This window comes from Arthrobacter sp. MP_M4, from assembly GCF_035984855.1.
Lineage (GTDB): Bacteria > Actinomycetota > Actinomycetes > Actinomycetales > Micrococcaceae > Arthrobacter.
Window position 1 is genome coordinate 55,705 of record NZ_JAXCHX010000001.1, and the last position, 111,373, is coordinate 167,077.

The following is a 111,373-nucleotide window of genomic DNA, read 5'->3' on the forward strand; positions in this document are numbered from 1 at the left end:
TCCTTCCAGCGCTTCTTCTACATCACGCTGCCGCTAATGATGCCGACCGTCATTGTGGCCATCCTGCTCCGGGGCATCGACGCCCTGAAAACCTTCGACATCCTCTACGCCACGAAGGGCAAGGGCGGCGGTTCCTTCCACGAGGTGGAAACCCTCAACGTGTACGCCTACGGCCTGAGCTTTGACTACAACCAGTACGGGCTGTCCTCCGCGGTGTTGATCCTGTTCTTTATGATCATCGTCGGCTCCATGTGGCTGCTGACCATGCGCAAGAAAGCGGTAAGCAAATGACCGTCCAGACCGAGGCCCAAACCGTCACCGCCGCCCGGCCCGCGCCGGCCCGCCGCCGGAAGCCGCTGGCCACCCGCGCGTACAAGGTCTTCCGCGTCGTAGCCCTGATCGCCGTGGTGCTGTTCCTGATCGCCCCGCTGATCTGGATGCTGCTGGCCTCCTTCAAGACGAACGTGGACATCTACGACACGGGCAAGGCGCTGCTCTTCACCCCCACCGCCGAGAACTACGCGAATGTGCTGCAGCGCAACAACTACTTCATCTTTATCTTCAACAGCTTCTGGGTAGCCTTTGTCTCCACGGTGCTGTCCCTGGTCCTGGGCGTCCCTGCGGCCTACGCGATGAGCCGCTTCACGATGCACCGCTCGGCCCTCGTGGTCCTGATGGCGCGCGTCATTCCCGGCGTCTCCCTGCTGGTGCCCTGGTACTACGTGTTCTCCAACCTGCGGATGGTCGGCGGCTTCGAGGTGCTGATCCTCAGCCACATGTTCGTTGCGCTCCCGCTGATCGTCTACATCATGATGAGCTACTTCGATTCGATGCCGCTGGAGCTCGAGGAATCCGCCCAGGTGGACGGGCTCACCCCGATCGGTGCCTTCCGCCGCATCACCCTGCCGCTCTCCATCGGCGGCATCGCCACCGCCGCCATCCTGTCCTTCATCTTCTCGTGGAACAACTTCATGTTCGCCCTGGTGCTCTCCGGCTCCAAGACCAAGACCCTGCCGGTCGCGATCTTCGACTTCGTCTCCTACGCCAGCATCGACTGGGGCGGGCTGATGGCGGCCGCCACGGTGGTTACCATCCCGATCATGATCATTGCGCTCTTCACGCAGAAGTACATCGTCTCCGGCATGACCGCCGGTGCGACCAAGGGCTAGGCGAGCGATGACACGCATCAGCAGGATTGAAACCTTCCTCGTCGCACCGCGTTGGCTGTTCGTCCGGATCGAAACCGACAGCGGGATCGTCGGCTGGGGCGAGGCCAGCTGCGAGGGCCGCAGCGAAACGGTCCGCACCGCCGTCCACCAGCTCGCCGAGCTCCTCATCGGCAACGATGCGCTGCGGATCGAGGACCACTGGCAGGTGATGACCAAGGGATCGTTCTACCGCGGCGGCCCCATCCTGGCCAGCGCCGTGTCCGGTCTGGACCAGGCCCTCTGGGACATTGCCGGCAAGCACTTCAACACACCCGTGCACCAGCTCCTGGGTGGCCACGTCCGGGACCGGATCCGGATGTACGGCTGGGTAGGCGGCGATGAGCCCAACGAGGTGGCCGACCAAATCAGCGCGCAGCTGGAGGTGGGGCTCACCGCCGTCAAGATGAACGCCAGCGGCCGGATGAGTCCCATCGCCTCGGTAGCGGAGCTCGACGGCGTCGTCCGCCGCGTCGCCGCCGCCCGCGAGGTGCTCGGGGACCACCGCGACGTCGCGGTGGACTTCCACGGCCGCTTCAGCCTGGCCAACGCCCGCCGGGTGGCGCCACTGCTGGAACCGTACCGGCCGTTCTTCCTGGAAGAACCCGTGGTCCCGGAAAACACCCATCTGCTGCGCGAGTTCACGTCCTCCACCACAACGCCGGTCTCCACCGGCGAGCGGCTTTACAGCCGGCAGGAATTTCTTCCCGCGCTGCAGGCGGGCATCGCCGTCGCCCAGCCGGACCTCTCGCATGCCGGCGGCATCACCGAGGTCCGCAAGATCGCCTCGCTCGCTGAAATTTACGAAGTCCAGCTGGCGCCACATTGCCCGCTCGGCCCGCTGGCCTTGGCCGCGTGCCTGCAAGTGGGGTTTGCCACGCCCAACTTCCTGATCCAGGAACAAAGCATCGGCATCCACTACAACCAGGGCGCCGAGGTCCTGGACTACGTGGTGGATAAGTCCCCGCTGGCATTCGTGGACGGGCACATCGAACGCCTGACCGGCCCGGGCCTCGGCATCGAGATTGACGAGGCCGTGGTCCGCGCCGCGGACAAACGCGGCCACGCCTGGCGGGGTCCCGTCTGGCGCCACCCCGACGGAGCCTTCGCAGAATGGTGAATCAGATGACCGAGAATCCCAGCAATGACCTGACGCCGGAAACCCTGCTGGCCGGTATCCGGGAAGCCCGGCTGGTCGCCATTGTGCGCGGCGCCGACGGCGGAGCAGCAGCGAAGGCGGCCCTCACGGCGATGGAGGAAGGCTTCCGCTACGTCGAAATCGCCCTGACCACCCCCGGCGCGCTGGAGGCCATCCACGCCGTCCGCGCCGCCGCGCCGGCCGGTTCCTTTGTCGGCGCGGGAACGGTGCTGACCGAGCAGGACGTGGACCACGTCACCGCAGCCGGCGGACAGTTCATCGTGACGCCGTCGCTGGCCAGCTCCATCCAGGAAGCTGCCCGCCTCGGCATTCCCGCCCTCGCCGGTGCCCTGACTCCAAGCGAGGCCTATGAGGCGATGAACCGGGGCGCCACCGCGGTCAAGCTCTTCCCCGCCTCCATCGGCGGTCCGGGTTACCTCAAGGCGCTCCGCGATCCCTTCCCCGGCATCCCGTTCATTGCCGTCGGCGGAGTCGGGTTGGATGAGGCGACGGGGTACTGGGAAGCCGGTGCCGTCGCTGTCGGCCTCGGCGGGCCGCTGTTCGGCGACGCCGGCTCTGGTGGTGATCTCGCCCCTGTCCGTGAACGGGCCCGCGCGTTCGTGGGACTGGCCGCGGACTTCGGCCGGCGGCCGGCCGCAGGGCACCCGAGGTGAGCGTCGACCTGCTTACCCTGGGCGAATCCATGGTCTCGCTGCGCTCCACCGGGCCGCTGTCCGCCGGAGGCAGCCTGGGCATGCACGTGGCTGGGGCGGAGTCCAACGTCGCCGTCGGCGTCGCCCGGCTCGGGCACAGCGTGGCCTGGGCCGGCGTATTGGGCGCCGACCCGCACGGCGAATTCATCCTGCGGCAACTGCGCAGCGAGGGCATCCGGATACACCACCGCGAGGACGCAGACCGCAGCACCGGAGTGATGTTCCTCGAACAGCGCACCGCCGATGTCAGCCGGGCCTTCTACTACCGTGCAGGGTCTGCTGGGTCCACGCTCAGCCGGGACGACGTCGATGCGGCCTTCCGGAACGGCGCCAAGGTCCTCCACCTCACCGGGATCACCGCAGCCCTCGGCCAGGACGCGCGGCGGGCCGTCGAGTACGCGGCCGCCCGCGCCGCCGGCGAAGGCCTGGAGGTCTCCCTCGACGTCAACTACCGCAGCAAGCTTTGGTCCCGGGACGAAGCACGCGCCGTCCTCGGTCCGCTGGCCCGACATGCCAGCATCCTGGTCGCCTCCGACGACGAACTCGGGCTGGTCGCCCCCGGCGGCACCTGCGCGGGAACGGGCGGAGACGCCGAAACGGCCATGGCCGCCGAACTGCTGGGCCGCGGAGTCCGCGAAGTCGTGGTCAAGCGCGGCGCCGCCGGCGCCGGGGTGCACACCGCCGGCGGCCGGTGGGAAACGCCCGCCGTGCCCGTCACCAGCATCGACACCGTGGGCGCCGGCGACGCCTTCACCGCCGGCTACCTCTCTGCCCTCCTCGACGGGGAGGACGTGGCCGGCCGGCTGCACCGCGGCGCCCTCGCCGGAGCTTTTGCGGTCAGCACGGCCGGCGACTGGGAGGGCCTGCCCCGCCGCCGTGAGCTCGCCCTGCTCGGGACCACCCCCGGCGGAACCACGCAACGCTGAAACACGCCGCCTCCACCTCCCCTCAGACCCACCCAGAAAGCACGGACCACCAGTGAACATCATTGCCGCAGAAGTGTTTGTGACCAGCCCGTCCCGTAACTTCGTGACATTGCGGATTACCACGGACGACGGGGTGACCGGCATCGGGGACGCCACCCTCAACGGCCGCGAACTCGCGGTCGCCGCGTACCTCAAGGAACATGTCGCGCAGCTGCTGGTCGGCAAGGATCCGCATCGGATAGAGGACACCTGGCAGTTCCTCTACCGGTCCTCTTACTGGCGCCGGGGCCCGGTCACGATGGCCGCGATCGCGGCCGTGGACATGGCGTTGTGGGACATCAAAGGCAAGGTGGCCGGGATGCCCGTCTACCAGCTCCTCGGCGGTGCGTCCCGGAACGGGCTGCGCGCCTACGGCCACGCATCCGGCGCGGATCTGGAGTCGCTGTTCGATTCAGTCCGCGAGCACCTGGAGCTTGGTTACAAGTCGATCCGGATCCAGACCGCGGTCCCCGGCATCAAGGCCGTGTACGGCGTCGCCGCCCAGGCGCAGGCCTCGGGGGAGCGCTACGACTACGAACCGGCCGGCCGGGGAACGTTCCCGCTGGAGGAGGACTGGGACACCCGGGCCTACCTGCGGCACCTGCCGACGGTGTTCGAAGCCGTGCGGAACGAGTTCGGCCCGGAGCTGCCGCTGCTGCACGACGGACACCACAGGATGACTCCGATCCAGGCCGCGAAGCTGGGCAAGGCGCTGGAACCATATGACCTGTTCTGGCTTGAGGACTGCACTCCGTCGGAGAACCAGGAAGCACTGCGTCTGGTCCGCCAGCACACCACCACCCCGCTGGCGATCGGTGAAATCTTCAACACCGTCTATGACTTCCAGAGCCTCATCAAGGAACAACTGATTGATTACGTCCGGGCAGCGTCCACACACTTTGGCGGAATCTCGCCGTTGAAAAAGGTGATGGACTTCGCGGCGCAGTACCAGATTAAATCCGGCTTCCACGGCCCCACAGACATCTCCCCGGTGGGCTTCGCCGCGCAGCTGCACGTGGGCCTGGCCATCCACAATTACGGCATCCAGGAATACATGCAGCACTCGGATGCGACCAATGAGGTCTTTGAGCAGTCCATGACGTTCGTCGACGGCTACCTGCATCCGGGCGAAACCCCCGGCATTGGTGTCGAATTCAACGAGGCCGCCGCCGCGGCCTACCCCTACCAGCAGGCCTACCTGCCCTACAACCGCCTGGTCGACGGGACGGTGCACGACTGGTGACCGTCACGATTGGTGACCGTTCACGCCTGGTCGACCGGGCACGATTGGTGACCGTTCCGCCCTGGTCGGGCCGGGCACCCCGCCGGTCAGCAGAAAGGTCCCGGGCGGGTTTCTCCGCCCGGGACCTGCTGCGCATGCGTCACGAAGGGGTAACTGGCGACTGCGGTGGGTAGCCGGCGTCAGATAAGAACTTCCCGGGTCATGCCGAAGGGTACCTGGTCGGACAGCGCTGCCGTGTAGTGGCCCGGCTTGTTCCGGGTGATCAGGATGCCGTGCGTGCCGGTGGCCATGGCAATCTGCTGGAGTCCGCGCACGGCGTCGTCGAGCCGCTCGTCGAGGACCCTGCGGTTGTCGACCTGGATCTCGATGCGCTCAGTTGCTGTGGTCATGGCTCTGTTCCTTTTTTTTGGGTTTCACTTCTCGGCCCCAATGATCGAAGTGACCATAACGTCATACTTATGTGTCCGTCAAATGGCCTAACCGGGGAAAAGCGACAGGTGTTCGTGGACGCAGCGCACGCTGCCGTCCTGCCCGCGGTGGAAGACAATGGTCTCCCGTTCATCGCTCTCCTGGCGCCCGCCCGCCCGGTCCGTCTGCACGGTCGTGGCGACCCGATGGGAAAAGATGGCGGTAGTGCCCAGGAGCTGGATGTTCTGCTCGCTGCTGCGGCACTCCAGCACCCTCCAGCCCGACTCCAGCCAGTCCTCCCAGAGGCTCCGGTACTCGGCCCTGGAGGCCGGATTCTTTTCCTCCGGATGGAAGATGAACGTCGCATCAGGACTGAAGGATTCGAAGTAGGCCTCCGTGTCGCAGGCCCCGAACGCTGCGACCAGACGGTCGGCGGCCTCCTGAATCTCCGCACGGCCAAGCTCACGGCCGCAAACAGCCTCCCCGTTGCGGGCTCCGGGCCTCCCCGGTGCCGGCTGCTCCGGCAGTGGGCGCGCCACGGCGCGGATGGGTGCGCCGTCGGCACCCGGGATGTTAAGGGGAAAAAGGAAGACTTCGACGCCGGAACCGGAATCCAGGGTGCTCTGGACCAGGCCGAGCCCGGTGAGGTTCTCCACGATGACGCAGCCGTTGCCGGCCAGGATGTCGTGGGCCGGGAAACCGTGACCTGTCGCGGAAGCGTCCGGGCCACCGTGCGGGCTGGGATCGACGCTCAAGGCGTCGAGGCCCACGGTGCGGTAACCGCGGTCGACGATCAGTTGTGCGGCGGCGGCGTCGAGCCACGGATGCCGCAAGTATTCGTCCGTTCCCCAGGCGTCGGCGAACCCGGTCCGGAGCAGGAGGAGCCGCTCCGGGTTTCCGTTGCCGTGTTCCCCGTGTCCGGCCGGAGCGATTCCTGCGAGGTGCGCCGCGGTGATGGGGTGGCCACGTCCGACGTCGCGCACGTCCACCAGTTCGGCGGTGCCGCTGTACAGCGACAGGGGCAGATCGGTGAGCGATGCCCAGCTGTCGTTGACGTGCAGCGGCGCGTCGGCGTGGGTTCCTGAATGCGTCCCGATGGCGAGCGAGAGTACGTTGGCGCCGTCTGCCCCGACGGTCAGGGCGGGCTCAATCCTGACCTCCGGGTCACCGGGGTAGATGGGCATTCCGGTCCGGAGCGGGACGCTAAGGTCCAACCACGTCACGGCCCGGCCACCAGTTCAGCGGCGCGGTCCTCGCGGGAATTGGAGCCGGCGGCGCCGTCGGCCGGGACAACGTTCCCGGCGGCGTCGAGGACCGGAGTCACCGCTGTGTCTTTCGAGGGGACCCAGCGGGGCCCGGCAGCGGGAAACACTGCGCGCGGTTCCGGGAAGAACCAGAGCATGCCGAGGTAGAGGACGGCGGCCAACACCAGGGACGCCGGCAGGCTGACGTCGACGCCGCCGGCCAGGTTGCCAAGCGGGCCTTCAAACTGTCCGGGCATGTTGACCATGCTCAGGCCCGCTGCGGCGCTGACCAGCCACGCGAGCATTCCGCGGGGATTCCAGCCGTGGTTGAACCAGTACCGGCCACCCGTCTGGCGGCGGTTGAAGACCTGGAGGGCGTCGGCGTCATACCAGCCCCGCCGGGTGATGAAGCCGATGATCATGACCACCATCCATGGGGCGGTGCACGTGACGATCAGGGTGGCGAAGGTGGAAATGCTCTGCACCAGGTTGAAGGCGAAACGGCCCACGAAAATGAAGATGATGGCCAGGATGCCGATAAAAAGGGTGGCCTGCACGCGGTTGAACCGCGGGAAAACGCTGCTGAAGTCCAGGCCCGTGCCGTAGAGGGACGTGGCTCCGGTGGACATCCCGCCGATCAGGGCGATGGCGCAGAGCGGCACGAAGTACCAGGCCGGCGATACCGCCAGCAGTCCGCCGACGTAGTTGGGTGCGGCCGGATCCATGAACTCCGGAGCCTTGGTGGCGATGATCGATGCCGTTGCGAGTCCGAAGACAAACGGCACCAGTGTGGCCAGCTGCGCCAGGAGGGCAGCCCCCATCACGCGGCGCATGGGTGTGGCGGTGGGGATGTAGCGTGCCCAGTCGCCCAGGAAAGCTCCGAAGGAGATCGGGTTGGACATGACGATCAACGCCGCGCCGATAAAGGCAGGGATGAAGCCGGCGATGCCGATGCCGTCGAAGCCCGTGCCGAAGGCCCCCTCGAAGTTCAGGTTGAAGTCGCCGGCGAAGGCGATGTAGCCCACCACGAAGAGCAGCGTGGCGGCGGTGACGGCGATCTTGTTCACGAGCAGCATGAACTTGAAGCCGTAAACGCAGACGGCAAGCACCAGGACGCCGAAGACCCCGTAAGCGACCGCGAACGAGCCCATGTCCTGCGGCAGGCCCACCAGCCGGTTCAGGCCGCCCACCAGGGCGTCACCGGAACTCCAGACCGAGATGGAGAAGAAGGCAGTGGCCGTCAGGAGCGACAGGAACGACCCGACCACCCGGCCGTGCACGCCAAGATGGGCGGACGAGGACACGGCGTTGTTGGTCCCCTTGGTGGGGCCGAACACGGCCATGGGTGCGAGCAGGAGGGCGCCCACCACCAGTCCCGTCACCGTCGCGGCGAGACCCTGCCAGAAGGACAGCCCGAAAAGGATGGGAAATGCGCCCAGGAACGCGGTGGCGAAGGTGTTGGCGCCTCCGAACGAGACCCTGAAGAGGTCAAACGGGCTCGCATTCCGGTCCTTCTCCGGAATCCGTTCGATGCCGAAGGTCTCCACTTCGGTGACCTTGCCCCGCTTGCGGTTCGCGGGGGCAGCGGCGTGCTGTGCCTCGGGCATGGTGGTTCTCCATCCAGCTGTTCATTCAGTCAGTGCGAGTTGCTTAGCAAGCATCACAAGTTGACTGAAAGGCTACAGGTCGGAGCAGGCTTTGTGAAGCGGCTCACAGTGCGGCCGGGATATCCGCCACGGAAGATCCGGGCACCCCGGCATCCGCAGCGGACGGAAGCGGGATATTCTTCACCAAGAAATATCCACACGCGGTGCAGAGGCGGACGCAGGAATGGCAGAAGACAAGACCGGAAAAACGCCCGGCCGGTGGCGGGTCTTCCACGACAAATTTGTGGTGGAGGAACGCTACATGAGTGCGCGGGACCGGAGAAATCTGTACCGGACCGCCGTCGGCCTTACGATCGTGGGCGCCGCGCTGTTCACCTTAATCCTCGCCGGTGTCCTCCAGCACGGCGGCCTCGCGGAAGGCGACCAGCCGGTCCGCACCTGGCTTCTGACTCTCCGCTCCGAACCACTGACCACCATCATGATCATCCTGGCGATTATCTTCGGTCCGGTGGCGCTGCCCGTCATCGTCCTGGTGGTGACAGTGGCTTGGGGCCTGCTGGCCAAGCATGCCTGGCGGCCCATGCTCCTCGCCGGGGCTATGCTCACCGGCGTCATCCTTGCCCAGCTCATCGGGCGCACCATCGGGCGCCAGCGTCCTCCCGTGGACCTCATGCTCTTCGGCGCCGACTTCACGTTCTCGTTCCCGTCCGGGCATGTCCTGGGCGCCTGCGACTTTCTGCTGGTCAGCGCTTTCCTGATCGTATCCCGGCGGCGCGACCGCGCGTCCGCCGTGGCGGGCTTTGTCCTGGCCGGCGTTGGGATCTTCTTCGCTGCGGTCAGCCGGTTGTACCTGGGCTACCACTGGCTGACTGACGCGCTGGCCTCCCTGTCCATTTCGTTGGTGATCCTCGGAGCGGTGATTGCCCTGGACACCTGGCGTACTGCCCGTATCAGCGGTGAACAGATCACCGGAACGCTCTCCAAGTCAGACGCCGGCCAGCCCTAGGTGCACTGAGCCGCCTCTTGTCCGGTCCCGGGAACCGGTGCCACAGTGGGGCCATGGTTACCGAGGAGGATGTCCGCCGGGCGGCCCTCGCGCTGCCGGGCGTGGTGGAACGGTCCAGCTGGGGACACCCGGCCTGGTTCGCGGCAACGCTTATGGCGCGGATCTGGGACGAGGGTGTGCTGACGGTCAAGACGGGGGAGCGCGAGGCCCTTGCCGGAACGGAGCCGGAGACCTACTTCTGGACCCCGCACCACGAAAGATCGCCACAGCTTGTGCTGGTGCGGCTGGTCCGGGTCGATGCCGAGGAATTGAGGGAACTCCTGACGGAATCCCACCGCCTCGCCGGAGGACGGCAGCCTGGTGGGCCGCTCTAGGGCCGGCGGGAGCGGAGGCGGTCCAGTTCCATCCGCAGCCCGGCGTTTACCGCCTCCAGCTCAAGGACCCGGGCCACACCGGCCAGGTTGAGTCCCTCTTCCAGCAGTTCACTGATCCGCCGCAGCACGGCCAGATCGGCGTCGCTGTACTGCCGTGTTCCGCCGGCGGTGCGGTCCGGGGTCAGCAAGCCTTTCCGCTCGTAGAGCCTGATGTTCTGTTGGCCGGTCCCCACCAGCTGGGCCACCACGGATATGGCGTAGAGACCCAGTTCCCCGCTACGTTCCGTCACGGTGCTCCTTACGGTTGTCGGGCGTCCGGTTCCAGTGTGGCGCCGTTACCGGGTTTCCGCTTGCATCAGTGTTTCACCGGTGCTATAAAAAATCTATATCCACCGACACAGATATGGGTTGGCTGGATACAGGAAAACCAAGAGCTCTCACCTGAAGGAGTGGGAAATGATGTTGATGCGTACAGACCCTTTCCGTGATCTGGACCGGTTGACCCAGCAGGTCCTCGGAACGGCGGCACGGCCCGCGGCCATGCCGATGGATGCCTGGCAGGAGGAGGGCGAATTCGTCGTTGCCTTCGATCTTCCCGGCGTCAACGTTGACTCGGTGGACCTCGACATCGAACGCAACGTCCTGACGGTCCGGGCTGAACGGCGGGACCCGACCCAGCCCACCGTGGAGCTGATCGCCGCCGAGCGGCCGCGCGGGGTCTTTAGCCGCCAACTGATCCTGGGTGACACGCTGGACACCGAGAAGGTCAAGGCGCAGTATGCCGATGGCGTGCTGACACTTCGCATTCCGGTGCAGGAGCGGGCCAAGCCGCGCAAAATTGAAATCACGCATCCGAAGGACACCCTGCAGGAGATCGGGAAGTAACTGGGGGAGGGCCGGTACTGACAGCCGGGAGATCCCGGTGCGCTACCGCCGGGAAATTCACCGCTCCTGCGGGTAACACCGATGCGGTAGGAGCGTGGCCCGCTGCGGCACTGGTCCCGGCGCCGATCCCGGTGCACCAGATCAGGAACACAACTGAAGGAGGAGGCCATGACCGCATGGCGCCGCTACGATTCGCTGCTGTTGCCCGCCTTCCACGAGCGTTTTGTGGCCCGGTGGGGTGAGGGGACGGCGCCTTTTCTTGACCCGGAGGCCCACGAAGCGCCGTTGCCGAGGGCCCAGTGGATCAATGTCGACACCGGGGCCGCGCTCGCCGTCGTGCCGATCTGGGCCGATGAAGACAGCCAGCACCGCTCCTTCGGCGTCTTCTACCTACCGCCAGCGGGCGACACCTGGGTTCTCAGGCCGGGATACACGAGTTACCTGGAGCCGGCGGCGGACGAGAAAGACCAACTCCAGGCCCTGCGGAACGATGCGTTCAGGAAAGCCGTGGACCACGCCAAGGATTTCCTGTTCGGGCCGGAGAGTTCGGCGTCTTGAGCTTTTGCGGCGCCCCTTCGCAGGGTTTACGCCGGACCGGGGAGACCCGGCACGCGGCCGCCGGTCATGGCGCGGGGGTGCGGCCCGGCCTAAAATCAGTCAACTGACTGAAACTACCAAGGAGCAATCCGCTGATGAAAGCCTCCGCCAAGGAATTGGCCGCCCTCCTGCCGTCACGCTTCACCCTCGGCGTGGCGACCGCAGCCTTCCAGATCGAAGGTGCCTTGGCCGAGGACGGCCGCGGTCCGTCGGGCTGGGACGTGTTTGCCGCCAAGCCCGGTTCGATCGTGGATGACCACAGCCCCGCAATTGCCTGCGACCACTATCACCGGATGCCCGAAGACGTGGCCCTGATGAAGGAACTTGGCGTCGACTCCTACCGCTTCTCGCTGTCCTGGTCACGCATCCAGCCCGGCGGCAGTGGACCTGTGAACCCTGCGGGCCTGGACTTTTACGACCGGCTGATTGACCTGCTGCTGGCCAGCGGGATCACGCCCATGGCCACGCTGTACCACTGGGACACGCCGCTGGAGCTGGACGAAGCCGGCGGCTGGATGAACCGGGACACGGCCTACCGGCTGGGCGAATTTGCCGCGATCGCCGCGGCTGCCTATGGGGACAGGGTGGCCCGCTGGGTGACGGTCAACGAACCGGCCACTGTCACCACCAACGGCTACATGCTGGGGATGCACGCGCCGGGCGAAGCCCTCATGCTCAAAGCCCTGCCGAGTGTCCACCACCAGCTGCTCGGCCATGGCCTGTCGCTGCAGGCGCTCCGGGCAGCGAACGTGCCGGGCGACATCGGCATCACGAACGTCTATTCGCCCATGGTTCCCGCCTCAGTCAACCCGCTGGACAAGCTCAGCGCCAACCTGATGGACATGGCGCAAAACCGGCTGTACGCGGACCCGGTCCTGCTGGGAAAGTATCCCGACACGGTCCGGGCAGCGAGCCTCTTTTCCTCCTTCAGCCCCTCGAGCGAGGACATGAAGCTGATTTCGCAGCCGCTGGACTTCTACGGGCTCAACTACTACATGCCGACCCGGGTGGCTTCCGGACCGGGCGACGGCGCCGTGCCCGAGGGGATGGCCGAAGCAATGGGCGATGACCTGAGCAGCACCGGGTCCGGCGGCCCATTCCACATTGCCTCGTTCCCGGACACCGAGACCACCGCGTACGGCTGGCCCATCAAACCGGAGTACATGGCCGTTGCGCTAACGGAAATGGCCGAACGCTACCCGGACCTTCCCCCGATCTACATCACCGAGGGCGGGGCCAGCTTTGAAGACCTTGAGATCCGGGACCCCGAAGGCCGGCTCGTCATTCCTGACGAGCGCCGGGTGCGCTACTTGGCGGACCACATTGCCACAGCCGTTGAAGCCACCTCCCCCGGAGGTGCGGCGGAGTCCATTGATCTGCGCGGGTACTACGTGTGGTCCCTCATGGACAACTTCGAATGGTCCGGCGGCTTCAAGCAGCAGTTCGGCCTGCTGCACGTGGACCGGTCCACCCAGGAGCGCACCAAAAAGGCCTCGTTCCATTGGCTCCAGGAAGTCCTTGCGGCCCGGCCTCGGAACCCCATTCCCGAGGATTCCGCCGCCACCGCGGCCCCGGCGAGCGCCTAAAGAACGCCGAGGTCCTGGAGGCCCTTTGCCATTCCGGCGCCGTCCGGGGAGTAGATCCACGGAACCTGGGACCCGGTATGGTCCCCGGTGTCAGAGTGACCGCCGGCCAGGACGGCTTCGCTGGCGGAAAGCTGGCGGATGCCGATGGCGGCCACCCGGTCGCCGTGCTGCCGGGCAAAGTGGGAGTAGATGGACTCATCGTGCTGTCCGTTGTCACCGAAGAGCAGCCAGCGCATGTTCGGAAATCCTTCGGCCAGGAGTTCGAGGTTGCGGCGCTTGTGCTCCTGGCCGCTGCGGAACCAGCGGTCATGGGTGAGACCCCAGTCGGTGAGCAGCAGGGCCCCGGAAGGGTACATGTTCCGGGTGATGAAGCGTGCCAGGGTGGGGGCCGCGTTCCACGGGCCGGTGGACAGGTAAATCACCGGCGCCTCCGGATGTTCGACCAGCAGCCGGTCCATCAGCACGGCCATTCCCGGGGTGGCCATGCGGGCGCGCTCGTTGAGCACGAAGGTGTTCCAGAGCGCCAGGAACGGACGGGGAAGCGCGGTGACCATAATTGTGTCATCGATATCGGACACGATCCCGAGGGTGGTGTCCGGGGAAATGACGAAGATCTTCGCGGTGACGGGCTCGGTTCCCGGGGCGCGCAGCACGGCCGTGTGCCAGCCCGGCGGAAGGTCCACCTGCACCACCGTATCCACCAGGCCGCCGCGGTCCGCCCGGACCTTGGTTGTCACGCCGCCGATCTCGATGTCGACCTCGGAGTACTGCACCGGCACCGAGGTGAATGCCCGCCAGCCGCGGACGTTTTGCGCGCTGGTTTGAGCCGCCTGCTCCGCCCGGCCTCCGGGGGAGGGCTTGCTGGTCAATACCACCCGGGCGAGCACCCGGACCCAGGTGGTGGACCCGTAGCCCTGGTAGGCGACGGTCTGGGGGGTGAAGTCCCAGCGTCGGGCGGCCTTCAACCGGACACTGTTGACGGAGTCCGAGACGACGTGCGCCAGTCGGAAGACCCGGTTGCCGGTGACTTCTTGTTGCCCGAGTGTGTGCTGGTAAGCCGATTCCATGCCTCCACTCTCCCACAGGGTTCCGGCGTCGCACGGACCGGGGAGGAAACCGCAGCGGCTCAGATGCCGCCCAGGAAATGGCGCAGCGTCCAGGCATTGCGCACCGCATGACCGCCGCCGTCGTTGTTGAAATACACGAAAACCTCCTTGCCGGCCGACTGCCATTCCCGGATCCGGTCCGCCCACCAGTTCAGGTCGTCATCCGGGTAGGAGCCGCCATACAGGTGGTCCCGGTCCGGGCCGTGCAGCCGGACGTAGACGAAGCCGGCAGTGGCGCGAAGGACGCAAGGGAGACCGGCGCCGCTCATGATGCAGTACGCGGCGCCATGGCGTTCCAGCAACGCATAGACCATGGGGTGGTCCCAGCTCGTATGGCGAAATTCCATGCTCACCCGGATCCAGTCCGGCAACGCCGCCAGGAAGTACTCCAGACGTGCGTCATCCCGGCCGAACTGCGGCGGCAGCTGGACCAGCAGCACGGCCCGCTTATCGCCGAGTTCGTGCCAGCACCGGACGATCCGCTCGATCCAGACTTCCGGAGCATAGAGCTTCTTCCCGTGCGTCAATCCGCGCGGGGCCTTGACGGACAGCAGGAACCCGGGCGGAAGGCGCCGGCGCCAGCTGGCAAAGGATGTGTCGCGGGGCCAGCGGTAGAAGCTGGCATTGAGTTCCACCGTGCTGAAATGGGCCGCGTAATGGGCCAGGCGGTCCCGCGCCGGCAAACCGGGAGGGTAGAGCACATTCTCCCAGTGGTCATAGCTCCAGCCGCTGGTGCCGATGTGGACGCTCCCGCCAAGATGCGTGCCCTGATCCATCCCGTCTGCCCCCTCCCGGCTCATTGTGCCCGCAGTTCCACCGGCGCTGCCGCCGTGTCGGCCTCTACGGATCCTAGTCCCAGGTAGGTGGCTGTGGCACTGTAAGACCCATGGCGCGCATCGAGGATTACGCAATGGTCGGCGATCTGCATACTGCAGCCCTGATCAGCACCGAAGGTTCGATCGACTGGCTCTGCCTGCCGCGTTTCGACTCGCCGGCCTGTTTCAACGCCCTGTTGGACACGCCGCAGGCGGGGCGCTGGCTGCTCGCTCCCGAGGGCGGCGGCGAATGCACCCGACGGCATTACCGCAAGGGCACCCTCATTCTGGAGACGGAGTGGGAAACCCCCACAGGAAAAGTCAAAGTCATCGACTTCATGCCGCCCCGGGACTCGGTGGCGGACATTGTGCGGATTGTGGTGGGTGTCCGCGGCTCGGTGCGGATGCGCGGTGAGCTGGTGATGCGCTTCGACTACGGCCACATCGTCCCGTGGGTCCGCCACGACGATCTTGGCATCCACGCAATCGCCGGCCCCGATGCCGCGTACCTCGTGACCGAGGCGCCGCTGCGGGGTGAGCGAATGCAAACCATCAGCGACTTCACCGTCAAGGCCGGGGACCGCGTTCCGTTCGTCCTGACCTGGACGCCGAGCCACCAGGGCCGTCCCCGGACGCTGGACCCGGAGGAAGTCCTGGCATCGACGGAAGATTTCTGGCAGCGCTGGTCCGCGAAATGCACCATCACCGGACCCTACCGGGCGGTGGTGCAACGCTCGCTGATCACCTTGAAAGCGCTGACGTTTGCCCCTACCGGAGGCATCGTGGCTGCCGTGACGACGTCGCTGCCGGAGGAGCTGGGCGGCGAACGGAACTGGGACTACCGCTTCTGCTGGCTCCGTGATGCCACGCTGACGCTCCAGGCGCTGCTGTCTGCGGGGTACACGGAGGAAGCCGCCTCCTGGCGCGACTGGCTCCTGCGGGCAGTGGCGGGTGATCCCAAGGACCTGCAGATCATGTATGGCATCCACGGCGAGCGGCGCCTGCCCGAGATGGAGCTGCACTGGCTGCGCGGATATGAAAACTCCGTCCCGGTCCGGATCGGAAACGGCGCGGCCGGGCAACTGCAACTTGATGTCTGGGGCGAGGTGCTGGACTGCCTGTCCCTGACCCGGAACTCGCTACTGACCAGCACCGACGAGTCCTGGGACGTGCAGCTGGCACTGATGGATCATCTGGAGACGGCGTGGAAGGAACCTGACAACGGGCTGTGGGAGATGCGCGGGCCGCGGCGGCACTTCACCCACTCCAAGGTGATGGCCTGGGTGGCCGCGGACCGGATGGTCAAAGGCGTCCGGGACTTCGGACTGCCCGGCCCCGCCGACCGCTGGGAGGAACTCCGGGACACCATCCATGCGGACGTCATGGCGAACGGTTTTGATGAGGAAAGAAACACCTTTGTGCAGTCCTACGGGCAGCCCTGGCTTGATGCGAGCCTCCTGCTCATTCCCCGCGTTGGATTCCTGCCGCCGGATGACCCCCGCGTGGTGGGGACAATTGAGGCCATCGAACAGGAATTGATGCATGACGGCTTCCTCCGGCGCTACAAGACGGCGGAGTCCGGTGACGGGCTGTCCGGTGGCGAAGGGGTGTTTCTTGCCTGCTCGTTTTGGCTGGTCCAGGCACTGCTGGGGGCAGGCCGGCACCGCGAAGCCCGGGAACTGTTCGAACGGCTGCTGGCGCTGCGCAACGACGTCGGACTTCTGAGCGAGGAGTGGAGCATTGAGGACGCGAGGCAGCTGGGCAATACCCCGCAGGCCTTCAGTCATTTTGCGCTGGTCATGAGCGCCCTGGAGCTGCAGGAGGACGGGCTGCGCCGCAGCGACGCCACGCACCCCGGTCACTGATTCGCGCCGACGGCGCGGTCGGTGCCCACGCTCGGCCCCTCGGAAGTTTTCGCCCAGCGCTTAGATAAGTATACTTACTAATAACCCAACGCGGGGTGGATTAAAGAGGAGAGTGCGATGGCGGGATACTTCGAGGTCGTAGACGCGCCCGACGGCGGGTACCGGATCCGGATGCTGGATGGCGCAGGAAACCTGATGGCGGTAACGATCACCTTTCCCACGAAGAGGGCTGCCGTGGCCGGCATCGCCCAGGCCCGCGAAATCGCCGGCACAGGCCTCATCCGGGACCGCAGCGCCGGCCGCCAGACGTCGCAGGCGGCCACCCCCCTGCCCAGGCTTCCCCGCCGGACCACGGGCGGCGCCAGCCGGGGAACCACCCTGTCCGGCGGATCACTGGCAGCCGGAAAGCGAGCGCGGGCTCATCACTGACATGACTCCTGACGGCGGCTCCCGCAGCCCGGGTGCCACAGACTCCGCCACCGGCCGGAACCGGCCCCAGGCCGCTGTCCTCTTCGACGTGGACGGCACCCTGGTCGATTCCTCCTACCTTCACACGCTGGCCTTTTGGCACGCTTTCCAGCAGGCCGGGCACGACGTTCCGATGGCGAGTATCCACCGCTCGGTCGGGATGGGCGGGGACAAGATCCTCGACAGGCTGTTGCCCGCTGACCGGGACACGGGGGAGGACAAGACCATTTTGACCTCGCACGCTGCCGTGTTCTCCACGTTCTGGTCCGCCCTTCGGCCGCTGGACGGCGCCGGCGAGCTGCTGGCGGAGTGCCACGGGCGCGGGCTCGCCGTGGCACTGGCATCTTCGGCCCGGGACCGCGACCTTGAGGTGCTGCGGGGCGCGATCGATGCCGACGCCTTCATCGACGCGGCCACCAGTTCGGCGGACGCGAAGGAGAGCAAACCGGCCCCGGACATCCTCGAGGCCGCCCTCAAGGCCGTCGCGGTGCCGGCGTCGGCGGCCGTCTACGTAGGCGACGCTGTGTGGGACATTCTCGCTGCCGGGAAACTGGACATCCCGGCGATCGGGCTGACCTGTGGTGGCACCAGCGAAGCGGAACTTCGGGACGCCGGTGCCGTCGAAATTTACGCCAGCCCCCGGGAGCTTCTGGAAAACCTCGGAAACAGCGCCATTGGACGGCTCGCGGCCCGCGTCCGCCCAAGCTAGCCGCCGCCGGCCCGGTTACAGTGGTCCCATGAATTCTTCGGGGGACCAGCCATCGGCAGAACCGGGGCCGGCCGGATCCCGGCGGGCGCGCCTGCCCTGGCTGGCCCGGCTCGCCGTGCCGCTGGGTGCCGCGGCCTTGCTGGTGGCGGGGGCGGTCCTGCTGGCGCGTCCGGTGCAGCAGGTCAGCCTAGGCTGGTTTGCGTACGCCCCGCTGTCCCAGCAGACGTTTCTTCCCGACAGCCTTCTGGTGATGGATCCGGGCAGATGGACGGGCATCTGGCTGATCGGTGCTGGCCTGCTGACGCTTGCGTTCTGGGCCGGATTCCGGACAGGCCGGCGGACCCGCCGGCGCGGGGGCGCTTAGCTGGCCGCGGGAGTGAATTTGCCGCACTGTTGCCGCGCACCACTGCCGCAAAGTGCGAACTCGGCATACGCTGACCCGATGACACACCATCACCTGCCCGGCAAAGTGGCAGTAATCACCGGCGCCGGCTCGGGCATCGGCCGAGCGGCCGCCCGGCTCATGCTCGCTGAAGGCTACCGCGTGGTTCTGGCCGGGCGGCGCGCGGCGCAGCTGGCAGAGACCGGCGCCGGACACGCCCAGGCCCTCGCCATTGCCTGCGACGTCACCGTTCCCGACGACGTCGAGCGGCTCTTCGCAGCCACCCTCCTGCGCTGGGGACGGGTGGACGTGCTGTTCAACAACGCCGGTGCGTTCGGTCCGGCCGCTTCCGTGGACGAGATCAGCCCCGCGGACTGGGACGCCACCGTGGCCGTGAACCTGACCGGTTCCATGCTGTGCGCCGCTGCCGCCGTCCGGGCCATGAAAGCACAATCGCCGCAGGGTGGCCGGATCATCAACAACGGCTCCATCGCCGCGCATTCACCCCGGCCCCGGACCGTGGCCTACACGGTCACCAAGCACGCCATCACCGGATTGACCAGGAGTATTGAGCTGGATGGCCGCGGCTTCGGCATCACGTGCGGGCAGATCGACATCGGCAACGCGGCCACCGATCTGATGGAGACCATCGGCGCCGGCTCCGGGGCGGTGCAGGCGGACGGCAGCAGCCGCGTCGAGCCGACCTTCCCGGTGGACGACGCCGCCCGGGCGGTGCTGCTGATGGCGGGGATGCCGGCGTCGGCCAGCGTCGGTTCCCTCATAATCACCGCCGCCGGAATGCCCTTCATCGGCCGCGGATAACCGGGAAGGGCTGCCGGTCAGAGCGGGAGGAGTCCGGACAGATCGGCGCGCAGCCCGGAGGCGGCCACCCGCCCGGCGCTGACGGCGTCTGCCCAGCCCAAGGTACCGCTGACCATCTCCAGCCAGGTGGCGGCGTCGCATTCGATGACGTTCGGGGGTGTGCCGCGGGTGTGCCGGGGGCCCTCCACGCACTGGGTGACACCAAACGGGGGGACCCGGACCTCCACGGAGTTGCCAGGTGCCCGGGCGGTGACCTCCTCCAGGGTATAGCGCACCGCCGTCGCCAGCGTGCTGCGCGGAACCACGGTGCCGGTTTTCGGGCCGGAGGTTTCGGCGGAATCACGCTGCGCAACGTTTACCGCCTGCCAGGCGGCGAGGGCCGCGCGGCCTTCCTCCGGGGCAATCCGGCGTCGTGCGATGGCCATGGCTAGTCCAGCAGCGCCGAGACGGCGTGGCCGAGACGGATTTTGCCCACCGGCCGGCCGCCGCCGAGCACGGGGGAGACCACCTTGTCCAAGACACCTGCCACTTCCGGGACGTCCACGGCGCCGGCGGCGGCGAGCAGGGTCAGGCCCACGAGTGTGGTGGCCCGGATGTTGCCGTCGAGGATTTTGACGGCGACAGAGGCGCCCGCGGGCGTGGCCATCACCAGCACACCCTCGGCGCCGATCTTGGCGAGGATGCCGAGCTTGTCCATGACAATCGTGTTGGGTTCGTCCACGCCCTGCACTGCCCACGGGTAGTCCAGCATGGAAGTGGCGATCGTGGCGGCGCGGGCGTTGGAGTGTTTGTCACCAGGAGCCTTGGCCAGCTTGGAGAACGCACGGGCCAGGCCGGACAAGGAGACGGCGGCGACGGGGGCGCCGCAGCCGTCGATGCCGAGGTGGGCGATGCTTTCGCCGCAGTATTCCTCGATCACGGAGCGGATGCGCTGCTGCAGCGGATGGTTGGGCTCGAGGTAGCTGTGCGTGTCCCATCCGTTCTCCGTGCAGGCCCAGAGGAACGCGGCGTGCTTTCCGGAGCAGTTGAACGCAAGCTTGGACTGGCCGCGGTCCGAACGGACCAGCCAGTTCCGGGCAGTCTCGTCCTCGGGCCACGCGGCCGGGCACTGGAGCTGGTCCTCCTTGACGCCCGCAGCTTTCAGCATGCCTTCGACAACATCCATGTGGTCCAACGACCCGACGTGGCTGCCGCAGGCGATGGCCACTTGCGCCCCGCGCAGCGGAACGCCGGACTGCATGGAGGCCAGGGCCTGCAGCGGCTTGAGCGTGGACCGCGCATAGATCGGGGTGGTGATGTCGCCCAGTTCGGTGACGACGGTGCCGTCCCCGGCGATGACGACGGCGGAGCCGATGTGCCGGGACTCCACGAAGCCGCTGCGTTCCAGGACGGCCAGTTCGACGGCGGACTCCACGGTAAAGGTGGCATGCGAGTTCAAGGGCATGCTGCCAGTCTATGGTGCCCGGCGGTCACAGCCCGTTATTCCACGGTGACCATCAGCGACTGCCAGCCGGATGCGCCGTCGGGCACCGGGTCGGCCCGCTTGTCCGTCTGGACTTCGCCGGTACCGTCGGTGGCGCGGGCCTTGATGTAGTGCGGTCCCGGGGTGGCTTCCCAGTCGAAGGACCACTGCCGCCAGGTGATGACGGAGGCCTCCGTGGACAGGGCCGCCTCGGTCCATGGCCCGTTGTCGATCTGCACCTCAACCTTGGTGATGCCCCGGGTCTGGGCCCAGGCGGTGCCGCCAATCGCGACCCGTCCGGCGGGGACCTTGGCGAAGGACTTGGGGACTTCCACCCGGGCCATGGTTTTGATGGGGCCCCGCTCGGACCAGCCGCGCTGGGTCCAATAGGCCTTGCTGTCCGCGAACCGGGTGACTTCCAGGTCCACCACCCATTTGGTGGCGGAGACGAAGCCGTACAGGCCCGGGACCACCATCCGTACGGGGTATCCGTGCTCCAGCGGAAGGGCTTCACCGTTCATGCCGAACGCCAGCATGGCGTCCCGGTCATCCCGCAGGACCTCCAGCGGGGTGGAAGCGCTGAAACCGTCAATCGAAGTGGAGAGGACCATGTCCGCACCGGCCTTGGGCCCTGCCATCTTGAGGACGTCGCGAATGGGCATGCCCAGCCATTTGGCGTTGCCGGCCAGGTTGCCGCCCACCGGGTTGGACACGCAGGTCAGGGAGACGTGGGATTCGATCAGGTCCGCGTCGAGCAGGTCCTGGAAACTGAGCCGGACTTCCCGGTCCACGAGCCCATGGACGCGCAGTTCCCAGTCCTGGACGTTGATTTCAGGCACACTCAGGGCCGTATCGATGCGGTAGAAGTCATTGTTGGGCGTCAGCCACGGCGTGACGCCGGGCGCCTGGGACTGCACGCCGGCCGGAACGGCCGGGGCCGGTTTCGCCGGGGCGGGAAGTTGCAGGGATTCGCGGGCCTGCGCGACGTTGCTGCGGGCTGCGCTGAGCAGGCGCCCGCCGGTCGCGGCGATAGCGGAGGCCGCGGCTGTGACTCCGGTTGCGGCGAAGAAGGCGCGCCGGCTGGTGGCGGGACGTTCGGGTTCCTTGGCTGCGAGACCGGAGGCCATGTCCGGCCACTGTTGCATCCGCCAGAGCCGTGAGATGAGGAGGCGGAGCACGATCAGCCCGGCTGCGGTGCCGATCAGTGAGGGAATCGCGTCCAGCGGCTTAACTCCCGCCCGGGTCACCACGCTGGCGACAATCACCGCGCCCATCAACAGCACGCCGGCGACACCGAGGGCCCATTTCCGGTAGGCCACAATGCCCAGGACGCAGGCGAGGAGTGCGATGGAGACGGCCATTCCGACGAACAAGGCGAGCTTGTCGTTGGTGCCGAAGGTCGCGATGGCGAAATCCTTCATCCAGGACGGCGTGAAGTCGATAAAGGTCGAGCCGAGGGCAATCACCGGCGTCGCCCGTGCCGTGAAGAACGCCCCGATCAGTTCCGCCACGGACAAGACGACGGCGGCCGCAGCCACTCCGGCAAGGGCGGCGAGCACGGTGAGTCCCTTCGGGGCTGGCCTGTTGCTGCGCCGGGTCAGCCCGGACTCCCCGGTGCTGAGTTCGTCGGCGCGGGGCGGCTGCGTGCTGGGCTTGTCCATACAGGGTCTTCGGAGCCGTGCGGGCCGCGGATTGCCCCGCGCCGGTGCCCGCGCATGCCCTTCGCCCGGATGCAGGAATGGACATGCTGGCAATATGTTCGGCAGCCGCGGCCGGCGATGGGCATGTCCGGTGCTGGCGGCCGTCGATGGGCATGTCCGGTGGGGGTCACAGCTTAGGACCCTGCCCGGTCCACAAAGTACCCTTGGGAACTGTGAAGGTACTTGTCATCGGCCCCGGCGGCCGCGAACACGCCATTGTCCGATCCTTGCTTGCCGACCCGAACGTGTCCGAGGTCCACGCGGCCCCGGGCAATGCCGGCATCAGCAAACTGGTGCCCACCTACGCCATCGACGCGAACAACCCCGACGCCGTTGCCGCCCTGGCCACCAAGCTCACCGTCGACCTCGTCGTGGTGGGCCCCGAGGCGCCGCTCGCCGCCGGAGTCTCCGACGCTGTCCGGGCCGCGGGCATCCCGGTGTTCGGACCCAGCAAGGCCGCGGCACAACTCGAAGCGTCCAAGGCATTCGCCAAGGAAGTCATGGCCGAGGCCGGCGTCCCCACCGCCATGGCCCGGGTGGCCGGCACCGCCGAGGAGGCAGCCGACGCGCTCGACGCTTTTGGCGCCCCGTTTGTGGTTAAGGACGACGGGCTCGCGGCGGGCAAGGGCGTTGTGGTCACCAACAACCGGGACGAGGCCCTCGCCCACGCGCAGAGTTGCTTCGATGCCGGCGGCACCGTGGTGATCGAGGAATTCCTTGACGGCCCCGAAGTCTCCGTTTTTGTCCTCTGCGACGGCCGCAATACCGTGGCGCTGTCCCCGGCCCAGGACTTCAAACGGATCTTCGACAAGGACCAGGGGCCCAACACCGGCGGCATGGGCGCCTACACCCCGTTGGAATGGGCGCCCGAAGGCCTGGTCCAGGAAGTCCTTGACCGGGTCGCCCAGCCCACCGTCAACCAGATGGCCCACCGCGGCACCCCGTTTGTCGGCGTGCTCTTCGTCGGACTGGCCCTGACCTCCCGCGGCACCCGCGTGATTGAATTCAACGTCCGCTTCGGCGACCCGGAAACCCAGGCCGTCCTCGCCCGCCTCAAGACCCCGCTCGGCGGACTGCTACTGGCCGCCGCCAAGGGCGAGCTGGACAAGGCCCAGCCGCTGCGCTGGTCCAAGGAAACCGCCGTCGCCGTCGTGGTGGCCGCCGAGAACTACCCCGGCACGCCCCGGACCGGCGACCGGATCCGGGGACTCAAAAAAGTCGAGTCGATCGAGGGCGTCCACATCATCCACGCCGGCACCAAGCTCGACGACGAAGGCAAAGTCGTGTCCGCCGGCGGACGGGTTCTCGCCGTCGTGGCCGTCGGCACGGACCTGGTGGAAGCCCGGGAACGGGCGTACGACGGCGTCGAACTCGTCCAGCTGGAGGGCAGCCAGTTCCGCACGGACATTGGCGGAAAAGCGGCCCGCGGCGAGATCAAGGTGCACGCCCCCGCCGTCCCCGCCACGAAAGCGAAGGCCTGAGCATGAGAATCCCCAAAGCTTCCGGACCCGACACTGTTGAACCCTCGCCGTCGGCACCGAAGGGCCTGGACACCGCTGCACCGGACCTTCCCGGCTGGCGGCACATCTATTCCGGCAAGGTCCGCGACCTCTACGTTCCGGCCGATGCGTCCATTCCGGAACGCATCGGCCAGGACTGCGTACTGGTGGTCGCCAGCGACCGCATCAGCGCCTTTGACCATGTCCTCGCCAGCGAGATACCGGACAAGGGCCGGGTGCTGACCCAGTTGAGCCTGTGGTGGTTCGAACAACTCGGCGTGGAGCACCATGTGCTGGCGTCCACGGTCGGGGCCGGAGTGCCCGCCGCCGTGGAAGGCCGGGCGATGATCTGCAAGAAGCTGGAGATGTTCCCGGTCGAATGCATCGCCCGCGGCTACCTCACCGGCTCGGGACTGGAGGAATACCGGCAGTCCCGCACCGTGTGCAGCATCCCCCTGCCCGACGGCCTGGTGGACGGGTCCCGGCTCGAGAAGGCCATCTTCACCCCCTCCGCGAAAGCCGAGGTGGGCGAGCACGACGAGAACATCACCTATGCCGCCGTCGTGGAGACGGTGGGCCAGGACATCGCATCCCGGCTCCGCGAGCTCACGCTGGAGATCTACACCAAGGCCGAAGGAATCGCCCGCGGGCGCGGCATCATCCTTGCCGACACCAAAGTGGAGTTTGGCCTTGATGCTGCGACAGGCGCCATCACACTCGGTGACGAGGTGCTGACGCCGGATTCCTCGCGGTTCTGGGACGCCGGCACGTACCAGCCGGGCAAGGCGCAACCGTCCTACGACAAGCAGTACGTCCGGGACTGGCTGACCTCGGCGGAGTCCGGCTGGGACCGGTCCTCCGATGCGCCGCCGCCGGCGCTGCCGGCGGACGTCGTGGCCCGCACACGCAGCCGCTACGTCGAGGCTTTCGAGTTACTCACCGGCCGGACGTTCGTCTAGGCTGCGCCGGCGGAACACGGGCCAGTCGGCTAGGACTCGGCCGCCGCAGCCGCCTGCGCCCGGCGCTGGGCCAGCCGGATTTCCAGCACAGCGTCCATGGCCTGCTGCACCCGGTCCGAGGCGCCGGCTGAGCTGAATTCTTTCTGCGCTTCCTCGAGATAGATCAGGGCCTCATCGGATTCACCCGCGGCCTTCAACGCCTTGCCGAGCAGCAGTGCTACTTCGCCGGCGACGTGCTTGGCCAGCACGTCCCTGTCGGCATGGATCTCGCGCAGTTTCTGGACGGCGGCGACGACATCCCCCGTCAGGTAGAGCCAGCGGGCGCGAATGAACGCGACCTCGAGCTGGTCCGTTTTGTTGCCGCCCACGATTGAGAGGGCCAGCTCCGCGCGCTCGATTGAGGACAGGGTTTCCGGCTCCACGATCCCGGAGGACAAGCGGACGGCAGCCGAGGCCTTGTTGAAGCGGGCCCAGAGGTCAATGTCGTTGGCGGGGGAGAGCATCAGAGCAGCCCGCTCGTGGTACTTGATGCCTTCGGTGTAGTCGTGGCGCATGAAGGCCACGTTGCCTATCACCCAGGCCACTTCGCCGGCGAGCTGGGTCATGGAATGATCATCCATCTGTTCATTCATGGCCTGGCAGTACTGCCAGGCCTCATCCAGGCGGCCGCTTTCGGCCAGCGCGCCGATGAGGGCGCGCAGGGCGCCGATAATCAACGTGGAGCCCTTCGGCAGTTCGGCGCAGAGCCGCACCGCCTCCTGGGCGTGCTCGACGGCGAGCGCCAGTTGCCCCTGCCCGTGGCACACGGCCGCGAGCATCTGCCGTGCCCGGACGCCAAGGCCGGCCGACTCCGCAGCCATTGGGTGGTCAAGGAGGCGCTGCACCAGATCCTGGCACTCCCTGAGGTGGCCCTGCTTCATAAGGCACTCGGCCTGCATGTAGCTCATGTTCCACCAGGCGCTGGTGTTCCGGGCCTCGAGGGCGATTTGGGCTGCCGCCGCGGCGTGGGTCGCCGCCAGCGCATAGTCGCGCAGGTCCCAGGCCTGGCGGGCGTACAAGCCCGCCAGGACGTACTCGGCGTCGCTGACGGACACCGGCTGGCTCCATGCCTCCAAGGCCTTGGGGGCGAGCTCAAGCCGCCTCGCCAGCTCCTCAATGACGTCCGCGGTCGGTTCGCGCCGCCCGGTCTCCAGCAGGGAAATGTAGCTGGGCGAGTACAGGTCGCGGCCCAGTTCGGCCTGCGTCAGCCCGCGATCAAGCCGTTCAGCTCGGAGTTTCTCCCCGAATCCGTTCCCCACGGGTTCCTCCTAATTCCGGACAGTCTTTGTACTAAATCCTTGACAGTCTCTGTGGAAGCCATTTTACAATGTATGTCAACAACAGTTGTTACGGGCGTTGTAATGTGTCCGTCCCGCCTTTCCGACCCGTATTGAGGAACCCACATGATCAAGAAGATTGCAGCTTCCGTCGCTTTGGCGGGGGCGCTGGCTCTCTCAGCAGCGGCTCCGGCAGTCCTGTCCGTCAGTGCCATCGGCAACTGGCCGGATCCCATGGGAACCACCCTGGCGATCGGCAACTGGCCCGATCCCATGAGCTCGACCCAGGGAAAGCTCGCCGCGATCGGCAACTGGCCGGACCCGATGCGCTCCGCCACCAACATCGGCAACTGGCCCGATCCGATGTAGGCAAGAGCCTGTAGGGCAACAGTTCGGTGGTGGCCCCGGGAAAGGTGAAAACCTCTTCCGGGGCCATTCTCCTGCCCGGACCCGCCACAGCGGTTGTTGAGCGGGCGTCAGGTGCCATCTATCGGAGGCAGACGCAAAAGAGGGCCTTCCGGCTGGAAGACCCTCTTTTGAATTGGTCGGGATGACAGGATTTGAACCTGCGACCTCGTCGTCCCGAACGACGCGCGCTACCAAGCTGCGCCACATCCCGATCCGTTACTTCAAAAGCAACTTCACAAGAGTATCCGATCCGGGCCCCGGATGCGAAATCGTGCCGCCGGGCCGGATCAGACCAGCGAGTCCTTCCAGGCCCCGTGCAGCTGCGCGAAGCGGCCGCCGCCGCCAATCAGCTCCGCCGGTGTGCCGTCCTCGACGACCCGCCCGCCGTGCACTACGAGGACCCGGTCTGCAGTCTCCACCGTGGACAGGCGGTGCGCGATGATGAGTGCGGTACGGCCGGCAGTGGTGCCGGTGCCCTGCAGCAGTCCCGCCAAACCGGCCTGTACGAGCCGTTCGGAAGGGATGTCCAGTGAGGATGTGGCCTCGTCCAGGATCAGCACGGCAGGCCGGGCCAGGACGGCCCGGGCAAAGCTGATCAGCTGGCGTTGCCCGGCGGAGACCCGCCCGCCGCGCTTGTTGACGTCGGTGTCGTAGCCTTCCGGCAGCTCCCGAATAAACTCATGGGCGCCCACGGCCATCGCCGCGTCCTCGATTTCCTGCCGGGAGGCGGTGGGCCGGCCCAGAGCGATGTTGTCCGCCACGGAGCCGCTGAACAGGAAGGCTTCCTGGGTGACCATGACGACGTTCCGCCGCAGGTCCGCCGTCGCCAGCTCCCGCAGGTCCACGCCGTCGAGCGTGAGCGAGCCCGCCGAGACGTCATAGAACCGGGCGATGAGTTTGGCGAGCGTGGACTTGCCGGCGCCGGTCTGGCCCACCAGTGCCACGGTCTGGCCGGCAGGAATGTGCAGGTCCATGGCGGGGATGATGACCGGTCCGTCGCCGTACCGGAATTCGACGCCCTTGAAGTCGACGGTTCCCTTCGCATTGTGCAGGGCAACCGGGTTTTTCGGCGGCCGGACGGTGGGGACCTCCTCGAGCAGGCCGGACACCTTCTCCAGCGCCGCCTGCGCGCTTTGGAAGGAGTTGTAGAACATGGCCATCTGGTCCACCGGCTGGAAGAAGCGCTTGGTGGACAGGATCAGCGCCAGCAGCACACCGACGGCGAGTTCGCCCTCCAGCACGCGGAAGCCGCCAAAGAGCAGCACGACGGCGACGCAGACGTTGCCGATCAGCACCAACCCGGGTTGGAAGATGCCGCTGAGGTTGATCGAGCGGACCGTGACTTTGCGGTAGTCCTCGGAAAGCTCCGTGTACCGGGCTGTGTTCTCGCGTTCCTTGCGGAAGGCCTTGACGGCACGTATGCCGGTCATGGTTTCCACGAAGTGCACGATCAGCCGGGCTGATACGACGCGGGATTCGCGGAAGGCGATTTGGGAGTGCTTCTGGTACCAGCGGGCCAGGAAGTACATCGGTACGCCGGCGGCCAGGACCAGGAGCCCGCTGCGCCAGTCGAGGGCGACGACCGTGATGGCGGTGAAGATCATAAACAGCATTCCCGAGGCCAGCGAGCTGACCCCGGAATCCAGGAGTTCGCGCAGCGCCTCCAGGTCCGAGGTCTGGCGGGCGATGATCCGGCCCGACGTGTACTTCTCATGGAATTCCAGGCTCAGCCGCTGCGTGTGCCTGAAGACCCTGACGCGCAAGTCCAGCAGCATGGCCTGGCTCAGCCGCGCGGTGGAAGTGACGTAGAGGGCGGTGAGGCCCGCCGTCGCGACGGCAGCCGCGAGGTAGGCGGCGCCGGTGAGCAGCAGGGGGAGGTTGTCGCCGGATTGCAGGGCCGGCAGGGCCCGGTCGATGCCGAAGGCGATCAGCGCGGGACCGGCGACCCGCGCTGCCTGGGAGAGCACGACGGCGGCGATGGTCAGCCAGAACCGCCGGCGGACGGGGCGGATCAGCGAACCGAGCAGAGCCAGGGAGCGGCGCCGGACGGTCTTGCTCTCGCTCTTGGACAGATGCGCGTTGTCCTCGTTGGCGGTGCCGAAGGTGGCGCTCATCGGGAAACCTCCTCGGCGTTCAGGCCTGACAGTTCCGTGTCCAGCAGCTCGGAGTCCAGGTCCCGGGGTTCCGGGTCGAGGCTGGCGATCACGTAGCGGTAGTGCTGGTTCTCCGCGAGCAGTTCGGTGTGGGTGCCGACGGCGGTGATCCGGCCCTCTTCCAGCAGCGCCACCCGGTCCGCCAGCGCCACGGTGGACGGTCGGTGGGCCACGATCAGCGTCGTGGTGTCGGAGAGCACCTGCCGCAGCCTGGTTTCGACGAGTTCCTCGGTGTTGACGTCCAGGGCCGACAGCGGATCGTCCAGTACCAGGACCCTGGGCCGGGCGGCGATGGCGCGGGCCAGGGCGAGGCGCTGCCGCTGGCCGCCGGAGAGGCTGAGGCCTTCCTCACCGATCAGGGTGTCCAGGCCGGACGGAAGCGAGTACGCGAAGTGGGCCTGGGCGACGTCGAGCGCCTCCTCGAGTGCCTCCTCCATGCGTTCGGCCGGCAGGTCCGCCGGGGCGCCGAGCATCACATTGCTCCGCACCGAGCTGGAGAACAGGATGGTGTCTTCGAAGGCGACGGCCACCACCGTGCGGAGCTCCTCGACGCCGAACTCGCGCAGGTCCACTCCGTCGATGGTGATGGAACCGGTGGTGACGTCATACAGCCGGGGGACCAGCTGCAGGAGGGCGCTTTTGCCGCTGCCCGTGATGCCGACCAGGGCCATGGTTTCACCGGGTTTGATCTCCAGGTTGATGTCTTTGAGGATCGGTTTGTCCGGGGCGTCCTCATAGGCGAAAGTGGCGCTGTTGAAGGTCAGGGCGCCCTTCAACTCCGCCGGATGCTGCGGCTTTTCGGGGCTCGTAATGGTGTTCACCGAGTCCATCACCTCAAAGTGCCGGTCCACGGCGGTCTTGGCGGTGAGGGCCATGGCCAGCAGCATGCCGCAGAATTCCACCGGGGTGGCGATCACGGCGGCGGTGGCGAAGAACGCCACGAGGGCGCCGATGCTCAGCTCTCCCGTGTAGGCCAGCAGCACACCGGCGACGAGCCCGGCACCGAGGGCCAGCTCCGGCAGGAGGGTGACCACGAGGCTGAAGGTGGCGAGGTGCTTGGCCTTGACAATTTCCGTCTGGCGGAGCTCCTCGGCTTGTTCGTTGAAGTTTTCCAGCGCCTCACTGCTGCGGCCGAAAGCCTTGAGTACCCGGATGCCGTGTACCGACTCCTCTACCGTGGTGGCGAGGTCGCCGGCCTGGTCCTGGCTGCGCCGGGCCACCTTGCTGAACCGGGTGCGGAACCGGAAGCCGTAGATCATGATCGGCACCGCCGCGGCGAGGAAGATCAAGGCCAGCTGCCAGCTCATCGTGAACATCACCACGACGCCGATCACCACGGTCAGGGTGGTGACCACCAGCATGATGGCGCCGAACGCCATCCAGCGGCGCAGGAAGTTCAAGTCCGTCATGGCGCGGGAGAGCAGCTGCCCGGAACCCCACCGGTCGTGGAAGGAGACCGTCAGATCCTGGAGGTGCGCATAGAGGGACACCCGCATCCGGGTTTCGACCGTCGTGGCGGGATTGATCACGAACTGCCGGCGCAGTGCCACCATGCCGGCTTCGGCAACGCCGAGGACCAGAATGACGAGTGAGGCAATCCAGACCGCGTCCGTGCTGCCGCCGGGCTGAAGGGATTCGTTGACCAGGATCCGCAGCACCTGCGGGATGGTCAGAGCCACCACACTGGCCAGCAGGGCGCACAGCAAGCCCATGATGAGCCGCGGAATGATCGGCTTGACGTGGGGATAGAGACGGCGGATGGAGGAGAAAAATGAGGTCTGCTTGGCCATGCCTGCTTCTTCACGACGCGACTGCGAAATACTCAACGCAAGTGGATGTAGTTTCCTGTAGCAACTACCCTAGGCCATCACGTGATCTGGTCCACAGGAAAACGCATGGCATCAGGATCTGGCCCAGTAATTACGTTCCGCAATGAGAAGCCTGCCCACCCAGGCCGCAGGGCCTCCGGGCCGGTCCGGATTCAGGAACGCGCAGTGAGCGTCAGCAAGACCGCTTCGGGCTTGCAGGCGATCCGGACCGGCGCGAAGCGGGAGGTGCCGATACCGCCCGAGACGTTTACCGGCGTCGTGCGTCCGTTGCTCTCCCAGCCGTGCAAACCCTTCGCGCGCCAGGTGGGAAGGTCGCAATTGGCGACGAGCGCCCCGAAACCCGGAACGCAGATCTGGCCGCCGTGGGTGTGCCCGGCCAGCAGGAGGTCGGCACCGTCCGCGGTGAAGTGGTCCAGGACCCGCTGGTACGGGGCATGGGCGACGGCGATCCGCAGGTGCGGTTTGGCGTCCTGGCCCTTGGTCCCACGGGGCCAGCCGGCGTACTGTTCGAGACCCAGGTGCGGATCGTCGACGCCGGAGAAGTCAACGCGGAGCCCGCCGATTACCAGGGACTGGCAGCGGTTGGTCAGGTCCACCCAGCCGCCCATGCCAAAGCCGGAACGCAGCCGCGGCCAGTCCAGCATGGCTGGCTCCTTGGGTTTCGAGGAGGGCCCGGCGAAATACGACGCCGGGTTCTTCAGCCGCGGGGCAAAGTAGTCGTTGGAGCCGGGAACAAAAACGCCGGGAAACGCCATCAGCGGACGCAGCGCCTCCAGCACGGGGTCCACCGCTTTGGCGTGGCTGAGGTTGTCGCCGGTGTTCACCACCAGGTCCGGTGCCAGGTCCGCCAGGGAGGACAGCCATGCGGCTTTCCGGTCCTGGCCGGGGACGAAGTGGATGTCGCTAAGGTGCAGGACCCGGATCGGGCCGAATCCCGCCGGAAGAACCGGCAGGGATTCTTCGCGCAGCACGAACTGGTTCTTTTCCCACAGCCCGTATCCCGCGGCGGCAGCACCCGTAAGTGCTCCGGCGGCGGCGGTCACGGCGAAGCCGCGCCCGATGCTTCGGGCGCGGCTGGCCAGGACATTGATCGTCTCCATGGGTCAGGGCTTCCCGGTTGCGCCGTTGCCGGGCCGCGCGTCCGAGGGCGCCGGAGCGGGCGCCGCGGTGGACGGAGCCGGCGGGTCGGACGGAGCCGGCGCCGGGGCCGAGTCGGACGGAGCCGGTGCCGGGTTGGCCGGAGCCCTGGTCGGCTGCGGGCTGTTCCGGGGTGCCGGAACGGGCGCGGTGCCGTTGACCATGCTCGACGGCGGGGCCGGGAACGGATCGGTGCCGTAGGCCGGCGCCACCTCGGCCATGAAGTTCGAGAACTGCGGACCGGCAATCATGTAACCGTCAATGGCCTCGTAGAACTTCCCGTTCAGCGTCAGTTTGCGTCCCGGCCGGTCCTGGCCGCCCAGGGCGTCGCCGAACCAGGACGCTGTTGCCAGGCCCTTGGTGTAGCCAACCACCCACGTGGAGTTGTTGGGGTCGTTGGTTCCGGTCTTGGCCGCGATGGGGAAGGTGGTCCGGGTTGAGATTCTCGGCTTGATCAGGGAACCGGAACCGCGGTTCAGGACTTCCTGCAGTGCGGCTGTAACGCCGTGCGCGACGTCCGGTTTGATCGCGTCCCGGCATTTGGTTTCCTGGGCCGGCAGGGGGGCGCCTGTTGCATCCGTGACCGACTCGATGGCGGTGGGTTCGCAGTACTTGCCGTCGTTGGCGAAGGTGGCGAAAGCACTCGCCATGGTCAGCGGCGAAGTCTGCGTTGCACCGATCAGGTTGGACAGGCGCGTCATGGGAACGGGCTCGTTGGTTTGACCGGCGTGGATTCCGACGGCGTCCACGATCTTCTGAATGCCGCAGAGGTCCACCTGAGCCGCGGTGGCGAACGTCATGGTGTTGATGGAGTTGGCCAGGCCATCGACAACCGTCATGTTCTTGTAGTAGCCCTCTTCAGCGTTCTGCAGGTCGTCGGCTGCGCCGAGTGACTTTTCCGCTGTGTTGTAGGCGCCGTCCACGGGGGCGGGGCAGGTGTTCTTCCACCGGTAGTTCAAGGGGTACCTGCGGACGGAGCCGTTGAGGACCGTGTTCATGGACCTGCCCTCGTCGAGCCACTCCGCGAAGGTGAAGGGTTTCATGGTGGAGCCCGGCTGGAAACCGCCGAGGCCGCCGAGGTCGTTGCCCTGGGCGTCCTTCATATCAACGTTGAAGTTGATGACGTTGTTGAACTTTCCTTCGGCTTCCAGGAACTGGGTGTTCTGGGCCATGGAGACGATCTTGCCGGAACCGGGCTGAATGGACACCAGTGAGGCTCCCCACTTGTCCGGGTTCTCCCCGGCTGAACCGTCCACCTGCGCCTGGGCGATGGACTGGGCGTTCGGGTCCAGGGTGGTCTTGATCGTCAGGCCGCCGCGGAAGATCTTCCGTTCGCGTTCGCTGGCGTCCGCGCCGTAGGCGGGGTTGTTCAGCATCAGGTGCAGAACATAGTCACAGAAGTACGGCGCCGTCGCGGAGTAGGCACAGCCCTGGCGGGGCTGGGTGACCTTGGTTTCGATCGGCGTGGCCACCGCGGCGTCGTAGTCGGCCTGCTGGATTTTGCCCTGGCTCAGCATGGACTGCAGGACCAGGTCCCGGCGGCCCTTGGCGTTCTCCGGGTTGGTGATCGGGTCGAAGAAGGACGGGCTGTTGACAAGCCCGGCCAGCAGTGCGGCCTGCGGCAGCGTCAAGTCTTTGGCCGTGGTGCTGAAGAAGAACTTGGACGCGGCCTCAATGCCGTACGCGTCACGGTTGAAGAACACGATGTTGAGGTAGCCCTCGAGGATCTGTTCCTTGGTGAACTTCTTCTCCAGCGCAATGGCCAGCTTCATTTCGCGGAGTTTGTCGCCGACGCCCTTGTTCACGCCGTTGAGCAGCACCTGGTCGCTCTTGCCCTCGGCCTCGAGGGAAGAGTTGATGACGTTGTTGACGTACTGCTGGGTGATGGTGGAAGCGCCCTGTTTGTTGCCGCGTGCCGTGCTGACCAGCGCCCGCATGATGCCGGTGGTGTCCACGCCGCCGTGCTCATAGAAGCGGCTGTCCTCGATGGCGATGACCGCGTCCTTGATGTACGGGGACATCTGGTCGAGAGAGACTTTGGTGCGGTTTTCCGCGTAGAGGTTGGCGATCACGCTGCCGTCGGAGGCGAGGATAGTGGTCGACTGGCTTGGCGGGTCCACGTTGAGTTCTGCCGGCAGGGTCTCAAAGAACTTGATCGAGCCGCTGGCGGTGCTGCCGGTCACGGCGGCCGCAGGGACCAGCAGCCCCGCCACCAGGACGCCGCAAATGGCGCTCACGCCCAGGAAAAGAATGATCTTTCCGAGGGTGGTGGCCGTGTCAAAGAGAGGGTTTTTACCAGTCGCCATGTTTTCCACTTTAGCGGCAAGGACTAGGCTTTAGCTCATGACCAAATGGGAGTACGCAACGATTCCGCTCATTATTCACGCCACGAAGCAGATTTTGGACCAGTGGGGTGACGACGGCTGGGAGCTTGTCCAGGTGGTGACGGGCCCCGACGGAAACGGCCTGGTTGCTTACCTGAAGAGGGAGAAGCAGTAGCCATGAGCACACCCGCCCCCGCCGCATCCGGCGCGGCGTCCGCCGTCGAGCAGCGCCTTGCCGAACTGGGCCTGGCGCTGCCCGACGTTGCTGCGCCGGTGGCCGCCTACGTCCCCGCCGTGATCTCCGGCAACCATGTCTACACATCCGGCCAATTGCCGTTCGTGAACGGCAAGCTGGAGGCGACCGGCAAGGTCTCCGCCGGCACCGAGGGTGCTACGGACGAGGCCACTGTCTCGCCCGAAGCTGCCCGGCAGTACGCAGCCGTGTGTGCTGTCAACGCCCTGGCCGCCGTCAAGAGCGTGATTGGGGATCTCGACCGGATCACGAGGATCGTCAAAGTTGTTGGTTTCGTGTCCTCCGATCCGTCTTTCACCGGCCAGCCCGCTGTGATCAACGGGGCCTCCGAACTGCTCGGCAAAGTCCTCGGCGACGCCGGCCAGCACGCACGGTCCGCCGTCGGCGTGTCCGTCCTCCCTCTCGACTCCCCGGTTGAAGTCGAACTGATCGCTGAATTCGCCTAGGTCTGTTCCCTTGCCTCAGTTAGCCCGACGCCTGTTCGCCCTTCCCCCGGATCTTGAAGGGGCCGCCCGCAGCTGGCTTGATCACGGCGAGCGGACCCCCCGCGCGCCCCGTTTCGCGTCCTCTGTGGTGTTGTTGCGGGATTCGCCTACCGGCCTGGAGACCTGGTTGGGATACCGGCCCGGGTCGTCACCCCTGGGCGTTCTCGCGTTTCCCGGCGGGTCGCTGGAGGCGTCCGACGACGACGCCGTCGGCTGGCTGGGCCCGTCGCCGCAGTATTGGGCAGAGCACATGGGCACCGCCGACGTCGGGCTGGCGCGCCGCCATGTGGTGGGCGCCATCCGTGAATTGTTCGAGGAAACCGGCATCCTGCTGGCCGGAACGGACTTGTCCAGCACGGTGGAGGCGACCTCCAAGGCCGAGTGGATGCGGGCCCGGGTGGCGGTGGCGGACCAGGAAAAGACTTTCACCGAGGTGCTCGCGAAACGGGGGCTGTCGGTCCGGACCGATCTGCTCAAGCCCCTTGTTAACTGGCTCAGCCCCGACTTCGCGCACCGGCGGTTCAATACCCGCTATTTCGCGGCGACAGTGCCCGTCAACCAGCAGCCCTCGTTGCTGGCCAGCAAAGGCGTCTGGGGCCGGTGGGTTTGCGTCCGCAAGGTCGTCGACGGGAGGGACACCCCTGCGCTGGGCGATGAGGTGGGCCAGGAGAACACCGTTGGCCGGACGCTCGGTCAGCTTCTGGTGCCCGGTTCGGAGATTATGCTCGAGAAGATGGCGTCCGCGAATGGTTGCATTGCCTACCTCAGTTACAAACGCAAAGCCCATGTGTACCAGCCGAAGCTGGTCGAAGAAGACGGCCGGCTCCTGCTCGAGGTCGAGGCGGCCAAGACCGTCGCCGGAGATCCCCAGCGCGAACGCTGACGCGACGCTGCCCTGACTGACGCGACGCTGCCCTGACTGACGCGCCGGTGTGCTGACGCGCCGGTGCCCTGACTGACGAGCCGGTGTGCTGACGCGCGGCGCATGGGGCCGTGTGCCCTATCGGACATGCCCTCCGCTGGCCCGCACCCTTGGACATAGTGACATCATGTCCATTTGTTGCCGCCGGGACCGGGCATGTCCTCTCGTGCCTTCGAAGAATGGGCATGTCCGATCGTTGACTCCGACGCCGGGCATGTCCTCTCGTGCGTTGCAGCGTTGACCATGTCCTCCGCGCAGACCACCTACCCACCGGACATGCCCTCCGTTGGCCCGCACCAGTGGACATAGCGGCATTATGTCCATCTGTTGCCGCCAGGAACGGGCATGTGCTTCAGGGCGGAGTGCCAGGGATGGGCATGTCCACCGGTGGTTGTGAACTGATCCCTGAAAGTCAGAACTGAGATTCTCAGTCCAACTTTCGGGGACCAGTTCATTGGCTGGAATGGGCATGTCGAGGCCAGGTAGGCAGGAACGGGCATGTCCCCGCCGGATTAATCGCCGTAGGCCGGCTCCGTTTTTTACGGGCCGGCCTACGGGGTGCTGCCAGACAGGCTTAGCGGGAGCGCTGGCGGAGGCGCTGCATGTCGAGAATGACGACCGCGCGTGCCTCCAGCCGCAGCCAGCCGCGCTGCACGAATTCCGCGAGCGCCTTGTTGACGGTCTCGCGGGATGCGCCCACCAGTTGCGCCAGTTCCTCCTGGGTGAGCTCGTGGGCCACCAGGACGCCGTCGGTGGCGGGACGGCCGAAGCGGTCCGCCAGGTCCAGCAGGGCCTTGGCGACGCGGCCCGGAACGTCAGAGAAAACAAGGTCGGACAAAGAGTCGTTGGTGCGGCGCAGGCGCCGCGCCAGAGCCTGCAGCAGCTGTGCCGAGACTTCCGGTCGGGTGCGCAGCAGGGCGTTCAGGCTCTCATTCTTCAGCCCGGCCAGCCGTGTTTCCGAGACGGCAGTGGCCGTCGCGGTGCGCGGGCTCGGATCGAACAGTGCCATTTCGCCGAACAGCTCGCCGGGGCCGAGGATGGCGAGCAAGGACTCGCGGCCGTCCGGGGAGGTGCGGCCGAGCTTGACCTTGCCGGAAACGATGAAATACAGCTGATCGCCCTGGTCGCCTTCCCGGAATACCGAGGCTCCGCGTGAGAGGTCCACCTCGGTGAGTTCGTCCGTCAGCAAACGGAACGCCTCGTCGTCGAGCGTGGCGAACAGGGGTGCGCGGCGCAATACCTCGATATCCATAAAATCTCCTGACTAACTGTGTCGGCTGGGGCGCTTCAGCCATTGTTTCAGAAGTTTGGCGCATCTGTGACGTACTTGGCACTGAGACGTTCGAAACGTCGCGTCCGGAGCGGCGTCGTCCGCTGTCCCGGCCCCCTCCCCGGCCCGGGGGAATTCCCAGCCCGCGCCGGTAGAATTGTGGCTTACCTGCCTGTAAGGAGCCTCGGTGTTCGGCTTGACCATCCTGGACCTCGTGTTGATTCTGACCTTGCTGTCCTACCTGTTCCACGGCCTGCGCAACGGCTTCCTCGTCACAGTTGGCGGCATCGCCGGGTTCGCGGCGGGCGCCGTGGCAGCGTTTGTCTCCGTCCCAATCGTCAGCGGGCTGGTGGAGGACAGCGGCTGGCGCCTCACAGCCATCATCGCCACGGCTGTGTTGCTGATGGCCGTGGGCCACGCTCTGGGCACCGCCATCGGCCGCAGCATCCGCAACGTGGTCCGGATCAGCCCGCTGCGGTCCGTGGACCGGCTAGCCGGCGGCGGCGTCAACGTGGTGGTCGCTGCCCTGGTCATGTCCATGCTGGCCTTCAGCGTCGGCGCGCTCGGCGTTCCCTTCGTTGCCCAGCCGCTCGCCGAGTCCAAGGTGATCCGCTTCATCGACGGCGTGACCCCGGTCCCGGTGAAGACGTCCATGGCACAACTTCGCTCGGCCGTGATCGGTGAGGGGATCCCCACGATCTTCGAGGGCATCGGACAAGGCCAGCCCGCCGTGGTCCCGGACACCAGCACGGACACCCCGGCGCTGAACAACGCCGCAGCCTCGGTCCTGAAGATCGCTGGCACCGCGTACCAGTGCGGCCAGAACCAGACCGGAACCGGGTTCGTCGTTGCTCCGGGACGGGTGGTGACGAACGCCCATGTGGTGGCCGGGGTGCCGGAACCCGTGGTGCAGATCCCCGGCGGCGGCGCCCTGCCCGGGCGCGTGGTGTATTTTGACGCGCAGCACGACCTCGCCGTCGTTGCCGTGGACGGCTTACGGTCCGCGCCGCTGCCGCTGAGCCCGGACCTGCCGGCTGGCAGCCCGGCCGCTTTTGCCGGCTATCCCCATGGCGGTCCGTTCCAGTCAAAGCCTGCCACCGTGCAGGACATCACGAGCGTCCTGGTCCCGGACATCTACGGCAACAACCCCGCTGCCGAGGACGTCTATCGGCTTGCCGGCGATGTCCAGCCGGGCAACTCGGGTGGGCCGCTGCTGACCTCCGAGGGCCGGGTGGCCGGCGTCGTCTTCGCCAAGGCCACAGGCGAAACGTCGGTCGGCTATGCCATAACCATGGCCGATCTGGAGCCGGTAGCGGCCCGGGCTCCGGAACTCGGCAACGCGGTGTCCCCCGGTCAGTGCATCCAGAAGTAGGCCGCTAAAGCCATTCCAGGCTCTGCCCGTGCGGGCCGGTGATCGCCACCGGACTGCCGTTGTGCAGCAGCAGGAACCGGCCGCGGAGCCGGGACTCGTCCATCTCGGGGACCACGCTGGAGCCGTCCGCCTGGATGATCACCGTGTGCCCTTCGTTGGAGAGCCAGTGGCAGCCGCGTTCGACGGCGAGCCGCGCCATGGTGCTGCGGAACCGGTCGCGGGCGTCCGCATCCAGGTAGGCGAGCACGGCGCTGTGGAAGACCACCAAGGTGGCGTCCGACGGCGCCCGGGCGGCCAGGGCGAGGAGCTGGTCGTTGAGGTCCCCGGCCACCAGCAGGGGAGGGGCGTGCTGCGCGATCGCGACCGCCCGGCGCAGCCGCTCGCGCCGGAAGTCCTGTTCCGGCCAGATCAGCGCTTCCAGCCACGCGACGTCGTCGGGGTCCCGGACGTCCAGGGGGTTCAGATCGATGCCGGCACGCCAGAGAACCTCCGGGAGTTCCGCCGGCAGCGGGGCGGGGCCGGAGACGGTGCAGCCCAGGACCGGATAATTGCCGGGAACGGCTCCGGCCGGGGTCAGCCGGGCAACCTGGCCGCCCATGATGTACTCATAGCCGTAGCAGTCCGGGAACAGGGCGAGGCCGGCTGAGGCTCCGACCTCGATGAGCGCCAGCGGGCGACCGCCGTCGCTGGCGATCCGTGCCAGGGAAGGCAGCAGCGTGGCGCACCGTCCGGCCTCATTGGTCTGGGTGGCGCGGCTGAGGACAATCCGTGAAATATCCTCCCAGCGGCCGTCGAGGAACGCCCTGAACTCCGGGTAGGGGCTGATGCTCGCGCCCAGGAACCGGGCCGCGGCGAGCATCAGCAGGGGCTGGCGCTTGTTGTACGGCCATTCGTCGATCCGCCGGATCAGCTCCGGGTCATCCGCTATGCGCACCGACCACTCGGCGTAGCACGCGGAGTTGCCGGGCGCGTCCACCGAGCCGAAACGCCGGTACCACTCCGCCGTTGCGGAGCCGGCACTGCCAGCTTCGCCGCCCCCGGGAGCACCGGTGGGCATGCTCAGTCCCGGCCGGCCCGCAGCCCGGCGAGGTACTCGACGGCGAACCGGTAGCCCAGGATGCCGGCCCCCGCGATCACTGCCTTGCTGACGGCCGAGAGATAGGAATGGTGCCGGAACTCCTCGCGGGCGTGGACGTTCGTGAGGTGGACCTCGACGGCGGGCAGTTGCACCGCGGAAATGGCGTCGCGGATGGCCACCGAGGTGTGGGTGTAGGCGCCGGCGTTGATGACGATGCCGATGGCCTTGCCACGGGCTGCGTGGATGGCGTCCACGAGTCCACCCTCGTGGTTCGATTGAAAGCACTCGACGTCGAGGCCATGGGCCGCGGCGGCGTCACGGGCGAGCTGTTCGACGTCGGCCAGGGTCGCCGTGCCGTATTTCTCGGGTTCGCGGGTGCCGAGCAGGTTCAGGTTGGGCCCGTTTAGGACCAGGATCAGGCCGCGGCCGGCGCCGTCGGAGGGGGCTTCGCTCATGCCTGCCAATGTATCGCGTTGTGCCGGCACGGGTGTGGATTGGTCACGGAAAAGTACCCCGTAAGGCAGCGTGCAGCGCAGAACGTCCGGCAAGCAGGAAGGTCACTAGGGCGCTGCGAGCCGCTCAATCCGGCGCAACGCCGCGGCGCAGACCGGCAGGTACGCCGCCGCCCACCAGGGCACTGTGAACGTGACGAGGCAGCCGCGGTCCTGCGGGACGACGCGGTGCCCGGTGGCCGGAATTCCCGCCACCCGCCACGACCAGGACCGTCCGGGCGCAAACGCCGTGACGGTGTAGGGCAGCGCCACCCCCAAAATAGTGCGGACCTTTCCGCGGCTGCCGAGCCCGAGCGGCGCCGGCGGCGCGCCGGCCCGGGCGGGCTCCACACCGGTGACGGACGGCCCCCAGGCGGGCCACTGCCCGGTGTCGGTGAGCAGCGCCCACACGTCCTCTGCGGACGCGGGGACCCGGCGCGACACGGACCATGTCACCGCGGCCGGCCGAGAACAGACAACGCAGCGCGGTGGCCGCTGGCCAGGGCGCCCTGGATGGAGGCCGTGTCCCGGTAGTCGCCGCAGAACACCAGTCCGGACGGGCCGTCCACCGGCCCGCGGGACCGCAGGGGTGGCGGCTGCAGGGGCAGGGCGTGCGGAATCTCGTGCCGCGCCACCAGCTCCCAGCCTGCCGGGGAAGACCCGAAAATTTCCCCGGCATGGCGGCGGACGTCATCTTCGGACGGAACCGCCCGGCCCCGGCCGAACAGCGCTGACGTCTGGATCAGGTGCCGGCCGGCGGGAGCGTAGCTCGGTGCCGCGTTGGAAATGACAGCGGCGTTGACGAGCGGGCCGCCAGGAACGCTGCGGCCATCCACACAGATCATGTCGGCATCGCTCGGTGCGGCATCCGCCGCGAACCAGTGCGTCAGCACCCCTTTCATGGCCGGAATGTCCTCGCCCTGCAATTCGGCGGCCCCGTGCGGGTCCGCGGCGAGCACCACGTGGCGGGCCCGGACCACGGCATTCGTTGCGGTGACCCGGACCCCCGCACCGTCCGCGGTCATGGAGACCGCGCGGGTAGAGGTTTGGACCGGGGTGTGCAGGCTGCCTGCCAGCTGCCGGGGGAGGGCCTGCATGCCGTCGCGCGGCAATCCCGGCACCCCGGTCGCGAAGACCCGCACCAGTTGCAGCGCAAAATCGTTTGAGGTGCTGCCCTCATCTTCCAGCAGGACACCGGCGAGGAATTGGTCCACTGCCCGGCGGAGTCCGCCCGAGCAGCCGGCCCGGTCCAGGGCCTTACGCAAGGACACGTCGTGGCCGGGCTTCCGGCGTGAGCTGGCAAATGCCGGGCCCGCCCACCGCAGCAACCCCGCCACGGCTCGGGGGGTCAGCATTCCGCTGCGCAGGGTCGGCAGGATCATGCGAGGTTCGCGCAGCGGATGGGCCAGCACGGCCAGCGAATCCTGCCGTCGGACCCGGATGCCGGCACCGAAAGCCTGCAGCGCCAATGCCTCGACGTCCACCCACTGGCGGACCGCCGGGTAGGCAGGATTCAGCACCTGGAAGCCGCGGTCCACGAGGAAGCCGTCGACCCGGTCCGAGCGTATTCTGCCTCCGACGTCATCGGAGGCTTCCCAGACCCGCACATCGCGGCCGGCGGCCTGCAGCTCCCGGGCACATTGCAACCCGGCGAGGCCGGCGCCGACCACGAGCACGTCACACGACTCTGTCATGTCCGCCCCGGCCCGGGCCGGACAGTCCGCACCGCCTGGACCGGGCCGCTCACTTTCGCAGCGAGTGCGCGATCTGGGCCATCACCGTGTTGTCGGCCAGGGTGGTGGCGTCGCCCACCTCGCGTCCTTCCGCAACGTCCTTGAGCAGGCGGCGCATGATCTTGCCGGAGCGGGTCTTGGGCAGTTCGGGCACCACCAAGATGGTCTTGGGCTTCGCGATCGGCCCGATCTCCTTGCTGACGTGGTTCCGCAGTTCCTGCACGATCGCGTCCCCGGTGTCCACGGCGTCCCCGCGCAGGATGACGAAGGCCACCACCGACTGCCCGGTCGTCTCGTCCGCTGCGCCGACGACGGCGGCCTCCGCCACGGCCGGGTGGCTGACCAGCGCCGACTCGATCTCCGCGGTGGAGAGCCGGTGGCCGGAAATGTTCATCACGTCATCCACCCGGCCGAGCAGCCAGATGTCGCCGTCCTCGTCCTTCTTGGCGCCGTCGCCGGCGAAGTACATGGTCTCAAAACGCGACCAGTAGGTTTCCTTGAAGCGTTCCGGGTCACCCCAGATGCCGCGCAGCATGGCCGGCCAGGGTTCGCGGATCACGAGGTAGCCGCCCGAACCGTTGGGCACGGACTCGCCGGCCTCATCCACGACGTCCACGGCGATGCCGGGCAGGGGTACCTGGGCGGAGCCGGGCTTGGTGGCCGTGACCCCGGGCAGCGGGGCAATCATCTGCGCGCCCGTTTCGGTCTGCCACCAGGTGTCCACGATCGGGGCCGGTGTTTCCTTCCGTTCGCCGTTCTTGCCGGCGTTGCCGCCAATGACCTCGCGGTACCACATCCACGCCTCGGGGTTGATGGGTTCGCCAACGGAGCCCAGGACCCGGATCGAGGAGAGGTCCGATTTCGCCGGAATTTCCTTGCCCCACTTCATGAAGGTCCGGATGGCGGTGGGAGCCGTGTAGAGGATGGACACCCGGTATTTCTCCACGATCTCCCACCAGCGGCCCTGGTGCGGGGAGTCCGGCGTGCCCTCGTAGATGACCTGGGTGGCGCCGTTGAGGAGCGGGGCGTAGGCGACGTAGGAGTGCCCGGTGATCCAGCCGACGTCGGCCGTGCACCAGTAGACGTCGGTATCGGGCTTGAGGTCGAAGACGGCCTTGTGCGTGTAGGCGACCTGGGTGAGGTAACCGCCGGTGGTGTGCAGGATGCCCTTGGGTTTACCCGTGGTGCCTGAGGTGTAGAGGATGAAGAGCGGGTGTTCGGCGTCGTGGCCCACCGCGGTGTGTTCGGTGGAGGCGGCCCCGACGGTGTCGTCCCACCAGTGGTCCCGGCCGTCATGCCAGTCCACGTCCTGGCCGTTGCGCTTAACGACGACGACGTTCTGCACGGTGTGGCCGTCACCATCTCCCTCGTGGGCGAGTGCCTCGTCGACGGCGGGCTTGAGTGCGCTGGGCTTGCCGCGGCGGTAGGTGCCGTCCGCGGTGACGACGAGCTTGGCCTCGGCGTCATCTATCCGCGAACGGAGCGCCTCGGCGGAGAAACCACCGAAAACCACCGAATGGATGGCGCCGATCCGGGCGCACGCCAGCAGCGTGATGACGGCCTCGGGAATCATGGGCAGGTACACCGCGACGCGGTCGCCCTTGGCGACGCCGAGGGACTCGAAGGCGTTGGCGGCCTTCTTCACCTCGTCGGTGAGCTGGGCGTAGGTGTAGGTGCGGGTGTCGCCGGGTTCGCCCTCGAAGTAAATCGCTACCCGGTCCCCATGGCCGGCTTCGACGTGGCGGTCCAGGGCGTTGTACGCGGCGTTGACTTCGCCTCCGACAAACCACTTCGCAAACGGAGGGTTGGACCAATCCAGGGCCTGGCTGAAGTCCTTGCTCCAGGTCAGCAGCTCGTGGGCCTGCTTCGCCCAGAACGCGGGCCGGTCGGCGTCGGCCTCGGCGTAGTCCGCGGCCGTGACCACCGCGTTGGCGGCAAACTCGGGGGAGGGGGCAAATTTTCGGTTCTCCTGCGACAGGTTTTCGAAGGCGTCGCCGTTGGGCGCCTGCGTGGTCGTGGATCCGGGGGTCTGCTGGGACATGGTGAACCTCATCATTCATCGATCCTTGCTGTGCGGCATCCCCGGACCGCCGCACAGCCGCGCCGCTTGCGCGGCATCGGGCATGGGCTGGTCGCGGGCGTCCCGCAAGAGCTGTTCCGAAATACACACTAACGCTTGAACGGTTGCCGGCGTGTGCGGGGTCACATGGCGGGCCGTGAGCGGTGTTTGTTAAGCGCCGAATGGCGGCGGCTGACCTCCGCGGGGGCGTAATCCTGAGCCCGCGCGCCCGGCTTGTCAGCTAGTGATCGGCCACCCACTTGACTAGGCTGAGATGAAGTTGTGACATCCGATGGAGGCGACGGGGCTGATGATGGTCCCTGCTCGGCCTGCCGTTAGACGGCGCTGTCCAGAGTGCCGCCATGCTAAGGAGAACCGAATGAACGAGCAAACCAACGGCCAGCTGAAGCCGGCCGCCCCAGGCCAAGACGGCAGCGCGGACCGGTCCGCCAGCTCCGGAGAAGGGCCCCGCTCCACGGTGGACAAGGCAGCCGGCAGGAAGAACGAGGCCATCCTTGGGCCGTTCACCATCCGCGACGTCACTGTTTTCGGTTCCACGCTGATTCTTTTCGTCGCCTCCCTGATCCCGATGTTCGGCGTGGGCTACAACCTGTGGAACCTGGGAAGCCTGTTTTTCCTGGGCTTGGGGATCCTGCTGCCGGTGATCGTGGTGGCCCTGTTCGTGGCTCGCCGCGTCAGCCCGGGAACGCGGATCCGGATCGGCTCCCTGTCGGTGGACCAGTTTGGTTCCGTGGTGGCATCTTTTGCTGTCGGGTTCTTCTTCCTCGCCGTCGCGGGTGCGTATGTTTCCAGCATGCTCCTTGGCCTGGTCGGCGCCCTCGGACTGTTCGCGGCCACCGTGCTTGGCCGTTTCATTCCCGTGTTCGCGGGAGATTTCCTGGGCCGCGCCGAAGTGCCGGCCCACGTTGTGGCCCGCGAATCAGCGGTCCCCGTCCGCAAACCCCGGGCCCCCAAGGCGCCGGCGCAAGCCGCGGACGGAACGCCGCCCAAAGCGGCCGGCCCAAACGCCGTCGCCGGCTGGGCCAAGCGGATGACGTCCGGCGGCGCGTCCACTGCCGGGACCGGGGCGGGCGCCGCCGGCGCAGCCGCGGCGCCGCCGGCTCACGGATCGACAGCACAGGAACCCGCCCCCGCACCGGTGGTGAGCTCCACGGAGCCCCGGACGTCCGGCGCCGTGCCGGGCGCGTCCGCACCGGAGACGCCGGCCTCCGGCGAGCGGACCACTGCCGCCGTCGTGCCGCCTGCCGCGAACGCCGCCACGGGCGGGGAGGGCCCGGATGTCCGGGCCCGCGCCGCCGCTGAGGAAACCCGCGCCTCGGGTGTGCCGGCAGCGTCCGGCAGCGCCCCCACCACGGTGAATCCCCGGGTCCGCCAGGAGGAACCCATCGGTGCGACCGTCGATCCGGCAAGCCGCCCCGAGGACCTTGCCGGACAGCCCGCCCATGAGGCCTTCTGGTTCGCTGTCGCCCAGCCGCGCACGGCTATGGACGAACGCACCGGAACGCCGGCCTTCGTGGTCGAACCGGGCGGATGGGTGCTCGCTTTGGAGGACCGGGGACACGAATTCCTGGTCCAGCACACCGACGGCCGGGTTGGCGTGCTCCGCGACCTCAGCAACATCGAGCGCGGCTAGCCGGTAGCAGTGGCCACTGAGTCCAGCACTCCGGGCCCGGACAGTGCCGTGCCCGGCGCCAAGACCGCCGGCACGAAAGCTGCCGGCCCCGATGGCAGCGGCCGCGGGCCGGCGGCCGAGTCCCTGCTGGCACTGAAGCGCCGTGCCCGCCGGATCAACCGGGCGCTCGGGGAGCAGTACCCCTACGCCCATGCCGAGCTCGACTTCCGCAACCCGTTCGAGCTGGTGGTGGCGACAGTGCTGTCGGCGCAGACCACAGATGTAACCGTCAATCAGATCACGCCGTTGTTGTTTTCCCGGTTCCCCGACGCGCGGAGCATGGCTGAGGCGGACGCGGCTGAGCTGGAGTCCATCATCAAATCCACAGGGTTCTTCCGGGCCAAATCCCGGAACCTCCTGGCGCTGTGCACCCGCCTCGTAGACGAGTACGACGGCGTGGTGCCCGGCCGGCTGGAGGACCTGGTGACGTTGCCCGGCGTCGGGCGGAAGACCGCGAACGTGGTCTTGGGCAACGCATTCGGGGTTCCCGGGATCACGGTGGATACCCACTTCGGCCGGCTCGCCCGCCGGTTCGGCTGGACCGCCTCCGAAGACCCGGTGCGGATCGAGTTCGACGTCGCGGAACTGTTCGAGCCCCGCGATTGGACCATGCTCTCGCACCGCGTGGTGTTCCACGGCCGCCGCGTGTGCCACTCCCGCAAACCCGCCTGCGGGGCCTGCGCCGTCGCCAATTGGTGCCCAAGCTACGGGATGGGCGAGACGGACCCGGAAAAGGCCAGGACGCTGCTTAAATACGAACTCGCACCGGGGCAGGAGGAGCTGCTGTCAAAGCTGCTCGCCGAGACGCACCGTGCCGCGGAAATCCGGATGGAATCCCAAAGGAAGCCGCTGTGACCGCCCGGCAGGACCTCATCGACCTGGTATCCGCGGTTGAGGCAGGAACGGCCCCGCCGCCGGATCCGCGCTGGCAAAAACTCGCCGTAGAACCCGGTGAACGGGTCCGCCGCGCGGCCGTGCTGATGCTCTTCGGCTCGCTGGATGACGTTCCGGCGACGTCGGTCAAGCAGCTCGCCCCGGCCGACCTGGATGTTCTCCTGCTGCAGCGCGCCCAGACCCTGGATGACCATCCGGGGCAGGTCGCTTTTCCGGGCGGTGGCATCGACCCGGACGAATCCGTCATTGAGGCCGCGCTGCGCGAGGCCGAGGAGGAAACCGGGCTGGACCCGGCCGGCGTCGAAGTCCTCGGCGTCATGCCGGAACTGGCCCTTCCCCGGGGGAACTTCCTGGTGACCCCGGTCCTGGGCTGGTGGGCGTCCCAATCGCCCGTTCGGGTGGTGGACTATGGCGAGTCCGCGCAGGTCTTCCGGGTGCCGGTCCGGGATCTGCTGGATCCGGATAACCGGGTGATGGCCACCGTGACCCGCGCGGGCCAGACGTTCCTGAGTCCGGCGTTTACGGTCAAAGACGTGGTGGTTTGGGGCTTCACAGGAATGATCCTCAACCAGTTGTTCGATCAGCTGGGGTGGGCGGTTCCGTGGGACCGGTCGTGTTTGCTGAGCGTCGATGCCTGGAGCAGGCTGCCCGGCTGAGCCCGGTCCGCCGGGCGGTCCCGCCCGGTTACTTGGCGTTGTCGTAGGAGTCCACGACGGCGACGCTGACCGGAAACTCGACCGGAATCTGGCCAAACAGCAATTCCTTGGCCACGTTTGCCGCTTCTTCGACGGCCCGAATGCAGTCGGCCACCGCGGCCTCAGGGCAGTGGATCATGACTTCGTCATGCAGGAAGAACACCAGTTCCCCGGCGGGTCCGCCGCCGGCACGCATGCCACGGAGCCGGCGTCGCAGTTCCGCCAGCCAGCAGGCCGCCCAGTCCGCGGCGGAACCCTGGACCACGAAGTTGCGGGTGAACCGGCCCCGCGAGCGGGCGATCGAATCGGCCCGGCGCTGTTCCTCGGCACTGGCGGACTGCTGGCTTTGCAGCCAGCGTTCGGATGGCGGCGGGCTGCTCCGGCCGAGCCGCGACGTGACTGTCCGGCCGGCTTCGCCCTCGCGGGCTGCCTGCTCCACGAAGCCCACGGCCCGCGGGTAAGTGCGCGTCAACTGTGGCATCAGGCGCCCGGATTCGCCGGTGGTGGCTCCGTAAATCGCCCCGAGAAGAGCTACCTTGGCCTTGGCGCGGTCACCGCCAAACCCCTGCGCGGCGATGCCGGCGTACAGGTCCTTGTCGCGCGCAGCCTCGGCCATCCTGGAATCCTGTGCCAGCGCCACGAGAACCCGGGGTTCGAGCTGGGAGGCGTCCGCGACGATCAGTTTATGGCCGGGATCGGCGTGAACGGCGCCCCGGATCTGCCGGGGAATCTGCAGCGCGCCGCCGCCGCGCGAGGCCCAGCGGCCCGAGACCACTCCGCCCACTACGTACTCGGGCTGGAACCGGCCGTTTTTCACCCAGGCGTCCAGCCAGGCCCAGCCATTGGCGGCGTGCAGCCGCGAAAGCTTCTTGAACGCTAACAGCGGCTCGATCGCGGGGTGGCTGGATTCTTTCAGCTCCCACTGCCGGGTGGACTTTACCTCGATGCCGTTCCGGTGCAGGGCCCGCATGAGCTCCTGCGGGGAGTCCGGGTTCAGGCCAGGGGAATTCAGCAGCCGCCGCAGTTCAGCGGTGAGGGCCTCCAGCTTGGCCGGACGGTGGCCCAGTGGAGGCCGGGGGCCGAGGTAATCCGCAAGGATCTGCTCGTGCAGCTCCTCGCGCCACGGCACGCCGGTGTGCTGCATTTCGGCCGCGATCATGGCCCCGGCCGACTCCGCCGCGAGCAGCAACTGGAGGCGCTGTTTCCGGTTGTTACCGGGCTGTCCGGCGCCACCATCGCCCACGTGGGCGAGAGCATCCTGCTGGGCGCCGAACTCGGCGCGGAGCTCCTCGGGACTGTGGCGGGGCGCCCTGCCCAGCCCGGGATCATCGAACAAGGCGCCCTGGTCAGCCGGCGGAGGAGGCGGTTGCAATGCCCGCGGCGGCTGCAACTCATCGTCCTGGGTCAGTTTCTCCGCGTTCTGCGCGTAGGCGGTGTGGGCGGTGAACTCCGAATGCGCCAAAATCGCGCCGCACAACGTGAGGTCGTAACAGCGTTCCAATTCCACCCCGGCAGCCAGCAGCGCCGGATACCAGTCCTGGGTCCGGTGCCAGATCCAGCGCGGCCGTCGCTGTTCGAGTTCCCGCACGACGCCGGCCAGCCCGGCGGCGCTTACGATCCGCGGGTCCGGGGCGGCCGGGTCCGGGGAGCCGTCCACGGTGAGCGCCTGGAGGACTGCGCCGTCAGCATGGGCGGCGAGCAGCAAGTACATAGGGACAATTCTGCCCTGCGGGACGGGGCTCCACGTCCACTTCTCCAGCCGTCATGGCGGCGTGCTTGTCCACATAGCTGCGGCCCCAGGTTACGGCGGGGCCGCGGGACGGGAAGAGTGGCCGCATGAGCAGACATCAGCTACCGAGTTCCGGGGCTGGCCGTCGCGCTGGCTCCTCGCCCGGGGGAGGCGTTGGACCGGACGATGGCGCCGCGGGTACGGCGCCGGGTGACGCGGCGTGGTTGCCGGCGGAGTTCGCGGAGACGTTGCTGGTGACGGGACTTGAGGTGCTCCGCAGTGAGGTTGAACGCGTCGTGGCGGCTACAGGAAGCCGGCTGCGTACCGTGGGTGATATCAGGGCGGCGGCACCTTTCTGGAACTCCGCCACGGAGGTCCTGCTCGGCAGTGACATCCGTGAACTGCCGCCGCGGGGACGGGCGCCGGCCGTGCTCGTCGGCCTCAACGGGGACGGCGACGGCCTGTGGCAGCTGGCGGCCGCTGTTGGCGCCGAGCGCGTCGCCGTGCTCCCGGAGGGCGCGTCCTGGCTGGCCGAGTACCTCAGCCGCTCCCGCAGGCCCGAACCGGGAGGATTCGTCCTCGGGTTCGTCGGGGGTTGCGGCGGCGCAGGGGCCAGCACCGCAGCAGTGTGGGTCGCGCATGCCGCCGCACGGCGGGGCGTCAGTGTCCTGCTCGTGGACGGCGATCCCCGGGGCGGGGGCCTGGAGCTCTCGATCGATGCCGAGGAGACACCGGGACTGCGGTGGCCGGATTTGGCCGACGCCCGGGGCACGATCGATCCCCGCCAGCTTGCTGATTCCCTGCCGGTTGCCGACGGGTTCCCGTTCTTGTCCTGGCCAGGACACAAGGACCGGCAGGGCGGAGTGGACCGCGCCGTCGTGGCGGGGGTGTTGGATGCCGCCCGGCGCGGTTTCGAGCTTGTGGTCATGGATCTTGGCCGGTGCCGGGAAGCCCTGCGGACGTTTGCCTGGGACTGTGACCGGATCATCGTCATGGTGCCCGCGCTCCTGCGGGCGGCAGTGGCGGCGGCCCGGCTTCTGGAAGACCTGCCCGCGGTCGAAACGGTGCTCGTGGTGCGCAGCAGCCCCGGCGCTGCCCTCGATGCTGAGTTGATTGCCGAATCAGTCGGATTGCCCCTGGCCGGAGTCTTCCCGGATGTCCGGCAGGCGCCCGGCGCCACCGAGCGCGGCCGGCTGCTGGACACCGGACGGCAGCGCAAGGTTCGGCTATTCGCCGGCATGGTCCTCGACTTCGGCGCCGGGGCAACTTGATGAGCGCCCATTCCGCGCCCGGCCCGGCGGATGCCGGCCGCAACCCGGATGCGGCCGGCAACGCGGGTGCTGCGCGCTACCGGCACGGGAGCCGCGCCTCCGTCGATGCACTGTTGCTGGAGTCTGTCCGCGAATCGGTGATGTCCGACGCCGGGCCGGTGACGCCGTCACGCGTGGCGGCGGCCGTGCAAGCGAGCGGGCGGCTGCTGGGGACCGCCGGCGCGCTCGCCGCCGTCGAGGGGATCAGCGCCGAACTCAACGGCCTCGGACCCCTGCAGGTGCTGGTCCGTGACCCGGCCGTCACCGACATCTTTGTCAACGGCCCGGGTTCGGTCTGGCTGGACCGCGGCAACGGGCTCGAACGGGCCGCGGTTGAGTTCTCCGGCGAGCCGCAGGTCCGGGCACTCGCAGCCCGGCTCGTGTCTGCGGGCGGGCGGCGCCTGGACGACGGTTCCCCGTGCGTTGACGTCCGGCTTGACGGCGGATATCGGGTCCACGCCGTCCTGCCACCGATCTCCACGGAGGGGACACTCCTGAGCATCAGAATCCGGCGCGACCGGGTCTTCTCCATGGATGAACTGCGGCGGAACGGAATGTTCGGGTCGTTCATGCAAACCGTGCTGGAACGCATGGTGGCGTGCCGGTTGAGTTTCCTGATCAGCGGTGCCACCGGGTCCGGCAAGACCACGCTGCTTGCCACGCTCCTCGGTCTCTGCCCGCCGGGGGAGCGGCTGGTCCTGATTGAGGACGCCTCGGAACTTAACCCGCTGCACCCGCACGTTGTGTCGCTGGAGGCACGGCACGGCAACCTCGAAGGCGGTGGCGTGGTGGATCTGGGTGAACTCGTGCGGCAGTCCCTGCGGATGCGGCCGGACCGTTTGGTGGTTGGGGAGTGCCGGGGTGCCGAGGTACGCGAATTGCTGGCCGCCATGAATACCGGCCATCGAGGAGGAGGCGGAACCATCCACGCCAACACCGCCGCGGATGTTCCCGCCCGGTTGACCGCGTTGGGGGCGCTGGCGGGCATGTCGCAAGATGCGGTGCGCCTCCAGGCGGCCAGCGCCCTCGACGCCGTGGTCCACGTGGACCGCACGAAGGCCGGGAGGAGCGTGGCGTGCCTGGGGGTGCTGGACGACACCGCGGCGGGTCTGGTGGTCGGCTCCGCCGTGGACGTTTCCGAAGGCACCATCCGTTGCGGGCCCGCCTGGCCGCAACTGTCGGCCCGCCTGGGTCTGGACCCCGACGGCCCCGGCGGAATCATCGCCGGGGGATCCGCCCCGCCGCAGGAAGATGCAGTGCACCAGGGCCCGGGCGGGGGCACGGGATGACCTAGGCGCTCCTGGGCGTTCTGGTTTTCGCGGCGGTCCTGGCGCTTTCGGCGCCCGGGGATCCTCGCCGCAGGATGCGTGCGGCGTTTGCCGGCCCGCCAGGTGCCGCGGGCTCGTCACCGGCCCGCAGCAGAGGAAACCGGTGGCCTGGACGGATTCCTCCGGCCGTTTCCATGACCCTGTTCGTGCAGCAGATGGCGGCCCTGCTCAAGGGTGGCCGCACGCCGGCGCGGTTGTGGGGCGAGCTGTGGCTCCTGCATGCGGGCGGACCGTCCGCATCCTTGTCCCGGGAGGCTTCGGTTCAGCCGTGGGAGACGTCTGGGCAGCGGGCGCCGGTGCTTGCCCCGGGCTCTCTGCGCTTGCTTGCAGCCGCCCGGTCCGCAGCCGTTCAGGGGTCGTCCGTCGGCGCGGCCATCCGCCTCGCCGGAGCAGCCCCCTCCGGGCCAGCCGGATCTGGAACACTGCGGTGGAACCGGGCGGCCGGGGAGAGGTTGGAGCTGCGGGTCTGGTTCCAGCTCGCCGCGTGCTTTGACGTGGCCGAGGCAACGGGTTCCCCGCTGGCGGAACTGTTGACGCGGTTTGCCGCCCAACTGGAGGCGGAGGACGACGCCGAGGCGGCCCGGCAAACGGCGCTGGCCGGGCCCCGCGCGACCGTGCGGCTGCTGACCGGGCTGCCGTTCCTCGGCCTCGGCCTGGGTCTGGTGATGGGTGTGGACCCCGTCCATCTTCTGCTGGGAAGCCCGTGGGGAGCGGCGGCGCTGACCGCGGGTCTGGCGCTCACCACGGCCGGCCGGATCTGGTCGGCACGGCTCGTCCGGGCAGCTGAAGCCGCCCGGCCGTGACAGCCGACGCCGCGGGCCTGGTGGTGCTGGCGGTCCTCGTGGCCGTGGCAGTCACAGCGCGATCCGGCGACGGCGCGGCCAGGCGGCGGCTTCGACGTCAGACCCGGAGTACCCCCACGGTTGACGGGCCGGCGGGCCCGCATGACGGCTTCCGGCCATCCGGCCGATCCCTGGGCCCCGGGCTCGACGACACGGCGATGATGCTGGAACTGATCGGTGCGATGCTGGAGGCCGGGGCGGGACTGGACCGGGCGCTGGCGCTGGTGGCTGAGCTGGCGACCCCGGACCTCCGGTCACCGTTGCGCCCGGTGGTCTCGGCGCTCGCGATTGGCGCCGACTGGGACACCGCCTGGCGCAGTTCGGCCGTCCGGTCGCCCCGGCTCCTCGCCCTGCGCGAGGCACTGGGGTTTGCCGCCCTTACCGGCGCACCGTCCGCCGCCATCCTCTATGCCCAAGCGGCGCGCCTGCGCCGTGAGCAGTTCCGGGCAGCCGAGAAAAAACCCGCAGCCCTTGGCGTGAGACTCGTCGTGCCCCTGGGATTGTGTTCGCTGCCGGCCTTCGTCTGCCTGGGCGTCATCCCGGTGCTGCTTGCCATGCTGCCGGGCTGAACCGGCACCAAGCAGTTCCCCGGCGGCGGGTCAGTTGTCCTCCACAGCCCGGGCTGATGGCCGGGTTTTCCACTTGGCCTCGGGAGCTGCTACCAGGCCGGTCTTCGGGCCGGAAGAGTCTAAGAACAGCCGGCAATTCCGCCGGAATCTACGAAAGGAAAGCCACCATGTCCACCCATTCCACGGCACGTGACGGCGCAGTCAACGCCCAGCAGAGCCGGGCGCCGCAGGACAGCGCCGAGATCCGTGAAATCTACCCGGGGTCCAGCGGGCCGGTCCCGCGCCGCGCACGAAGGCTGCGGGAGCTGCTGGGCGCTGAGACTGGCATGGCGACAGCCGAATATGCCATCGCCACGCTCGCCGCCGTGGGCTTTGCCGGCATCCTCGTGTTCATTATGCGTAGCGATGAGGTCCGCGGGTTCCTGCTGAACCTTATCCGCACGGCGCTCGCGCTGCCATGACAGGCCGTTGGCCGGTTCGGCGGGCACCCAGGGCAGCGGCTTCCGCGAGCCCGTCGGCAGCCCCGCGGGAGCAGCGGGGCCCAGGGACCACATGCCGCGGTGCTGTGACAGCAGAATTCGCCGTCGCGCTCCCTGCCGTGGTGCTCCTGCTCGCCCTGTTGCTCGCGGGCTCTGCGGCCGGGGTGACCCAACTGCGGCTCGAGGAAGCAGCCAGGGCCGGTGCCCGTGCCCTGGCGCGCGGCGAGGACGCCGCTGCCGTGGAAGGGATCGTCCGCCGGCTCGCTGGCACCTCGGCCTCCTCGGCCGTGGCGTCCGACGGGCAGTGGCTCAGCGTCACAGTCTCCGGCAAGGTTCCAGGGGCCGTTGGCTCACTTCTTCCCTGGAACCTCACCGCCCGCGCCTGGACCCGGGGTGAAACGTCAGGTCCGGTGGCCGCGGTCCGGAGTCCCCGGACGCGGAGCCACCAGCTGATGCAAAACCTGGCCGCATGAACCGGCCGGTGAGCTCCGGGACGCCGCGGTCCGGGCATCCGCTGGACCCGGCGCCTACGGCAGCCCGCGCGTACCGGGAGCGCGGTGCCGGCACCGTTTTGGCGCTAGGCCTGGGGCTGCTGGTCGTCCTCGCCACCGTGCTCGTCATGCTGCTGGCACAGTCGGCCGCGATGGCGTCGCGGGCCGCCGCCGCCGCCGATCTTGCGGCGCTGGGAGGGGCGGATGCTGCCCGGGGCCTTGTTCCGGGAGAACCCTGCGTCGTCGCCGCGGACATTGCCCGCCGGAACGGCGCAAAGATCCTCAGCTGCTCGCAAGGCACCGGCGGCACGGTGCAGGTCCGCACCGAACTCGAGGTCCGCACCCCCATAGGCGGGGCCACCGGGCTTGCCCGGGCAGGCCCGCCCCCGTGAGCCGGTGGTGCTAGGCCTGCAGCGGTGAGACTGCGGGGTCCGTCTGCGTGGCGGACATCTGGTCCGTGGCCTCTTCGAGCAGGACATCCAGCAGTGTGACCGCGGCGTCCTTGTCGAGGGGATTGTTTTTGTTGCCGCATTTGGGTGACTGCACGCAGGACGGGCAGCCGGACTCGCATTCGCAGGCCTTGATCGCGTCACGGGTGGCGGCGAGCCAGACTCTTGCCTTGTCATAGCCGCGCTCGGCGAAACCAGCGCCGCCGGGATGGCCGTCATACACGAAGATGGTGGGCACGCCGGTGTCGGCGTGAATGGCAGTGGATACCCCGCCGATGTCCCAGCGGTCGCTGGAGGCCACGAGCGGAAGGAGCCCGATGGCGGCATGTTCGGCCGCGTGCAGTGCGCCGGGGAACTGCGCCTCGATCAACCCCGCGCCGGTCAGCGAGCGGTTGTCCATCACAAACCACACCGCCTTGGTGAACAGGTCCCGGGCTCCCAGCTGCAGCGGTTCCTCACCGAGGATTTCATTGGAAATCAGCGCCTTGCGCTGGAAGGACACCACCTGCGTTGTTACTTTCACGTCCCCGAAATGCACGGCCACGTCACCCCACTGTGTGGTGCGCTGGGTTTCGAGGACCTCGATCTGGGTCACGTCCCGGGCAGTCGTGTAATAGTCCGGGTTCGCGCGGCGCACCATCACGCAGTGATCGTCTTCGTTCAGGTCCTCCACCACGTAGGTCTCGCCCTGGTGGACGTAGACGGCCCCGGCGTGGGCCTGGTAGTGCGTCTGCGGGGAGTCCATCGTCCCCAGGAGGGAACCGGTTTCGGCGTCCACGATGCTCACCGGCCCGCCGCCGTCGGCCCGCAGGTTCACCATCGCTGCGGCGCTCTGCGGGTGGGTCCAGAACCACCCCGCCGGGCGGCGGCGCAAATACCCTTGGGCCACCAACTGGTTCAGGAGCTTCTCGGACGTGGCACCAAACAAGTCCAGTTCGGCGTGCCCGATCGGGAGTTCGGCGGCGGCGGCACACAGGTGCGGACCCAGTACATAGGGATTGGAGGGATCAAAGACAGTGGCTTCCACGGAAACGTCGAAGATCGCCCCGGGGTGGTTTACCAGGTACGTGTCCAGCGGGTCATCGCTTGCGACGAAGGCGGCGATGGCGTCCTGCCCCGCCCGGCCGGCCCGTCCGATCTGCTGGAACAACGACGCCCGGGTTCCCGGCCAGCCCGCCACGAGCACGGCGTCGAGTCCGGAGATATCGATGCCCAGTTCCAGGGCCGACGTACTGGCAACGCCCAGCAGCTCGCCGGACCGCAGCGATTTTTCCAAGGCCCGGCGTTCCTCCGGCAAATAGCCCGAGCGGTAGGCCGCGACCCGTTGCGGCAGGCTGGGATCAACTTCGTCGAGGAGCCGCTTAGTGATGGCGGCAATGGTTTCGGCGCCGCGACGGGATTTGATAAACGCTATGGTCCGCACCCTTGAGGACACCAGATTGGCCAGCAGATCCGCGGTTTCCGCCACGGCGGTGCGCCGCTCCTTGGCGCCGTTCTCGCCCCGGAGCTCGGTCAAGGCCGGCTCCCAGAATGCGACTGTCGTGGAACCGTGGGGGGAGGCATCCTCGGACACGGCACGCACCGGCGCTCCGATAAGCCGGCCGAAAGACGTTCCGGGCTCGGACGCCGTGGCCGAGGCTGCGATGAACACGGGCCCGGGCCCGTCCGGGCTGTAGTAGGCGCAGATGCGGCGCAGCCGTCGCATCAGGTTGGCCACATGGGATCCGAAGACGCCGCGGTAGCTGTGGGTTTCGTCAATGATCACGTAGCGCAGCCGGCGGAAGAATCGTGCCCACCAGGCGTGGTTGGGGAGTATTCCGAAGTGCAGCATGTCCGGGTTGGCCAGGATGAAGTTCGCGTGGTCCCGGATCCAGCGGCGGGACGCGGGGTCGGTGTCGCCGTCATAGGTTTCAGCCCGGACCGTGGGGATTTTCAGTGCCCGGATGGCGGCAAGCTGGTCGGCCGCCAGGGCCTTGGTGGGGGAGAGATACAGGGTGACGGCACCGTCGTCGTGGATCTTGCCGGGATCGGCGAGGACCCGCAGTTCCGACCGGTGGATCGCGTCCAGGGCCGGCAGTTGGTAGGCGAGCGACTTGCCGGACGCGGTGCCGGTGGCGATCACCACGTGCTCGCCGCCGTGGGCGAGGTCAGCTGCCTGGATCTGATGGCGGTAGGGCTGGTGGATACCGAGTGAACCGTAGGCGGTAACCAGATCAGGGTGGGCCCATTTCGGCCACGGCGCGTGGACGGCCTGGCGGGCGGCGATGGTCCGCACATGACGGAGCTGTTCCGGGTCCGGGCCGCGGCCCAGCAACGGAATCAGGGACTCACGCGGGTTCACTCCTCCATTCTTTCACCCGGCCTCAAATCATCCGGGCCCGGGATCCCCGGGTGTCAGCCGACGGACAGGTCCGCACCCTCGTCCGAGGCGGAAAGCATCATCACCTGGCAGACGCCCGTCCAGCCGAGATGCGAATACAACTTTTGCCCGTCGAGCGATGCCAGCAACAGTCCGGTGTCGACATCGTGCTCAAAAGCCTGTGCGGCGAGGGCCCGCATGATGAAGCTGCCCAGCCCCCGGCGTTTGTACGCCGGCTCGGTGATGATCTTGTCGAAGATGGCGGTGTGACCGACCACAAACACGCGCCCGCTGGCCGCCACCTCATCCCCGGCATAGACCACGGCATGGTGAACGCCGTCGGACCGGGAGGGCTCCCAGCGGAGGTCGTCGTCCGGGAGCCAGGGATCCTCCGCGTCCTGGGTCTCCATATCCACGATCATCATGGTCTGCGAGGCCGACGTGACGTTGAGCCCGTGTTCCCGGGCCAGGAGTTTGTATCTCGCGAGGTCGTTCGTGAGGACCGTCAGAACCCGGGCAGGCACTTCACCGGTGGTGGCGGCCAGGTGCGCGAACTCCGCATCGGAAGGATCGTGACTGAAGTATTCCCACTCGTGGGTAGTGTCCGCCCGGAGGGCCGCAGGAAACCGGCCCTCCCTGCGTGTTTCGTATCCCCGGCACCCCGCCCAACCGGTGACCCAGGTTTCCAGCAGATGTGTGGTGTCTTCAACCATGGCCTCGAGACTCATGGAATGAGAGTATTCCAGCCATGCCCCATGCAACAGGGGCGGGGCCCTGCAACAGGCCTTGCTGACGCAATTGTGACAGGACCGCACCCGGCCTGCTGCCGGGACCGGGCTCCAGCCAGGGGTCCAGCCGGTACCCTTAAACGGTGGCGTTGAACAGAATTGTGCTCTTTTACGGCTTTACTCCTCTCCCGGACCCGGACGCCGTCCGGCTCTGGCAGCGGGCGCTCTGCGAAAAACTAGGACTGACCGGCCGCATCATCATTTCCAAAGACGGCATCAATGCGACCGTCGGCGGCGAGCTGAAAGCGGTCAAGCAGTATGTGAAGACCACCCGCGAATACAAGGGCTTCCACGAAATCGACGTGAAGTGGTCCGACGGCGGCGCTGCCGACTTCCCGCGGCTGAGCGTCAAGGTCCGCGACGAAATCGTGTCCTTCGGTGCCCCCGGTGAACTCAAGGTTGATGCCGGCGGCGTCGTCGGCGGCGGCAAGCACCTTTTGCCCGATGAACTGCACCAGCTCGTCGAAGCGAGGAAGACGGAAGGCGAGGAAGTGGTCTTCTTCGATGGCCGCAACGGCTTCGAGGCCCAGATCGGCAAATTCAAGGGTGCCGTGGTTCCGGATGTTGCCACCACCCACGACTTCATCAGGGAGCTCGACTCCGGCAAGTACGACGCGCTCAAAGACAAACCGGTGGTCACGTACTGCACCGGCGGCATCCGCTGCGAGGTGCTCTCCAGCCTCATGGTGAACCGCGGATTCAAAGAGGTGTACCAGCTCGACGGCGGGATCGTCCGCTACGGCGAGACCTACAAGGACCAGGGCCTCTGGGAAGGCTCCCTCTACGTGTTCGACAAGCGCATGCACCTCGAATTCAGCGAGGACGCGAAAACCATCGGCGAATGCGTGCGCTGCTCTGCCCCGACGAGCAAATTTGAGAACTGCTCCAACGCGTCCTGCCGCACGCTCACCCTGTACTGCGCGGACTGTGCCGCCAGCCCGGACACCCTTCGCTGCCCGGACGGCTGCGCTTCCTGAAGCCCGGGGGTTCCGGCGGCACCGTTGCATGGACCGAAGGAGCCGGGTGACTGCCCCGGGAGCTTAAATCCGGCTCACCCGGTAGGCGAAGTTGGCGCCCGCTCTGGCCCTGACGATTATGTGGAGCACGACGTCGGCGGGCAGGTAGACCACGTTGACGCGGGAAGTCCCGCACCGCAGGTTCAGGTCCACCAGTTCCATATCGTCGTGGCCGATGCTGAACGAGACCCGCCGCGGGCTCCGGCAGGCCAAGGTCAACGCGTAGCTGCCCGCGGGCAGATACGTTGTGGTTTCCTCGTGTTCCTCCGCCGCCGCGAGGGTGCCGTAATTGCTGTGGAACACCTGTCCCTGGGCGTCGGGAAGCACCTGTGCGGCCCACGCGTCCAGTGCGGCTCCGGTAACGGGCCGGCTGAGCATGGGATCCCGCGGCAGGGCGGCATCTGTCGGCGCGGGAGCAGGGGCCGATGCCGTTCCGCCGGCCGACCCGTCGTCATATTCGTAAGCGCAGCCCACCAGCGACGACCCCAGCAAAAGGGCGGGGAGCAGTCCCACGGCGCAGGCCGTGCGGGTCCGGAGCATGCCTGATGCCGGGACAGTGGGCATGTCCCGACTTTAACCCTCCCGGTGTGGCCGCGCCAGTGCCGGCGGTCCCTGCGGCCGGGTTGTTCCGGCTTTAGTGCCCGGGCCCGCTGAAACGAATGGCGGGGGGCGCATCGGGCTTACTGTGCCGGCGTGAGCTGGTAGGCGTAAACCAGCGGGGCGTCAACGCTGGAGGTGCTGACCTGCAACGCCCCGGCCGCGGGGACTTTGATGCGCGCCGTCTCGCGGCTCCCGTTGCACGCCGCACCCGCCTCTGCCAGTGTGGCGCCGTCCAGGGACACCCCGAAGAACGCTTTGCCGCCGCCATCGCAGCTCACGGTCAGCAGGTAGCTGCCCGCACCGATTCCGCCTGCGGTCTTGACGATTGGATCGCGGTTGAGGATCTTTCCCGCGTCCTCCAGCACTATCCCGGCGGCCGAGGGAAGCGCGGTGGCCTTCCACTCCTGCACATCGGTGGACTCGACGGAACGGACGGGGGTGCAAGCCGCTGTGGCAAGGACGATGACGGCGGCGGCAGCCGCGCCGAGCGCTGCCCTGCGGACACCCGAAGCAGGGGGCCCGGAAGCAGGGGGCCCGGAAGCAGTGCGCCCGGAAGGACGGGCGCCGGGAATGGGGAGGAACATGCTTCCAACTTACCGTCCCGCGCCCGGCCCCGGGACGCCTACCCCGAAGCCAGCTCCTGCACCGGCCCCCTGTGCAGGGCAAGGTACACGCGGTCCCGCATCAGGTTGGCCTCCCCATCCGTCAGGGTCCGGTCCAGTGGCTGCAGTACCAGCCGCAACAGGACATTAACCTGGCCGGGAGTGATGCGGAGCCGTTCGACGGCGGCAGCCGGCAGCCCCGACGCCGGGGTCACCGCCCGGATTTCCAGGGCGGCCAGCAGCTCTGCATCCGGCCCGAGGACCGTCCGTGCACGGTCGCCCAGCAGTTCGGCGTCGGCCTCCGCCGGGGAGTCGAGGACGAGGGACAAATCGCGCCGGACCTCCGGCATCACCGACACCGGCCGATACGGGTTAAGGTCCCGCAGCTGGGCCACGACGCCGGGGTGGTCCGAGCGGAGGAGCCGAATGTCCCGGATGCCCTTGCGCAGCATCACGGCACGGTCCAGTCCGAGTCCCAGGGCAAGGCCCGCCCAGCGCCGCGGGTCGAGTCCGGAGCCGCGAAGGACCTGGGCGGCTACGAGGCCGCATTCGGCCAGTTCCAGCCATTCCCGGGTACCGTCCGGCTGGGTGACCAGCACGTCGACCTGCCGGCCTGTGTCCGTGTAGCTGTGGTCCGCCGGGCCCGCACGCCACTGCACGTCCGGGTAAACGGCGGCCGGTAGGACCGCCTCCACGACGGCCGACATCATCTGCTCTAAATCGGCGGCACCGAGCAGGCCGCGCGCTTTGAGCCGCCAGAGATCCACCTGATGCGGGGTGCCCACATGGGTTCTGTCAATCGCGTCCCGCCGGAACACCAGGCCGGGCAGTGCGTGCAGCCGGTCGTAACGGCCCAATTCCAGGCGCAGCGAATCCAGAAGGGCAGGAACGCCCGCTGAAGTGTGGCTCCGCAGCATCACTGTGGGGCTGACGTGGCGGGAATAGCGCGAGTCCCTGGTGACGTCGTCGGGGGAATAGCCCAGCCGGTCATAGTTGTCGGCGGTCGCGACGAGCGGACTGGACCGGTGGGTCTGGACGCCGATGCCCCACAACCGATCCAGCGCCGTCGTAATGTCAGCCAGCAACAGGGACATCGCGTGCGGGCCCTGCGCGGGATCGGAAAGATCACGCATAGCCAGGGCTGCCTGCAGGTCGGGGGGGGTTACATACTTTTTCACGAGGGGGTCCTTTTTGTGTGAGAGCGGAGGGGAACTTCACCCTCAGCCGCTGCACCGGACGGACCCCGGCGGCTGCGATTACGTGCGCGGCAGGAAGCCCGTGCGGCCGGAAAGCGGCCGAGGGCTGATAAATCGCTGCTGCAGATGCATACCTCCCATGCTACGACAAGCTGCGCCGTCCGGCGGGGGACGCCATTACCGGCGCCTTGACCTTGACGTAACGTCAAGCCCTAGCACCGGGTTACCGGCGCCAGTTAGCCCGCGCCGGAACGGGACAAGGTGGCCACCTGGAACGGTCCGTGCAGCAGATCGCCGGAATCGCCGGGACCACCAGCCGCACGCTGCGCCACTACGACACCATCGGACTGCTCAAACCCAGCCGGACCGGCGGGAACGGCTGCCGGTTCTACGACATGGCGGCCCTCGTGCGGTTGCAGCGCATCCTGCTGCTGCGGGACCTCGGCCTCGGTCTCCCGGGGATCGCCGGGGTCCTGGCCTCCGAGCCCGTCGCCCCCAGGGCACCCGGCGGCCACCTTGCCTGGCTCACCGCCATCCCCGGCACCCCTGCCGCGGCGTCTGCCGCCGGCGGCAGTGACTTCACGGAATACCTCACTGGCCTTGGCGAGATGTACGTTGCCGATCCCCGCTTCGCTGCCACCTACGGCGGGATCGCCGGGGCATCTTTCGTCCGGGACGCCCTTCGGATCCATGCGGCAAAGCAGCTCTAAGCCCGGCGCTGCACGGACTAAACTTGTCCGGTGACTCTTTCCCCGCATTTCACGGCCGGCAACACTCCCGACGCCCCGCGCAGCGACCTCCCGGACCTGCTCGACGCCCTTGCGGCGGACCTGCGCCGCATCGGCTACACCGTTGACGGCGTCGCTGGTCTTCTGGGCCCGGCCGCGCACGGCGCACTCAGCCGCGACCAGCTCGTTCCCGCGCTGATCGTCACCGCAGCTGCCCGCTCCGGGGACCCAGCGACGGCGGCGCTCGCCGCCGTCGTCCGTTTCTGGCTGCTGGCCGAACCGCAGGCCGCCGCGGAACTCGACGCGGCCCTCCCCGGCATCCGCACGGCGGGCCTGCTGGAACTGGGCCTCGCGGAGCCCTCCGCGGAGGGCCTGGTCCAGGCGAAGGTGGATCTGCGGCCGTACGGCTGGGAAGGGATCCCCGGCGACGACTCGGAGGAAAGCGGCGGCGCGGAGCTTTGGGTGGCCAGCGACCTCGCCGCCCACCAGCACCCCGGCGTCCTGCGCCATGACCATGTGCTCGGCATCGGACAGGCATCGACCACTCTGGTGCAGGTCACAGCCCGCCGGCATGTTGGCCGTGCCCTGGACCTCGGGACCGGCTGCGGCGTCCAGACCTTCCACCTGCTGCACCATGCCGAGCACGTGACCGCTACCGACATCTCCCGGCGGGCGCTCGCATTTACCCGGTTCAACCTGGTGCTGAATGCCGGTCAACTGCATCTGGATCCGGCTGACCTGGAAACCCGGGTGAGCCTGCGGCAGGGCTCGCTGCTGGATCCGGTGGCGGGCGAGGACTTTGAGCTGGTGGTCTCCAACCCGCCGTTCGTGATCACGCCGCGCAGCGCGGAGGAGGCCGCCGCGGACCAGTTCACCTACCGCGACGGCGGTCTGCCGGGCGACGACATCGTTGCCGTGCTGGTCCGGGATCTCCCCTCCGTGCTCAGCCCCGGCGGAACGGCCCAGCTTTTGGGAAACTGGGAGATTCCGGCGGGGGCCGACTGGGCGGAACGCCCGCAAAGCTGGGCCAGTCCGGATGCCGACGCCTGGTTCATTCAGCGTGAGCAGGTCAGTCCGGAGCAATACGCCGAGACGTGGCTGCAGGACGCCTCGGAGGCCCGCGACCGGCGGCTCTACCAGTCGTCCTACGCTGCCTATCTGGCCGATTTCGAATCCCGCGGCGTCGAGGCCATCGGGTTCGGAATGATCTGGCTGCGGCGGCCGGCCGCTGGGCAGCCTGTGCTGAGGCGCTTTGAGCACATCACCTACGCGATCGAACAGCCGGTCGGCCCGCACCTCGGTGCGGCGGTGGAGCGCGCCGACTGGCTGGCCGGCCATGATCTGGCGGTCGAACACCTGCTGGTGGCCGAGGATGTCACGGAAGAGCGGCACCAGCGCCCCGGCGCCGAGCATCCGGGTGTTATTCTCCTGCGCCAAGGCGGCGGTCTCCGCCGCACCAACCTGCTCAGCACGGAACTGGCCGGCTTTGTCTCAGCGTGCGACGGCGACCTGTCCGTCGGGCAGATCATCGGTGCCCTCGAGGCGTTGCTGGGCGGGGGCGAGGACTGGGACGCCGCGACCTTCCGGAGCGGGCTCCTCGCCGAGGTGGGGAATCTGGTGCGCGACGGTTTCCTGCTGCCCGCCTGAAGCGGCCGGCTGGCGGGGCCCTGGCGTGGGACCTGCCGCCCCCTCGCTGCCATAACGCGGCAGGACATATGCGGTAACCGCCAGGGCCGCCAGGACTCCGCAGGCGCCGGCTGCCAGGAAGCTCGCCCGAAGGGGAAGCAGGGCACCAACAAGCCCGCCCAGGGCCACGGCCCCAATGGAAACGGCCCGGGTCAGGCCGCCCAGGATGGCCATCGCCTGGCCCCGGCTGTCTTCCGGGATCCGCAGAATCACAATCGCTCCGAAGCACGCGTTCAGCAGCCCGCACGCGGCACCCATGGCGGTGTAGACCACAAACAACAGCTCCATGCTGGGCACCATGGCGATAATTCCCAGGAATGCCGAGGTCAGGCCCATCGAAAGGAGGAGGATGCGCAGGCGGGCTGCCGGGGTCCTGATCCGTGCGGCGAGAGCCGCTCCGGACGCCATGCCGAGACCAAACGAGGCAGCCACCAGGCCGTACTGCATTTCGGTGGCACCGAGTTCGTCGCGGGCGAGGAACACTTCCAGGACATTCGTTGCCTCGCCGACCATGATGAAGAACAGCGCGCCGAGAACCAGCGCCCAGACCAGGCCGTCCCGACGGATCAGGCGCAGACCGTCCCACAGGGCAGGTTTTTCTTTGCCTACCCGGTCGGCGGCGGAGCCGCGGCGGGTCCGGATCAGCAGGGCACCCGCGGCCATTGCTACATAGCAGCCGCTGGCAAGGGTAAACACCAGGGCGTAACCGCCCCACCCGCTGAGCAGCCCGCCCGCTGCCGGGCCCACCATGCCCGCAATCATGATGGTTGCCTGCATGGTGCCCAGCGCCCGCGGCGTCCCTTCCTCGCCCACGATCCGGGGCAGAAGGGCCTGCCAGGTGGGCCCCGCTACGGCCTGGGCGGCGCCCAACAGGAAAGTCATGGCGAACAACACCAGAAGGTGGTTCTCGGAGTCCTGCAAGCCGATCCCCATGCCGGCGACGGCTGCGGCGCTGAGCACGGATGACCCCGCTGCCAGCGTCCGGGAGTCGCGGGTATCGGCCAGACGGCCGGCCCACGGGGCCAGCAGTACCAGCGGGAGCGCGGAGCAAAACAGGTAGGCGGCCACCAGCCAGGGCCCCGCGATGGAGGTCTGGCCCGTCGCGGCAACACGCTGCAGGTGTAGCATGACGCTGATGATGACGGCGCCCATGCCGGCGGTGGCGATAAAGCGCGAGCCGCTCGCCAGGAGAAAGTCCCGGTTGCGTCTCAGCGGCAGCGCGGCATGGTTTTCACCAGGCGCATCCTGAAATGCCTGTTTCATAGGTTGCAAAATACCGCTGAACCAAAGTATTTGTCAAGCATTTCTTTCATAGTTGGATAGATTCCGGCTCGGTAGACTAATGAGGTGAATGCAGAAACCCCGACGCCGGAGTCGCAGCTTCCTCCGGCCCCGAATCGTCGGCAGCGCCCGGAAAAGCATGTGGAAATCACTGACCCCAAGGCGATCCGTGCGCTGGCACATGCGGCCAGGCTGGAAGTCATTTCCGAGCTGTATTCAACCCAGCTGAGCCGGACGGCCACGGAGCTCGCCGCGCAGACCGGCCTCACCCCCAGTGCAATGAGTTACCACCTGCGGGCGCTCCAGAAATGGGGCATTGTGGAGCCGGCCGCCACCGCCGGCGACGCGCGGGAGCGCCGTTGGAAAGCGGCGGGCACCGACTTCACCATCAACTCTGGCGGGGGATCCGCGAGCCCTGAGTTTGCCGTGCTGGACCTGGAGCTCGATGCTTTCCGCCGCCGTGTCAATGCCTACGCCAAGACGCAGGATGAACGGCGCCGGCGCGGCGAGGAGGTGGACGTGCCCTCGTCCATGATGCTGGCCAGCAACCTGCTGTACCTGACGCCGGAGCAGCGCGCGGAACTGAACGAGAGAATCTTTGACCTCCTGCGGGACTATGAGCTGCACGAGCCGGACCAGGTGCCTGAGGGGGCGGAGCGGATGGCCACTATGTGGTCGATGATCCCGGATGACCGCGGCAAGGCCGCGCCGGCCTCCTAAGCCGCGCGCTGCCCGGATCCGCGGCCACCACATCAAGACGGTGCGGTCGCGGCGGGCGGACCCGAGAGGCCCGTGGCGACTCATCCGCAGGGGCTTGGCGTAATCCGATGGCGTTTCATTGCGCCGGCGGCCCGCGTCTATAAACTGATCGTGGATCCGCCTGGTCGGTTGGCAGGGATGGGAATGGAAATGGCCACTTTTAGGGAACTTCACCACACTGCGGCGCCGCTCCTGCTGCCCAACGCGTGGGACCTTGGATCCGCCCTGGCATTTGCCACTGCAGGATACCCGGCCATCGGCACCACCAGTTTTGGCATCGCGGCCAGTGCAGGCCTCCCTGACGGCGGCCGGTCCAGCAAGGCGGACACCCTCGCAGTCGCGGCGCAGCTGTGCCGGCTGCCTGTTCATGTCACGGCAGACGTCGAGGACGGCTATTCCGACGATCCCGCCGAGGTCGCGGAACTGGTGGCCCACCTGGCAAACCTGGGCGTAGCAGGGATCAACCTGGAGGACAGTACGGCCGGGCATCTGGTGGAACTGACCGCTTTCGCTGACAAGGTCGCCGCTGTCAAACACCGCAGCCCGGAAGTATTCATCAACGCCCGGGTGGACAACATCTGGTTCGGCGAGCAGGCCACCGTGGACGCCGTCCTGCTCCGCGCACGTGCTTACGCCGACGCCGGAGCGGACGGGATCTTTGTCCCCGGGCTTGCGGGACCGGAGGACATCCGAAGCATTGCCGCTGGCATTGGGCTGCCGCTGAACGTACTGGCCCACCCGTCACTGACAGTTGCCGAGCTGGGGGAGCTGGGGGTCCACCGGGTGAGTTCCGGCTCCCTGCCCTACCGCGCCGCCGTGGACGCGGCGGTGAACGTGGTTAATGCCCTGCGCGACGGTAAGCAGGTGCCGGCCGCCACTTCGTATTGGGAGATGCAGTCACAGCTCCAGTCATTCAGCGCGCGGTAGCGGCCGGTCTTCGTGCTACCACGCCACGGCCTTCCGTTGCCGCGCACTAACAGCTGACGTATGGCCGCAGTTCGAGCAGGCAATCCGGAATGTCTTGGAAGTGGTGAAGAGGGGAATGAAGAACAGGGTGAACTTGGTGGCTCGTTCCTGGAGATGGTGGTGAACGAACTGGCCGCAGTGTTGGCAGGTTGCCTGCCGCCCCGGGAGGTCGTTCAGGACAGTCTTGAGGCCGAAGAGGAGAAACATGGCTGGTGCCTTTCGAGAGGGGCTGGTCAAGCCCGGGGGGTGAGGCGTGCGGCTAGTCCGGTGAGCAGGATGGTGATTCCTTCATCAAGTTCCGCCATGCCGTCGTAGTCGACGAGGACCGGGGCCAGGGCGCGCAAGTTGGGGAAATCCTTCGGTGGCAACCGGTGCAGGCCCAGGCGGAGGAGCGCTTCGTTTTCCTCCGGGTCCACAATGAACTCCTGCAGTTCATTGAGGATATGGCCGTACAAAAATCCGTAGTAGGCGCGGTAGACGTGGAGGGCGTCGGCGGCGGCGAATCCGGCGTCGACGAGCAATGACAGGATCTGCTCAAGTGGCCGCAGCGTGCCCAGGGGGCGGAGCCCCAGCGGGGTCGACAACGGCCGGGTCACCAGAAGGGGAACGACGTTCGGATGCCGGAGTGCGAGGTCGCGAAGATCGTGGGCGATGCGCCGGAGCTGGGACTGCCAGTCCGGATCCTCGGGAAAGATGGCCAGCTCGTCCAGGACCAGCTCAGAAACGCCGTCCAGGAGGGCCGCCCGGTTTTCGGCGTAGCGGTACAGGCTCATCGGATCACGGCCGAGCTTCTGCCCCAGCCGGCGCATCGTGAGTGCATCAAGGCCGTGGGCATCAACCAGTTCCAGGGCAGTGGACAGGACAACCTCCCGGCTGAGCCGCGCTTTTCGTCCCTGTGCCGAAGGGCGGGTGGGTTCTTCTGCGGGGGACATGAATTCCGTTCGAGTGGCTGTGCAGTACGGCCCTCCGAGGAACGCCGATGAAACAGTAAGCAAGCTTGCTTATCAAGTAGTCTACGCGTATTGTCTACAGTGTAGGAAAACAGCTCATCCATCAGTCATGTTTCACCCGTACACCCCGAGTCGCAGAGCTGAGATTCGGACCCGCTTGACGCCCCGCGCACGGCGTTCAAGCCTCGGCTGCTGTAGCCCTCGGCAGCCAAAAAAGCGCACTTAGCGGAACGAGCCGACCATGGCAGACTCGCAGTACGATCGCTTCCTTCTGGAGGCAACTACCCCCGACACCGCGTCCGACGTCCTGGGAAGGGACTCCCTCTACGGCGTTTACACAAGCTGGTGCTTCCTGACCCAGGCGGCGCCCCGGCCTGAAGACGCGTTCTGGGCGGCTATGCGGCAAAAACGGATTCGTCCGGGACGCACACGCCTTCGCATGAAGGGACCCGCCGCGGCAGACTACATCCTTTCGAGCTATCCGGGGATGGTCTGAGGAACTGAGCGTTCGCCCCGGCGCCGCCTCGGAGCGGCCGGGGGAGTCGCCCGGGCCGTCGCCACCTGTTCTCGGTGCGGCGGCCCCGGGGCCGTCGGATCAACCTCCCGCAAGGACACCCGTCCTTTGTACCGGACGCGTCATGGCAGAGGCTACGGCGAGCTTACTGCGCCAGTCTGCGAGGCCATTGCGGGGAACCTATATTCCTGGTGGTACCGCAGCAACCAGTGGCGGCCGAAGCCGCACCAAGCAACTATTAACTAGCCGGAGGCACTCGCCGCCGGCGTCACGAAGTGCCCGCACCAGGCGGAGCTTCCTACCGAAAGAGAGCACATCATGGCTAATGCCAACCCCGCAACACAGCGGAAAACCACGCTACAAAAGGCTGCGCAAGCAGTCGGAGCGGTCTTCCTGCTGGTCGGCATTCTCGGCTTCATCCCCGGAATCACCACCAACTATGACTCCCTCGGGCTCGCGGGCCACGAATCCGGCGCCCTTCTTCTGGGGATCTTCCAGGTATCCGTTCTCCACAACATCGTCCATTTGCTCTTCGGTGTGGCGGGTCTTCTGATGGCCCGCACCCGCACCCAGGCCAAGGCCTACCTGCTCTACGGCGGAGTTATTTACCTGGTCCTCTGGGTGTACGGCCTTGTTGTAGGGCACGACTCGCCCGCGAACTTCGTTCCCCTCAACAGCGCGGACAACTGGCTGCACCTGGTGCTGGGCCTGGGCATGATCGCACTGGCCCTGGTGCTCTCCCGCGACACTGCCAGGACCGCCCCGGCCCGCCGCTAACCCACCCCTGACCCATCGGACGACGACCCGCCGTGCCCTGCCCGGCCTAGGAGGACAAATGAACATCCCGGAACCGCGCGGACCCATCAGCGCCGGAGTGCTGGCCCTCCTGGCGCAGGAGCCCGGGCCCGACCCGGCCGGGCTGGCCGCCCTCCATGCCGTCGTCGTCCGACGGATGTCCGTCATCGAAGATCTGATCGACGACGACGTCCAGCTCGCCTTGTTCTGCCTCTACGAACTGCACTATGGCGGGCTGGACGGAGTCGACGAACGCTGGGAGTGGCACCCCGGCCTGATCGGCCTACGGCACCTGCTGGAAGAACCTTTCGAGGCATGGCTCCGCGCCATAGCAAGCGCCGTAACGGACTCGGTTGTCCGCCCGGAGCCCCTGCCGCCGGGCAGTGATGCCACGGCGGCCCTCCTCTTCGACCTGGCGGCCCGCGAGGGCGGGCCCAGCGTTTCCCGCCATGTGGCGAAAAAGGCGACCGCTGAGCAATTGCGGGAATTTTTGATCCACAAATCGATGTATCAGCTGAAGGAAGCCGACCCGCACACGTGGGCCATCCCCCGCCTGAGCGGCCGCGCCAAGGCCGCCCTCGTGGAGATCCAGGCAGACGAGTACGGCGGTGGCCGCCCCGAACACATGCACAGTGCCTTGTTTGCGCGGACCATGCGGGGACTGGGCCTCAATGACAGTTATGGCGGCTACGTCGACGCCGTGCCTGCGATCTCTCTGGCGTCGGTGAACATGATGTCCTTGTTCGGGCTCAACCGTAGGCTCCGTGGGGCCATCGCCGGGCATCTGGCGATGTATGAGATGACCTCCTCCCGCCCCAACCAGCTGTACGGCAATGGATTCCGGCGCCTGGGTTTTAACGCAGACGTCACCGGATACTTCGACGAGCACGTTGAGGCGGATGCCGTCCACGAACAGATCGCCGGCAGGGACCTCGCCGGCGGACTGGTAGAGGCGGAACCGGGCCTGCTGGAAGACGTCCTCTTCGGAGCGGCTGCGGTCTCCTGCCTCGATGCCCGCTTCGCCGCACACCTGATGGAGGCCTGGGACAGCGGCCGATCCTCACTGCGGCTGCCCGTGCCTGCCAGCGTATGACCGGCGGAGCCCCGCAGCTTCCCGCGGGGAGGCGGGAGGAGTACATCCTGCCGTTGCGGTGGGCCGGCGACGCCGCGCTGGGTGATCTCGTGCAGTATCTGAAACAGTTATGCAGTTGGATCCCCGTCACAGTCGTCGACGGTTCCCCGGAACAGTTGTTCAGCCAGCACAAGTCGGCCTTTCCGCCCGCCGTCAACCACCTGCGCCCCAGCCCTGGCGGGGAAGGCAACGGCAAGGTTCGGGCCGTCCTTACCGCCGTGCGCCAGAGCTCGGCGGAGCGGCTGGTCATAGCGGACGACGACGTGCGGTACACCCGGGACTCCCTCGCTGCCGTCCTCGCGGGCCTGGACAGTGCCGACGTCGTCCGGCCGCAGAACTATTTCACTGCCTGGCCCTGGCACGCCCGGTGGGATGGGTCCCGGACCCTGATCAACAGGGCTGTCACCTGTGACTTCCCCGGGACCCTCGCCGTCCGGCGGGCGGCACTCGAGGCCACCGGTGGCTATGACCCCGTCCTGTTCGAGAACCTGGAACTCATCCGGACAATCACAGCCGGCGGCGGCCGTGAGAACCGGGCCCCGGGTCTGTTCATCGCCCGCACGCCACCCACCGCCCGGCACTTCCTGCGCCAGCGCATCCGGCAGGCCTACGACGACTTCGCCCAACCCGTGCGCCTCACCGCTGAACTGGCCCTGCTGCCCCTCCTGGCCGGCATCCTGCGTCAGCCCGCACGGCGGCGGATACCGGCCCTCTTGTGCGGGGCGGTGGTTGCCGCGTCTCTAGCCGAGGCCGGCCGCAGGCGGCACCACGGCCGGGAGGTGTTCCCGGCCGGGTGTGTCCTCTTCGCGCCCCTCTGGGTGGTTGAGCGCGCCGTCTGCATCTGGATTGCGCTGGCACTCCGCCTCACGGGAGGAGCGCCGTATGCAGGGCTCCGGCTCAAGACCGCCGCGCACTCACCGGCCACGCTCCGGCTCCGGCACGCCGGTGCCGTCCGTCCCGTCCCCTCCCACAGTTCCGATCGGAAGAAGCCATGAACCGTTCCACCCCACCAAGCCCCGGAAGCGCCTCCCTGGTGCTTTGCCCTGATGGTCCCATCCTGGTCCGCGGCGACTTCGACGTCGTAACGTCTGCGGGTGAACCGGTGCCGAGGCAGCGCAAGACCGTTGCCCTCTGCCGATGCGGAGCCTCCGCCATCAAGCCCTTCTGCGACGGCACCCACAAACTGATCAACTTCCGCACCGGCGCCCCCGGCGCTCCAAAGCCTGAGGCCCAGGGTCCCGGCGGCACTGCCGGGCCCTAGCAGGCTGCGGGTCCCAGAGCGGCGCGCCTTCACTTTGGCGCGCGGACGAGCAATAATCAATTGCTCAGCATACTTATCATTTCTATCTGAACGGGAGTACAGCATGAGAGCACTTACCTGGCAGGGAAAACGGTCGGTCAGCGTGGAGGTGGTTCCGGATCCGGTGATCCAGGAGCCCACGGACGCCATCGTAAAGATCACCTCCTCCGCGATCTGCGGTTCCGACCTTCACCTGTACGAGGTGCTTGGACCGTACATGAAGTCCGGCGACATCCTAGGCCACGAGCCCATGGGGATTGTCCAGGAGGTGGGCTCCGCGGTCACGAACCTCGTGCCCGGGGACCGGGTGGTGATCCCGTTCAACATTTCCTGCGGACACTGCTGGATGTGCACGCAGGGCCTGCAATCGCAGTGTGAAACCACGCAGGTGCACGACCACAACAGCGGTGCGAGCCTCTTCGGATTCTCCGAGCTCTACGGGTCCGTCCCCGGCGGCCAGGCAGAATACCTGAGGGTGCCACACGCGGACTATGGACCGATCAAGGTTGGTCACGAGCTGCCCGACGAGCGCTACCTCTACCTCTCCGACATCCTTCCCACGGCCTGGCAGGGCGTCACGTACGCCGACGTGCCCGATGGCGGGACGTTGGCAGTCTTCGGCCTCGGCCCCGTCGGCCAGTTCGCGAGCCGGATCGGCCGACACCTTGGCCAGCGCGTCATTGCCATCGAGCCGGTACCGGAACGCCGCCGTATGGCAGAGCGGCACGGCATTGAAACGATGGACTTCTCGGATGACCTTGGTGACCAGTTGCGCGAGATGACCGGCGGAAGGGGCCCCGATGCGGTGCTCGATGCTGTCGGTATGGAAGCGCATCATTCCCCCGTCGGCGCGTTCGCCCAGCATGCAGTGGGGCTTCTGCCCGACGCGCTGGCCAAGAAAGCCATGGAAACCGCCGGCGTGGACCGCCTGACGGTCCTCCATGCGGCCATTGATGCAGTACGTCGCGGCGGCACCATCTCGCTCAGCGGTGTCTACGGAGGCACGGCAAGCCCGATGCCCCTGCTGACGATGTTCGACAAGCAGATCCAACTCCGGATGGGCCAATGCAACGTCCGCAACTGGACCGACCACCTGATCCCCCTCGTGGAAGACCCCAGTGACCCGCTGGGTGTGATGGACCTCAAAACCCATGAGGTCTCCCTGGACGGAGCCGCGGCCGCGTACGAAATATTCCAGAAGAAGGAAGACGGCTGCATCAAGGTGATCCTGAAGCCCTGAACGCGGCACTATGCCAGCGGCACATCACCAGAGCAACGAAAGGCGTTTCTATGAGCAGCTATCATCCCGAGAATGACCCCGCCAACCCGGACCCGCCCCGGGCGGACGGTGGAAAGAATCCAGGCGTACGGGAATACTCGATCCCGGATCCCGCCGCATCAGGCGACCCCGATGCGGGAGCCTCGGCCAACCCCGATCCGCTCAACGGAAAGATCACCGGGCTGGAGCCGGGCGGGGGAGTGCCGCCCGGGGAGACGCCCCCGGCCGAGGACCAGATGAGCCGGGACCAGGGCCACAGCGAGTAGCGGCCAACCCCTGCACAAATAAAGGAGTGGCCTGTCGTGGGGCGCCCGGCTGTTTTTGGCCGGGCGCCCCCGGATCGTCCAGTCGGGCCTGGTGCAGGTCAGCCCTTGCGGCCTTCGGTTGCCACCCCTTCGATGAAGTGTCGTTGTCCGAAGGCAAACAGCACCAGCATGGGCAGGGTAATGAGCAGGGTGGCGACCATGACGTACTGGTAGTCGCCCTGTCCGCCATTGGTGGGGCTGTACTTGGTCATCGCATAGGCGATGCCCAGGGGTGCGGTGAAGCCCTCCACCGATCCGGCATTGAGGTAGATCAAGGCGGATTGCAGGTTGTTCCAGCTGGCCTGGAACTCGAAGAGGAAAATGACCACCAGCGACGGTATGGACAGCGGCAGCGCTATCAGGCGGAAAAGCCCGAAGTAGCTGGCACCGTCGATGCGTGCGGCCTCGAACAGCTCCCGGGGGAGTCCGAGGAAGAACTGCCGTTGCAGGAAGATGTAGAAGGCCGACCCGAAGAGGTTCATGCCGAACAGCGGGATCCACGTGCCGAGAACGCCCAGGTTCTTCCAGATCAGATACTGCGGAACCATGGTCACTGCCCCCGGAAGCATCATGGTGGCCAGGACCAGGCCGAAGAGGAGATTCCGGCCGGGGAACCGGAAATAGGCGAACCCGAAGGCCACCATCGCGCTGGACACGGTAACAAGCGAGGCTGCCAGGACGGCAATCAGGAAACTGTTGGTTACCCAGTTGATGAGCGGGAGCTGCTCCCAGACCTGGACGTAGTTCTGCGGTGAGAACGTGCGGGGGATGAGGGCATTGTCAAAGACCTCGGCGCGCGGTTTAAGGCTCGCGGCAATAAGCCACGCGAGCGGATAGAGGAAAGCCCCGCTGATCAGAATCAAGAGTATCCACAGCAGCACCCGCGCCGCGAGTGCCCGTGGGGTGCGGGTCTTCCGGCGCGGTCGCAGCGGCGCCGTTTCCGCAGCGGTGTCCACCGCCGGGGCCTTGGGAAGTTCCGTGCCGGCCGGTTGCGCCCGGGTGGTTGCCATCAGCGCTTCTCCCCTTCGTAGTAGACAAATCTGTTCCCGATCTTCACCTGAACGAGGCTGATGAGCAGGATCAGGACGAACAGGACCCAGGCCATGGCCGAGGCGAACCCGAAGTTGAATTCACGGAAAGCCTGCTGGAACAGATAGATCCCGTAAAACAGCGAGGCCTCCGGCGCCGTACTGGTCTGATCCCTCCAGAAGAGGAGGTAGGCCTGGTCGAAGACCTGCAGCGCGGCGATCGTTAGGACAATCACATTGAAGAAAATGGCCCCCGAGATCATCGGGACCGTGATGTAGAGGAACTTCCGGACGGGACCCGCACCGTCCAGGGAAGCCACCTCGTAGAGGTCCTGGGGGACGCTCTTGAGAGCCGCGAGGAAGATCACCATGGTGCCGCTGACGCCCCATAAGGTCATCAGCACAATGGACGGCTTCACCCACGCCGGATCAATAAGCCATTGCGGCCCGGTAATGCCAAAGAAGCCCAGCGCCTGGTTGATCGCCCCCGAGTTGCCATTGAGCAGGAGCAGAAACACCGCGGCCGTGGCCACAGACGGCGTCATCTTCGGCAGGTAGTACACCGTGCGGAAGATCCCCGCCCCGCGTCCCACCTGGTTCAGCAGCAGCGCAAGTCCGAGGGCAACGCAGATCTCCAAGGGCACCGCCATAACCGCGTAGAACAGCGTGTTGGCCAGTGACAGGGCGACCTTGGGATCGTCGAACAGAAGTGCGTAGTTTGAAACCCCGGCCGGCCGCGCCACGTTGGTGGCGAGGTTATAGCGGCTGAAGGAGATGATCAGGCTGTAAGCCATGGCGCCGAGCATGAAGACCAAAAATCCTATGATCCACGGCGAAATGAACAGGTAGCCCGCCAGCGCCTCCCGCCGGTTGTATTTGTGCCGGGCCGGACGCACCCTGCTCCCGGCCGTGCGCGGGGCGTCGCGGCCCCGCCAATTTGCTCCCACCACTACCGCTCTCTCCGATCTTTCAACGCGGACGGGACACGGTGCCGGACCGCGAAACATGGCCCCACCTTGCGCCCCACCTGCGGCTTCGGCTAGCTTTCGAATTAGCAAGCTTACTTACAGTCTGACAGTTAAGTGGTGTTTCGCCGAGAGTTTTCCCGGCCGAACCTGCTCGGATAGTGATTTCGGAAGGATGGCCATGCGCGGTCGAGGAAAAGGTGTTGCGGTTCTCGCTGGAGCGGTTCTGGGCTTGAGCGCCTGCGGCGGCGGAAATGCGTCCCCGGCCGCTGAGTCTGCGGATTTCAAGAAAGAAGCGTCCGGGACGATGACGGCGTGGGCTTTCGACAATGCTGATGACGTGGGCAAGGCCCGCATGGGTTATGCCGGCGAACAGGTCCCCAACGTCAAGATCACCATGGACCAGACGCCATTTGACGCCCAGAAGTTCACCACGCGGGCAGCCAGCGGGGACGTCCCGGACGTTGTTCAAATGGACAGGGCATTTGTCGCCACATACGCCGCCCAGGGCCTCATTAAACCCCTGGACGGATGCTTCAAGGCACACGGCATGGACCCGGCCAAGCAGTTTTACCCCGCCGTCACACAGCAGGTCAGCTACCAGGACAAGGTCTGGGCGGTGCCGCAGTTCTACCAGCCCGCCGCCATCATCCTCAACCAGAATGTCCTGCAGCCCGCCGGAGTATCGGCATCCGACATTGACACCTCGGACAAGACGAAACTCCTGGGCGCTGTAGCCAAGACCTACAAGGCTGCCGGGGACAACCCGGCAACTTTGGGTTTTGACCCCGTCGCCGGGGGGCAGGGGGAACTGTGGATGCTGGGCCAAGGGGGCCGGCTGATGGACGAGAAGGGCGTCCCGACTTTGGAGGACCCGGCCAACATCGAGGCACTGACCTTCCTCAAGGAAATCTACGACGCGCAGGGCGGCTACGCGAAGGCCAAGAGCTTCAGCGATGCGTTCGACACCTTTGGCAAGGACAACCAGTTCGTCAAGAACCAGGTCGGTGCACAGGTGGATGCCCAGTGGTACGTGAATGTTCTGGCCCCGTACTCCGCGGAACTGAATATTTCCGCCGTACCGTTCAAGGACAAGGGCGGCCAGCCGTTCACGGTGGCCGGCGGAACGTCGTTCGTGATCCCCGCAGGAGCCAAGAACGCCGACGCCGCGTGCGCCTGGATGACCTCGCTGGTCACCGACGATGCCTGGTCCGCTGCCGGCGCGGCGAGGGCGGAGAAAATCTCCTCCACTCCCGGGGGCATCAACACCGGCCTCTTTACCGGCTCACCTTCCGCGGACAAGCTGATCCGGGACAAGTTCGTCAAAGCCAGCGGCAATGCGGGATTCGATGAGACCATCAAGGCGTTCTACGACGTCCTCCCGGCCGGGAAGTCCCTCGGCGCTTCCCCTGCCGGCCAGACCATCAAGACGGAACTGAACAACGCTGTCGCCTCCACGCTGCTCGGAACGAAGGAGCCCGGCAAGGCCCTCGCCGACGCCCAGGCCGCTGCCAAGCGCGCCTTTGATCAGGCAGGTTCCTGAAACCCGTAGCGGCAGTTAACAGCACGGCCGGGGCACAGCACCCCCGGAGCCGGGCTGGGCGGACTGCGGGCCTACGCGGCTCCGCGGACCGGCCAGCCCGGCTTGGGTGGGCCCTGGAGCGCAACGGAAACGGCTCCGGCGGCCACGCAGGAGCCGCCCCACCCGCCCACCGGGGCGGGTGGGCTGTCCTGCAGGCCAAAGACGTACAGGCAAAGCACGCCCGTGGCCAGGCCCGTGAAATGACCCACCAGCGTGTTCACGGGGCGGGAGGAGGGCTGCTCCGGGGATCGAAGAAGAGCATGACCGTCGGGCCAGGACTGGGAAAGAGCCAGGGCAGGTGCAACCCGATCCCCATCGCGCCAGCCAGGGCAAGCACGACGAGCGCGAGCACAGCGGCCCTACCGGGCCGCGATGAGGGCCTGCGGGGCTGCCTGCTTCATCCGCGTCTGCAGCCAGCGCAGCTGGACCGCTGTCTCACCGTCGCAACGGGACACCACCTCGAGGAGATCCCGGTCGCGGAGGGCGGACGCGGCTTGTTTGACCATGGTCCAGGTCACGTCTACCAGGCTCGCCAGCAAATAGAGGTCCTGCAGGTCCCGCAGCAGCCCCACAGGGCCTTCGCGCGTGCTGGAAAGCCCCTCGGCATGAAGGCGCTCCGGTTCGCTGTCGGCGTCGTCCTCGCCGTAGCGCTGGACGATCGGGAGCAGCAGACGCCCGTGGTCATCGCACTGCCGGGCCAGCGTGAAGCACAGGAAATGCACGTCGGGTTCGGCGCCGTGGCCGTCCGCAACCTGGCGGAACGAGTCCGCCAACGTGGCTTCGGCCCGGTGGAGCATGCCCAGGTAGATGTTCAGGTTCATGGCTGGCCGTTCCGTCCCTTGCCGTCGTTCGATTTGATCGCATCGGGGAAACGGGGCGGCGGCGCGGCGCCAACCAGCTCCGTGGCTTCGGCGTCGCTGCCTCCGGTGGTCGGCCGCAGGCGCGTCCGCCCCGCTGCAGCTGGCCGCGATGCCGTCGTGGTGGGGGCCGGGGCGGGACCGGCGGCGTCGCCGATCTTCTCCACTCTCACGGCCGCGTTCTTGAAGACCGGCTGCTTGGAGACCGGGTCCCATTCGGTAATGGTGAGTTCGTTGGCGGCTGTCGGGTGTTTCCCTGGTGAGCCGTCCCCGTCCCAGTAGCCGTAGTGGAACGGCGCGAAGACCGTGCCGTTGCGGATGTCGCTGACCCGGGCCGGCACTTCGATCTTGCCCCGTCGCGACGTGACCCGCACCAGGTCGCCCTCACTGATTCCCAGCCGGCCGGCGTCGTCCGGGGCAAGCTCCACCCAGGCGCTGGGGGCGGCCTGCGTGAGGGGCCGGGAGCGTCCAGTCTTGGTCCGGGTGTGGAAGTGGTACGCGGTCCGGCCCGTGGTGTAGCGCAGCGGGAATTCGTCGTCGGGTTCCTCGTGCGGCGGGAAATAGTCCGCGGTTTTCAGCACGGCCCGGCCCGCCGGGACGCTGGCACGAAACGCTTCAGGGCCGACCGTGGCGCCGGTGAGCAGATCGTGGCCGTAGCTTTCGCAGTAGTCCGGGTCGGTGGGGAAGACTCCGTCAGCGTAGAGCCGGACCCGCCCGTCCGGGTTGTCCTCGTTGCAGGGCCAAGGGATGCCGCTGCCGCCCCGGAGCCGGGCATAGCTGATTCCGGTGTAATCACAGGGCCGGCCGCGCGAGCATTCCTTCCACGCTTCGAAGCCGTCCTCCGGGCCGGCCCACGCCAGCAAGGGTCCGCCCTTCAGGGTGGTGAACTCCATCCGCCGCGAGTAGTCGAGGAAAATGTCCAGGTCGCTGCGCGCCTCCCCGGGCGGCTCCACCGCCTTGTCCGAGAGGTGGACGGTGCGGTTGACGTTCGTGAAGGTCCCCGTCTTTTCACCCCAGCCCGCGGCGGGGAGGACGACGTCGGCGGCCTGCGCCGTCTCGGTCAGGTACAGGTCCTGGACCACCACGAAGAGCTCGGGCTTGGCCAGGATGTTGCGGATCCGGGGGAGGTCGGGCATGGAGACGGCAGGGTTGGTGGCGGAAATCCAGAGGAATTCGATGGAACCTTGCTCGGCGTAGCGGAAGATCTGCATCGCGTGCGTCGGCGGGGCCCAGTGCGGGATGGTCAGGGAGTCGACGTCCCACAGCTTGGCCAGTTCCCCGATGTGCTCGGGGTTCTCCCAGTTCCGGAAGGCGGGCAAGTCCCCGTCGGCCCCGCATTCGCGGTTGTTCTGCGCGGTCGGCTGGCCGTTCATCTGGAGGATGCCGCAGCCGGGGCGTCCCAGCAGCCCGCGGAGCAGGTGCAGGTTGTTGACCTGGCAGGAGGACGCGGTGGCCTGCGCGGACTGGTAGAAGCCCTGGAGCACTGTCGACAGGACACGGCCTGAGGTTCCGAAGATGCGGGCCGCTTCCCGGATATCCGCGGCGCTCACGTCACAAACCGCCGCGGCCGCTTCGGCCGTCCAGGGCCCCACCGCGGCCTTCAGCTGCTCGAAGCCCACTGTGTGCGCCTGAACGTACTCCCGGTCCAGCCAGCCGTTCGCCAGAACCTCGTGGACGAGGGCGTTCATCAGGGCCAGGTTGGTTCCCGGCCGGAGGGCGAGGTGGACATCGGAGTGCCGGGCAACCTCGGTATCACGCGGGTCGATGCAGACGATCTTGGGCCGGTCCGGCCCGGCGATGCGGTCCAGCACCCGGGACCACAGCACGGTCTGCGTCTCGGCCATGTTGTGCCCGTAAAGGAACATCGCGTCGCAGCTGTCGATGTCGGTGTAGGACCCGGGCTGCCCGTCGGCGCCGAACGTCTCCTTCAAGGCGGCGGCCGCCGTTGCGGTGCACAGGCGGGTGTTGCCGTCCATGTGAGGGGTTCCGATGCCGGCCTTTCCGATGATGGCCAGCGCGTAGTACTCCTCGAGGAAGAGCTGCCCGCTGGTGTAGAAGCCGTGGCTCAGGGGCCCCCGTTCCTGCAGCAACTGGCCGCTTCGCTCAACGATGCGGTTCATGGCGGTATCCCAGTCGCATTCGACCAACCGGCCGTTTTCGCGGATCATTGGGTGTTTGAGCCGGTCCCGGTGGGACACTCCCTGCCAGCTGGCGAACAGGCCCTTGGGTCCGAGGCGTCCGTGATTGACCAGGTCCCCGGCGCGGCCGCGGACGCCAACCATTGCCCCGTCCTTCACCGCGATGTCGCACGCGCAGCCGTTGCTGCAAAGAACGCAGGCGGACTGGACCCAACGGTCGACGTCGTCCTCAGTCACCCCATCGCCCAGGGCCTGGTCAACCCGGACGGGCCACAGCCCATCCCGCGGGTACGGGGTCCTTGTGCCCCAGATCTCGGCAATCCGATCAACCACGACGGTCCTCCTTGTCCGACCTGCAGGCGCCCGGCCCAGGTTTCCAATAGTTGCCCCGGTCAAGCTTTATCAGGATGCGGCCGTGGAGTACAGGGGTCCGGAACTGCCGGTGGCGGGGCAATTGGCCGCCCCATCGCCGGTGGGGACAGCATGAGGCTTCAGGCGGGAACGAAGAAGTATTGAATTATAAGCACGCTTATGTTTTCCTGCTTCTACGTCCTCCCCTGCGCTTTCCGGACCCTGGTCAAAGGAAGTACCGACATGGATGAAACGACGAAGTTTCCGGCCCCGGACGGGCAGCTGCTGCGCGCCCTGGAGAACAAACGTGTCCTGGATTATCTGGATCTGGCGGAGTCGCTGGCGGCCCGCTTCGCCAGCAGGGGACGGGAACGGGAGGATCTGATCCAAGTCGCCTACCTTGGCCTGGTCAAGGCGGCGCGCACCTTCGACGAATCGAGGGGCACCAGCTTCCCGGGTTATGCCGCTCCGACGATCACCGGCGAACTCAAGCGCTACCTGCGGGACCGGTGCTGGGTGGTGCGGCCGCCGCGGCGGGTGCAGAACCTCCGGGGCGAGCTGGTGCGAGAAGTCCCGGCACTGGCACAGGCCCTGGGCCATGACCCGACGCGCGCTGAATTGGCCCGGCAGCTGGGGGTTCCCGTCGAGGCGGTGGGGGAAGCGGCCGCCGCAGGATCGAGCATGCGGCCCGATTCCCTCGATGCGGCCGACCCGCGCACTGACCGTCCTGCGGCGGGAGACTTGCTGGCGGTCCAGGACCCGGCTTTCGAACGGCTCGACGAACTTATTTGTCTGACGCAGGTCATTAGCGAATTATCGGGGCAGGACCGGGAGCTGCTGTACCGCCGCTACTTCTGTGAGGAAAGCCAGATGGACCTGGGACGGCGGTTTGGTGTTTCCCAGATGCAGATCTCGCGGCGGCTTTCCCGGGTCCTGGTCGGACTGCAGCGGCGGCTTTCTGAGCGGGAAATTCAGAGCAGCCCCAGCTCCCGAACCGCGTCCAGCACGTCCTGAGCAGAAACACCGAGCAACGCCGGGTCCGGTTCCGCCGCGAAAGTGTCGCCACGGCGCAGGTCTGCCCGGGTCAGTGCACGATGCGGACCCGGCGGGGGCCCCCACTCCTCGGGAGAGGCCGGTCCGAACAGCACCACAGAGGGGCGCCCGTACGCCGACGCCAGATGGGCGGCTCCCGTGTCGGCTGAGACCACCAGACGGGCCTGCGCAACGAGGGCCGCGAATTCTGCCAGCGTCTGGTTTCCCGCGAGGACTGCGGTGCCGCCGAGCCCGGCCCGGCGGGCAACGTCTGCGGCCCTGATCCTGTCTGCTGCGCCGCCCGTGAAAACGACGTGGTGCCCGGCACCGTGTAACCCGACAGCCACTTCAGCAAAGCGTTCCGCCGGCCAGAGCCTGCTGCCGTAGGCGGCACCGACGTGGATGAGCGTCACACCCGGGTGCTGGGTGGGAACGCCAGGGTTGTCGAGGAAAAGATCCGCCGGGTCGGCCTGGATTCCGTGCCATTGAAGGAGCCGGGCCCAACGGTCCCGCTCATGAATGCCGGTCCGCCAGACCGGCCCCGGATGCGGATCCGCCCGGTGGGAGATGATGCGGCGTGCCTGCAGGGCCTCGATGCGAAACTGGCTCTCCGGCCCGCAGCCGTGCAAGTTGACCGCGACGTCCACTGTTCCGGGCCGCAGCGCCAAGGGTTCGTCGAGTCCGTGGGTCGGCAGTAGCTCGAAGCCTCCCACCAAGGTCAGCGCCTCTTCGAGCCAGCCCTGCGCGGCGTAGAGGAGCCGGTGCTGCGGGTAGGCGCGGCGCAGGCCATGCAGTGCCGGCACGGCCACCAGCAGATCGCCCAGCTTGAGCGCGCGCAAGACCACCAGCACTGGTCTGCCATCATCGCGGAATCCGACCACCGCAGCCCCTCCCGTTCCTCTGGTTGTGGATTTTAGTCCGAACCGGACCACTTCGGGCGTTTAGCCGGAGCCGGTTTGGGGAACAAGGCAGTTATGAACCCTTACGCCGGCCAACCGTTAAAGGCTGTCCTGTTCGACCGGGACGGCACGCTCATCCGCGACGTCCCCTACAACGGTGACCCCGCCCGGGTGTGCCCTATGCCCCAGGCCAGGGAAGCCCTGCAACGTCTCCGTGACCGGGGCATCGCGACCGGGGTTCTCAGTAACCAGTCCGGCATCGGCCGCGGCCTCCTGACTGTCGCCCAGGTGGGGGCCGTGAATATCCGGGTCGAGCAGTTACTGGGCCCATTCGCGGTGTGGGGCATCTGTCCGCACCTGCCCGAGGATGGTTGTACGTGCCGTAAGCCGGCCCCGGGGATGATCCGCCGTGCCTGCCGGCAACTGGGAATCACACCGGACGAGGCGGCCTACGTGGGCGATATCGGCAGCGATGTCGCGGCCGCGCACGCCGCCGGGTCGCGCAGTGTCCTGGTTCCTACCGCTGAAACCCGGCGCGCCGAGGTTGATTCTTCCCCCGACGTTGCGCCCGACCTCTGGTCCGCGGTCCAGCTGTTGCTGGACACGCCGTCGACAACGCCGGTCCGGAAGCCGGCACCATGAGCCGGGTCCTGGTCGCCCGGCTCGACGGCGTCGGCGACGTCCTGCTGGCCGGTCCGGCAATTCGCGCTGTCGCTTTCGGGCGGCGCCCCGACGGCGGGGCTCCCAACGACGTCGTTGTTCTCTGCGGCCCGGCGGGGGAGCCGGCGGCGTCGCTGTTGCCCGGTGTGGCGGAGGTCTTCACCTGGAGCTGCCCCTGGATTGTGAAGCCGGCCCCCCGGGTGGAGCAGCGCCACCTTGAAATCCTCACCTCGTTTGTCCGCGACTCGAGGGTCGCTGAGGCCGTGATCTTGACCTCGTTCCATCAGTCGCCGCTGCCCCTGGCCCTGCTGCTCAGGCTGGCCGGGGTGGGACGTATCACCGGGGCCTCAACCGACTACGCCGGAAGCCTGCTGGATGTGCGGTTGCGCCCCGGCGAGGACTTTCCGGAAGACCAGCCGGAGGCGGAGCGCGCCTTGGGCATCGCCCACGCGGCCGGCTTCCGGCTGCCTCCCGGGGACGACGGCAGGCTGCGCGTCCAGGGCCTTCCCGATGTGCGGGAGCTGGTGGGACATGAACCGTACCTTGTGGTCCACCCCGGCACAGCTGCCCCGTCACGGGCATGGCCCCCGCTGCACCACGCAGCGGCTGTGGAGTTACTGGAAGGGGCGGGCCACCGCGTCGTGGTGACCGGGGGCAGGAGCGAAGCAGGGTTGACGGCCACGGTTGCCGGGCCCTCCGCGCTCAACTTGGGCGGCCGCACGGACCTCCGGACCCTGGCCGGCGTGCTGGCCGGTGCCACGGCGGTGGTGACCGGCAACACCGGGCCGGCACACCTGGCGGCAGCGGTGGGCACACCGGTGGCGTGCCTTTTTTCCCCGGTAGTGCCGGCAATCCGCTGGGCACCCTACGGCGTGCCGCTGGAACTTCTCGGCGACCAAAAAGCCCCCTGCACCCTCAGCCGCGCCACCGAGTGTCCCGTCCCGGGGCACCCGTGCCTGTCGTCCGTGGCTCCGGCACAAGTTGTGGACGCGGTGGAACGACTGATCGGTGGAGTGTCCTCCCTCTCCACCCGACGCAGGCTGCGGCAGCCATGAGAATCCTGCTCTGGCACGTCCACGGTTCCTGGACTGACGCGTTCGTCCGCGGCAGCCACGACTACCTCCTGCCGGTCCTCCCCGGGCGCGGACCCTGGGGGCTGGGCCGTGCGGGCCGCGCCTGGCCGGACTCCGTTCGCGAAGTCCGGCTCGATGCGCTGGACCCGGACAGCATCGATGCCGTCGTCCTGCAACGGCCCCAGGAAGCAGCCGAGGTGGCCAGGGTGCTGCGGCGGAAGCCCGGCAAAGACCTTCCGGCCGCCTATCTTGAACACAACGCCCCCCGCGGTGACGTGCCCCACTCGATCCACCCCCTGGCTGACCAGCAGTCCATCCCGGTGGTACACGTGACACATTTCAACCAGCTGTTTTGGGATAACGGTTCAGCTCCGACCCTGGTGATCGAACATGGCGTTCCCGACCCAGGGCATGCCTACACGGGAGAAATCCCCGAGCTTGCCGCCGTCGTCAATGAGCCGGTCAGGCGGGGCCGGGTCGCCGGAACGGACCTCCTGGGCCGTTTTGCCACGGCGGCGCCGTTGCGGGTCTTCGGCATGGGCGGCGACGTGTTGGCGGACGCCATCCACGTGCCTCCGTCCAGGCTCTTGGTGGGAGGGGACCTGCCCACCGTCGCCCTGCATCGAGAGATGTCCCGCTGCCGGGTTTACCTTCATCCTTTCCGCTGGACTTCACTGGGATTGGCCCTGCTCGAGGCCATGCACCTCGGCATGCCGGTGGTGGTGCTGGCAACCACGGAGGCGGTACGAGCGGTGCCGCCGGACGCGGGAGCGATTTCAACCTGCGTGGACGAACTCGTCCACGCAGCCAGGGTGCTCATCGAGGACCCGGATGAAGCCCGCCGGCGTGGGGTGGTTGCGCGGGAGGCGGTACTGGGCCGCTACGGGCTGGCCGCTTTTCTGGCCGCCTGGGACGTCCTGCTGGAGGAGCTGACCGGCCCGCGTTTCCGGACCGGCCGGCTCCTCATTCCAACCCACGAAAGGCGGAGCGAGTGAAGATCTCAATGGTGTCCGAGCATGCCAGCCCACTAGCGGCTCTCGGCGGAGTCGACGCCGGCGGGCAAAACGTGCATGTGGCGTCCCTGTCCGCCGCGCTGGCCGAGCGGGGGCATCACGTCACCGTGTACACCCGCCGGGACGCAGAAGACCTCGCGGCCAGGGTAAGGATCGCCCCCGGCCTTGAGGTGGTCCATATCAAGGCCGGACCACCGTGGCACGTGCCCAAGGACGAACTGCTTCCCTTCATGGGGGAGTTGGCCGAAGGCCTCGCCCACGACTGGGAAAAAAGACCGCCGGACCTGGTCCACGGGCACTTCTGGATGTCCGGCCTGGCATCCCTCGACGCGTCCCGGCAGCTGGACGAAGGCGGGAAACGCGTCCCCGTCGTCCAGACATTCCACGCCCTGGGCACGGTCAAACGCCGGCATCAAGGCACCGAGGATACCAGTCCACCGGAAAGGCAAGAGCTGGAACCGTCGGTGGGGTGCGCCTCGGACCGCGTCATCGCGACGTGCTCCGACGAGGTCGTCGAGCTGACGGCAATGGGTGTCGCTCCGGAGCGGATCTCGATTGCGCCATGCGGCGTGGACTTGACCCTCTTTTCAGGATCCGGGCCAGCCAGCGGGCGCACCCGGACCCACCGGATACTCTCCGTCGGACGCCTTGTGCCCCGCAAGGGCGTCGAGGTGGTCATCCGGTCCCTGCCGTTGCTGAGAAATGCGGGCTTCGACGACGTCGAACTGCTGATCGTCGGCGGGGCCGGTGACGCGGCTGCTACGGAGGCTGACGCCGAGGCCCGCCGGCTGCTGGCCATCGCGGCGGAACTGGGCGTGCGGCACCATGTCACCTTCAGCGGACAAGTGCCCCGCGATGCCATGCCGGGGCTCCTCCGAAGCGCGGACGCGGTGGTTTGCACGCCCTGGTATGAACCTTTCGGTATTGTCCCGCTTGAGGCCATGGCGTGCGGTATTCCCGTAGTGGCTGCGGCGGTGGGCGGCCTCAAGGACACCGTAGTGGACCACGTAACCGGTCTGCTTGTTCCGCCCCGGGATCCCGGAGCCACGGCCGGGGCGCTGGCCCGCCTGCTGGGTGATCCAAGCCTCCGCCGGAAACTGGGCCGTGCCGGCCAACGGCGAGCCCGGAACCGCTACAGCTGGGACACGGTGGCCGCTGAAACCGAGAACGCCTACCAGCAAACCCTCAGCGCCGGCGCGGCGCACGGGTTCGGTGGCCGCGGGCGGCTTCAACCGGCGGAAGGAGCGGTGCTGTGACGGCGGAATCGGCCTTGGTGCGGGCAATGTACGGACGCCGCGTACCCACTGAGACGGTAGCTGCTCCGGCCGCGGACGTGGAGGCAGCCGGCCCGGCCGTACAACACCCGGACGCAGTTGTGGAGGCCCACCTGCTCAGTGTCCTGCCGGCCCTGGAATCGCTGCGCAGCCAGTCACCGCGGCTGGCGGCGTGGGGCGGAGAGCTGGCCCGGCGTCTGCTGGCCGGCCACCGCCTCCTCGCTGCAGGCAACGGCGGCTCCGCGGCCGAGGCGCAGCACCTTACCGCTGAACTCGTAGGCCGTTTCGACGGCGAACGGGCACCCTTTTCCGCCATCTCGCTGCACGCGGATACCTCGGCAGTGACAGCCATTTCCAACGACTACGGCTTCGAGGAAATCTATGCACGGCAGGTCCGCGCCCATGGCCGCCCCCGGGACGTTCTGCTGCTGCTCTCAACCAGCGGCAAAAGCCCCAATTTGCTTCGTGCCGCCGAGGCCGCCGCCGGCATGGGCGTCACGACGTGGGCGCTGACAGGGAAGGGGCCAAACCCGCTCACCCGTTGCTGCGATGAAACGATCGCCGTCCAGGGGCCGGCGGCCAACGCCCAGGAATGCCATCTAATTGCGGTGCACGCCATCTGCCGGGCCTTCGACGCCGAGATTCATCGCCTTGGCCAGCGGGAAATTCCACGCGAGGCACGGCCATGAGCATTGTCGTGGTGGGTGACGTCCTGCTGGACGTTGACCTGGACGGCGAAGCCACCCGGCTCTGCCCGGACGCGCCAGTGCCTGTCGTGGATATCGCCACCGTCAGGGCACGGGCCGGTGGCGCCGGACTGGTAGCCCGGATGCTCGCAAACGACGGCCACCACGTTCGGCTCGTGACAGCACTAAGCAGTGATGAACCCGGCCGCCGCCTTGTGGAAGAGCTGGCGGGCATCAGCGTGGTTACCGGGTCCTCGGGGGCTCCGACGCCGGTGAAAACAAGGCTCCGCGCAGGCGGTCACCCGGTGGCCCGATTCGATCAGGGCTGCCAAACGCGCCCCGTGCCGGAAGTTACTCCGGACATGCTGCAGGCTTTGAGCGAAGCCGCTGTCGTGGTCGTCGCAGATTACGGCCGGGGATTAACCAAAAACCCTGCCCTGCGTGCCGCCATCGCGGCTCGGGCCCGGAGCATCCCCGTCATCTGGGACCCGCACCCGGCCGGAGCCATTCCGGTGCCCGGCGTCACGGTCGTAACACCAAACCAATCCGAGGCCTATGCTGCCGCCCTGGCGGCAAGAAAGGGTGCCGGCGGAGGCGCGGCCGAGGTCGCCGCCGCGCTGCTGCGGCTGTGGCAGAGCGACGCAGTCCTGCTCACGCGGGGCGACCAGGGGGCGACTCTTGTCCAGGCCTCGACGCCGGTGCCCGTCCAGCTCTCGGCGCTGCGGGCTGCAGTCAGTGACTCCTGCGGGGCGGGCGACAGGCTGGCCGCCAGCCTTGCGGCCCATCTCATCAACGGAGCTGCCCTTGAGGACTCTTGCCGCCGTGCCGTCCGGGAGGCGTCATCTTTCCTGGCAGGGGGAGGCGTCGCAGCCCTGCCCTCGGTACGACGGTTACTGGCTTCCCCGCCTCCGGGGAATGGCCCGGACGCGCTGGGCCTGGCACGGCGGGTGAGCTCGCTCGGTGGCACTGTAGTGGCGACTGGAGGGTGCTTTGACCTGCTGCATGCCGGACACGCCCGCACGCTTGCCGCTGCCAGGGACCTGGGGGACTGCCTCATCGTCTGCCTGAATTCCGATGCCTCGACCCGGCGCCTCAAGGGGGCCTCGCGGCCCATAATCAACCAACAAGACCGGGCCGAGCTGCTGTTGGCGCTCAAGTGTGTGGACGCGGTCCTGCTCTTCGATGAAGACACTCCGGAAAGTGCCCTTGAGCAACTGCGGCCCGACATCTGGGTGAAAGGCGGCGACTATGATCCGGCGCACCTGCCGGAAACGGCCCTGGTGCACAGCTGGGGAGGCCGATGCCTCAGCCTTCCTTACTACCCGGCCCGGTCCACCACCGGGCTCGCAGCTGCCCTGGCCCGGGTGGGCTGAACAGACGCCGCGAACCCCACAGCGCATGCCCGTTGGAATCTCCGGCCCCAACCTGGGCCGGCAACCCGAAAGGAACATCATGACAACCACCACGCGTCCTTCCCTGCCCGGCGCCAGCCGCGTGCTCGTGACCGGAGGGGGATCCGGGCTCGGTGCGGCCATAGCCGACGCAGTGCTCGAAGCCGGCGGCACGCCGTTCGTGCTCGACCGCGACGTCCGGAACGTGTCCGGCGCGAAAGCCCTGGAGGTCGACGTTGCGGACCGCGCCGCGGTCACAGCGGCGGTGACCCAGGCCGCCGAGGCCCTCGGCGGCCTGGACGCGGTGGTAACTGCGGCCGGAATCGACCGCTGCGGGAAGCTGGAGGACGTCGCCGCCGACGAATGGGAAAAGGTCATCTTCGTCAATCTTCTCGGCACGGTGTCTGTGGTCCGGGCGGCACTGCCCTACCTCAAGTCCTCGCGGGGCCGCGTGATCACCGTGGCCTCGACCCTGGCCAAACGCGCGCTACCAGAAGCTTCTGCCTACTGCGCCTCCAAGTTTGCTGTCCTTGGATTCAGTCAGGCGCTCGCCGCCGAGACCGCCGGTGAGATCGGGGTGACCACGCTGATCCCGGGCGGGATGAAGACGCGGTTTTTTGATGACCGGGCCGAGCAGTACAAGCCGCGGGATGATTCCCGGCTGAACGATCCCGGCAACGTGGCGCAAGCCGTGTTGTTCGCCCTTTCGCAGCCTTCAGGATGTGAGATCCGCGAGCTGCTCATCTGCCATGCGCAAGAGGACTCCTGGCCGTAAACTCCCGCACGTCGGCGTGGACGTCCGCAGGGCGGATATCGGTCAGAAGGGAGACGTCGTGCTCGCACCGGCTGGCCGTCCAGCCGACCTGGGTGAGGTCGATGCCGCAGGCGGGGCACCGGGTCATCCAGGAGAGCCGGACCCGGTGCAGGCCCCGGCCCAGCGGGCCGGCATTAATCAGATTGCCGACCCAGAACAGGCCTACCGTGGGAGTGCCCAGTGCCTGCGCCAGGTGCCGTGGGCCGCTGTCATTGCCCAGGAGAACGGCGGACTTGTCCAGCAGTGCAGCCAGGCCGCCGAGATTGATTTTCCCTGCCAGGGATGTCACCCGCCCGGAGCCAGCGGCAGCGACAACCTCATCGGCCAGTTCCTGCTCCGCTGCGGTGCCGATCACCACCACCCGGCAGCCGTCGGCGGCGCAGGCAGCCGCGACCTCACCGAAATGCGCGGCGGGCCAGCGGCGCCGCGGATCGGTGGCACCCGGATGAACGGCGACGATCGGGCGGGCCGAACCTCCGCTGTCCTCCGGAAGCAGCCGCCCGACGTCGTCCGCGTGCCGCGCCAGGGGCCTGATCCGGGCTTCCAGCCCGACCGGCGTCGCACCCGCCAATCCGACGACCTCCAGGCCGCGCAATGGTTCGTGCTGGTAGTAGAGGTAGGGAAGGTTGCGTTCCAGCGGTGCGGCATCGGCTGTCTGCAGGCCAACGGTGTGGCGGGCACCCAAGCGCAACAGGAATGGGTTGGAAAAACGTCCGCCGCCGTGGATCTGGACGGCGAGGTCGAATTTCTCCCGCCGCATCGACTCGAGGAATGCTTCAACCGCGGAAGCGTCTTCCACCCCCGGGCGAACGCCTTCCGCGATGGGCAAGACCCGCACGTCACGCACCGGGCCCGCGGTGTTTTCCAGCAGTTCAAGATGGGAGGGGGTGCCCAGGAGCGTGATCGCGGCACCAGGATAAGCGGCCCCCAACGCGGAGATGGCGGGCAGGGTGAACAGCAAGTCCCCCAGCCCGCCGCCGCGCAGCACGGCGATCCGCGTGACGTCCGGGAACTTCTCCAATACGGGGCCGACGCCCCAGCTTGGCGGGCCCGCGCCGTTGCGTGTCCCTCCGGGATCTTTCACTACGGACTCCTGTTGGTCGGATCCTCCTGGCCGTGGGCCTACCTTATGGCGCGGCGGCCGGTTTGGCCATCAGTGGGCCGCAGCCGGCACCGGCACGAAAAACCCCCGGGTGTAAAAGCGGACCCACGGGGGTACGGGGACGGTAAGGGAAGGCACATACCGAAAACGCCCACCTCGTCCCATCATTTCCATCCCGGGAAGGAACCACATGTCTGCAACCGTCAGAAATGGCTGCATCTGCCTACTTGGCCCCAACGGAGGACAACCGTGAGCCGGCCGGAACGCCGGGGCCGGGAAGACAGTCCGCTGACGGAGCAACGCGGGCTGACCGAGTGGCTGCCCCAGCGGCTGGCTTCGCTTCAGCCCTCCATCACCGTCGTCGGCGACGTGATGCTCGACGGGTGGTGGTCCGGATCGATCGACAGGCTGTGCCGGGAAGCTCCGGCTCCGGTTGTGGAAGTCGCGGACCGAAGCTTCGCCCCGGGAGGGGCAGCCAATACGGCAATGAACCTCGCCGCCCTGGGCGCCAAGGTGCGGCTCGCCGGGATTACCGGGCAGGACGAGGCTGCTGCCGAGCTCCTGCGGCAACTGGCCGATGCCGGGGTGGACACCACCCATGTCCATCAGAATCCAGGCACCACCACCACCACCAAGACGCGCATCAGCAGTATCGGGCAGGTCTTGCTCCGGCTCGACGACGTGCAACGCGAGGTCCCAGCAGATGCGCTGGACGCGCTGGCGAAGTCGCTACCGCAGGTCCTGCAGGACCAGGAAGCCGTCGTCGTCTGCGACTACGGAGCGGGGGCGCTCCAGGGACCGGTGCGCACCGGCCTGCTGGCCATCCTTGCCGGGAGACCGGAAATTCTGGTCGTGGTGGACGCGCACCAGCCGCACGCCTGGGCTGAGCTCAAGCCGCATCTCGCCACCCCGAACGCCCTGGAAGCAGCCGGGATGCTCGGGCTGCAGTTCGACGCCGGATCCAGGCGGGCGGACGTCATCGTCGCCCACCGGGAGGAACTGCTCGACGCAGCAGGCGCTGGCGCGTTGATTGTGACTTTGGATCGGGACGGATCAGTGTTGCTGCCCAGGGCCGGTGAAGCGCATCGGACCTGGGCCAGACCCGTCCAGGAAAAGCAGGCCTCAGGCGCAGGGGACACCTTCGTTGCCGCGCTGACGCTGGCCCGTTCCGCGTTGCTGCCCCTCACCACCAGCGTGGACCTCGCCCAGGCCGCTGCGGACGTCGCCGTTCGCCGCCCCGGAACCTCGGTGTGCAGCACGGCGGACCTGAGCAACCACCTGGGACGTTTCACGGATACCGCGGTCGACGCCGATGAGCTCGCGGCCGAGATAAGCCGGCACCGTGAGGAGGGAAAACGGATCGTTCTAACCAACGGGTGCTTCGACGTCCTGCACCGGGGGCACACCCGGTACCTGAACCAGGCCAAACAACTGGGCGATGTCCTTGTGGTGGCGCTGAACAGCGACGACTCCGTCCGCCGGCTCAAAGGTACGGGCCGCCCCGTGAATACCATCGCGGACCGAGCGGCGGTGGTCGCCGCGCTGAGCTGCGTGGACTATGTCACCGTCTTCGAAACGGCCACTCCGATCCCGTTGATCAGGAAGATCCGGCCCGAAATCTACGCCAAGGGCGGCGACTACACCCCCGCGATGCTGGCAGAAACACGGGTGGTCGAGCACTACGGCGGACGGGTCGCAATCCTCGACTACGTGCCGGAACAGTCCACCACGGCCGTCGTCGAACGGATCCGCGGGGCCGCCCCGCGGGCGTAGGCAGAAAGGGCTTGCTCCCCGCGCCGATGCTCATCGGCGGCGGCGTCCGCCACCGGCAGGGCACCCGGTCCAGGACCGCGCCCTGAGGGCGGTCCGTCGCCACGATTTCGGGCCCGAATGCGCGGGATTCTGCAAAATATGGTGAACTAGGCGGGTATGGGCGCATCTGCCCGAGCAACCATTTTCTGTAGGAGCACCGTGCCAAGCAAGGCCAAAACCGGTAAGAAACTCGTGATTGTGGAGTCTCCCGCCAAAAGCAAGACCATCGCCAAGTACCTCGGCGAGGGGTTCATTGTGGAGGCCTCCATTGGTCACATCCGGGACCTCCCGCAGCCCTCGGAACTGCCGGTGGAACTGAAGAAGACGTCGGTGGGCAAGTTCGCCGTCGACATCGACAACGACTTCAAGCCCTACTATGTGGTGTCCCCGGACAAGAAGAAAAAGGTGGCCGAGCTCAAGGCCCAGCTCAAGGACGCCGACGCCCTGTATCTCGCAACCGATGGGGACCGCGAGGGCGAGGCCATCGCCTGGCACCTGCTCGAAGTGCTCAAGCCCAAGGTGCCGGTGTACCGGATGACCTTCGGGGAAATCACGAAGGAAGCCATCCACCGCGCGATGGATAACCTGCGCGATGTGGACCAGGACCTCGTGGATGCGCAGGAGACCCGCCGTGTCCTGGACCGTCTGTACGGGTACGAGATCTCCCCGGTGCTGTGGCGCAAGGTGGCCCGCGGGCTCTCCGCCGGCCGGGTGCAGTCTGTGGTGACGCGCATGGTGGTGGACCGCGAGCGAGAGCGGATGGCCTTCAACGCTGCTTCCTACTGGGACCTGACCGGCCAGTTCGCTGCCGGGTCCGGCTCCTTTAAAGCCAAGCTGGCCATGGTCGACGGCGCCAAAGTCGCCAGCGGCCGTGACTTCAACGACAACGGCGTGCTCACTTCACGCAACGCCGTGCATCTCAACGAGGACCTCGCCACCTCGCTCGCCGCGGGTCTGCAGGACGCGGAATTCCGGGTCCGGTCAGTCGACACCAAGCCGTACACCCGCCGGCCGGCAGCCCCGTTCACCACCTCCACCCTGCAGCAGGAGGCCGGCCGCAAACTGCGCTTCTCTTCCAAGAGCACCATGCAGGTGGCCCAGCGGCTGTATGAAAACGGTTACATCACCTACATGCGTACGGACTCCTCGGCGCTGAGCAATGAGGCTGTCACGGCCGCGAGGCGCCAGGCGTCCGAGTTGTACGGCCCCGAGTACGTCCCCGCGTCTCCGCGCGTCTACAGCGGGAAGGCGGCCAACGCGCAGGAAGCCCACGAGGCCATCCGCCCCGCCGGTGACTCCTTCCGCACCCCGGCCCAGGTGGCCAAGCAGCTCTCGGGCGACGAGTTCCGCCTCTACGAACTCATCTGGAAGCGCACCGTCGCCTCCCAGATGGGCGACGCGAAGGGTTCCACGGCCACCATCCGCTTGGGCGCCCTGGCAACAGATGGCCGGGACGCCGAATTCTCCGCCTCCGGCACCGTCATCACCTTCCCCGGCTTCCTGGCCGCCTACGAGGAAGGCAAGGACGAAAGCCGGGGCGACGAGGATTCCGAGGAAGCCCGCCGGCTGCCCAACGTGGCCGCCGGTGACGCGCTCACCGCTTCGGAGATCGCCGCTATCGGCCACGAGACGTCCCCGCCTCCGCGGTTCACGGAAGCGTCGCTGACAGCCGAGCTGGAAAAGAAGGGCATCGGCCGCCCGTCCACCTATGCCTCCACGATTTCCACGATCCAGGACCGCGGCTACGTCCGGAAGCAGGGCTCCGCGCTGGTCCCGAGCTGGATCGCGTTCTCCGTGATCCGCCTGCTCGAACAGCACTTCCACGATTACGTCGACTACGAGTTCACCGCCGACATGGAGGCGGACCTCGACAAAATCGCCAACGGCCAGGCTGCCGGACCGGCGTGGCTCAAGCACTTCTACTTCGGCGAGGACGCCGATCCCGGCCTGCTGAGCATCGTCAACAACCTGGGCGAGATCGACGCCCGGGAGATTAACTCCATTCCCATCACCGACGGCATCACGTTGCGGGTTGGAAAGTTCGGCCCGTACCTGGAAAGCTCCATCCCCACTGTCGATCCGAAGACCGGCGAAGTGGTGGAAGCCGCCCGCGCCAACGTCCCGGAGGATTTGGCCCCGGATGAGCTTACGGCGGCGAAAGCTGTCGAGCTGATGGAAACCGCAGCCCCCGAGGAGCGCGTGCTCGGAGCGGATCCGCACACCGGTCACACTGTGGTGGCCAAGAACGGCCGCTACGGCGCTTATGTCACCGAGGTCATTCCGGAAATGACTGAGGAGCAGCTGGCCAACCAGCCGGTGGAGTACTACAAGAACGGCAAGCCCAAGCCGCCGAAAAAGCCTGTGAAGGCCAAGCCGCGTACGGGGTCATTGTTCGCATCGATGAGTGTGGATACCATCACCCTGGACGAGGCCCTGCAACTCATGAGCCTGCCCCGGGTGCTCGGTCAGGACGCCGAAGGGAACCCGATCACGGTCCAGAACGGCCGCTTCGGCCCTTACCTGAAAAAGGGCACGGACTCCCGGTCCATCGGTTCGGAAGAGGAAATCTTCACGATCACGCTCGAGCAGGCCCTCGAAATCTACTCCCAGCCGAAGCAGCGCGGCGCCCGTGCGGCAGTACCGCCGCTGGCTGAATTCGGCCCGGATCCGGTGTCGGAGAAGAACATCGTGGTGAAGGAAGGCCGCTTCGGCCCGTACATCACCGACGGCGTCACCAACATCACAGTGCCGCGCTCCACCTCGCTGGAGGAGCTCACCCGGGAGCAGGCTGTGGAGCTCCTCGCGGAGAAGCGCGCCAAGGGCCCGGTCAAGCGCACACCGACGGCCCGGAAGGCCCCGGCGAAGAAGAAGGCGGCTGCCAGGAAGTAGCGTTCCGGTGCGGGGTTTGCGGACCCGGGCTCAACGTGATCGAGTAGGAACATGACTGAACAGCCCGATCACTTGGACCTCCAGCCGTTGAATGACCTCGAAGAGAAGCTGGCCCGGGGGGAGCAGCCGGATGCCGACCCGGTGGACGTCATCCTGGCCTTCCTCAACAACGAGGTCTACATCGTCAGCTCTGACGCGCTTGAGGGAGCCGATGCGCAGGTGGAACCCCTGGTGCTGGCCAACTCCGCCGGGAAGCCCGTCCTTGCCGTGTTCTCCCACCCGAGCCGCGTCACCGAGCAGTATTTGGCCGCCGCCCCCAACGTGCTTGGTACCCAGGGTGCGGCGATTCTCGGGAACCTCGGCGACGACCTCGGCATGGTGATCAACCCCGGAGCTGCTTTCGGCTTCGAGATCGACCCGGAAGGTGTGGCCAACATCCGCCGTGATTTTAAGCCCGCCGAGGAGCCGGAAGAGGGCCCCGGGCAGGAAAGCCAGCTCTAGCGCGGAACCCCGGACGCTGCCGATCCGTTAGGCGGGCCGCGTCTCCGGGGGAATAATGGCCCTATGCGTCTAGGCGTCCTCGATATTGGCTCAAACACCGTCCATCTCCTTCTTGTGGACGCCCATCCCGGTGCTCGCCCGGTGCCGTTTGCCTCCCACAAGCGTCCGCTGTCACTCGTGCAGTACCTTCAGAGCGACGGCAGCATCAACGACGCCGGCCAGCATGAGTTGATCGAGTTCGTTCTTGAGGCCTGGGAATTCGCCGCCCGGCACAAAGCCGAGGACCTGCTGGCGTTCTGCACTTCCGCGATCCGCGAGGCCACCAACGGTGCGGACGTGCTGGCCCGGGTCAAAGATGAGACCACGGTGACCCTTCGGGAACTGACCGGCAGCGAAGAGGCATCGATGACGTTCTTTGCCGTCCGCCGCTGGTACGGCTGGGGCGCCGGATCCATCCTGAACCTGGACATCGGCGGCGGTTCCTTCGAAATGGCCTACGGCGAGGACGAACTCCCGGAGCTCGCGACCTCCGTTCCGCTCGGCGCCAGCAGGCTCACGCGGGACTGGCTGCAGGACGACCCGCCGTCAGCCAAGAGCGTCAAGGATCTCCGTCGTTACATCAGGAGTACGCTCAAGCCAGTCGTGCGCGAGTTCGCGAAACTCCGCAAGGCAAACCACGTGGCCGGTACTTCCAAGACATTCCGTTCGCTGGCCCGCATCGCCGGGGCGGCACCGAGCGGCGCCGGGCCCTACGTCAAACGGGAACTGCATGCCATAGACCTGGGCCTGTGGGCGCAGCGAATCTCCGCCATGGAGGTGGAGGACCGGTTGAACCTCCCCGGTGTCTCCGAGGCCCGTGCACCCCAGCTCCTGGCAGGTGCCCTCGTTGCGGAAGCAGCCCTCGAAATGTTTGAGTTTCCCAGCATGGAAATTTGCCCGTGGGCCCTGCGCGAGGGTCTGATCCTCCGGCGACTGGATCAGCTGATCTTCGACGGCCCACTCCAACCGGCCCCGCTCGTCGCCCAGGCCAGCGTCAGGGAGGCCGCAGACCAGCCCGCTGTCGATCCGGGCACACGCCGATCGTCTAATAGGTGAGAGGCTGGTAAAGGACCGGCCCCATGCCCAGGAGGACAGCACCATGGCACAATACCTGCTCAGCGTTTACCAGCCCGTCGGCCCGGCCCCGGCCCCGGAAATCCTGGCACCCATTCTGCACGACCTTGAGGCCTTGAACCGCGACATGAAAGCCGCCGGGGCGTGGGTGTTCACCGCCGGGCTCCACCCGACGGACACCGCCACCGTGGTGCGGACCCAAGGCACCGAGGTGCTGATCACCGATGGCCCTTTCGCCGAAGCGAAAGAACACCTCGGCGGGTTCACCGTCATTGACGCCCCGGACCTGGACGCCGCCCTGGGCTGGGCAGGAAGAATGGCGCGCGCCACCACCCTTCCGATCGAAGTGCGTCCCGTCCAGCACTAGGTGCCACCGCTCATGGTCCGCATGGCCGCGCCAGCTGTACCGGCATCCGACGAAGTTCCGACGACGGAGATCGAGAGGGTGTTCCGGCAGGAGTATGGTCGGGCGGTCGCCGTCCTGACCCGGGTCCTCGGTGACCTGGACGCCGCCGAGGACGCCGTCCAGGATGCCTTCACCGTCGCCGCGGCGCAGTGGCCCGCGGCGGGCCTGCCGCCAAGCCCGGCGGGCTGGATTCTCACCACAGCCAAAAACAAAGCGATTGATCGGTTGCGCCGCGAGACCGGCCGGGAAGACAAACAGCGCCAGGCCGCGGCGCTGCACGCCGGCCGCTCCCCGGCAGCGCCGACGCCTGAAGAACACGTTCTCGCAGCTTTCGAAGGGGAAGCCACCGTGGATGATGACCGGTTGCGGCTGATCTTCACTTGCTGCCATCCGGCCTTGGCCGCCAACGTCCAAGTGGCACTGACGCTGCGGTTGCTCGGTGGCCTCACGACGGCGGAAATCGCCCACGCCTTCCTGGTGCCCGAACCCACGATGGCCCAGCGTCTGGTGCGGGCCAAAGCAAAGGTCCGGGACGCCGCCATTCCCTACCGGGTGCCGCGCGGCGCCGAACTCCCGCAGCGGCTGCCGCCGGTGCTCACAGTCATCTACCTGATCTTCAACGAGGGCTACAGTTCCAGCTCCGGCGGGGCTCTGCTGCGGGAGGACCTCTGCCACGAAGCGGTCAGGCTGGGCCGGATGCTCGCAGCGCTCATGCCGGACGAACCCGAGGTGCAGGGACTGCTGGCCCTGATGCTGTTGACTGAAGGGCGGAGACCAGCACGGGCAGCCGGCGGCATGCCCGTGCTGCTGGCGGATCAGGACCGCCGCCTGTGGGACCGTGCACTGCTTGCAGAAGGCCAGGAGATGGTGCGCGCATGTCTGCGCCGGAACCAGCCCGGCCCCTATCAGCTCCAGGCGGCCATCAGCGCAGTCCACAGTGACGCTTTCGACGCCGCAGCGACGGACTGGCGCCAGGTCCTCCGGCTCTATGACCGCCTCCTGGACGCCGCGCCGGGGCCGGTGGTGGCTCTCAACCGGGCGGTGGCGCTGGCTGAAGTAGACGGTCCGGACCCTGCTCTGGCCCTTGTCGACGCCCTCAAGCTGGACAGCTACTACCTGTTCCACGCCGTCCGGGCTGACTTCCTGCTTCGCCTGGGCCGCCGGGAGGAAGCTGCTGCGGCCTACACTGCCGCGTTGGACTTGGCCGGGAATGACTCCGACCGGATGTTCCTGGCAGCACGCCGGCGCACCATCGCACCGGATCCGGCTGCGCCCGGCCAGGATGCACTCCACCAGCAGCCGGGCTGAGGGGGACGCCGGAGCGGGGACGGGGGAGCGTCAATCAACGGCGAAGGCACCGGCCGTCAGCTGCGGGAAAATGGGGGAAACCCGCTGCAGACGACCGGTACCGGGCAGGCATCCGCATGCCTGCTGCATCACTCGCACCCTCAATGAGGTAATAACAACACTAGGTCGGGAGTTTGTGAAGACGCTGACCTGAGGATGTGAGCTGGCTGTGAATCGGGCCGGACTGCCATGATGGGAGGCATGAGCAACCGAATTGCATTCCTGGGCTGTGGATCAATGAACGAGGCCATTCTTGGCGGACTGATCGCAGGGGGTGCGGACCCTGCGGACATCGTCGCCACGGTCCGCCGTGCAGAACGGGCAGACGAACTCGCCAAACGCCATCATGGAATCACGGCCATCGCCGGCGCGGAAGAGCCGGAGAACAACAAGCAGGCCGCCACCGGCGCCGACGTCGTGATCCTGGGCGTCAAACCCGTGGGTATCACGGACCTGGCACGTGAGATCGCCGGTTCGCTGGCGCCGGACACCATCGTCATCAGTGTCGCCGCCGCTGTTTCGCTGGGGCAACTCGAAGCGGCCCTGCCGGCCGGCCAGCCCGTCATCCGTACCATGCCCAACACGCCGGCGAAGCTGGGCCGCGGCGTCGTTTCCGTGTCCCCGGGCACACACTGTTCCCCGGCCCAACTGCAGCAGGCCAAGGACATCCTGGCCGCTGCCGGCACCGTGGTGGAGATTCCCGAGCACCAGGTCGACGCGCTGTCCGCAATCAGCGGCTCAGGCCCGGCCTACGCGTTTTACCTCGCTGAAGCCATGGCCGACGCCGGCGTGGCCCTGGGGCTGGACCCTGAACTCTCGCTGCGGATCGCCCGCGAAACGGTCGCAGGCGCGGGCTTCATGCTGGCCGAGCCGGGCGCGGACCCGGCGGTGCTGCGCAAGGCGGTCACCAGCCCCAACGGCACCACCGAACGCGCCATTGCCACCTTCGACTCGCGCAGGCTCCCTGCGATCATCGCCGAGGGTGCCCGCGCCGCCGCCGAACGCGCCGCGGAAATCACCAAGCAGCTCGGCTAACGGCACGCTCGGCGCAACCCGTGACGATACCCATGACGCAAACCGGACCGGGTGGCAGGATGGGATCCATGGAACTTCACATCACAGGGGATCCCGCGGCGGACAAACTCCTCAGCGACGACGCGTTTGCCCTGCTCACCGGCATGCTGCTTGACCAACAGGTGACCATGGAATCGGCTTTTGCCGGTCCCGAGAAAATCCGGACGCGGATCGGATCCATGGATCCGGCGGCGATCGCCGGTTACGATCCGCAAGAATTCGTGGAGATGTTCAAAGAGCGGCCCGCCGTGCACCGGTTCCCCGGATCAATGGCCGGCCGCGTCCAATCCCTGGCTGAGACCGTGCACAACGACTGGAACGGTGACGCCACTGCCATCTGGACGCAGGGTAACCCCGACGGGAAGGAAGTGCTGCGCCGGCTCAAGGCGCTGCCGGGTTTTGGCGAGCAGAAGGCGAAGATCTTTCTGGCGCTGCTGGGGAAGAGGTGCGGTCTCCAGGCCGAGGGCTGGCGCGAGGCCGCCGGCCACTATGGCCAGGAGGATGCTTTCCTGTCCGTCGCTGACATCGTGGATCCTGAGTCGCTGAGCAAGGTGCGGGCCAGTAAACAGGCGGCTAAGGCCGCCGCGAAGGCTGCGAAAACCGCCGGGCCCTGACCGAGCCGTAGCCGGGGCCGGATATCCCGCTTCCAGCCGCTCCGCTTAGAGTCGCGGCCGGGCGACCAGAAAGGGGCGACCAGAACGGGCCGGCCGGGCGGTTATGGCCGGGCGGCGAACCGCTCCAGCAGGTCCACGTGGCCGGAAACGATGAGCATGTCCCGCGCCGAAACCTTTGTCTCCGGCCGGGCGTAGGTGAAGTCCTCACCCGGTGACTTCACGCCCACAATTGTGACGCCGTACTTGGAGCGGACCTTGGACTCCTCGAGGGTGAAGCCGACGGTCTCGCGCGGCGGATACATTTTTACGATGGCGAAATCGTCGTCGAACTCGATGAAATCCAGCATGCGGCCGGAGACCAGGTGCGCGGCGCGGACACCGGCGTCGGCCTCCGGGTAGATCACGTGGTTGGCGCCGATCCGGGTGAGGATCTTGCCGTGCGAGGGGGTTATGGCCTTGACCCACAGGTGTTCGATGCCGAGGTCCACCAGGTTCACGGTAATCAGCACCGAGGACTCAATTGAGGTGCCCACCCCCACCACGGCGGAGCTGAATTCCTGGGCGCCGAGCTGGCGGAGGGCGTCGATGTTGGTGGCGTCGGCCTCAACGACGTGCGTCAGGACACCGGACCATTTCTGCACGAGATTCCGGTCGCGTTCGATCGCCAGCACTTCCCGGCCCTGTTTGACCAGTTGCTCTGCGGTGGAGGCGCCGAAACGCCCCAGCCCCACTACCAGCACGGGTGCGTTGTGGGCGGGACGGTTGACGGCGCCTGAGGAACTAGCCAATGATCGGTCTCTCTTCCGGGTAGTGGAACAGCTGGCTGCGCTGGCGGAGGGCCAGGGCAGCAGCAAGGGTGACGGTCCCGACGCGCCCGGCAAACATGAGGGCGGTGAGGACGTAGACGCCGGACGGCGGAAGCTCGGCACTGAGGTTGGTGCTGAGGCCCACCGTGGCGAACGCGGAAATGGTCTCGAAAAGCACCCGGTCCAGGGACGCGTTGCTGATGTGGAGCAGCAGCATCGCCGACACCGCCACCAGCGTGGCCCCGGCGACGATGACCGAGATGGCCACCCGCATGGTTCCCTGCGGGATGGTGCGGCCATAGACTTTCACGTCGGAATCACCGCGGGCCTCGGCGATGATGGCCAGGAACATCACGGCGATGGTGGTCACTTTGATGCCGCCGGCCGTCGACGCCGAACCGCCGCCGGCAAACATGAGGGCATCGGTGAGCAGCATGGTGGTGGAGTCCATGTGGTTCTGGTCCACCAGGTTGAAGCCGCCGGACCGGGTCATCACGGACGCGAACAGCGAGTGAATGACTTTATCTGCCGTGTTCATCCCGCCAATGGTTCTCAGGTTGTCCCACTCCATCAGCCCCCACAGCAGGGTGCCGGCGACGAGGAGGATCAAAGAGACCTGGATGGTCAGCTTGGTGTGCAGGTTCCATTTCTTCCAGTTGAGGCCGTTCTGCTGAAGGACCATCACCACGGGGAAGCCCAGGCTGCCGAGGAAGACGCCGAGCATCAGCGGCACGAGGATCCACAGGTCCGTCTCGTAGGGCACGATGCCGTCCGAGTGCGGGGTGAAACCGGCGTTGTTAAACGCCGAAATCGCATAAAAGGCACCGTGCCAGACAGACTGGCCGAAGCTTTCGCCCAGGCTCAGGAACCGGGGGATCAGCGCCAGGGCCAAGGCGGCCTCAATCGCTACGGAGGTCACGATGACGATCCGCAGCAAGGTGCCGACCTCTCCGAGGCGGCCGGCGCTGTTCATCGCCTCCTGCGCGATGAGCTTGCCGCGGACGCCGAGCTTCTTACTGACCATGAGGGCCAGCAGCGAGGCCAGCGTCAGGGTGCCCAGACCGCCCACAAAGATGCCGACCAGGATCACAAGCTGGCCGAAGAAGGACCAGTGCGCAGCGGTGGACACCACTGTCAGGCCGGTGACACAGACGGCGGACACGGCGGTGAACATGGCCTGGTGCAGCGGGGTGGCATCCCCGGTCGCAGAGGAGACCGGCAAGGACAGCAGGGTGGTGAAAATCAGGATCACCACGCCGAAGGCGGATAGTGCCAGCCGTGCCGGGGACGTATTGGCGATGTTGTCGATGAAGTCGCGGACGCGTGTGAAGATCCACAGGCCGTCCCGCTCCGGAGTCCCGGGGTGCCAGTTGGCCGGGCTCTTGGACCTCGACTGGCTCTGCGTCATGTGTGGGCTTATCCTCGCTTGAAACTGCTTCCTTCAGTAGTAAACCACTAAACCCCGCGCAATGACGGGGGAGTAGGGCCCCACGCTCAGGTAGCCTGTGATTGATGACATATCTGCCGGGCCTCGCACAGTCCGCACTGCCAACGACGGTGGTGTGGGATCCTGCCATGACAGCCTACAACTTTGGCCATAGCCACCCGATGGCCCCGGAGCGGATGGAACTCACCGCCAAGCTCGCTGGCAGCCTTGGCCTGCTGGACCTGGACCATGTCACCGTCTCCGCCCCGGAGGTGGCCAGCGACGCGGAACTGGGTACCGTCCACAGCCCCGAGTTCGTCGCTGCCGTGCGGCGGGTGAGTGCGGATCCCGAAACCCCGGATATGGAACGCGGGCTCGGCACCGAGGATGATCCGGCCTTCGCCGGCATGCACGAGGCCAGCGCCCGGCTGGCCGGTGCCTCCCTCCTGGCCGCCGCTGCCATTCTGGACGGCAGCGCCGTCCGGGCCGTGAATTTCGGCGGGGGCATGCACCATGCGGCGCGCGACCGGGCAAGCGGTTTCTGCATCTACAACGACGCGGCCCTAGCGATCCAGCGGCTGCTCGACGGCGGCACGCAACGCGTTGTCTACATCGATATCGACGCCCACCACGGCGACGGCACGCAAAGTATCTTTTGGGATGATCCGCGCGTCCTCACGATTTCACTGCACGAGACGGGACTGACACTGTTCCCCGGCACGGGCTTCGCCAATGAGATCGGCGGACCCAACGCCCAGGGCAGCGCCGTGAACGTCGCACTTCCGGCCGGCACAGGCGACGGCGGCTGGCTCCGGGCCTTCCATGCCGTCGTGCCGCAGCTCGTGGGCGCCTTCGAACCGGAAATCATCGTGAGCCAGCACGGCTGCGACTCCCATCGGCTGGACCCGCTCACCCACCTCAATATCAGTGTCGACGGCCAGCGCGAAGCCGCCACGGCGATCGGCAACCTCGCCGCCCGCTACTGTGACAACCGCTGGATCTCCACCGGCGGCGGGGGCTACAACGTCATCACCGTGGTGCCCCGCGCCTGGAGCCACCTGATCGCCATTGCGGCAGGGCGCCCCGTCCCGCTGCGGACCCCCGTGCCGGAGGACTGGCGCAGCTATGTAAAGGAAAAATACGGGGCCAAATACGGTGTCGCCGCTCCGGAGATGATGGGCGACGACGTCGATCTCTGGTGGCGCTCCTGGGAGGTCGGGTTCGATCCGAACGACGACGTGGACCGGACAGTCATGGCCACCCGCAAGGAAGTGTTCCCGCTCTACGGGCTGGACCCCTGGTTCGACTGATGCCCGGGGTTTTCCGGGGCCGGGCTCCGGCCCGGCCCCGGACCCCAACTGGCGGATGCCATCCGGCGTATATGTCGCTAGTGTGGAGGGCATGGTGACAGACGACGTATTTGCCGTCATTGCTGAGGCAACGCGGCGTGACATTCTGGTCTCCCTCCGCGAAGGGGACAAAGCGGTGGGGGAACTGGTCCAGGAGCTCGAGGCGAGCCAGCCCACCATCTCCAAGCACCTGAAAGTGCTCCGCGAAGCGGACCTGGTGAGTATGCGCGCCCAGGGCCAGAAGCGCTACTACACGCTCAACCCCAAGCCGCTCGCCGGGATTGTCAGCTGGCTGGAGACGTTCGACGTCGGCGCCGCCTCGGCAGCCGCCGCAACCGCCGCCGAACCCTCGCCAGCGCGGCCACCGGAACCCCGGCTCCAGCCGGTCCCGGGAGCCCCGGCCGCAGCCGCCGGCACTGCATCAACCGGCACTGCATCAACCGGCACGGCATCAACCGGTACGGCACCCACGAGTACTGCACCCACGAGTACTGCACCTACCAGTACAGCCCCCGCGCCGCAGCCTGCCGGCGCTTTGGCCGGCCGTCCCGCCGGGAGCCCGCTGAGCCCTGCCGCCGCCCTTGCCGGCCGCCCCGCCGGGAGCCCGCTGAGCCCCGCCGTCGTGCTTCCGGTCGGCACCGCGGGCGAGGACAAAATGCCGCAGCAGATTGGCCGGACCGTCGGCCGGGCCGCGACCAAGGCCGCCGATCTGTTGGCCAATCTGCCGAAATTCGGCCGCAAAAAGTAGCCCGGTCCCCACCGCCCACCTAGTGTGCATTCGCGGCAATGTTGCGGCGAAACATTGCCGCGGATGCACACTCGCGGACAGGCGCGCTACTTTTTGAGCAACCGCACGTGGTCGGGGGTCAGATCCGCAATCCGGCTAACGCCCAGCAGGGCCATGGTGCGGAGCATGTCCGTTTCCAGGATCCCGATGGCGCGGTCCACGCCCGCCCGTCCGCCGGCCATCAGTCCGTAGAGGTACGCACGGCCGATCATCGTAAAGTCCGCGCCCAGGGCCAGGGCGGCGATGATGTCCGCGCCGCTCATAATCCCGGTGTCCAGGATGATCGCCGCGTCGCTGTTGTCTGCCTTGAGGGCGGCGGAGACATCCGGGAGCAGGTGGAACGGGATCGGGGCGCGGTCCAGTTGGCGGCCGCCGTGGTTGGACAGCACGACGCCGTCCGCGCCGTGGTCCACAACTTTGCGGGCATCCTCAACAGTCTGGATGCCCTTCACAACGAGATTGCCCTTCCAGGTCTCGCGCAGCCAGTCCAGGTCATCGAAGGTCAGGGTCGGATCGAACATGGAGTTGATGAGGTCCGCCACGGTCCCGGTGTAGCGCGAGAGCGAGGCGAAAGTGAGGGGTTCGTGGGTGAGGAAGTTAAACCACCACGCGGGCCGGTAGGAGGCGTCCAGAACCGTCTTGAGCGTCAGGGCCGGGGGAATGGTCATACCGTTGCGGACGTCTCGAAGCCGGGCTCCGGCGACGGCGGTGTCGACGGTGACCATGAGGGTGTCATTGCCCGCTTTGGCCGCGCGTTCGATCAGCTCCAGCGAGCGGTCCCGGTCCGTCCACAGGTAGAGCTGGAACCAGTTCCGGCCATCCGGTGCGGCCGCGGCGACGTCCTCGATGGAGGCCGTGCCCATCGTGGAAAGCGTGTACGGGATGCCGGCGGCGGCCGCCGCCTGGGACCCGGCGTACTCACCCTCGGACTGCATCATCCGGGTGAAGCCCGTTGGGGCGATGCCTACCGGCAGCCGGGAGGGCCTGCCAAGGATCTGCGTGCCCAGGTCCACCCGGGAGACGTCGCGCAGGACGCCCGGGCGGAACTCGATATCCAGGAACGCCTGGCGTGCGCGGTGCAGGGTGATCTCGGCTTCGGCCGCGCCGTCGGTGTAATCGAACGGTGCCTGCGGGGTCCGGCGCTTGGCCACGTCGCGGAGATCCCAGATGGTGCTGGCCTGGCGCAGCCTGGCGGTCCGGCTGAACTCGGGCTTCTTGAACTGCATCAACGGGGCGAGGTCCGAGTACTTGGGCACCCGGCGCTTCAGGGCCGCAGGAACAATTCCCGCCATGGCCGCGGCGGGCCGGCTGCCTGCACCGGTGTCCTGCGGTTGCGTGGGGGCCTCGGGGTTGCCGGGTTCGATGGTCTGCGTCATTGCTGCCTCCGGGGAGTGGTTCAGGTTCCGGGATACGCGGCTGGAGATCATATCCGGATGTGGTCCAACCACAGTCTAGGCCTGTGGTCCAACCACATCAAGTACCATTGAGGCATGCGCACCCACCAGCTTGTCCTGCAGTGGATAGAGGGCCAGCTCTCCAGCGGCCTGCTGGTCTTGGGGGGCCGGCTCCCGGCCGAACGCACCCTCGCCGAGCAGCTGCAGGTTTCCCGGACGTCTGTCCGCGAGGCCATCCGGGTCCTCGAAGCCATGGGTGTGCTCCGGGCCGGGGTGGGGTCGGGTCCGGAGGCGGGGACGGTGGTGATCGCCGACCCGACCGCGGCGCTTGGCTCCGCACTTCGGCTGCACGTCGCCACCTCGCATCTGCCCGTCAAAGACATCGTGGAAACCCGCGTGCTGCTCGAATCCTGGGCGGCGTCCCGGGCCAGCCCGGAATCGCCGGCGCTCGCCGAGGCGGCCCGGCTGTTGGAGCAGATGGAGAACTGCGCCGGGACGGAGGCATTCCTGGCCCTCGATGTCCGCTTCCACGTCGCGCTGGCTGACGCTGCGGGCAACGCCGTGGTCAGTGCCATGATGGGCTCCCTCCGCGAGGCCATCCAGGACTACGCCGGCAGGCTGACCGGCAACCTTCCGGACTGGGACGCCACCGCGGCCCGGCTTCGCGCCGAACACCGGCGCATCCTGGCCGCCATCACGGGCGGGGACGGCGGGCGCGCAGCGCAGCTCGTCGCGGACCACATCGAGGGCTATTACGCGGAGGCCGGCGTGGGCCCTGCCGCCTGACCGAACGCCTGCGGGGCGGCTGATCCGCCGCCCGTCACCCGACGGGCCTCCAACCCAGGACAGAATTGTTACGCCCCGGATTTTGCCGGGCCGGTAACCGCCGGGCTAACGTCGGACCATGACTAACCGTTGGTATGCGTATTGTTCGTTGGCTCTGGAGGGGCCCGCGTCTAACTGACACGCATCCAGCCTTCCATCAGAGCCAACAGGGCAGAGATCACTCTTTGCCCTTCGCCATTTCCCGGCGGGTTCTGATCAGGGCCCGCTCCCATCCCGGAACAGGACCCCCATGAGCATCGAAACAGCCCCCGAACCCCGGCAGTCCACAGCGAACCTGCGCGTCAGCGAGTTCACGCCGCTGCCCACCCCCGGCGAGATCGCCGTGGAACTGCCGCTGGACGCCGGCCAGACCGAGGTGGTGGCCCGGGGCCGGGACGAGGTCCGCGCCATCATGGACGGCGTCGATGACCGCCTGCTCGTGATAGTCGGACCCTGCTCGATCCACGACCCCAAGGCCGGGCTGGAATATGCGGGGCGGCTGGTCAGCCAGGCCGAGAAGCACAGGGAAGACCTGCTGATCGTGATGCGGGCCTACTTCGAGAAGCCCCGCACCACCGTGGGCTGGAAAGGCCTGATCAACGACCCGCATCTGGACGGCAGCCACGACATTGCCGCCGGCCTGCGCGCCGCGCGCAGCTTCCTGCGGCAGGTCACCGCCTTGGGGCTGCCCGCCGGAACGGAGTTCCTGGAGCCCGTCAGCCCGCAGTACATGGCGGACCTCGTGTCCTGGGGAGCCATCGGTGCCCGCACGACGGAAAGCCAGATTCACCGCCAGCTGGCCTCCGGCCTGTCCATGCCGGTTGGCTTCAAGAACGGGACCGACGGCGGCCTGCAAGTCGCGCTTGACGCGTGCAGCGCTGCTGGGGCTCCCCAGGCATTCCTGGGAATCGACGGGGAGGGCAGGGCCGCGCTGGTCTCAACCGCCGGGAACCCCGACACCCACATCATCCTTCGCGGCGGACGCGTCGGGCCCAACTTCTCCGCCGCCGATGTGCAGGCCGCCGCTGCCAAGCTCGACGCCCACCGACAAAACCCGCGGCTGATCGTTGATGCAAGCCACGCCAACAGCGGCAAGAACCATTACCGCCAGGCAGAAGTTGCCCTCGAAATCGGTGCCCAGTTGGAGGCCGGCGGCACCTCGGCGGGAGCCATCGCCGGCGTCATGCTGGAAAGCTTTCTCCTGGGCGGTGCCCAAAACCTGGACATCGCGGAGCATGCAGCCGGAACCTCTGGCCTTGTCTACGGCCAGAGCGTTACGGACGCCTGCATGGACTGGGATGTCACAGCCTCCGTTCTGGACCAGCTGGCGGGGTCCGCGCGCATCCGCCGAACCCGGGGTTAGTCCCCCGATTAAGCCCGGCGGAGCGGAATTCAGCGGCCCGTTCCGGACACTCCCGGGTGCCTCTTTCACATTGGCATCATGAGCCCCTAGAGTGTGAGCACATGGTTGTTTGATGACTCAGCATCGGCACACCGCCATGTCGTTCAGATGAGGCTGCCGCTCGCTTGAGTAAAGGAATAAGGAAATGTCTCCGGAGGCTAATTTCTCCAACGCGCGCTTCTTGACCGTGGCTGAAGTCGCGGACGTAATGCGCGTGTCGAAAATGACCGTGTACCGTCTGGTCCACTCAGGCGAGATGCCGGCGGTCCGTTTCGGGCGCTCTTACCGGGTTCCGGAAGCCGCCGTCGAGCAGTATCTCAAAGGTGCTGTTGTGGACGGGCGCACGGAAACAGCCTGATTCGCGGCTTTCCGCGTCCGCATCGCAGGATTGAGGCTCCCGCCCCGGCCCGCGGTCGTGGTGTGGCCCCGAGAGGCGGTACCCTGTTAAGGAACGTTTTACGTCATTGTAAGAACCTGTCCGTTGTACCGTCTGCTGCTTAGCCCGCGGACACTTTCCAACAGGCAGGTACTGCATCTAGCCGGTAAGGAACTTTCGTGGGTTCAGTTATTAAGAAGCGTCGCAAGCGTATGGCCAAGAAGAAGCACCGCAAGCTGCTTCGCAAGACGCGCCACCAGCGTCGCAATAAGAAGTAGAGATACTTCGCATCACCTAAATGCCCGTTGCCTTTCCGGCGGCGGGCATTTTCTTTGCCGTTTTCGTGCCGGCACCGCACTCGGCAAGATGGCTAGCGCGGTCAGCGCGAGGTTCGGCGGCGGAGGTTCAGGCCGTGGGGCCGCGGAAGCGGGAGAAGCCCCGCCAAAGGCCGTAGACGGCACCGCCGACCGTCGCGGCCTTGAGGCCCAGAGTGGCCGCGCGCCGTCCGGAGCGGAAGTCGTAGACCGGCCAGTTATGCTCACGGGCATGGCGGCGGAGCCGGCCGTCGGGATTGATGGCCACCGGATGCCCCACCATGCTCAACAGCGGAACGTCGTTGTGCGAATCGCTGTACGCCCAGCACCGCGCCAGGTCCAGCCCCTCAGCCTCGGCGACGGCGGCAACGGCTACAGCTTTGGCGGGGCCATGCAGGATCTCGCCTACCAGCCGTCCCGTGTAGGACCCGTCCAGAACCTCCCCCACCGTGCCGAGGGCGCCGGTGAGTCCCAGCCTGGTGGAAATGACCGTGGCCACCTCGATCGGAGTGGCAGTCACGAGCCAGACCTTCCGGCCCACGCGCAGGTGCTGCTCGGCCAGCGCCTTGGCCCCGGGCCAGATGCGGGACTCAATCATCTCGTCATAGACTTCTTCGCCGAGTGCCTCGATGTCCGCAACGGTTATGCCGGACGCGAGCACGAGGGCGGCGTCGCGGACCGCATGGACATCATCCATGTTCTCGCCGCGCAGTACGAACATGAGCTGTTTCCAGGCGAAGCCGGCTGCCTGAGGAATGGTGAACGCGCCGCGCTGGTGCATTTTGCGGGCTACATGGAACAGGCTGGCCCCCCGCATGAGGGTGTTGTCGACGTCGAAGAACGCGGCCTCGCCGTGCTGCTGTGCCGCAGCGGGTTCTGTGGCCACGGCGGCGTACTTCTCTTCGGACATGCCACGAGTCTAGTCAACACCGGAGCCGGTCCCGTCTTCCTGGTCCGCGGCGCAGCACGTGGCTGCCCGCCCGTCGACGCAGGACTACCCGCCGGGCTACCGTGGAGGAATGCCAAGCCCCGACGTCGTCCTCATCACCAAAGCTGACTGCCACCTCTGCTCCGCGGCGCGTGCCGCCGTCGGGCGCGTCACAGCGGACCTGGGGATCGGCTGGAGGGAACAGCCGGTGGACGACGACGCAGAACTGCGGGAACGCTTCGCCGAGGAAATTCCGGTGGTGCTGGTTGACGGGATCCAGCGCGATTTCTGGAAGATCGACGAGGTCCGGCTGGAACGCACGCTGCGGCGGCTGCTGGGCCGGTAGGTCTGAACTGCCAGGGGCGCGGGGACTGGCTTTGTTCGGCGAACTGCCGGGGCCCTAGAGTGGAAGCCACAACGCTACTCAATGGAGCAGATAGTGACTTCGCTGGATTCATCCCCCGACGCGATGCCTGGGGGATCAGGCACTGCCGCCAAGCAGATTCCGCCTGCAGCCGTGTCCCGGCTGACCATCTATCTGCGCGCCCTGACCGCCCTGCTCGCCGAAGGCGTTGACCGGGTGTCCTCCGAATCCCTGGCGGAGGCCTCCGGCGTGAGCTCCTCCACGCTCCGCAAGGACCTCTCCTACGTCGGCTCCTACGGGACCCGCGGCGTCGGCTACGAAGTGCAGTACCTCAACCGGCATATCGCCGCCGCGCTGGGCTTGACCCATGACTGGAAGGTCGCCATCGTCGGCGCCGGCAACCTGGGCAAGGCCCTGGCCCGGTACGGCGGATTCGAATCCCGCGGATTCGACATTGTGGCGATCCTCGACGCGGATCAGATGGTGGTGGGCAGTGAGGTGGGTTGGCTGCGCGTCAGCGATGCTGCAGATTTGGAACCGGTGCTGCGACGGACCGGCGCCAACATGGTGGTGCTTGCCCTGCCGGCCGCTGTGGCACAGGACGTTTGTGACCGGGTGATAGCCGCCGGTGTCCGGAGCATCCTCAGCTTCGCCCCAGTGATGCTGCAGGTGCCGCCCGGGGTCAACCTGCGCAAGGTGGACATGGCAACGGAGTTGCAGATCCTCGCCTACCACGCACAAAGGGCGCAGGACCCGGAGGATGCTGACTAGTTGCAGTCAGCCCCTCCGGCTCCCGCGCCCTGCGCTGGTGCCCGGTTAATCTGCCGTGTGTCTGTTAGTACGGTCCGCCCGGCTGTCCGTACGGGTTGGCGAACGGTTGCCGCTTGCTGAAGTACGGTGCAGTTGCCGGCAGGTACAGCATCACGATGCCGGCGATGCCCAGCAGAACGGCCAGCGTGCCCAGGCTCAACGGGAAAAGGCTAAAGACCGACAGGGCTGCGAAGACTGTGCCCAGGATCCGTGCCCAGTTCTTACCCTTGCGCACATTCAGGGCCACCAGTGCGTACAGCCCGGCGCTGATCACAGCAAACACCACAATGCTGCCGACGATGGCACCCTTGAGATCCTCGAACCTGATGTCAGCGCCGCCCGCGGCCATCTGCTGTTCGAACATGTCGCGCATGGCGGGGGTGTCCAAGGTCCCGATCGCCAACAGCAGGGAGAGGACCCAGACCACGCCGGAGGCCACGAGCAGCCAAAAAGCCGTGTTGACCAGCTTGGGCATACCGGTCTGGACCGACGCCTGCTCCGATGGGTTCTTGGCGTAGGGGGATTGTCCGTACGCCGGCTGGTTGTACTGCGGGGGCTGCTGTCCGTACTGCGGAAGCTGGGGTGCATTCTGGCCATACGAAGGTGCCGCCGGCGGCTGCTGGCCGTACTGGGGTGCATTCTGGCCGTACTGCGGCGCGGTCGGGGCTTGCTGGCCGTACTGGGGTGCGTTCTGGCCGTACTGGGGTGCGTTCTGGCCGTACTGGGGTGCGGCGGGCGGCTGTTGTCCGTACTGCGGTGCGGCGGGCGGCTCCTGCCCCGGTTCAGGTGAGTCCGGGTTCGACGGCGGGACTGGCGGGATGCTCATGGGCTTTCCTTTGCGTGGCGGTCTCGTTCGGATACCGGAAACAGATTCCTGCCCTGCCCCCAGCATGGTTTACACCCACCGTACCGCGGGCCGGTGCCCGCGCGGATCATTCCTGAGGAGTATTCTCGCGGCTGCCCCGGGCACTGCGCTGGGCGACCGGTCGGCGAACAGCGTCAGGGTGCTTGGGCAGTCCATGCGCAGGTCAAGGCCTGATTGAACGGCGATGGACACGCGCCGGACACGGACCAGCAGCAGCTCAGGCGCGGCTCAGGCGCGGCCCCGGAGCGCTGCGAACCACGTCTGGGACTTGGGCATCCACATCAGGGCGGCGGCCACGAGGCTAATGACGAAGCTCGGCCAGCTTCCTCCGCCCCGGCCCTCTGCTGCGCTGGTGTTGAGAATGGCGAGCAGCAGGGAGATGCCGGCAACTATTGTGAGGGCGAAGCGGGCCCACTCGCGGCCTTCCTTCATCTTCATGGCCAGGATGACTTGTGCGGCGGAGAGTGCCAGCGCCACCAGCACCAGCAGGAGCACCACGAATCCCAACCCCGGAATGACGGCCAGCAACACAAACGACCCGAAAAGGCCAATCACCCCGCCCAGCAATCCCAGCAGACCGCCGATGAGCCAGATCCAGTAGGAAACCTTAAGCTCGGTGGGCAGCCACGTGACGGTAAACATCCCGCCCAGGCCGCCCCGGGGCATCATGTCGGTGAAGTTCTGCGGCCGATCGGCCGGCAGTTCGAAGCGGAATTTGCCGGTCGGCGGGACAGGTGCCTGGTAACCCGGCGGTGCCTGGTACCCCGGCGGCGCCTGGTCACG

109 protein-coding genes, 1 tRNA gene and 1 pseudogene (2 of these 111 running past the window's edge) are annotated in these 111,373 nt (G+C 67.3%); 69 read left to right on the forward strand and 42 right to left on the reverse strand.

Annotated elements, in window-relative coordinates:
• The 6 genes in view from RCH15_RS00275 to manD are tightly spaced (at most 52 nt apart) and all read left to right on the forward strand, a layout consistent with a single transcriptional unit that may run on beyond the window.
• Positions 1–291: the end of a carbohydrate ABC transporter permease gene (locus RCH15_RS00275; RefSeq protein WP_326956888.1), read on the forward strand. The gene continues 678 nt to the left of window position 1, outside the view; 291 of the gene's 969 nt are visible here — the last part of the coding sequence; the start codon falls outside the window, past its left edge; its stop codon occupies positions 289–291.
• The gene (locus RCH15_RS00280; protein WP_326956890.1) at positions 288–1,169 is read left to right on the forward strand and encodes a carbohydrate ABC transporter permease; all 882 of its coding nucleotides are present in this window, start codon (positions 288–290) and stop codon (positions 1,167–1,169) included. Before RCH15_RS00275 ends, RCH15_RS00280 begins: the two co-directional genes overlap by 4 nt.
• 7 nt (positions 1,170–1,176) lie before the next feature.
• Complete coding sequence (gene dgoD, locus RCH15_RS00285; RefSeq protein ID WP_326956892.1) at positions 1,177–2,325, forward strand: galactonate dehydratase; 1,149 nt, start codon at positions 1,177–1,179, stop codon at positions 2,323–2,325.
• Positions 2,326–2,330: 5 nt separating this feature from the next.
• Positions 2,331–3,017 (forward strand): bifunctional 4-hydroxy-2-oxoglutarate aldolase/2-dehydro-3-deoxy-phosphogluconate aldolase, encoded by a 687-nt coding sequence (locus RCH15_RS00290; RefSeq protein ID WP_326956893.1) that lies wholly within the window; start codon positions 2,331–2,333, stop codon positions 3,015–3,017.
• Positions 3,014–3,982 carry a sugar kinase gene (locus tag RCH15_RS00295; RefSeq protein WP_326956894.1) on the forward strand — a complete coding sequence of 323 codons (969 nt, stop codon included), beginning with the start codon at positions 3,014–3,016 and terminating at the stop codon, positions 3,980–3,982. Before RCH15_RS00290 ends, RCH15_RS00295 begins: the two co-directional genes overlap by 4 nt.
• A 52-nt stretch (positions 3,983–4,034) precedes the next feature.
• Positions 4,035–5,264, forward strand: a complete 1,230-nt coding sequence (gene manD, locus RCH15_RS00300) for a D-mannonate dehydratase ManD (RefSeq protein WP_326956896.1) — start codon at positions 4,035–4,037, stop codon at positions 5,262–5,264.
• A gap of 179 nt (positions 5,265–5,443) precedes the next feature.
• On the opposite strand, the gene RCH15_RS00305 is transcribed toward manD, so the two are convergent.
• The 3 genes from RCH15_RS00305 to RCH15_RS00315 all read right to left on the reverse strand — a co-directional run bounded on the left by RCH15_RS00305 (position 5,444) and on the right by RCH15_RS00315 (position 8,523).
• On the reverse strand, positions 5,444–5,653 hold the full coding sequence (locus RCH15_RS00305; RefSeq protein WP_326956898.1) for a hypothetical protein: 210 nt from the start codon (positions 5,651–5,653) through the stop codon (positions 5,444–5,446).
• An 87-nt stretch (positions 5,654–5,740) separates the two neighbouring features.
• Positions 5,741–6,895: a cyclase family protein gene (locus RCH15_RS00310; protein WP_326956900.1), complete on the reverse strand. Its 1,155-nt coding sequence runs from the start codon at positions 6,893–6,895 to the stop codon at positions 5,741–5,743.
• Entirely contained in the window at positions 6,892–8,523 is a 1,632-nt protein-coding gene (locus tag RCH15_RS00315) for a purine-cytosine permease family protein (RefSeq protein ID WP_326956902.1), read from the reverse strand. The genes RCH15_RS00310 and RCH15_RS00315 overlap by 4 nt, the downstream gene beginning before the upstream one ends.
• A 223-nt stretch (positions 8,524–8,746) precedes the next feature.
• On the opposite strand from RCH15_RS00315, the gene RCH15_RS00320 reads away from it, so the two are divergent.
• On the forward strand, positions 8,747–9,529 hold the full coding sequence (locus tag RCH15_RS00320; protein ID WP_326956905.1) for a phosphatase PAP2 family protein: 783 nt from the start codon (positions 8,747–8,749) through the stop codon (positions 9,527–9,529).
• 53 nt (positions 9,530–9,582) lie between these two features.
• Complete coding sequence (locus RCH15_RS00325) at positions 9,583–9,903, forward strand: MmcQ/YjbR family DNA-binding protein (protein ID WP_326956907.1); 321 nt, start codon at positions 9,583–9,585, stop codon at positions 9,901–9,903.
• Here the strand turns inward: RCH15_RS00325 and RCH15_RS00330 are convergent.
• Entirely contained in the window at positions 9,900–10,193 is a 294-nt protein-coding gene (locus tag RCH15_RS00330) for a MerR family transcriptional regulator (RefSeq protein ID WP_326956909.1), read from the reverse strand. The genes RCH15_RS00325 and RCH15_RS00330 overlap by 4 nt on opposite strands.
• A 169-nt stretch (positions 10,194–10,362) precedes the next feature.
• Here RCH15_RS00330 and RCH15_RS00335 point away from each other — a divergent pair, with 169 nt between their 5' ends.
• The 3 genes from RCH15_RS00335 to RCH15_RS00345 all read left to right on the forward strand — a co-directional run bounded on the left by RCH15_RS00335 (position 10,363) and on the right by RCH15_RS00345 (position 12,971).
• Complete coding sequence (locus RCH15_RS00335) at positions 10,363–10,788, forward strand: Hsp20/alpha crystallin family protein (RefSeq protein WP_326957697.1); 426 nt, start codon at positions 10,363–10,365, stop codon at positions 10,786–10,788.
• A gap of 168 nt (positions 10,789–10,956) precedes the next feature.
• Positions 10,957–11,346 carry a hypothetical protein gene (locus tag RCH15_RS00340; RefSeq protein WP_326956910.1) on the forward strand — a complete coding sequence of 130 codons (390 nt, stop codon included), beginning with the start codon at positions 10,957–10,959 and terminating at the stop codon, positions 11,344–11,346.
• A 134-nt stretch (positions 11,347–11,480) separates the two neighbouring features.
• Positions 11,481–12,971, forward strand: coding sequence for a GH1 family beta-glucosidase (locus RCH15_RS00345; protein ID WP_326956911.1), 1,491 nt, complete (start codon positions 11,481–11,483; stop codon positions 12,969–12,971).
• Here the strand turns inward: RCH15_RS00345 and RCH15_RS00350 are convergent.
• A complete protein-coding gene (locus RCH15_RS00350) occupies positions 12,968–14,038 on the reverse strand; it encodes an App1 family protein (RefSeq protein WP_326956913.1) in 1,071 nt (356 codons plus the stop codon). The genes RCH15_RS00345 and RCH15_RS00350 overlap by 4 nt on opposite strands.
• 59 nt (positions 14,039–14,097) lie before the next feature.
• Positions 14,098–14,853: a DUF72 domain-containing protein gene (locus RCH15_RS00355; RefSeq protein ID WP_326956915.1), complete on the reverse strand. Its 756-nt coding sequence runs from the start codon at positions 14,851–14,853 to the stop codon at positions 14,098–14,100.
• 110 nt (positions 14,854–14,963) lie between these two features.
• On the opposite strand from RCH15_RS00355, the gene RCH15_RS00360 reads away from it, so the two are divergent.
• From RCH15_RS00360 to RCH15_RS00380, 5 genes are all read left to right on the forward strand, one after another.
• Positions 14,964–16,757, forward strand: coding sequence for a glycoside hydrolase family 15 protein (locus RCH15_RS00360; protein ID WP_326956916.1), 1,794 nt, complete (start codon positions 14,964–14,966; stop codon positions 16,755–16,757).
• A gap of 117 nt (positions 16,758–16,874) precedes the next feature.
• Positions 16,875–17,186, forward strand: coding sequence for a YegP family protein (locus RCH15_RS00365; protein ID WP_326956918.1), 312 nt, complete (start codon positions 16,875–16,877; stop codon positions 17,184–17,186).
• A 1-nt stretch (position 17,187) separates the two neighbouring features.
• Positions 17,188–17,934 carry an HAD family hydrolase gene (locus tag RCH15_RS00370; protein ID WP_326956920.1) on the forward strand — a complete coding sequence of 249 codons (747 nt, stop codon included), beginning with the start codon at positions 17,188–17,190 and terminating at the stop codon, positions 17,932–17,934.
• A 28-nt stretch (positions 17,935–17,962) separates the two neighbouring features.
• Positions 17,963–18,298 carry a hypothetical protein gene (locus RCH15_RS00375; RefSeq protein ID WP_326956923.1) on the forward strand — a complete coding sequence of 112 codons (336 nt, stop codon included), beginning with the start codon at positions 17,963–17,965 and terminating at the stop codon, positions 18,296–18,298.
• 78 nt (positions 18,299–18,376) lie between these two features.
• Positions 18,377–19,138 carry an SDR family oxidoreductase gene (locus RCH15_RS00380; RefSeq protein ID WP_326956925.1) on the forward strand — a complete coding sequence of 254 codons (762 nt, stop codon included), beginning with the start codon at positions 18,377–18,379 and terminating at the stop codon, positions 19,136–19,138.
• Between the two features lie 17 nt (positions 19,139–19,155).
• Here the strand turns inward: RCH15_RS00380 and RCH15_RS00385 are convergent, their stop codons facing one another.
• From RCH15_RS00385 to RCH15_RS00395, 3 genes are read right to left on the reverse strand one after another with little or no spacing between them, the layout of a single operon-like run.
• Positions 19,156–19,563 (reverse strand): sterol carrier family protein, encoded by a 408-nt coding sequence (locus RCH15_RS00385; protein WP_326956928.1) that lies wholly within the window; start codon positions 19,561–19,563, stop codon positions 19,156–19,158.
• 2 nt (positions 19,564–19,565) lie between these two features.
• Positions 19,566–20,582 (reverse strand): asparaginase, encoded by a 1,017-nt coding sequence (locus tag RCH15_RS00390; RefSeq protein ID WP_326956930.1) that lies wholly within the window; start codon positions 20,580–20,582, stop codon positions 19,566–19,568.
• 35 nt (positions 20,583–20,617) lie between these two features.
• On the reverse strand, positions 20,618–22,261 hold the full coding sequence (locus tag RCH15_RS00395; RefSeq protein ID WP_326956932.1) for a molybdopterin-dependent oxidoreductase: 1,644 nt from the start codon (positions 22,259–22,261) through the stop codon (positions 20,618–20,620).
• A 212-nt stretch (positions 22,262–22,473) separates the two neighbouring features.
• On the opposite strand from RCH15_RS00395, the gene purD reads away from it, so the two are divergent.
• Together purD and RCH15_RS00405 are read left to right on the forward strand one after the other, a co-directional pair.
• Positions 22,474–23,781: a phosphoribosylamine--glycine ligase gene (gene purD / locus RCH15_RS00400; protein WP_326956934.1), complete on the forward strand. Its 1,308-nt coding sequence runs from the start codon at positions 22,474–22,476 to the stop codon at positions 23,779–23,781.
• 2 nt (positions 23,782–23,783) lie between these two features.
• On the forward strand, positions 23,784–24,758 hold the full coding sequence (locus RCH15_RS00405; protein WP_326956936.1) for a phosphoribosylaminoimidazolesuccinocarboxamide synthase: 975 nt from the start codon (positions 23,784–23,786) through the stop codon (positions 24,756–24,758).
• Between the two features lie 29 nt (positions 24,759–24,787).
• Here the strand turns inward: RCH15_RS00405 and RCH15_RS00410 are convergent, their stop codons facing one another.
• Positions 24,788–26,056: a helix-turn-helix domain-containing protein gene (locus tag RCH15_RS00410; RefSeq protein ID WP_326956938.1), complete on the reverse strand. Its 1,269-nt coding sequence runs from the start codon at positions 26,054–26,056 to the stop codon at positions 24,788–24,790.
• Positions 26,057–26,200: 144 nt separating this feature from the next.
• Here RCH15_RS00410 and RCH15_RS00415 point away from each other — a divergent pair, with 144 nt between their 5' ends.
• The gene (locus RCH15_RS00415) at positions 26,201–26,443 is read left to right on the forward strand and encodes a hypothetical protein (RefSeq protein ID WP_326956939.1); all 243 of its coding nucleotides are present in this window, start codon (positions 26,201–26,203) and stop codon (positions 26,441–26,443) included.
• Between the two features lie 173 nt (positions 26,444–26,616).
• Here RCH15_RS00415 and RCH15_RS00420 read toward each other — a convergent pair.
• The 5 genes from RCH15_RS00420 to RCH15_RS00440 all read right to left on the reverse strand — a co-directional run bounded on the left by RCH15_RS00420 (position 26,617) and on the right by RCH15_RS00440 (position 33,907).
• A tRNA-Pro gene (locus RCH15_RS00420) sits at positions 26,617–26,693 on the reverse strand.
• A 76-nt stretch (positions 26,694–26,769) separates the two neighbouring features.
• Positions 26,770–28,596 carry an ABC transporter ATP-binding protein gene (locus RCH15_RS00425; protein WP_326956941.1) on the reverse strand — a complete coding sequence of 609 codons (1,827 nt, stop codon included), beginning with the start codon at positions 28,594–28,596 and terminating at the stop codon, positions 26,770–26,772.
• Positions 28,593–30,425: an ABC transporter ATP-binding protein gene (locus RCH15_RS00430; protein WP_326956943.1), complete on the reverse strand. Its 1,833-nt coding sequence runs from the start codon at positions 30,423–30,425 to the stop codon at positions 28,593–28,595. The genes RCH15_RS00425 and RCH15_RS00430 overlap by 4 nt, the downstream gene beginning before the upstream one ends.
• A gap of 191 nt (positions 30,426–30,616) precedes the next feature.
• Positions 30,617–31,564, reverse strand: coding sequence for a metallophosphoesterase (locus RCH15_RS00435; RefSeq protein WP_326956945.1), 948 nt, complete (start codon positions 31,562–31,564; stop codon positions 30,617–30,619).
• Between the two features lie 3 nt (positions 31,565–31,567).
• Entirely contained in the window at positions 31,568–33,907 is a 2,340-nt protein-coding gene (locus RCH15_RS00440; RefSeq protein ID WP_326956947.1) for a transglycosylase domain-containing protein, read from the reverse strand.
• A 37-nt stretch (positions 33,908–33,944) separates the two neighbouring features.
• Between RCH15_RS00440 and RCH15_RS00445 the strand changes: the two genes are divergently transcribed.
• The 3 genes from RCH15_RS00445 to RCH15_RS00455 are packed head-to-tail and all read left to right on the forward strand — an operon-like array spanning position 33,945 to position 35,546.
• Positions 33,945–34,100: a DUF4177 domain-containing protein gene (locus RCH15_RS00445; RefSeq protein WP_159828426.1), complete on the forward strand. Its 156-nt coding sequence runs from the start codon at positions 33,945–33,947 to the stop codon at positions 34,098–34,100.
• Positions 34,101–34,102: 2 nt separating this feature from the next.
• Positions 34,103–34,624 (forward strand): RidA family protein, encoded by a 522-nt coding sequence (locus tag RCH15_RS00450; protein WP_326956951.1) that lies wholly within the window; start codon positions 34,103–34,105, stop codon positions 34,622–34,624.
• A 10-nt stretch (positions 34,625–34,634) separates the two neighbouring features.
• The gene (locus tag RCH15_RS00455) at positions 34,635–35,546 is read left to right on the forward strand and encodes an NUDIX hydrolase (RefSeq protein WP_326956953.1); all 912 of its coding nucleotides are present in this window, start codon (positions 34,635–34,637) and stop codon (positions 35,544–35,546) included.
• A 613-nt stretch (positions 35,547–36,159) separates the two neighbouring features.
• Here the strand turns inward: RCH15_RS00455 and RCH15_RS00460 are convergent.
• On the reverse strand, positions 36,160–36,837 hold the full coding sequence (locus RCH15_RS00460; protein WP_011693220.1) for a Crp/Fnr family transcriptional regulator: 678 nt from the start codon (positions 36,835–36,837) through the stop codon (positions 36,160–36,162).
• A gap of 205 nt (positions 36,838–37,042) precedes the next feature.
• On the opposite strand from RCH15_RS00460, the gene RCH15_RS00465 reads away from it, so the two are divergent.
• Positions 37,043–38,227 carry a MarP family serine protease gene (locus RCH15_RS00465; RefSeq protein WP_326956955.1) on the forward strand — a complete coding sequence of 395 codons (1,185 nt, stop codon included), beginning with the start codon at positions 37,043–37,045 and terminating at the stop codon, positions 38,225–38,227.
• Between the two features lie 4 nt (positions 38,228–38,231).
• Here the strand turns inward: RCH15_RS00465 and RCH15_RS00470 are convergent, their stop codons facing one another.
• The 5 genes from RCH15_RS00470 to acs all read right to left on the reverse strand — a co-directional run bounded on the left by RCH15_RS00470 (position 38,232) and on the right by acs (position 43,570).
• A complete protein-coding gene (locus tag RCH15_RS00470; protein WP_326956957.1) occupies positions 38,232–39,284 on the reverse strand; it encodes a DUF2332 domain-containing protein in 1,053 nt (350 codons plus the stop codon).
• 2 nt (positions 39,285–39,286) lie between these two features.
• Positions 39,287–39,760 carry a type II 3-dehydroquinate dehydratase gene (gene aroQ, locus RCH15_RS00475; protein ID WP_326956959.1) on the reverse strand — a complete coding sequence of 158 codons (474 nt, stop codon included), beginning with the start codon at positions 39,758–39,760 and terminating at the stop codon, positions 39,287–39,289.
• Positions 39,761–39,865: 105 nt separating this feature from the next.
• A complete protein-coding gene (locus RCH15_RS00480; RefSeq protein ID WP_326956961.1) occupies positions 39,866–40,252 on the reverse strand; it encodes an SRPBCC family protein in 387 nt (128 codons plus the stop codon).
• The gene (locus tag RCH15_RS00485) at positions 40,249–41,490 is read right to left on the reverse strand and encodes a flavin monoamine oxidase family protein (protein ID WP_326956963.1); all 1,242 of its coding nucleotides are present in this window, start codon (positions 41,488–41,490) and stop codon (positions 40,249–40,251) included. Before RCH15_RS00485 ends, RCH15_RS00480 begins: the two co-directional genes overlap by 4 nt.
• Before the next feature lie 49 nt (positions 41,491–41,539).
• Complete coding sequence (acs, locus tag RCH15_RS00490) at positions 41,540–43,570, reverse strand: acetate--CoA ligase (RefSeq protein ID WP_326957699.1); 2,031 nt, start codon at positions 43,568–43,570, stop codon at positions 41,540–41,542.
• Between the two features lie 397 nt (positions 43,571–43,967).
• Here acs and RCH15_RS00495 point away from each other — a divergent pair, with 397 nt between their 5' ends.
• From RCH15_RS00495 to RCH15_RS00505, 3 genes are all read left to right on the forward strand, one after another.
• On the forward strand, positions 43,968–45,242 hold the full coding sequence (locus RCH15_RS00495) for a hypothetical protein (protein ID WP_326956965.1): 1,275 nt from the start codon (positions 43,968–43,970) through the stop codon (positions 45,240–45,242).
• Positions 45,243–45,365: 123 nt separating this feature from the next.
• Entirely contained in the window at positions 45,366–46,136 is a 771-nt protein-coding gene (gene nth, locus RCH15_RS00500; RefSeq protein ID WP_326957701.1) for an endonuclease III, read from the forward strand.
• Complete coding sequence (locus tag RCH15_RS00505) at positions 46,133–46,831, forward strand: NUDIX hydrolase (RefSeq protein ID WP_326956967.1); 699 nt, start codon at positions 46,133–46,135, stop codon at positions 46,829–46,831. Before nth ends, RCH15_RS00505 begins: the two co-directional genes overlap by 4 nt.
• Positions 46,832–46,859: 28 nt before the next feature.
• Here RCH15_RS00505 and RCH15_RS00510 read toward each other — a convergent pair whose 3' ends face one another.
• Positions 46,860–48,581: a bifunctional 3'-5' exonuclease/DNA polymerase gene (locus RCH15_RS00510; RefSeq protein WP_326956969.1), complete on the reverse strand. Its 1,722-nt coding sequence runs from the start codon at positions 48,579–48,581 to the stop codon at positions 46,860–46,862.
• A gap of 125 nt (positions 48,582–48,706) precedes the next feature.
• On the opposite strand from RCH15_RS00510, the gene ssd reads away from it, so the two are divergent.
• From ssd to RCH15_RS00545, 7 genes are all read left to right on the forward strand, one after another.
• On the forward strand, positions 48,707–49,870 hold the full coding sequence (gene ssd / locus RCH15_RS00515) for a septum site-determining protein Ssd (RefSeq protein ID WP_326956971.1): 1,164 nt from the start codon (positions 48,707–48,709) through the stop codon (positions 49,868–49,870).
• On the forward strand, positions 49,870–51,198 hold the full coding sequence (locus RCH15_RS00520; RefSeq protein ID WP_326956973.1) for a TadA family conjugal transfer-associated ATPase: 1,329 nt from the start codon (positions 49,870–49,872) through the stop codon (positions 51,196–51,198). Before ssd ends, RCH15_RS00520 begins: the two co-directional genes overlap by 1 nt.
• A gap of 173 nt (positions 51,199–51,371) precedes the next feature.
• Positions 51,372–52,040, forward strand: a complete 669-nt coding sequence (locus tag RCH15_RS00525) for a hypothetical protein (RefSeq protein ID WP_326956975.1) — start codon at positions 51,372–51,374, stop codon at positions 52,038–52,040.
• A complete protein-coding gene (locus RCH15_RS00530; RefSeq protein ID WP_326956976.1) occupies positions 52,037–52,648 on the forward strand; it encodes a type II secretion system F family protein in 612 nt (203 codons plus the stop codon). The genes RCH15_RS00525 and RCH15_RS00530 overlap by 4 nt, the downstream gene beginning before the upstream one ends.
• 167 nt (positions 52,649–52,815) lie before the next feature.
• Complete coding sequence (locus RCH15_RS00535; protein WP_326956978.1) at positions 52,816–53,109, forward strand: DUF4244 domain-containing protein; 294 nt, start codon at positions 52,816–52,818, stop codon at positions 53,107–53,109.
• A gap of 104 nt (positions 53,110–53,213) precedes the next feature.
• On the forward strand, positions 53,214–53,600 hold the full coding sequence (locus tag RCH15_RS00540; protein WP_326956980.1) for a TadE family type IV pilus minor pilin: 387 nt from the start codon (positions 53,214–53,216) through the stop codon (positions 53,598–53,600).
• Complete coding sequence (locus RCH15_RS00545) at positions 53,597–54,010, forward strand: Rv3654c family TadE-like protein (RefSeq protein ID WP_326956982.1); 414 nt, start codon at positions 53,597–53,599, stop codon at positions 54,008–54,010. Before RCH15_RS00540 ends, RCH15_RS00545 begins: the two co-directional genes overlap by 4 nt.
• 10 nt (positions 54,011–54,020) lie before the next feature.
• On the opposite strand, the gene RCH15_RS00550 is transcribed toward RCH15_RS00545, so the two are convergent.
• Both RCH15_RS00550 and RCH15_RS00555 read right to left on the reverse strand, forming a co-directional pair.
• Positions 54,021–56,408, reverse strand: coding sequence for a DEAD/DEAH box helicase (locus RCH15_RS00550; RefSeq protein ID WP_326956984.1), 2,388 nt, complete (start codon positions 56,406–56,408; stop codon positions 54,021–54,023).
• A gap of 53 nt (positions 56,409–56,461) precedes the next feature.
• On the reverse strand, positions 56,462–57,154 hold the full coding sequence (locus RCH15_RS00555) for a GNAT family N-acetyltransferase (RefSeq protein WP_326956986.1): 693 nt from the start codon (positions 57,152–57,154) through the stop codon (positions 56,462–56,464).
• Positions 57,155–57,297: 143 nt separating this feature from the next.
• Here RCH15_RS00555 and trhO point away from each other — a divergent pair, with 143 nt between their 5' ends.
• On the forward strand, positions 57,298–58,191 hold the full coding sequence (gene trhO, locus RCH15_RS00560; protein ID WP_326956988.1) for an oxygen-dependent tRNA uridine(34) hydroxylase TrhO: 894 nt from the start codon (positions 57,298–57,300) through the stop codon (positions 58,189–58,191).
• A 63-nt stretch (positions 58,192–58,254) separates the two neighbouring features.
• Here trhO and RCH15_RS00565 read toward each other — a convergent pair whose 3' ends face one another.
• The 3 genes from RCH15_RS00565 to srmL all read right to left on the reverse strand — a co-directional run bounded on the left by RCH15_RS00565 (position 58,255) and on the right by srmL (position 60,610).
• Entirely contained in the window at positions 58,255–58,794 is a 540-nt protein-coding gene (locus RCH15_RS00565) for a hypothetical protein (RefSeq protein ID WP_326956990.1), read from the reverse strand.
• Positions 58,795–58,910: 116 nt separating this feature from the next.
• Positions 58,911–59,414: a hypothetical protein gene (locus RCH15_RS00570; RefSeq protein WP_326956991.1), complete on the reverse strand. Its 504-nt coding sequence runs from the start codon at positions 59,412–59,414 to the stop codon at positions 58,911–58,913.
• 38 nt (positions 59,415–59,452) lie between these two features.
• A complete protein-coding gene (srmL, locus tag RCH15_RS00575; RefSeq protein ID WP_326956993.1) occupies positions 59,453–60,610 on the reverse strand; it encodes a PheS-related mystery ligase SrmL in 1,158 nt (385 codons plus the stop codon).
• A gap of 287 nt (positions 60,611–60,897) precedes the next feature.
• Here srmL and RCH15_RS00580 point away from each other — a divergent pair, with 287 nt between their 5' ends.
• Positions 60,898–61,338, forward strand: a complete 441-nt coding sequence (locus RCH15_RS00580; protein WP_326957703.1) for a MerR family transcriptional regulator — start codon at positions 60,898–60,900, stop codon at positions 61,336–61,338.
• Between the two features lie 30 nt (positions 61,339–61,368).
• Entirely contained in the window at positions 61,369–63,003 is a 1,635-nt protein-coding gene (locus tag RCH15_RS00585; protein WP_326956995.1) for a DUF7059 domain-containing protein, read from the forward strand.
• Between the two features lie 12 nt (positions 63,004–63,015).
• Here RCH15_RS00585 and RCH15_RS00590 read toward each other — a convergent pair.
• Positions 63,016–64,305 (reverse strand): annotated as a pseudogene (locus tag RCH15_RS00590) (MFS transporter); the annotation flags it as partial.
• Between the two features lie 84 nt (positions 64,306–64,389).
• Here RCH15_RS00590 and RCH15_RS00595 point away from each other — a divergent pair.
• Positions 64,390–65,043, forward strand: a complete 654-nt coding sequence (locus RCH15_RS00595) for an ArsR/SmtB family transcription factor (protein WP_326956997.1) — start codon at positions 64,390–64,392, stop codon at positions 65,041–65,043.
• Between the two features lie 189 nt (positions 65,044–65,232).
• A complete protein-coding gene (locus RCH15_RS00600; protein WP_326956999.1) occupies positions 65,233–66,009 on the forward strand; it encodes an isocitrate lyase/PEP mutase family protein in 777 nt (258 codons plus the stop codon).
• Between the two features lie 15 nt (positions 66,010–66,024).
• Here RCH15_RS00600 and RCH15_RS00605 read toward each other — a convergent pair whose 3' ends face one another.
• Positions 66,025–66,255 carry a zinc-ribbon domain-containing protein gene (locus tag RCH15_RS00605; RefSeq protein ID WP_326957001.1) on the reverse strand — a complete coding sequence of 77 codons (231 nt, stop codon included), beginning with the start codon at positions 66,253–66,255 and terminating at the stop codon, positions 66,025–66,027.
• Between the two features lie 26 nt (positions 66,256–66,281).
• Positions 66,282–66,980: a TetR/AcrR family transcriptional regulator C-terminal domain-containing protein gene (locus RCH15_RS00610; protein ID WP_326957003.1), complete on the reverse strand. Its 699-nt coding sequence runs from the start codon at positions 66,978–66,980 to the stop codon at positions 66,282–66,284.
• Between the two features lie 850 nt (positions 66,981–67,830).
• Here RCH15_RS00610 and RCH15_RS00615 point away from each other — a divergent pair.
• From RCH15_RS00615 to RCH15_RS00640, 6 genes are all read left to right on the forward strand, one after another.
• A complete protein-coding gene (locus tag RCH15_RS00615; RefSeq protein ID WP_326957005.1) occupies positions 67,831–68,289 on the forward strand; it encodes a DUF4383 domain-containing protein in 459 nt (152 codons plus the stop codon).
• 58 nt (positions 68,290–68,347) lie between these two features.
• A complete protein-coding gene (locus RCH15_RS00620) occupies positions 68,348–69,400 on the forward strand; it encodes an iron-containing redox enzyme family protein (RefSeq protein ID WP_326957007.1) in 1,053 nt (350 codons plus the stop codon).
• Positions 69,397–70,434, forward strand: a complete 1,038-nt coding sequence (locus RCH15_RS00625) for a glycosyltransferase (protein WP_326957009.1) — start codon at positions 69,397–69,399, stop codon at positions 70,432–70,434. The genes RCH15_RS00620 and RCH15_RS00625 overlap by 4 nt, the downstream gene beginning before the upstream one ends.
• Positions 70,431–70,700, forward strand: coding sequence for a CDGSH iron-sulfur domain-containing protein (locus RCH15_RS00630; RefSeq protein ID WP_326957011.1), 270 nt, complete (start codon positions 70,431–70,433; stop codon positions 70,698–70,700). The genes RCH15_RS00625 and RCH15_RS00630 overlap by 4 nt, the downstream gene beginning before the upstream one ends.
• 103 nt (positions 70,701–70,803) lie before the next feature.
• A complete protein-coding gene (locus RCH15_RS00635) occupies positions 70,804–71,979 on the forward strand; it encodes a zinc-dependent alcohol dehydrogenase (RefSeq protein WP_326957013.1) in 1,176 nt (391 codons plus the stop codon).
• A gap of 50 nt (positions 71,980–72,029) precedes the next feature.
• Positions 72,030–72,284 carry a DUF6480 family protein gene (locus RCH15_RS00640; protein ID WP_326957015.1) on the forward strand — a complete coding sequence of 85 codons (255 nt, stop codon included), beginning with the start codon at positions 72,030–72,032 and terminating at the stop codon, positions 72,282–72,284.
• 98 nt (positions 72,285–72,382) lie between these two features.
• On the opposite strand, the gene RCH15_RS00645 is transcribed toward RCH15_RS00640, so the two are convergent.
• Both RCH15_RS00645 and RCH15_RS00650 read right to left on the reverse strand, forming a co-directional pair.
• Positions 72,383–73,333, reverse strand: a complete 951-nt coding sequence (locus tag RCH15_RS00645) for a carbohydrate ABC transporter permease (protein WP_326957017.1) — start codon at positions 73,331–73,333, stop codon at positions 72,383–72,385.
• On the reverse strand, positions 73,333–74,301 hold the full coding sequence (locus tag RCH15_RS00650) for a carbohydrate ABC transporter permease (RefSeq protein WP_409016857.1): 969 nt from the start codon (positions 74,299–74,301) through the stop codon (positions 73,333–73,335). Before RCH15_RS00650 ends, RCH15_RS00645 begins: the two co-directional genes overlap by 1 nt.
• A gap of 322 nt (positions 74,302–74,623) precedes the next feature.
• Here RCH15_RS00650 and RCH15_RS00655 point away from each other — a divergent pair, with 322 nt between their 5' ends.
• Complete coding sequence (locus RCH15_RS00655) at positions 74,624–75,859, forward strand: ABC transporter substrate-binding protein (RefSeq protein ID WP_326957019.1); 1,236 nt, start codon at positions 74,624–74,626, stop codon at positions 75,857–75,859.
• Between the two features lie 398 nt (positions 75,860–76,257).
• Here RCH15_RS00655 and RCH15_RS00660 read toward each other — a convergent pair whose 3' ends face one another.
• Positions 76,258–76,719, reverse strand: coding sequence for a hypothetical protein (locus RCH15_RS00660; RefSeq protein ID WP_326957020.1), 462 nt, complete (start codon positions 76,717–76,719; stop codon positions 76,258–76,260).
• On the reverse strand, positions 76,716–79,226 hold the full coding sequence (locus RCH15_RS00665; protein WP_326957022.1) for a molybdopterin oxidoreductase family protein: 2,511 nt from the start codon (positions 79,224–79,226) through the stop codon (positions 76,716–76,718). The genes RCH15_RS00660 and RCH15_RS00665 overlap by 4 nt, the downstream gene beginning before the upstream one ends.
• Before the next feature lie 261 nt (positions 79,227–79,487).
• On the opposite strand from RCH15_RS00665, the gene RCH15_RS00670 reads away from it, so the two are divergent.
• Positions 79,488–80,258, forward strand: a complete 771-nt coding sequence (locus tag RCH15_RS00670; RefSeq protein WP_326957024.1) for a sigma-70 family RNA polymerase sigma factor — start codon at positions 79,488–79,490, stop codon at positions 80,256–80,258.
• Here RCH15_RS00670 and RCH15_RS00675 read toward each other — a convergent pair.
• Positions 80,216–81,127 (reverse strand): glycosyltransferase family 9 protein, encoded by a 912-nt coding sequence (locus RCH15_RS00675; protein WP_442784964.1) that lies wholly within the window; start codon positions 81,125–81,127, stop codon positions 80,216–80,218. The genes RCH15_RS00670 and RCH15_RS00675 overlap by 43 nt on opposite strands.
• 123 nt (positions 81,128–81,250) lie before the next feature.
• On the opposite strand from RCH15_RS00675, the gene RCH15_RS00680 reads away from it, so the two are divergent.
• The 7 genes from RCH15_RS00680 to RCH15_RS00710 all read left to right on the forward strand — a co-directional run bounded on the left by RCH15_RS00680 (position 81,251) and on the right by RCH15_RS00710 (position 88,047).
• Positions 81,251–81,817: a D-glycero-alpha-D-manno-heptose-1,7-bisphosphate 7-phosphatase gene (locus tag RCH15_RS00680; RefSeq protein ID WP_326957028.1), complete on the forward strand. Its 567-nt coding sequence runs from the start codon at positions 81,251–81,253 to the stop codon at positions 81,815–81,817.
• On the forward strand, positions 81,814–82,890 hold the full coding sequence (locus RCH15_RS00685; RefSeq protein ID WP_326957030.1) for a glycosyltransferase family 9 protein: 1,077 nt from the start codon (positions 81,814–81,816) through the stop codon (positions 82,888–82,890). The genes RCH15_RS00680 and RCH15_RS00685 overlap by 4 nt, the downstream gene beginning before the upstream one ends.
• Positions 82,887–83,903: a glycosyltransferase gene (locus RCH15_RS00690; RefSeq protein WP_326957032.1), complete on the forward strand. Its 1,017-nt coding sequence runs from the start codon at positions 82,887–82,889 to the stop codon at positions 83,901–83,903. The genes RCH15_RS00685 and RCH15_RS00690 overlap by 4 nt, the downstream gene beginning before the upstream one ends.
• Positions 83,900–85,177, forward strand: a complete 1,278-nt coding sequence (locus RCH15_RS00695) for a glycosyltransferase (RefSeq protein WP_326957034.1) — start codon at positions 83,900–83,902, stop codon at positions 85,175–85,177. Before RCH15_RS00690 ends, RCH15_RS00695 begins: the two co-directional genes overlap by 4 nt.
• The gene (locus RCH15_RS00700) at positions 85,174–85,884 is read left to right on the forward strand and encodes a D-sedoheptulose-7-phosphate isomerase (protein ID WP_326957036.1); all 711 of its coding nucleotides are present in this window, start codon (positions 85,174–85,176) and stop codon (positions 85,882–85,884) included. The genes RCH15_RS00695 and RCH15_RS00700 overlap by 4 nt, the downstream gene beginning before the upstream one ends.
• Entirely contained in the window at positions 85,881–87,254 is a 1,374-nt protein-coding gene (locus tag RCH15_RS00705; protein WP_326957038.1) for a PfkB family carbohydrate kinase, read from the forward strand. The genes RCH15_RS00700 and RCH15_RS00705 overlap by 4 nt, the downstream gene beginning before the upstream one ends.
• A 79-nt stretch (positions 87,255–87,333) precedes the next feature.
• Positions 87,334–88,047: an SDR family oxidoreductase gene (locus RCH15_RS00710; RefSeq protein ID WP_326957040.1), complete on the forward strand. Its 714-nt coding sequence runs from the start codon at positions 87,334–87,336 to the stop codon at positions 88,045–88,047.
• Here the strand turns inward: RCH15_RS00710 and RCH15_RS00715 are convergent.
• Entirely contained in the window at positions 88,013–89,170 is a 1,158-nt protein-coding gene (locus RCH15_RS00715; protein WP_326957042.1) for a glycosyltransferase family 9 protein, read from the reverse strand. The genes RCH15_RS00710 and RCH15_RS00715 overlap by 35 nt on opposite strands.
• Before the next feature lie 267 nt (positions 89,171–89,437).
• On the opposite strand from RCH15_RS00715, the gene rfaE2 reads away from it, so the two are divergent.
• The 8 genes from rfaE2 (at position 89,438) to RCH15_RS00755 (ending at position 98,944) form a co-directional block, all read left to right on the forward strand.
• Positions 89,438–90,961 (forward strand): D-glycero-beta-D-manno-heptose 1-phosphate adenylyltransferase, encoded by a 1,524-nt coding sequence (gene rfaE2, locus RCH15_RS00720; protein WP_326957044.1) that lies wholly within the window; start codon positions 89,438–89,440, stop codon positions 90,959–90,961.
• A 198-nt stretch (positions 90,962–91,159) separates the two neighbouring features.
• Positions 91,160–93,889: a type I DNA topoisomerase gene (gene topA, locus RCH15_RS00725; protein WP_326957046.1), complete on the forward strand. Its 2,730-nt coding sequence runs from the start codon at positions 91,160–91,162 to the stop codon at positions 93,887–93,889.
• Between the two features lie 51 nt (positions 93,890–93,940).
• Positions 93,941–94,390, forward strand: coding sequence for an SseB family protein (locus RCH15_RS00730; RefSeq protein WP_326957048.1), 450 nt, complete (start codon positions 93,941–93,943; stop codon positions 94,388–94,390).
• A gap of 63 nt (positions 94,391–94,453) precedes the next feature.
• Complete coding sequence (locus tag RCH15_RS00735; RefSeq protein WP_326957051.1) at positions 94,454–95,485, forward strand: Ppx/GppA phosphatase family protein; 1,032 nt, start codon at positions 94,454–94,456, stop codon at positions 95,483–95,485.
• Between the two features lie 43 nt (positions 95,486–95,528).
• Positions 95,529–95,870 carry a YciI family protein gene (locus tag RCH15_RS00740; RefSeq protein WP_326957053.1) on the forward strand — a complete coding sequence of 114 codons (342 nt, stop codon included), beginning with the start codon at positions 95,529–95,531 and terminating at the stop codon, positions 95,868–95,870.
• Positions 95,871–95,882: 12 nt separating this feature from the next.
• Positions 95,883–97,217, forward strand: coding sequence for an RNA polymerase sigma factor (locus RCH15_RS00745; RefSeq protein ID WP_409016856.1), 1,335 nt, complete (start codon positions 95,883–95,885; stop codon positions 97,215–97,217).
• Positions 97,218–97,457: 240 nt separating this feature from the next.
• Positions 97,458–98,291, forward strand: coding sequence for a pyrroline-5-carboxylate reductase (gene proC, locus RCH15_RS00750; protein ID WP_326957055.1), 834 nt, complete (start codon positions 97,458–97,460; stop codon positions 98,289–98,291).
• A gap of 68 nt (positions 98,292–98,359) precedes the next feature.
• The gene (locus RCH15_RS00755; RefSeq protein ID WP_326957057.1) at positions 98,360–98,944 is read left to right on the forward strand and encodes an HhH-GPD-type base excision DNA repair protein; all 585 of its coding nucleotides are present in this window, start codon (positions 98,360–98,362) and stop codon (positions 98,942–98,944) included.
• A 101-nt stretch (positions 98,945–99,045) separates the two neighbouring features.
• Here the strand turns inward: RCH15_RS00755 and RCH15_RS00760 are convergent, their stop codons facing one another.
• Together RCH15_RS00760 and RCH15_RS00765 are read right to left on the reverse strand one after the other, a co-directional pair.
• Entirely contained in the window at positions 99,046–99,684 is a 639-nt protein-coding gene (locus tag RCH15_RS00760) for a potassium channel family protein (protein ID WP_409016866.1), read from the reverse strand.
• Positions 99,685–99,724: 40 nt separating this feature from the next.
• Positions 99,725–101,158: a TrkH family potassium uptake protein gene (locus RCH15_RS00765; protein ID WP_326957061.1), complete on the reverse strand. Its 1,434-nt coding sequence runs from the start codon at positions 101,156–101,158 to the stop codon at positions 99,725–99,727.
• Between the two features lie 104 nt (positions 101,159–101,262).
• Between RCH15_RS00765 and RCH15_RS00770 the strand changes: the two genes are divergently transcribed.
• Complete coding sequence (locus RCH15_RS00770) at positions 101,263–102,486, forward strand: acetoin utilization protein AcuC (RefSeq protein ID WP_326957063.1); 1,224 nt, start codon at positions 101,263–101,265, stop codon at positions 102,484–102,486.
• 91 nt (positions 102,487–102,577) lie between these two features.
• Entirely contained in the window at positions 102,578–103,273 is a 696-nt protein-coding gene (locus RCH15_RS00775; RefSeq protein WP_326957064.1) for an ArsR/SmtB family transcription factor, read from the forward strand.
• Between the two features lie 86 nt (positions 103,274–103,359).
• On the opposite strand, the gene RCH15_RS00780 is transcribed toward RCH15_RS00775, so the two are convergent.
• Complete coding sequence (locus tag RCH15_RS00780; RefSeq protein WP_326957066.1) at positions 103,360–104,688, reverse strand: alpha-hydroxy acid oxidase; 1,329 nt, start codon at positions 104,686–104,688, stop codon at positions 103,360–103,362.
• A gap of 114 nt (positions 104,689–104,802) precedes the next feature.
• Between RCH15_RS00780 and RCH15_RS00785 the strand changes: the two genes are divergently transcribed.
• The 4 genes from RCH15_RS00785 (at position 104,803) to RCH15_RS00800 (ending at position 107,587) form a co-directional block, all read left to right on the forward strand.
• Positions 104,803–105,492: a FadR/GntR family transcriptional regulator gene (locus RCH15_RS00785; RefSeq protein WP_326957068.1), complete on the forward strand. Its 690-nt coding sequence runs from the start codon at positions 104,803–104,805 to the stop codon at positions 105,490–105,492.
• A gap of 289 nt (positions 105,493–105,781) precedes the next feature.
• Complete coding sequence (locus RCH15_RS00790) at positions 105,782–106,894, forward strand: 3-deoxy-7-phosphoheptulonate synthase (RefSeq protein WP_326957070.1); 1,113 nt, start codon at positions 105,782–105,784, stop codon at positions 106,892–106,894.
• A 184-nt stretch (positions 106,895–107,078) separates the two neighbouring features.
• Positions 107,079–107,291, forward strand: a complete 213-nt coding sequence (locus RCH15_RS00795) for a helix-turn-helix domain-containing protein (RefSeq protein ID WP_326957071.1) — start codon at positions 107,079–107,081, stop codon at positions 107,289–107,291.
• Between the two features lie 197 nt (positions 107,292–107,488).
• Positions 107,489–107,587 carry a 30S ribosomal protein bS22 gene (locus tag RCH15_RS00800; RefSeq protein WP_003792170.1) on the forward strand — a complete coding sequence of 33 codons (99 nt, stop codon included), beginning with the start codon at positions 107,489–107,491 and terminating at the stop codon, positions 107,585–107,587.
• A 127-nt stretch (positions 107,588–107,714) separates the two neighbouring features.
• On the opposite strand, the gene RCH15_RS00805 is transcribed toward RCH15_RS00800, so the two are convergent.
• On the reverse strand, positions 107,715–108,533 hold the full coding sequence (locus tag RCH15_RS00805) for an HAD family hydrolase (protein WP_326957073.1): 819 nt from the start codon (positions 108,531–108,533) through the stop codon (positions 107,715–107,717).
• A gap of 109 nt (positions 108,534–108,642) precedes the next feature.
• Between RCH15_RS00805 and RCH15_RS00810 the strand changes: the two genes are divergently transcribed.
• Together RCH15_RS00810 and RCH15_RS00815 are read left to right on the forward strand one after the other, a co-directional pair.
• Positions 108,643–108,897, forward strand: coding sequence for a glutaredoxin family protein (locus RCH15_RS00810; RefSeq protein WP_326957075.1), 255 nt, complete (start codon positions 108,643–108,645; stop codon positions 108,895–108,897).
• A 93-nt stretch (positions 108,898–108,990) separates the two neighbouring features.
• Entirely contained in the window at positions 108,991–109,686 is a 696-nt protein-coding gene (locus RCH15_RS00815; protein ID WP_326957077.1) for a redox-sensing transcriptional repressor Rex, read from the forward strand.
• 64 nt (positions 109,687–109,750) lie between these two features.
• Here RCH15_RS00815 and RCH15_RS00820 read toward each other — a convergent pair whose 3' ends face one another.
• Both RCH15_RS00820 and RCH15_RS00825 read right to left on the reverse strand, forming a co-directional pair.
• Positions 109,751–110,551, reverse strand: a complete 801-nt coding sequence (locus tag RCH15_RS00820) for a hypothetical protein (RefSeq protein WP_326957079.1) — start codon at positions 110,549–110,551, stop codon at positions 109,751–109,753.
• A gap of 267 nt (positions 110,552–110,818) precedes the next feature.
• Positions 110,819–111,373 carry the 3' portion of a hypothetical protein gene (locus RCH15_RS00825; RefSeq protein WP_326957081.1) on the reverse strand. The gene runs 177 nt beyond the window's last position, so only the last 555 of its 732 coding nucleotides appear in the window; its start codon lies beyond the right edge, outside the window — the gene reads right to left on this strand; it ends in the stop codon at positions 110,819–110,821.

Excerpts from the sequence above, each read along its gene's own strand:
- RCH15_RS00280 (WP_326956890.1), top strand. The coding sequence starts at position 288 with ATGACCGTCCAGACCGAGGCCCAAACCGTCACCGCCGCCCGGCCCGCG.
- dgoD (WP_326956892.1), top strand. The coding sequence starts at position 1,177 with ATGACACGCATCAGCAGGATTGAAACCTTCCTCGTCGCACCGCGTTGG.
- RCH15_RS00290 (WP_326956893.1), top strand. The coding sequence starts at position 2,331 with ATGACCGAGAATCCCAGCAATGACCTGACGCCGGAAACCCTGCTGGCC.
- RCH15_RS00305 (WP_326956898.1), bottom strand. The coding sequence starts at position 5,653 with ATGACCACAGCAACTGAGCGCATCGAGATCCAGGTCGACAACCGCAGG.
- RCH15_RS00315 (WP_326956902.1), bottom strand. The coding sequence starts at position 8,523 with ATGCCCGAGGCACAGCACGCCGCTGCCCCCGCGAACCGCAAGCGGGGC.
- RCH15_RS00320 (WP_326956905.1), top strand. The coding sequence starts at position 8,747 with ATGGCAGAAGACAAGACCGGAAAAACGCCCGGCCGGTGGCGGGTCTTC.
- RCH15_RS00325 (WP_326956907.1), top strand. The coding sequence starts at position 9,583 with ATGGTTACCGAGGAGGATGTCCGCCGGGCGGCCCTCGCGCTGCCGGGC.
- RCH15_RS00335 (WP_326957697.1), top strand. The coding sequence starts at position 10,363 with ATGTTGATGCGTACAGACCCTTTCCGTGATCTGGACCGGTTGACCCAG.
- RCH15_RS00340 (WP_326956910.1), top strand. The coding sequence starts at position 10,957 with ATGACCGCATGGCGCCGCTACGATTCGCTGCTGTTGCCCGCCTTCCAC.
- RCH15_RS00345 (WP_326956911.1), top strand. The coding sequence starts at position 11,481 with ATGAAAGCCTCCGCCAAGGAATTGGCCGCCCTCCTGCCGTCACGCTTC.
- RCH15_RS00350 (WP_326956913.1), bottom strand. The coding sequence starts at position 14,038 with ATGGAATCGGCTTACCAGCACACACTCGGGCAACAAGAAGTCACCGGC.
- RCH15_RS00355 (WP_326956915.1), bottom strand. The coding sequence starts at position 14,853 with ATGGATCAGGGCACGCATCTTGGCGGGAGCGTCCACATCGGCACCAGC.
- RCH15_RS00360 (WP_326956916.1), top strand. The coding sequence starts at position 14,964 with ATGGCGCGCATCGAGGATTACGCAATGGTCGGCGATCTGCATACTGCA.
- RCH15_RS00365 (WP_326956918.1), top strand. The coding sequence starts at position 16,875 with ATGGCGGGATACTTCGAGGTCGTAGACGCGCCCGACGGCGGGTACCGG.
- RCH15_RS00370 (WP_326956920.1), top strand. The coding sequence starts at position 17,188 with ATGACTCCTGACGGCGGCTCCCGCAGCCCGGGTGCCACAGACTCCGCC.
- RCH15_RS00375 (WP_326956923.1), top strand. The coding sequence starts at position 17,963 with ATGAATTCTTCGGGGGACCAGCCATCGGCAGAACCGGGGCCGGCCGGA.
- RCH15_RS00380 (WP_326956925.1), top strand. The coding sequence starts at position 18,377 with ATGACACACCATCACCTGCCCGGCAAAGTGGCAGTAATCACCGGCGCC.
- RCH15_RS00385 (WP_326956928.1), bottom strand. The coding sequence starts at position 19,563 with ATGGCCATCGCACGACGCCGGATTGCCCCGGAGGAAGGCCGCGCGGCC.
- RCH15_RS00390 (WP_326956930.1), bottom strand. The coding sequence starts at position 20,582 with ATGCCCTTGAACTCGCATGCCACCTTTACCGTGGAGTCCGCCGTCGAA.
- RCH15_RS00395 (WP_326956932.1), bottom strand. The coding sequence starts at position 22,261 with ATGGACAAGCCCAGCACGCAGCCGCCCCGCGCCGACGAACTCAGCACC.
- RCH15_RS00405 (WP_326956936.1), top strand. The coding sequence starts at position 23,784 with ATGAGAATCCCCAAAGCTTCCGGACCCGACACTGTTGAACCCTCGCCG.
- RCH15_RS00415 (WP_326956939.1), top strand. The coding sequence starts at position 26,201 with ATGATCAAGAAGATTGCAGCTTCCGTCGCTTTGGCGGGGGCGCTGGCT.
- RCH15_RS00425 (WP_326956941.1), bottom strand. The coding sequence starts at position 28,596 with ATGAGCGCCACCTTCGGCACCGCCAACGAGGACAACGCGCATCTGTCC.
- RCH15_RS00430 (WP_326956943.1), bottom strand. The coding sequence starts at position 30,425 with ATGGCCAAGCAGACCTCATTTTTCTCCTCCATCCGCCGTCTCTATCCC.
- RCH15_RS00435 (WP_326956945.1), bottom strand. The coding sequence starts at position 31,564 with ATGGAGACGATCAATGTCCTGGCCAGCCGCGCCCGAAGCATCGGGCGC.
- RCH15_RS00440 (WP_326956947.1), bottom strand. The coding sequence starts at position 33,907 with ATGGCGACTGGTAAAAACCCTCTCTTTGACACGGCCACCACCCTCGGA.
- RCH15_RS00445 (WP_159828426.1), top strand. The coding sequence starts at position 33,945 with ATGACCAAATGGGAGTACGCAACGATTCCGCTCATTATTCACGCCACG.
- RCH15_RS00450 (WP_326956951.1), top strand. The coding sequence starts at position 34,103 with ATGAGCACACCCGCCCCCGCCGCATCCGGCGCGGCGTCCGCCGTCGAG.
- RCH15_RS00460 (WP_011693220.1), bottom strand. The coding sequence starts at position 36,837 with ATGGATATCGAGGTATTGCGCCGCGCACCCCTGTTCGCCACGCTCGAC.
- RCH15_RS00470 (WP_326956957.1), bottom strand. The coding sequence starts at position 39,284 with ATGCCCACCGGTGCTCCCGGGGGCGGCGAAGCTGGCAGTGCCGGCTCC.
- aroQ (WP_326956959.1), bottom strand. The coding sequence starts at position 39,760 with ATGAGCGAAGCCCCCTCCGACGGCGCCGGCCGCGGCCTGATCCTGGTC.
- RCH15_RS00485 (WP_326956963.1), bottom strand. The coding sequence starts at position 41,490 with ATGACAGAGTCGTGTGACGTGCTCGTGGTCGGCGCCGGCCTCGCCGGG.
- acs (WP_326957699.1), bottom strand. The coding sequence starts at position 43,570 with ATGTCCCAGCAGACCCCCGGATCCACGACCACGCAGGCGCCCAACGGC.
- RCH15_RS00495 (WP_326956965.1), top strand. The coding sequence starts at position 43,968 with ATGAACGAGCAAACCAACGGCCAGCTGAAGCCGGCCGCCCCAGGCCAA.
- RCH15_RS00510 (WP_326956969.1), bottom strand. The coding sequence starts at position 48,581 with ATGTACTTGCTGCTCGCCGCCCATGCTGACGGCGCAGTCCTCCAGGCG.
- ssd (WP_326956971.1), top strand. The coding sequence starts at position 48,707 with ATGAGCAGACATCAGCTACCGAGTTCCGGGGCTGGCCGTCGCGCTGGC.
- RCH15_RS00520 (WP_326956973.1), top strand. The coding sequence starts at position 49,870 with ATGAGCGCCCATTCCGCGCCCGGCCCGGCGGATGCCGGCCGCAACCCG.
- RCH15_RS00525 (WP_326956975.1), top strand. The coding sequence starts at position 51,372 with ATGACCCTGTTCGTGCAGCAGATGGCGGCCCTGCTCAAGGGTGGCCGC.
- RCH15_RS00535 (WP_326956978.1), top strand. The coding sequence starts at position 52,816 with ATGTCCACCCATTCCACGGCACGTGACGGCGCAGTCAACGCCCAGCAG.
- RCH15_RS00545 (WP_326956982.1), top strand. The coding sequence starts at position 53,597 with ATGAACCGGCCGGTGAGCTCCGGGACGCCGCGGTCCGGGCATCCGCTG.
- RCH15_RS00555 (WP_326956986.1), bottom strand. The coding sequence starts at position 57,154 with ATGAGTCTCGAGGCCATGGTTGAAGACACCACACATCTGCTGGAAACC.
- RCH15_RS00565 (WP_326956990.1), bottom strand. The coding sequence starts at position 58,794 with ATGCCCACTGTCCCGGCATCAGGCATGCTCCGGACCCGCACGGCCTGC.
- RCH15_RS00570 (WP_326956991.1), bottom strand. The coding sequence starts at position 59,414 with ATGTTCCTCCCCATTCCCGGCGCCCGTCCTTCCGGGCGCACTGCTTCC.
- RCH15_RS00600 (WP_326956999.1), top strand. The coding sequence starts at position 65,233 with ATGGCCACTTTTAGGGAACTTCACCACACTGCGGCGCCGCTCCTGCTG.
- RCH15_RS00605 (WP_326957001.1), bottom strand. The coding sequence starts at position 66,255 with ATGTTTCTCCTCTTCGGCCTCAAGACTGTCCTGAACGACCTCCCGGGG.
- RCH15_RS00610 (WP_326957003.1), bottom strand. The coding sequence starts at position 66,980 with ATGTCCCCCGCAGAAGAACCCACCCGCCCTTCGGCACAGGGACGAAAA.
- RCH15_RS00615 (WP_326957005.1), top strand. The coding sequence starts at position 67,831 with ATGGCTAATGCCAACCCCGCAACACAGCGGAAAACCACGCTACAAAAG.
- RCH15_RS00620 (WP_326957007.1), top strand. The coding sequence starts at position 68,348 with ATGAACATCCCGGAACCGCGCGGACCCATCAGCGCCGGAGTGCTGGCC.
- RCH15_RS00625 (WP_326957009.1), top strand. The coding sequence starts at position 69,397 with ATGACCGGCGGAGCCCCGCAGCTTCCCGCGGGGAGGCGGGAGGAGTAC.
- RCH15_RS00630 (WP_326957011.1), top strand. The coding sequence starts at position 70,431 with ATGAACCGTTCCACCCCACCAAGCCCCGGAAGCGCCTCCCTGGTGCTT.
- RCH15_RS00635 (WP_326957013.1), top strand. The coding sequence starts at position 70,804 with ATGAGAGCACTTACCTGGCAGGGAAAACGGTCGGTCAGCGTGGAGGTG.
- RCH15_RS00640 (WP_326957015.1), top strand. The coding sequence starts at position 72,030 with ATGAGCAGCTATCATCCCGAGAATGACCCCGCCAACCCGGACCCGCCC.
- RCH15_RS00645 (WP_326957017.1), bottom strand. The coding sequence starts at position 73,333 with ATGGCAACCACCCGGGCGCAACCGGCCGGCACGGAACTTCCCAAGGCC.
- RCH15_RS00655 (WP_326957019.1), top strand. The coding sequence starts at position 74,624 with ATGACGGCGTGGGCTTTCGACAATGCTGATGACGTGGGCAAGGCCCGC.
- RCH15_RS00660 (WP_326957020.1), bottom strand. The coding sequence starts at position 76,719 with ATGAACCTGAACATCTACCTGGGCATGCTCCACCGGGCCGAAGCCACG.
- RCH15_RS00670 (WP_326957024.1), top strand. The coding sequence starts at position 79,488 with ATGGATGAAACGACGAAGTTTCCGGCCCCGGACGGGCAGCTGCTGCGC.
- RCH15_RS00680 (WP_326957028.1), top strand. The coding sequence starts at position 81,251 with ATGAACCCTTACGCCGGCCAACCGTTAAAGGCTGTCCTGTTCGACCGG.
- RCH15_RS00685 (WP_326957030.1), top strand. The coding sequence starts at position 81,814 with ATGAGCCGGGTCCTGGTCGCCCGGCTCGACGGCGTCGGCGACGTCCTG.
- RCH15_RS00690 (WP_326957032.1), top strand. The coding sequence starts at position 82,887 with ATGAGAATCCTGCTCTGGCACGTCCACGGTTCCTGGACTGACGCGTTC.
- RCH15_RS00705 (WP_326957038.1), top strand. The coding sequence starts at position 85,881 with ATGAGCATTGTCGTGGTGGGTGACGTCCTGCTGGACGTTGACCTGGAC.
- RCH15_RS00710 (WP_326957040.1), top strand. The coding sequence starts at position 87,334 with ATGACAACCACCACGCGTCCTTCCCTGCCCGGCGCCAGCCGCGTGCTC.
- RCH15_RS00730 (WP_326957048.1), top strand. The coding sequence starts at position 93,941 with ATGACTGAACAGCCCGATCACTTGGACCTCCAGCCGTTGAATGACCTC.
- RCH15_RS00735 (WP_326957051.1), top strand. The coding sequence starts at position 94,454 with ATGCGTCTAGGCGTCCTCGATATTGGCTCAAACACCGTCCATCTCCTT.
- RCH15_RS00740 (WP_326957053.1), top strand. The coding sequence starts at position 95,529 with ATGGCACAATACCTGCTCAGCGTTTACCAGCCCGTCGGCCCGGCCCCG.
- RCH15_RS00745 (WP_409016856.1), top strand. The coding sequence starts at position 95,883 with ATGGTCCGCATGGCCGCGCCAGCTGTACCGGCATCCGACGAAGTTCCG.
- proC (WP_326957055.1), top strand. The coding sequence starts at position 97,458 with ATGAGCAACCGAATTGCATTCCTGGGCTGTGGATCAATGAACGAGGCC.
- RCH15_RS00755 (WP_326957057.1), top strand. The coding sequence starts at position 98,360 with ATGGAACTTCACATCACAGGGGATCCCGCGGCGGACAAACTCCTCAGC.
- RCH15_RS00765 (WP_326957061.1), bottom strand. The coding sequence starts at position 101,158 with ATGACGCAGAGCCAGTCGAGGTCCAAGAGCCCGGCCAACTGGCACCCC.
- RCH15_RS00770 (WP_326957063.1), top strand. The coding sequence starts at position 101,263 with ATGACATATCTGCCGGGCCTCGCACAGTCCGCACTGCCAACGACGGTG.
- RCH15_RS00775 (WP_326957064.1), top strand. The coding sequence starts at position 102,578 with ATGGTGACAGACGACGTATTTGCCGTCATTGCTGAGGCAACGCGGCGT.
- RCH15_RS00780 (WP_326957066.1), bottom strand. The coding sequence starts at position 104,688 with ATGACGCAGACCATCGAACCCGGCAACCCCGAGGCCCCCACGCAACCG.
- RCH15_RS00785 (WP_326957068.1), top strand. The coding sequence starts at position 104,803 with ATGCGCACCCACCAGCTTGTCCTGCAGTGGATAGAGGGCCAGCTCTCC.
- RCH15_RS00790 (WP_326957070.1), top strand. The coding sequence starts at position 105,782 with ATGAGCATCGAAACAGCCCCCGAACCCCGGCAGTCCACAGCGAACCTG.
- RCH15_RS00795 (WP_326957071.1), top strand. The coding sequence starts at position 107,079 with ATGTCTCCGGAGGCTAATTTCTCCAACGCGCGCTTCTTGACCGTGGCT.
- RCH15_RS00805 (WP_326957073.1), bottom strand. The coding sequence starts at position 108,533 with ATGTCCGAAGAGAAGTACGCCGCCGTGGCCACAGAACCCGCTGCGGCA.
- RCH15_RS00810 (WP_326957075.1), top strand. The coding sequence starts at position 108,643 with ATGCCAAGCCCCGACGTCGTCCTCATCACCAAAGCTGACTGCCACCTC.
- RCH15_RS00820 (WP_326957079.1), bottom strand. The coding sequence starts at position 110,551 with ATGAGCATCCCGCCAGTCCCGCCGTCGAACCCGGACTCACCTGAACCG.